The following is a 115,343-nucleotide window of genomic DNA, read 5'->3' on the forward strand; positions in this document are numbered from 1 at the left end:
GTTCCAACCCTAACAGCTTCTCGGGGTTGAAATGACCGCCCCTCGGGCCCAGTTGACCGGGCACGACGGCCCTCGGGCTCGTCGGGCGGTGCCGTAAACCTACTGGACGTTCGTCCCCCGTGCAAATCAGCCCCGGCCCCAACCCCCGCCTGGGGCAACGTCCGAGGCGGGAGTCGGGGCCGGGGCTGTCGGGCCGGGGCCGGCCCGGGTGGCCGTCAGACCTCGACGACGACCGGGAGGATCATCGGGCGGCGGCGGAAGGTGTCGGAGACCCACTTGCCCACTGTGCGCCGTACCAGCTGCTGGAGTTGGTGCGTCTCGGCGACGCCGTTGGAGGCCGACTTGGCGAGGGCTTCCTCCAGCTTCGGGATCACGTCGCGGAACGCCCCGTCCTCGATGCCCGAGCCGCGGCTCTGGACATGGGGGCCGCCGACGATCTTGCCGGTGGTGCTGTCGACCACGACGAAGACGCTGATGATGCCCTCCTCGCCGAGGATCCGGCGGTCCTTGAGCGAGGACTCCGTCACATCGCCGACGGAGAGGCCGTCGACGTACACGTAGCCCGCCTGGACCTTGCCGGAGATCTTGGCGACGCCGTCGACCAGGTCGACGGCCACGCCGTCCTCGGCGATGACGATGCGGTCGGCGCGGACGCCCGTCGCCGCCGCGAGTTCGGCGTTCGCGCGCAGGTGGCGCCATTCGCCGTGCACCGGCATGACGTTGCGGGGCTTGCAGATGTTGTAGAAGTACAGCAGTTCGCCGGCCGAGGCGTGGCCCGAGACGTGCACCTTGGCGTTGCCCTTGTGGACGACGTTGGCGCCCCAGCGGGTGAGGCCGTTGATGACCCGGTAGACGGCGTTCTCGTTCCCCGGGATCAGCGACGAGGCGAGGATGACCGTGTCGCCGGCGACGATGCGGATCTGGTGGTCGCGGTTGGCCATGCGGGACAGGGCCGCCATCGGCTCGCCCTGCGAGCCCGTGCAGACGAGGACGACCTCGTGGTCCGGCAGGTCGTCGAGGGTCTTCACGTCGACGACGAGGCCGGGGGGCACGCGCAGGTAGCCGAGGTCGCGGGCGATGCCCATGTTGCGGACCATGGAGCGGCCGACGAAGGCGACCTTCCTGCCGTACGCGTGCGCCGCGTCCAGGACCTGCTGGATGCGGTGCACGTGGCTCGCGAAGCTCGCCACGATGATGCGCCGCTGCGCCGCCGCGAAGACCCCCCGCAGTACCCCGGAGATGTCCTTCTCCGGGGCCACGAACCCCGGGACCTCGGCGTTGGTGGAGTCGACGAGCAGCAGGTCGATGCCCTCCTCGCCGAGGCGCGCGAACGCGGGCAGGTCGGTGAGGCGCCCGTCGAGGGGCAACTGGTCCATCTTGAAGTCGCCCGTGTGCACGACGACGCCCGCGGGGGTGCGGACGGCGACGGCGAGGCTGTCCGGGATGGAGTGGTTGACGGAGACGAACTCGCAGTCGAAGGGCCCGATGCGCTCCCGGCCGCCCTCGGCGACCTGGAGGGTGTACGGGCGGATGCGGTGCTCCTGGAGCTTGGCCTCGATGAGGGCCAGGGTCAGCTTGGAGCCGATCAGGGGAATGTCCGCCTTCTCGCGGAGCAGGTAGGGCACGGCGCCGATGTGGTCCTCGTGCCCGTGCGTCAGGACGATGCCCTCGATGTCGTCGAGGCGGTCCCTGATGGTGGAGAAGTCGGGAAGGATCAGGTCGACCCCGGGCTGCTCCTCCTCGGGGAAGAGGACTCCGCAGTCGACGATCAGCAGGCGGCCGCCGTATTCGAAGACGGTCATGTTGCGGCCGATCTCGCCGAGCCCGCCGAGCGGCGTGACGCGCAGGGCGCCCTTCGCGAGTGCGGGGGGCGGGCCGAGTTCGGGATGGGGATGGCTCAAAGGTCTCTCCTCACCATGCGCACCGGCCGGGTCCCGGCGGCGGGCCCGGGCGGGGCGCACATGAATGCATGCGACGGCGGCTTCCCTGAAGCCGCGCCGCGGGTTTCTCGGTATGCGGTTGTGACGTCTGTGGCGGTGAGGACGGCGGGTGTGCGTTGCGTACGGCCGGGCGCGTCCGGCTACACGTGCACGCCGCCGCCCTTGAGGTCCCGCTTGAGCTGCTCGGTCTCCTCCGGCGAGAGTCCCACGAGCGGCAGCCGCAGCGGGCCGCCGGGCAGCTGCCGCAGGGCGAGCGACGCCTTGACGGTGATGACGCCCTGGGTGCGGAACATGCCGGTGTAGACGGGGAGCAGTTGCTGGTGCAGTTCGGTGGCCTTGGTCACGTCCCCGCTGGTGTACGCCTCGACGAGGGCGACCAGTTCGGGGGTGACGAGGTGGCCGACGACGGAGACGAAGCCGACGCCGCCGACGGACAGCAGCGGCAGGTTCAGCATGTCGTCGCCGGAGTACCAGGCCAGGCCCGTCTGGGCGATGGCCCAGCTGGCGCGGCCGAGGTCGCCCTTGGCGTCCTTGTTGGCGACGATCCGGGGGTGCTCGGCCAGCCGGAGCATGGTCTCGGTGTTGATCGGGACGCCGCTGCGGCCGGGGATGTCGTAGAGCATCACGGGCAGGTCGGTGGCGTCGGCGATGGCCTTGAAGTGGGCGTAGAGGCCCTGCTGCGGCGGCTTGCTGTAGTACGGCGTGACGGTCAGCAGGCCGTGGGCGCCGGCGTCCTGGGCGGCGCGGGCCAGCTCGACGCTGTGCCGGGTGTCGTTCGTCGAGGCTCCGGCGACGACGTGGGCGCGGTCGCCGACGGCGTCCACCACGGCCCGTACGAGCTGGGCTTTCTCCGCATCGCTGGTGGTGGGGGACTCACCGGTGGTGCCGTTGAGCACCAGCCCGTCGTTGCCTGCGTCGACGAGGTGGGCGGCGAGTCGCTGGGCGCCGTCGAGGTCGAGGGCGCCGTCGGGGGTGAACGGCGTGACCATGGCGGTCAGCATCCGTCCGAAGGGCGTCTGCGGGGTGGATGTCGGAGCCATGAGTGACACGCTACTCGTAAGAATGCCCGGAGTGCGCGCTTGGGTGGCGTGCGGTGCGGCAGGCGCGGGAGAACCCGGCACTGCCTGCTCGGGGGTTCAAGCAGTACCGGGTTCGTATCCTCAGCCTAGGCGAACTTCGCGATAACCACCATTCCAGACATTTCTCAGCGGTTTTCGCGTGTCCGCCGGCTTCGCCGGTGCTCTGTGCGCCATCCGTGCGTTGGTACCTTTGAGAGGTATTCGGCACATGGCCCTGGATCTGGGCACTTTACGGGACGTTCCGACGTTGTCCGGATGGCAGGAGCCGAGTCGACAAACCCACGAGCCCTGAGGTGGTGCCCCAGCATGCTTCGCCGTCGGCGTGAGCCCGTTCCGTTCGCCTTCATAGCGGAGGCCGACCGCTTCCGCAGCGACGTCCCCGTGCCGCCACCCGTGGAACGCGCCGGGATCGGGGAGATCGCCGGACGGGCCCTGGTGGGCGTGCTGATAGTGGCGGGCCTCGTGGGCGCGGTGGTGTTCGGCATCCCGGCGATGCAGCTCACCGACGACCCGGGATCCGCACAGGACACGGAGAACGTGCAGACCCCCTGAGGCCGCGCGCGGCGCGCCGTCCCGGCCGCCGCAGCAGCCCCGGGTGCCCCGTCCGCACCCCCGGGGTGGTGGGCCCGCCGGGGCCTCGCTAGCCTCGCAGGCGTGCCACTGCCCTTTCTGACCGCCGACCGCGACTTCGGAGACGTCGCCGGCGACGCTCCCCTCCCCTACGCCGACCGCGACCGCTGGCGACGGCCGTACCGCCCGGGCCCCTGGCGGGTCCTCATGGCCGCCGTGGAACTGCTGCTCGCCTCGTACCTCCTCTTCGCGACCGTCATCATGCTGCTTGCGGGCTCGGTCACGGGCGCGCTGACGTGCGCGGGCGTGGCGGTGGCCTTCATCCTGGCGGCGCTGCGGCTGCTGCGGGTCGGCGTGTGGGTGAGCGCGCACGGGCTGCGGCAGGTGCACCTCCTCCATACCGTCACCCTGGCGTGGGACGAGATCGCCGCCGTACGGACCGTGCAGCAGCCGGTGAAGTGGCTCGGCCTGCCCCGTACGGTGCAGGGGCAGGCGGTCCTGGTGGTCCCCGCGGCGCGGCGGCGCGGGCGGGGCGGGGCCGCGGTGCCGCTGCGGCCGCTGCTGACGGACAACAACGCCGACTTCCTCAGCCGCCCGGAGGCGTTCGACCGCGCGGCGGACACCGTCGAGGCGTGGGCGACGGAGCTGCGCTGAACGCCCGCGGCGCCGCCGGGGCGGCCCGGGGCGTACGGTCCGCTAGCCGGCCGTCCTGCGCAGCGTGATCGCCCGCTGCATCGCCTTGCGCGCCCGCGGGGTGTCGCGCGCGTCGTGGTACGCGACCGCAAGCCGGAACCAGCACCGCCAGTCCCCGGGCGCCGACTCGGTCTCCTCCTTGCGCCGGCGGAAGACCTCGTCGGCCGAGTCGCGGTCGATGCGGCCGCTGGGGGTGCGCTTCAGCTCGTCGACCGGGAGGCCGCCCTCGGCGTCCAGCTCCCGCGCCAGCGCGTTCGCGGCGCGCGCGAAGGCGGTGGTGTGCCACAGGAACCAGATGCCGATGGCGGGCAGCACCAGCACGGCGACGCCGAAGGCGACGGTCACCGGCGTGCCCTCGCGCAGCAGGTACCAGCCGCGGGTGCCGGCGAGGAAGAAGTAGACGACCAGCACGGCCGACAGCACGACGTACGTGATCTTCGAGCGCATCAGCGGAGTCCCGGCGGCGTCAGCCGAGGTCGAGGAAGTGTTCCAGGCCGACCGTCAGGCCCGGGGTCTCCCGCACCCGGCGGGCGGCGAGCAGGATGCCCGGCATGAAGCTGCTGTGGTGCAGCGAGTCGTGCCGGATGGTGAGGGTCTCCCCGGTGTCGCCGAGCAGCACCTCCTGGTGGGCGAGGAGCCCCCGCAGCCGTACGGCGTGCACGGGCACCCCGTCGACGTCGGCGCCGCGGGCGCCGGGCAGGGCGGTGGCGGTGGCGTCGGGCTGCGGCGGCAGGCCGGCCTCGCGGCGGGCCTCGGCGATGAGGCGGGCGGTGCGGGTCGCGGTTCCGGAGGGGGCGTCGGCCTTGTTCGGGTGGTGCAGTTCCACGACTTCGGCGGATTCGAAGAACCGGGCGGCCTGCCGGGCGAAGTGCATGGTGAGCACGGCGCCGAGGGAGAAGTTGGGGGCGATGAGCACGCCGGTGCCGGGGCTGTCGGCGAGCCGGGCGCGCAGCGCGTCGAGGCGGTCGTCGGTCCAGCCGGTGGTGCCGACGACGGCGTGGATTCCGTTGCGTACGCAGAAGTCGACGTTGGCGGGGGCGGAGTCCGGGTGGGTCAGCTCGACGGCGACCTCGGCACCGGCCTTCGCCAGCTCCGCGAGGTCGTCGTCGCGGTCGACCGCCGCGACGAGGTCCATGTCGTCGGCGGCCCCGACGGCCCGGGCGGCCTCGGAGCCGATACGGCCGCGGGCGCCGATGACGCCGACCTTGAGCCGGGTGCTCATGTGCGTACTACCTCCGGTGTCGATGAGTCGATGGGGAGCGCGCCCCGCCCCGCTCAGGCCACAGCCTCCCGCAGCGCGGTGGCCTGCCGGTCCGTGACCGGTCCTATGACGGACAGCGACGGGCGGCGGGACAGGACGGCCGCCGCCACCTCGCGTACGTCGTCGGGGGTGACGGCGCGGATCCGGGCCAGGATGTCGTCGACCGACATCTGCTCGCCCCAGCACAGCTCGCTCTTGCCGAGGCGGTGCATCAGCGCGCCGGTGTCCTCCAGGCCCAGCACCAGGGAGCCGCACAGCTGGCCGACGGCACGGGCGACCTCGTCGTCGGCGAGGCCGTGCGCGGCGACCTGCGCCAGTTCCTCGCGGCAGAGCTTGAGCACGTCGGCGGCCTGCGCAGGGCGGCAGCCGGCGTAGACGCCGAAGAGGCCGCAGTCGGCGAAGCCGGACGTGTACGAGTACACGGAGTAGGCCAGGCCGCGCTTCTCCCGGACCTCCTGGAAGAGCCGGGAGCTCATGCCGCCGCCGAGCGCCGCGGACAGCACGCTGAGCGCCCAGCGGCGCTCGTCGTGCCGGCCGACGCCGGGGGCGCCGAGGACGAGGTGGGTCTGCTCGGTGCGGCGCTCCTGCAGCTCGAAGCGGCCCGCGGTGCGCAGCGTGCGGCTGCCGGCGCGGGGGCCGTGCGGGGCGGCGTCGGTGGCGGCGAGGGCGCCGGCGCGGTCGAAGGCGGCGGCCACGCGGCGTACGACGTCGTCGTGGTCGACGTTGCCCGCGGCGGCGACGACGAGCCGGGTGGGTGTGTAGTGGCGCTGGTAGAAGCGGGCGACGCGGTCGCGGGTGAGGCCCGTGACGGTCTCGACGGTGCCCAGGACGGGACGGCCGAGGGGGGTGTCGCCGAGCATCGTGCGGGCGAAGAGGTCGTGGACGCAGTCGCCGGGGTCGTCCTCGGTCATCGCGATCTCTTCGAGGACGACGCCGCGTTCCGCCTCGACGTCCTCGGCGCGGATGACGGATCCGGTGAGCATGTCGCAGACGATGTCGATGGCCAGCGGCAGGTCCGTGTCGAGGACCCGCGCGTAGTAGCAGGTGTACTCCTTGGCCGTGAACGCGTTCATCTCGCCGCCGACCGCGTCGATGGGCGCGGAGATGTCGAGGGCGGAGCGGGTCCTGGTGCCCTTGAAGAGCAGGTGCTCCAGGTAGTGCGTGGCGCCGCCGAGCGCGGGGGTCTCGTCGCGGGAGCCGACGTGCGCCCAGATGCCGAAGGTCGCGGAGCGGACCGACGGCAGGGTCTCGGTGAGTACGCGCAGCCCGCCGGGCAGCACCGTCCTGCGTACGGTGCCGGCGGCCGCCGGGCCGGCGGAGCCGTCGGCTCCCGTGGACAGCGTGGCGGCGGTGGAGCGCGGACGGGGGACGGCCCGCCCCCGGTACGGGGGGCGGGCCGCCTTCCGACTGCTGCGGGGAAGGGTCACTTCGCGGACTCGTCCTCGGACTTCCCGGCGTCGTCGCCGTCCTTGTCCTCGTCCTCCAGGACGGGGATGAGGGACAGCTTGCCGCGCTGGTCGATCTCGGCGATCTCGACCTGGACCTTCTGGCCGACGCCGAGGACGTCCTCGACGTTCTCGACGCGCTTGCCGCCGGCGAGCTTGCGGATCTGCGAGATGTGCAGCAGACCGTCCTTGCCGGGCAGCAGGGAGACGAAGGCGCCGAAGGAGGTGGTCTTCACGACCGTGCCCAGGTAGCGCTCGCCGACCTCGGGCATCGTCGGGTTGGCGATGCCGTTGATGGTCGTACGGGCGGCCTCGGCGGCCGGGCCGTCGGCGGCACCGATGTAGATCGTGCCGTCGTCCTCGATGGTGATCTCGGCGCCGGTGTCCTCCTGGATCTGGTTGATCATCTTGCCCTTCGGGCCGATGACCTCACCGATCTTGTCCACGGGGATCTTGATGGTGATGATCCGCGGGGCGTGCGGGGACATCTCGTCCGGCCGGTCGATGGCCTCCATCATCACGTCGAGGATGTGGAGCCGGGCGTCGCGGGCCTGCTTCAGGGCCGCGGCCAGCACGGAGGCGGGGATGCCGTCGAGCTTGGTGTCGAGCTGCAGGGCGGTGACGAACTCCTTGGTGCCGGCGACCTTGAAGTCCATGTCGCCGAAGGCGTCCTCGGCGCCGAGGATGTCGGTCAGCGTCACGTAGCGCGTCTCGCCCTCGATCTCCTTGGAGATCAGCCCCATGGCGATGCCGGCGACCGGGGCCTTCAGCGGCACACCGGCGTTCAGCAGCGACATCGTGGAGGCGCAGACGGAGCCCATGGAGGTCGAGCCGTTGGAGCCGAGGGCCTCGGAGACCTGGCGGATCGCGTACGGGAAGTCCTCGCGGCTGGGCAGCACCGGCACGATGGCGCGCTCGGCGAGCGCGCCGTGGCCGATCTCGCGCCGCTTGGGGGTGCCGACGCGGCCGGTCTCGCCGGTGGAGTACGGCGGGAAGATGTAGTTGTGCATGTAGCGCTTGCGCGTCACCGGGTTGAGGGTGTCGAGCTGCTGCTCCATGCGGAGCATGTTCAGCGTCGTCACGCCCATGATCTGGGTCTCGCCGCGCTCGAAGAGCGCCGAGCCGTGCACCCGCGGGATGGCCTCGACCTCGACGGCCAGCGGCCGGATGTCGGTGACGCCGCGGCCGTCGATACGGACCTTCTCGCGGATGACGCGCTCGCGCACCAGTTCCTTGGTGAGCGCGCGGTACGCCGCGGAGATCTCCTTCTCGCGGCCCTCGAACTGCGGGAGCAGCTTCTCGGCGGCGACGTCCTTGACGCGGTCCAGCTCGGCCTCGCGCTCCAGCTTGTTGCTGATGGTGAGGGCCTGGGCCAGCTCGTCGCGCACGGCCTGGGTGAGGGCCTGGAGCACGTCGTCCTGGTGGTCGAGGAAGACGGGGAACTCGCCGGTGGGCTTGGCGGCCTTGGCGGCGAGGTCGGCCTGCGCCTTGCAGAGGGTCTTGATGAAGGGCTTGGCGGCGTCCAGGCCGGCGGCGACGACCTCCTCGGTCGGCGCGGTGGCGCCGCCCTTGACCAGCTCGACGGTCTGGTCGGTGGCCTCGGCCTCGACCATCATGATCGCGACGTCGCCGTCGTCGAGGACGCGGCCGGCGACGACCATGTCGAAGACGGCCTCCTCAAGCTCGGCGTGGGTCGGGAAGGCCACCCACTGGCCGCGGATGAGGGCGACGCGGGTGCCGCCGATGGGGCCGGAGAACGGCAGGCCCGCCAGCTGGGTGGAGGCGGAGGCGGCGTTGATGGCGACCACGTCGTAGAGGTGGTCGGGGTTGAGCGCCTCGATGGTGGCGACGATCTGGATCTCGTTCCGCAGGCCCTTCTTGAAGGAGGGGCGCAGCGGCCGGTCGATGAGCCGGCAGGTGAGGATGGCGTCCTCGCTGGGGCGGCCCTCGCGGCGGAAGAAGGAGCCGGGGATCTTGCCGATGGCGTACATGCGCTCTTCGACGTCCACCGTCAGGGGGAAGAAGTCGAGCTGGTCCTTGGGCTGCTTGGAGGCGCTGGTCGCCGCGAGGACCATGGTCTCGTCGTCGAGGTAGGCGACGGCGGAGCCGGCGGCGAGCTTGGCGAGCCGGCCGGTCTCGAAGCGGATGGTGCGGGTACCGAACGAGCCGTTGTCGATGACGGCCTCGGTGTAGTGGGTTTCGTTCTCCACCAGGAAATTCTCCTCGTCTGCACCCACGCCCGTGTGGCGTGGGCGGTGAGCGGTGGAGCACCCGCGCGGCAGGCTCGGGCCGGATGAGCGGCTGTAGGCCGGGCCGGTCTTCGATCGAAGCCACCGGGGGCGCGCTCTCGCGTGCTCCGAAGGCCACTACCGAGGACCGGCGCCCGCTGTCGGCACAGGTCCGGCGGCTGCGGGCGGTTGCTCCCCGTGTTCACTCTGTGCTGATGTCCTGCCGACCAGAGTACAAGTCCCCCTGGCGGCGTCTCGACGGCTGGCTGGCAACCGTTCGGTAAGGGTCCGTACGGACGGACCGGCCCGGCGTCCGGGCGAAACCGGAGCGCTGCGGGCATACGCCGAGGGAGCGGCTCCCGGTGCGGGAGCCGCTCCCTCGAACGGCGCTAGCGGGCGCCGGCGGCGCCGCGGCGGATGCCGAGGCGGTCGACCAGCGTACGGAAGCGGGCGATGTCCTTCTTCGCCAGGTACTGCAGCAGCCGGCGGCGGCGGCCGACGAGCAGGAGCAGACCGCGGCGCGAGTGGTGGTCGTGCTTGTGGGTCTTCAGGTGCTCGGTGAGGTCGCTGATGCGCTGGGTGAGCATCGCCACCTGTACCTCGGGGGAGCCGGTGTCGCCTTCCTTCGTGGCGTACTCGGCCATGATCTTCTGCTTGGTCGCGGTGTCGAGCGACATGTCCTACTCCTCGGGTCGGCGCCGCCGAGCGTCCCTGGTTTTGGTCACAGGGAATCTGCGGTGACTCGGCAGGCGGGGCGGTCGCGGCGCCTCACCCGAGGGATACGGGGGCGCTCACGCGAACCGTCCGCCAGCCTATCAGCCGTGCGGCGGCCCGAGGACCGCCGCCCGGCGCCGCCCGGCGGGGCCGGGCGTGCGGGTCAGATCTTGACACCGTGCTTGCTGAGGAACGCGACCGGGTCCACGGCGGAGCCGTAGTCGGGGGTCGTGCGGACCTCGAAGTGCAGGTGCGGGCCGGTGGAGTTGCCGGTCGTGCCGATCTTGCCGATCAGCTCCTTGGCGTTGACCTTCTCGCCCACGTTCACGTCGATCTTGGACAGGTGGGCGTACTGGGTGTAGAGGCCCTCGCCGTGCTTGATCACGATGTTGTTGCCGTAGGCGCCGCCCCAGCCGGCCGTGACCACGGTGCCGTCGCTGGCCGACTTGACCTTCGTGCCCGTGGGGGCGGCGAAGTCCTGGCCGCTGTGCTTCGCGGCCCAGCGGGCACCGCCCTGGTTGTACTGGCCGGTGACGTCGTAGTCGGCCGTGACGGGCTTGACCCAGTCGGGCTTGCTGTCGGCCGTGGCGACGCCCGAGCCGAGGGCGACGACCATGCCGGCGCCCGCGGCGAGCATGGCGGTGGTGGCTACGGGGGCGGTGAACTTGGCGTGCTTGAACATTCTCGGAATTCCCTCCAGAAAGGTTCCGACCCCGGCTGCGCTCCGAGGTCGCTCCACCTTGGTAACGCGTCCGATCGGGGCAGACAAGGGCCCTTGGTACGAGCCTGGGTCGTAGCCGCGATTCGGGTTTTTCCGCCCCTTGTGCACCCCAAAAGAACGGCGCCTGGAGCCACCCCGGACGGCACCCAAGCTGGCGTTTTTAGGGCATCCATGCAGGTCAGAGCCGATCGATCGACCCGTTTCCAAAAGTCCGGCGGACTCCCCTGCCAAAAGTCCGGCGGCCGCAGGGGCGAAAGTCCCGGACCCTTGTCAGATTCGCCTACTACCGCTTTTAGGATTCCTTCAGAGGCATGTGGTGCACGCCACTCCCGGATAAGAATTCGCGGCTCTCTCGCGGGCCTTTCTCCCCTGCCGCACGGGACCAATTACCCCCCGACTGGCGCGGAGCCCCACCGTCCCCGGTAGGCTGCGTCCGGCCAGTTCCTAGGAGGGGGTATGGAACCGCTGCGACTCGACGACCCCGAGCAGTTCGGGGCGTACCGGCCGGTGGGGCGTCTGGATACGGACGCGGGCGAGATGCGCGCGCCGGCCGCGCGCTACATCGCCCAGGCGCCGGGCGGCGAACGCACAGTCCTGATCACCGCACCGCACACCGACGCGACGGCCGCCGACCACGGCCACGCCGGGCGCTTCCACGCGGCCGCCGCCGAGGCCCAGCGCCTCGGCGGTACGGCCGGCCCGTGGCTGGCGCCGGTGAGCGAGCTGTCGACCGGCGGCGCCCCGTGGTGGGCGATGCCGTACCGGCCGGCGCTGCCGCTGCCCGCCGCGCTGGACGCGCAGCGGGGCCCGCTGCCCGAGCGCACCGTGTACGCCGTGGGCGCCGCGCTGGCCGAGACGCTGGCCGCGCTGCACGCCGGCGGGGTGGCGCACGGCGGGCTCGACCCGACGGCCGTGCTGCTCACCGGTGACGGTCCGCTGCTGACCGGCTACGGCACGGTGAGCGCGGCGGGCGCCGACGGCAGCCCGCGCGAGAGCATGGCCGGGCTCATACCGGAGTTCCTGCCGCCCGAGCAGGTCGCGGGCGGGCGCCCGCGGCCGCTGGGGGACGTGTACGCGCTGGCCGCGGTGCTCCTGTACGCCGCCACCGGCCGGGTCCCCGGGGGCGACCCGGCGGCGGACCCGCAGGCGCAGTACCCGGGCGACCCGCTGACGGACCCGCTCGCCGGCGATCCCGCGTACGGCCACGACCCGTACGCCGCGGATCCCTACGCCTCCGACCCGTACGGCACCCCCGCGAACCCGCTGGACCTCCTCCAGCCCGCGCTCCGCGCCGTCCTGGAGCCCTGCCTCCACCCCGACCCCGCGCGCCGCCCCGCCGCCGCGACGCTGCTGCCGGAGCTGCTCCGCGCCGCCGCGCCGGGCGCGGGGGGCCCCGGCCCGGGTGCCGCGGCCCCCGGGACCGTGCTCGACGCCGCGACCACCCGCTCCGGCGCGGCCCTGGCCCCCGGCTGGCTGCCCCGCCGGGTCAGCGCCGCCCTGGCGCTCCAGGCCTCCGACGTGCTCGCCGCCGAGACCGAGCCGGACCCCGCCTTCCTGGCGGCGCTCGCGGCCGAGGCCTCGGGCACCCCGGACCTGATCGGCGACGCGACCGTCATCGGCCGCCCCGCCACCCGCCGCGCCCTGCTCGCCGGCATCGCCGGCGGGGCCGCGGGCGTCGCGGCCGGCGGCGCCGCCGCCTGGGCCGCGACCACCGAGGACCCGCCTCCGCCGCCGACCGCCGCGGAGCGGCTGGCCGCCCGCAACACCGGCAGCAAGCGGCTGACCGGAGCCGCGCCGCCCGTGCTGTGGGGCAAGGGCCTGGGCAAGGTCGAGCCGGTCGGCCCGCCGGTCGTCGCCGGGTCCTCCGCCGCGCTGGTCGTCGCGAAGTCCGGCGTCTTCGCGATGGACCTGCGCACCGGCGACGAGCTGTGGGAGCAGTCGGAGGTCAGCCCCGCGGGCCCCGCGGTGCCGCTCGGCGACGGCATGGTGATGGTGCCCGGCAAGGACCTGACGGTGCTCGATGCCGCGGACGGCTCGGTCGCCTGGACGTCGGAGAAGTTCCGCAAGGGCGGCAGGACGCCGTACGGCGCGCTCCTCGGCGTGGCCGGCGACACCGCGGCGTTCACCGTCAAGGAGGGCGGCGAGCTGACCGTCGTCGGCTACGACCTCGCCGAGCGGCGCGAGCTGTGGCGCTCGCCCGGCTCCGCCGCCGCGACCGCCGCGCTCTTCCTCGGCGGCTCCGTCGTCCTGGTGCCCGAGGCCGACGACGACGCCACGCACCGCGACAAGCCGGTCACCGTCTCCGCGCTCGACCTCGGCAGCGGCGAGGAGCGGTGGGCGCAGGAGTACGCCGGGATGGCGGGCGGCCACTGGGCCGCGGCCGGCAAGGACCTGCTGGTCGCCACCGCCGGCAAGGACATGCGCGGGTTCGACGTGACCGGCGACGGCGCCGAGCTGTGGAAGCTGACCGCGGAGCCGTGGGACGAGGACACCTCGAACCCGCAGAACTTCGGCCCGCCCGCCGTGCAGGGCGAGACGATCCACGCCCTCGACACGTTCCGCGCCGTGCACTCGGTGGCGCGCGACTCGGGCGAGGAGCAGTGGAAGCGCAACCCGCAGCTGGCCTACGTGGGGGTGCTCGTCCAGGCCCCGGCGCTGCACGTCACGCCCGACGGGAAGGTCCTGATCGCGGGCGACGACACGCAGGTGCTGGCGTACGACGCGGACGGCGGCGACCTGCTGTGGCGGTTCACCGACATGCGGCCGGGGAAGCCGAAGTACGCGCACCGGCGCCGGGTGGCGGTCGGCAAGGACACGGCCGTGGTCGCGAGCGGGAGCAGCGTCTACGCGCTGCCGCTGGACTGAGCGCGCGACGCCAAGGGGGATTGTTCGTATGCACACGTTGACCGGATCCGGCGGCCACAACGGCGGCGCGACCGGCACGGCCGGCGGCGCGCACACCGGCGGCCCGCAGCAGCGGGTGGGCCCGCACCGGATCGTCGCGCCGCTCGGCCCGTACGGCCAGGAGGGCGGGCCCGGCGCCGACGGGCCGCAGTTCCATCTGGCGTTCAGCGAGCCGCTGGGCCGGGTCGTGGTGCTCATGACGCCGCCCGCGGCGCTTGCCGCCGATCCCGGCTTCCGGGTCCGCTTCGCCTCCGAGGCCGGTACGTCCGCGCGGCTGGCGGGGCACGCCGCCGCGCCGGTGGCCGGGGTGGCGCCGCAGGACGAGGAGCCGTGGGTGGCGTACGACTGCGCGCCCGCGCTGCCGCTGCCCGCGGCGCTGGCGGCGCACGGCGGTCCGCTGCCGGTGCCGTACGTCTGCCAGCTGGGGGTGTCGCTGGCCGCCGCGGTGCTCCAGGCGCACGCGCAGGGTCTGGTGTACGCGGGGCTGACGCCGGCCGCGGTGCTGCTGACGTCGGCGGGGCCGCGGCTCGTGGCGTACGGCGCGGTGCGCGCGGCGGCGCCGGGCGACGGCCCGCGTACGGCGGTGCCCGGGCTGCCGCCCGCGTGGCTGCCGCCGGAGCAGCAGGCCGGCGGGGTGCCGCGGCCGCTGGGCGACATCTACGCGCTGGGCGCGGTGCTGGCGTACGCCGCCACCGGTGCCCACTCCCCCGACCCCGGTGCGCTGCCGGAGCCGCTGGCGTCGGTCCTCGCCGGCTGCCTGGCCGGGGACCCGGCGCAGCGCCCCCGCGCGGACGCGCTGCTCCAGCAGCTCCAGCAGGTGCAGCAGGCCCTGCCGGCGGAGCCGGGGCAGGAGCAGCTGCCGGGGGCCGTCGCGGCCGCGCTGACCGCGCAGCTGCCCTCGCTGCCGGCGCAGGGCCCGCTCACGCCGCCGCCCGGGCCGGGCGCGCCCGGCGGCCCGCCCGCCGTCGGCGGGACACCGGACACCTCGGCCGGGGCGGGCGTCGGGGAGACCTCGGTGCCGCCGTCCCGCCCGGGGCGCCGCGCCCTGCTGCGCGGCCTCGCCTTCGGTGCCGCGGGCCTCGCGGTCGGCGGGGGCGGCGTCTACGCGTACCGCCGTGCGACAGAAGAGGATCCGCCGGTCTACCGCACCACCCCCGCGAAGGGCGCCGCGCCCAAGCCGCTGTGGCACTACTCGCTGCAGGGCCAGGAGGCCACGGGGATCAGCCTCATCGGCAAGATCGCCGTCGTGGAGACGATGGGCGCGCTCACCGCCGTCAACGTGCGCACCGGAAAGAAGGCGTGGGACTCCGACGTGTTCGCGGACGGGGGCCTGATCGACCTCGGCCGCGGCCGGGCGCTCGTCATCCCGTCGATGGGATCCATGGAGGTCGTCGAGCTGGCCGGGGGCAAGTCGAAGGGTGCCATCGAGGAGTACTCGCTCGGCAGCAAGCTGTCCTTCCAGGAGGCCGCCGGCGCCGCCGACGGGATCGTCTACTTCCTGGCCACGGTGGGTGAGGACCTGGAGAAGTTCGCCATGGTGGCGTACGACACCCGCAAGGGCGAGGAAGTGTGGCAGAAGCCGCTGCCCGAGGGCTACGGCGACCTGAGCGACAACCCGCTCAGCGACGGCGAGACGATGAAGGTCCGCGGCCGCGAGCTGCTCATCCCCAGCGCCCCCACCTCCGGCTTCGACTTCACCTACCTCGCGCTCGACCGGCGCACCGGCGAGAAGGCGTGGGAGCAGAAGTTCGAGGGGATCGAGGACTACGACGGCCCCAGCACCTACGCGACCGACGCCGGGACGCTCTTCAGCCCCAACAACGAGGCGGACACGCTCCGGGGGTTCGAGATGCGCGGCGCGAAGAAGCTGTGGGAGCACCCGATGAAGGAGCACTTCTTCGCCGAGCTGACCGACGCGCGCTCGCGCGTGCTCTACGGCACGCAGGGTGCCCAGGTCACCGCGCTGTCGGTGCAGAACGGCAAGCGGGTGTGGAGCACCCCGGTCTACTCCGGCGGCAAGTTCGACGTCACGGACGTCCTCCTCAGCGGTACCGGCGGCACCCTCTTCTACAGCAACGACGCCGAGGTGCAGGCGTTCCGCACCCGCGACGGCGCGCCGCTGTGGCGGTTCGCGACGGTCAGCGAGGCCGGCTCGGCCTCCGACGACGGCCCCGGCATCTCCGGCCGGGTGCTCGCCGCGGACGACGGCATCGCTCTCGTCATGTCCAAGGACGCCCTCTACGCACTCCCGGTGGACTGATCCCATGGCTACGCCCCTCACCCACGACGATCCGCAGCAGCTGGGCCCGTACCGGCTGGTCGCCCGCCTCGGCAGTGGCGGCATGGGCACCGTCTACCTCGCCCGCTCCACGGGCGGGCGCACCGTGGCGCTGAAGACCATGCACGCCGACCTCGTCAGCGGCGAGGCCGGCACGACGGGTGCCGAGTTCCGCACCCGCTTCCGGCTGGAGACCGACGCCGCCCGCGTCATCGGCGACCACTACGGCGCCGAGGTCGTCGACGCCGACCCGCTGGCGGAGACGCCGTGGCTGGCGACCGAGTACGTGCTCGGCCCGCCGCTGGACGAGGCGGTCGCGGTGTCGGGGCCGCTGCCCGAGACCACGACGCGGGCGCTGGGCGCCGCGCTCTGCGAGGCGCTCGGGCAGCTGCACCGCTCCGGCGTCGTCCACCGCGACCTCAAGCCGTCGAACATCCTGCTGACGTCGTCCGGGCCCAAGGTCATCGACTTCGGCATCGCCCGCGCGGCGGGCGACGACCACCTGACCCGTACCGGCACCGCCGCGGGCACGCCCGCCTTCATGTCGCCCGAGCAGGCGTCCGGCGTCGAACACACCCCGGTCGGCGACGTGTTCGCGCTGGCCGGCGTGCTGGTCTTCGCCTGCACGGGCCACGGCCCGTTCGGCGGCGGCCAGGCCGCGGACCTGCTGTACCGGGTGCGCTACGGCGAGGCGGACCTGTCCGGCGTGCCCGCGGGGCTGCTGCCGCTGCTCCAGCGCTGCCTGGCCAAGGAGCAGGAGGCCCGCCCCGGCACCGACGAGCTGGCGGGGCTGCTCGCCGAGGGGCTGCCGGGCGGCACGGCCGACTTCGCCGACCACCTCCCGGACGCGCTGCACGCCGACATCCTGCGCCGCGCCGCCGTGGCCTGGCAGCCGCAGCCGCCGCGGCTGCCGTCGCCGGAGCAGGCCGCGCTGGAGACGCAGTTGGGCGCGGGCGGCACGGGCCCGTCGCGGCGCAAGGTGCTGGCGCTCGCGGGCGCGGGCGCCGTGGCGGTCGGCGGCGCGGGGGTCGGGGCGTGGGCGTTCCTCCGCGACGACGAGAAGGAGCCGGAGGCCAAGCCCAAGGCGAAGAAGCCGAAGGCGCCGAAGGAGCTGTGGACCCGCCCGGTCGTCGGCGGCGGCGGCGCGTTCAGCCTGGCCACCGGCGGCACCTACGTGCTGCTCCTCACCAGCGCCGGCGGCGGGCAGTTCGTGGACGCGCGCAACGGCAAGCTGCGCGGCGTCGACGACGCCGCAATGCCCTCGCTGGGTATCGTCGGCGACGACTCAGGGTTCTACGCCGTCGGCAGCCGCGACATCTCGGGTGATGGATCGTATGCCGTCTTCACCAGCGACCCGGAGACGGGCGAGCGGGAGGAACACGTCGTCCTCAAGGGCGCGGAGGTCAAGGGCACGGCCATCGAGGGCTACGAGAACGACATCATGCTGATGCGCGCGACCGCCCGCTGGGTCACCCGGGTCTACAAGGACAAGAAGACGAAGAAGCGCGTCGTCGAGAAGACGGAGTGGACCCCGCAGTTCGTGGCCGCGGACCTGAAGACCGGCGAGTTGCTGTGGGGCTTCGACAACAAGTCCCCGGACACCGGCCCCTCGTACGCGACGGCCCTGACGAAGAACGAGGCGCTCATCCGCGTCGAGTCCACCCTGACGTGCCTCGACGCGCGGACCGGCGAGGTGCGCTGGACCTGGGAGGCGCCGAAGGCGGACCGCGACGCGCTCGCGGGACTCCAGCAGTTCCCCACGGTCAAGGGCCACGTCCTCCTCGGCCTGCGCGACCTGACCGCGCTGCGGCTGTCGGACGGCGAGGTGGGCTGGACGCTCGGCAAGGACCGCGACGCACGCGCCGCGCTCGGCCCCGACACCCGGCTGTACGGCACGCCCGCGGTCAAGGACGGCAAGGCCTACGTCGTCGAGAACGGCAACGGCTTCATCGCCATCGACGGCGCCAGCGGCGAGGTCGAGTGGGAGGCCAAGGCCGACTGGGCCGGGCCGCAGGCGTTCATCGTCGCGCCCGTGGTCGGCAAGAAGTACGCGTACGTGGGCACCGGCGGGCGCGACTGGGTGCGGGCCGTCGACCTGGAGGAGCACAGGACCGCGTGGTCGTACCGGGGGCCCGAGGACAACGAGCGCCCCATGGTCCTCGAACAGGACGACGCGAAGGTCGTCCTCGTCGTCACCGCCGCCGAAGTGCGCGGGCTCCCCCTTCAGTAGGAACTTCCACCAGGAGCGGTACGTCCATGAAACCCCTCGGCACCGGAGACCCGCTGCGCCTCGGCCCGTACCGCCTCATCGGCGTGCTCGGCGCCGGCGGCATGGGCAAGGTGTACCTCGGCCGCGACTCCTCGGGGCGGCCCGCCGCGATCAAGGTGCTGCGGCCCGAGCTGGCCCACCAGTCGAACCTGGCGCAGCGCTTCGTCCGCGAGGCGCACGCCGCGCAGGCCGTGCAGAGCCCCGGTGTGGCGCGGGTGCTGGGCGCCGAGACGGAGGGCGGACGGCCGTGGATCGCCTGCGAGTTCCTCGCCGGGCCGACCCTCGCCGAGGCCGTCGAGCGGTACGGGCCGCTGGACGGCACGGCGCTGCGGGCGGTCGGCGCGGCGCTCGCGAGCACGCTCACCGACATCCACGCGGCCGGCCTCGTCCACCGCGACGTCAAGCCGCCCAACATCGTGCTGACCGCGACCGGGCCGCGCATCATCGACTTCGGCATCGCCCGCCCCGAGCACGGCCTGACGCTCACCAGCACCGGCGAGGCGCCCGTCACCCCGGGCTACGGGCCGCCGGAGCAGGTGCTCGGGCAGCGCGTGGGCCCGCCCGCGGACGTCTTCGCGCTGGGCGCGGTGCTCACGCTGGCGGCGACGGGGCAGACGGCGTACCAGGGCAGCCATGTGGCGGCCGTGCAGTACGAGGTGGTGCACGGCGAGCCGCGGCTCGAAGGGCTGCCGCCCGACCTGTACCCGCTGATCGCCCCGTGCCTGGCCAAGGACCCCGCGTACCGCCCCACTCCGCCGCAGATCGCCGCCGCCCTCGCCCCGCCGCCCGGCTCCGAGGCCGTCTGGCGGCAGGGCGCACTCGCCGACGACATCGAGGGCCGCGAGCAGGAGGCGGGCCGCCTCGCCGCACTCCCCGCGGCCGGTGACACCCAGATCCCGGGGCCCTCGCGGCGGCGGCTGCTCGTCGGGCTCGGCGCCGGCGGCGCGGTCCTGGCGGCGAGCGCGGGCACGGCCGCGTGGTGGTGGCTGGGGAAGGACGACGGCGGAACGACGGCGGCGCCCAAGCGCGACCCGTGGGCGGCGCAGCCGCTGAAGGGCTACAGCGCGAACAACGCCCCCGCGGCGCTCTGGGGCCCGGTCAGCGGGCTCAACTCCGATATGCCGATGCTGCTTCCGCTGCGCGAGATCCTGGTCGCCGCGATGGCCGACGGCAGCATCGCGGGTCTGGACATCCGCACCGGCAGGGAGAAGTGGCGCCAGGAGGAGGCCGCGGCGGCGGCCCGCGCGGCGGCGCTCGACGAGAACACCTTCGTCGCGGCGGACGCCGAGGGCACCGTGTACGGGCTGCGCGGCCGGGACCGGCGCGAGCAGTGGTCGGCGCCGGGCGCCCGGGCGGAGGTCGTGCTCGCGGCCGACGCGGACGGGGCGTACGTGACGACGAAGGACGGCGAGCTGCGCGCGGTCGGCACCGGCGGCAAGGAGCGGTGGACTGTCGGGCTGCCGGTCAAGTCGACCGTCAGCAAGCCCGCGTGGGCCGCGGTCGCCGACGGCCTGCTGGTGGTCTCGGGTTCCGACGGCAAGATCGCGGTGGTCGACACCAAGGACGGCAGGAAGGTGTGGGACACCCCGAAGCGCAGCTCCTACGCGATGCCGTGCGCGATCGGCGGGGGCTTCCTGTACGCGGGCGGGGACGGGCTGACGGCGTACGCGTTGAAGGGCGACGGCAAGCCGGAGTGGAACGTGGAGCCGAAGGGCGAGTACATCTGGAGCGCGCCGGCGCTGGACGGCGAGGTGCTCTATGCCGTGAACGACACCATGCTCACCGCCATGAACGCGAAGACCCGGGACACCGAGTGGACGGAGGAGGCGTCGACCGTCGCCCTGAGGTACCCGCCGGTGGTCCAGGGGAACTCGCTGTGGTGCGGTACGTCGTCGAATGGCGATCCCGACGCCCTGAAGGTCTACGACATCGGCAAGGGCAGGGTGGCGTGGGAGGATCGCCGGACGTCGCGTGAGCGGGACGACTGGACCATGGCCGCGGCGAACAACCGGGTGTTCATCCTCTACACGGGGTCGCTGACCGCAAACCCGGTGTTCTGACCGGCTGTCGGGGGCACGGCCCGGGCGGGTGCGCCGCACCCGCGGCGGGGCCGGTGTTCTGAACGGTGACACATCCGTTGCCGATTGCGACAGTCCGGCCTGCCGGCGCGCTCGGTCCTCCCCTTAGGGTGGGAGAAGCACACGGCACCGGGCATGCGCCGGCATGACCGCCGTGCTGCGAGGGGATTCGGGAGGCACAGTGAGCAGCGATCGGGACGAGAACGGCGCGGGCCGGACCAGCCCCGATGTCGAGCGGACCGGCACGGAGCAGGAGGGCACGGGCGAGTTCACCACCAGCCCTGCGCCCACCGCCTGGTACACCCAGGGGGTGCCGCCGCCGAGCACCGGGCACGACGAGGAGGCGGGCACCGGCTCGTCCCAGTCCGGCTCGGCGATGCCCCCGTTGCCCAACGGCTTCACCGCCGCCCATGCACCCGCCCCGGGACCGGTGCCGGAGTCGATGACCCCGCCGCCGTTCCTGCTGACGCTGCCGGACGAGCCGCCGGAGACCGGCACGGTGCCGGAGCCCCGGGCGGCGGAGGAGTCGCCGGCGGCCGCCGCCGCGGACCTGGCCGCGGACGCCGACCGGGACGACGACAGGGACGGCGCGCAGGACGACGACGACCAGGACGAGGCGTACGCGGCGGAGGACGACTCCCCGCCGCTGACGGCGGCGACGGACCCGGCCGCGGTGGCGTTCGCCGCGCTGCCGATGGCTCCGGCGGCCCCCGGGGCCGAGGCGGACGACGACGAGGATGCCGGCGGCGTGGCCGCGGCGGAGTCCGAGGACTTCACGTCGTCCCCGGCGAGCGCGCCGAGTTGGTACGGAGGCGGCGCCTCCGCGGCGCCGGCGGCGTACGACGAGCAGGACTCCGGCTCCGCCGGTGCCGGGACGGACGACGAGTCCGCCGGAGCCACGGCGGAGTCCGCGGACGCGACGGTCGGCGCGGACGACGACGGTGGCACCGGTGCGGAGTGGTCCGCCGCCGAGGCGTCCGCCGACGACGGCTCCGCGTCCGGCGCCGACTGGCCCGCCCTCCCGGAGGCGGCCCCCGCCGCGGAGGCGGACGAGGCCGACCGGGACGACGACACGTGGCACAGCACCGACTCGGGGTCGGGCTGGCCCTTCCCCTCCGCGAGCACGTCCGCGGACGGGACCGAGGACGACGACGAACCGGCCGCGGCCACCGCGGACACCGACGGGACCGACGAGGCCCCCGAAGCGGAAGCCGGGGCATCCGGCACCGACTGGCACAGCACGGCAGCGCCGTCCGCGGACACGGGTGCGGGCGAGGCGTCCGACGCGGGTACGGGCTGGCCGTTCGCGTCCGCCGCGGAGGCGGACGACGGCGAAACCGCCGAGCCCGCCGCAGCCGCCGAAGCGACGTCGGTGGACGCGACCGGCGCTTCGTCCGGCGGCCACTGGCGCAGCAGCGTGCCCGAGGCGGACACCGAGGAGCCCGCGGAGTCCGGCTCCGCGTGGCCTTCGTTCGCCGGCACTCAGGAGGCCGCGGACGCCGGGACCGACGCGGCCGCGGACGGCACCGACGAGGGCCCCGAGACCCCGGCGGCCGGTGCCGCGTGGCCGCCCGTGCCCGAGGCGCTGCCCGCCGCGGAGCCGGACACCGGTGACGCGCCCGCGGCCGACGCGGCCTTCCCCGCACCGCAGTTCGCGCCGCCCCCGCGGCCGGAACCTGACGACGCGAGTACGCCCGCCCCGTACCGGGACGACGCCACGCGCACGCTGACCCCGCTCGTCGCCCACGCGCCGCCCGCCGCGGCGCAGGACGACCGCGACGACAGCGACGGGACCGACGAGGCGCGCGGCGACCAGGACAAGGGCGACGTGGTGAGCGGCGCGACGATGCGCTTCTCGCCCGCCTCGCTGCGCGCGCAGGCGGCCGAGGTCCAGGACCGTACGCCCGCGGACGACGAGCCGAACGACGCCGTGCCGACCGCACCCGAGGTGCAGGACCGGGTGCCGGCCGACGCCGCACCCGCCCGCGACGACGAGCCGCAGGACGCGCCGCCGCAGGCCAGCCCGTACGCGACGGACCGCGCGCCGGCCGGCGCGAACCCGTGGGCGCCCGCGCCCGCCCCCGACGCGTCCGCCTCGCCGACGGCGCTGCCGCCGCTCCCCCCGCAGTTCCCCGCCGCCGAGCAGCAGCGCCCCCCGGCGTCGGACCTGCCGTCCGGCCCGCCGCCCGCCGCCGGCGCACCCTGGCAGTCGCCCGCCGCGCAGCCGGCACCGGAGCAGGCCGCGCCGCAGCCTCCCGCGGCTCCCCCGGCGGCGCCCTCCGCCCCGCCGGGCGCCGTACCGCCGCAGCAGCCGTACCAGGCCCAGCCCGCTCCGGGCGCCGTCCCGCCCGGCGCCCCGGCGCCCGGCACCGCCCCGGAGTCCGCGGGCGCCTCCCCGGCGCCGTCCGCGCCGCCGGCCGGCGCCCACGCCCCGGCGCCCCCGGCCTCGGCCGCTCCGGCCGCCCCGCCCGGCGCCCCCGGCGCGTACTCCGCGCCCGGCAGCCGGCTCCCGGCCCCGCACACCCCGCCCGCGCCCGCCGCCGCCGGCGAGGCGCCCCGCTCCGGGCCCGCCGCGGAGCCGCCGCCCGGCTGGACCGTGGCGTCGCCCTCCGGCGTGCCCGTGGCCCCGGCCGGCCAGCACCCCGACTCCCGCGCCCCGCAGGGCGGTTACGGCTGGCCCCAGCCGCCCGGCGCCCAGCCCGGACAGCAGGGCCAGCCCGGACAGCCCGGACAGCCCGGACAGCAGAGCCTGCCCGGCCAGCAGAACCAGCCGGGCCAGCCCGGTCAGCCGGCGCAGCCGGGCCAGCAGCCCGGTCAGCCCGGCGCCTACCCGGGTCTCCCCGGCCAGCCCCAGCAGCAGGCCCAGCCCGGCCAGCAGCCCGGCTACCCCGCCCAGCAGCCCGGCCACCAGCCTCCCGGCCTCCCGCCCGCCGGCGGCTCCCCGTCCGGCCCGCCCGGCCAGGGCGCCCTCTCCCCCGCCACGTCCCCGGCACCGCCCGCCCAGCCCGGTGGCGACCCGCGGTCCGGCGGCTGGCCCGAGGTCACACCGGAGCAGCGCCGCCAGCCGGTGCACAACGCGCCCCTCGGCTACACCGCCGCGGTCGAGCTGTCCTCCGAGCAGCTGCTGCACGACAAGCACAAGCCGCAGCGCAAGTCGGAGCGCGGCGGCCTGTCCCGGTTCAAGCTCGGCGGCAAGGCGGCCGAGGAGGAGCGGCAGCGCAAGATCGCCCTCGTCCGCACGCCGGTGCTGTCGTGCTACCGCATCGCCGTGATCTCCCTCAAGGGCGGCGTCGGCAAGACCACGACGACCACCGCGCTCGGCGCGACCCTCGCCGCCGAGCGGCAGGACAAGGTCATCGCGATCGACGCCAACCCGGACGCGGGCACGCTGGGCCGCCGGGTGCGCCGCGAGACGGGCGCCACGATCCGCGACCTGGTGACGGCGATCCCGTACCTGAACAGCTACATGGACATCCGCCGGTTCACCTCGCAGGCGCCGTCCGGCCTGGAGATCCTGGCCAACGACGTCGACCCGGCGGTCTCCACGACGTTCAACGACGAGGACTACCGCCGCGTCATCGACGTGCTCGGCAAGCAGTACCCGGTGATCCTCACCGACTCCGGCACCGGCCTGCTCTACAGCGCCATGCGCGGCGTGCTGGACCTCGCCGACCAGCTCATCGTCGTGGCCACGCCGTCCGTCGACGGCGCGTCCAGCGCCAGCACCACGCTGGACTGGCTGCACGCCCACGGCTACGCCGACCTGGTGTCGCGGAGCATCACGGTCATCTCCGGCGTCCGCGAGACCGCCAAGATGATCAAGATCGACGACATCGTCAACCACTTCAAGCAGCGCACCCGCGCGGTGCAGGTGATCCCGTTCGACGAGCACCTGTCGGCCGGTGCCGAGCTGGACCTGACGATGATGCGGCCGAAGACCAAGGAGGCGTACTTCAACCTCGCCGCGCTCGTCGCCGAGGACTTCACCCGCGCCCAGCAGGCGCAGGGCCTGTGGACCGGCGAGGGCGGCCAGCAGCCGCCGCACGCGATGCCGCCGCTGCCGGGCCAGGGCGGCGGCGCGGACGGCGCCGGCGGCTACGGCGCGGGCGGGGGGTACCCGGGCGGCGGCGGCTATCCGGGTGGTGCGCCCGGCACCGGCCCGTCGCAGGCGCAGTCAGGACCGAGCCCGTACGGGTGACGCGTCGGCGGCACCCACCGGCGGCCCCGGACGGGAGCCCGCCCGGCCTGCCGCCATTGGGTTGAACCAATGAGGCCCGCAGCCTTTTTGAAGGCGCGGGCCTCATTCGCGTTTCAGCCGGGTATCGCCCTCGTACAGGCCGGTCACGGTCGTTGACATGTTTAGACCAACCTCGCTAGACAGACCCGACCCCAGGCCGGTCAGCCGGCATCCCGCCCCCTTCAGCCCGCGAGGTGTCATGCAGCCCACCGACGAGAACGCCCCGACACCCGGCCCACTCCACCGACCGACACCCGCCGCCCGCGCCGGCCGCCCCGGCCGCCGGCTGCGCCGCGTACTCGGCGCGGGCGCCGCGGCCCTCGCGCTGATCGCGGCCACCGCCGCCGGCCCGGCCGCGGCCAAGTCCGCCCAGGACGACGGCGGCGACGGCGACGGCGACAAGGCCGTCCTGACGGCCGCCGTCGCGCAGAGCGTCGACTCCCTCAGCCCGTTCCTCGCGGTCACCCTCGTGGCCACGAGCCTGAACCGGCTGATGTACGACTCCCTCGTCAACTACGACGTCAAGACACAGGAGCCCATCCCGGGGCTGGCCGAGAAGTGGGAGCCCTCGAACGCGGGCAAAACGTGGACGTACACCATGCGCGACGGCGTGAAGTGGTCCGACGGCAAGCCGCTGACCGCCGAGGACGCCCGCTGGACGTTCCACACGATGATGACCGACGAGGCCGCCGGCGCGGCCAACGGCTCGTACGTCGCCAACTTCGCGAAGGTCTCGGCGCCCGACGCCCGCACGCTCGTCGTGGAGCTGAAGGAGCCGCAGGCGACGATGAACTCGATGGACCTGCCGATCGTGCCCAAGCACGTCTGGCAGGACGTCGAGGACCTCGGGAAGTTCAACAACGACTCCGACTTCCCGGTCGTGAGCAGCGGCCCGTACATACTGACGGGCTTCAAGACCGACTCGTACGTCACCTTCGAGCCGAACCCGGACTTCTGGCGGGGCAAGCCGAAGTTCGACGAGCTGAGGTTCAAGTACTACAAGGAAACCGACGCCGCCGTCGCCGCCCTGCGCAAGGGCGAGGTGTCCTTCGTGCCGGACCTGACGCCCGCGCACGCCGCGTCGCTGGAGGGCCAGCCCGACATCAAGGTCAACGACGGCCAGGGCCGGCGCTTCTGGGCCATCGCGACCAACCCCGGTGCCCGGGACGTCAAGGGCCGCAAGTTCGGCGACGGACATCCGGCGCTGCTCGACCCGCGGGTGCGCGAGGCGCTGTTCCTCGCGGTGGACCGCGAGGTGATAGTGGACAAGGTGCTGCAGGGGCACGGCGTCGAGGGCGAGGGCTACATCCCGCCGCGCTTCGGCGACTACCACTGGAAGCCGTCGGCCGAGCAGAAGATCGGCTACGACCCGGCGAAGGCGGCGCGGCTGCTGGACCAGGCGGGCTACAAGCTCAAGGACGGCAAGCGCGTCGGCAAGGACGGCAAGCCGCTGGACCTGCGGATGCTGTGCCACTCCACCGACGCCAGGGACAAGGCGGCGGGCAAGTTCCTGGAGGAGTGGTGGGGCGCGCTGGGCATCGGCCTGGACCTGCAGTGCCTGGACAACGTCGGCGACCCGTGGGTGGCCGGCGAGTACGACCTCGCCTTCGACGGCTGGTCCGTCAACCCGGACCCGGACTTCGTCCTCGCCATCCACACCTGTGCCGCGCTGCCGGAGTCGGAGGACGTCGTCGGGCAGACGGACAACTTCATCTGCAACAAGGACTACGACCGGCTCTACGCGGAGCAGCTGGCCGCGTACGACGACCCGGGAAAGCGCGCGGAGATAGTCCGGGAGATGCAGTCGGTGCTCTACGACACCGGGTACATGAACGTGCTGGCGTACCCGAACTCCGTGGAGGCGTACCGCACCGACCACATCGAGTCGATCACCGCGATGCCCGCGGGCAACGGCAACATCTGGGGCCAGGACGGCTCCTGGAGCTGGGCCACCGCGGTCCCCGCCGCCGAGGCGTCCGACGACGACGGCGGCTCGGCGATGGGCGTGGTGCTCGGCGGCGGCGCGGCGGTCGCGGTGGTGGTCGCGGCGGGCGTGGTCTTCACGATGCGCCGGCGGGCGACCGCGGAGGACCGCGAGTAGCCCGTACGCACCCTCGCCCCCGGGGCGTCCGGCGCCCGCCGCGCCGGGACACCCCGCCGGACCGCACCCACCGCCCGACCGCACCCACCACCCCACCCCGCGCCACGCACCCCCGGACGGCACCCCCAGCAAAGCGAGGGCCATGTCTACGGCAGACCCACCCGTCACCTCCGCCGCCGTGAAAACGGCGCCCGACGCCCGCGGCGCCGCGGGCAGTTCCCGCCGCGCCTACCTCAGCTACGTGGCGGGCAAGCTCGCCGGCGCCGCGGTCTCCCTCTTCGCCATCCTCGTCACCAGCTTCTTCCTCTTCCGGATCATCCCCGGCGACCCGGTCAAGACGATGACGCACGGCCGCAAGGTCGACGCCGAGCAACTCGCCGCGCTGCGCCGCCACTACGGTCTCGACCTGCCGCTGTGGGAGCAGTTCACGCAGTACGTCGGCGACGCGCTGACCGGCAACCTCGGCGACTCGTACCAGTTCAACGAGCCGGTCCTCGACCTCATCCGGGAGCGCGTGCCGGCCACCCTGCTGCTCACCGGCACGGCCGTGGTCCTCTACAGCGCGCTCGGCCTCTGGCTGGGCACCCGCGCGGCCTGGCGGCACGGCGGGCTCGGCGACAAGGTCAACACGAGCGTCGCGCTCACCCTGTGGTCGGTGCCGCACTTCTGGCTCGGGATGCTGCTCATCATCGTCTTCTCCGTCGGCATCGGCCCCATCCCCGGGCTGTTCCCCACCGGCGGCATGGAGTCGGGCGGCGAGCACGGCATCGCGTACGTCGTGGACGTGGTCCACCACATGTTCCTGCCGGTGCTCACCCTCGTGGCCGCGTGCTACGCGCAGACGCTGCTGGTCATGCGCTCCTCGCTGCTCGACGAGATGGGCAGCGACTACCTGACGGCCGCCCGCGCCAAGGGGCTGCGCGATGACCTCGTACGCCGCCGGCACGCCGTGCCCAACGCGATGCTGCCGACGATCACACTCGTCTTCGTCAACCTCGGGTTCATCGCGGCCGGCTCCATCCTGGTCGAGACGGTCTTCTCCTGGCCGGGCCTGGGCGGGCTGTTCTACCAGGCGCTGAGCGTCCCCGACCTGCCGCTGATCCAGGGCCTGTTCATCGTCTACGCGGGCTCGATGATCCTGGCGAGCGTGGTCGCCGACCTGATCTATCCGCTGTTCGATCCCCGGGTGGGCCGATGAGTACGGAAGCACTGGGCAAGGACCCGGGCCCGGAGCCCGCCTCCCGGCCCTCGGCGGAACCCGCCGCCGCCGACCCGCGGGCGCTGGCCCGCGCGCGCCGGCGCCGGTCGGCGGCCCGCTTCTGGCGCGCGTACCGCAGGCAGCGCGCGGGGCTCGTGGGCCTCGTCGCGCTCGTCGTCATCGCGTTCGTGGCGCTGGCCGCGCCGCTGCTCGTCGGCGCCGACGCCGACAGCGTCACCGACGCGCCGGGCACGGCGCTGGAGGACCCCAGCACCGAGTTCCCGCTGGGCACCGACCAGTTCGGCCGCTCGGTGCTCGACCTCCTGGTCCACGGCGCACGCATCTCGCTCACCGTCGGGCTGCTGGCCGCCGCGCTGACCGTCGGCATCGGCACCCTCGTCGGGATGGTCGCCGGCCACTACGGCGGCTGGCTGTCCGGCGTGCTCATGCGCGTCACGGACTTCTTCCTCGTCATGCCGACGCTGGTGCTGGCCATCGTGCTGGCGACGGTGATGTCCCGGTCGGTCACCACGGTGATCATCGCCATCGGCGTGGCCGCCTGGCCCAAGACCGCCCGGCTGGTCCGGGCCCAGACGCTGGCCATCGAGGCACGCCCGTACGTCGAACGCGCCCGGGCGCTCGGCGGCGGCCACACCCACATCATGCTCCGGCACGTGCTGCCGAACGTGATGCCGCTGGTCCTCGCGCAGACCACGCTGGTCATCTCCGAGGCCATCCTCACCGAGGCGACGCTCGCGTTCCTCGGCCTCGGCGACCCGCAGGTCATCTCCTGGGGCGGCATGCTCCAGGACGCCCGCGAGGCGGGCGCGATCAGCTCCGGGCACTGGTCGTTCCTGGTGCCGCCGGGCATCGCCATCGCGGTCGTCGCGCTGTGCTTCACGCTGTCGGGACGCGCACTGGAATCCGTGCTCAACCCGAAGCTGGGGGTGGCGAAGTGACGCTCCTCGACGTGCGCGACCTGCACGTGACGTACGGAACGGGCGCCGCCGCCGTCCCCGCGGTGCGCGGCGTCGACCTCGGCCTGGAAGCCGGGCAGAAACTCGGCCTCGCCGGCGAGTCGGGCTGCGGCAAGTCGACCCTGGCGCTGGCACTGCTGCGGCTGCTGCCGCGCTCGGCGCGGCTCTCCGGGGAGATCCTGCTCGACGGCGAGGACGTGCTCACCATGTCGTGGGGGCGGCTGCGCGCGGTGCGCTGGGCGGGGGCGTCGATCGTCTTCCAGGGCGCGATGCACTCCCTCAACGCCGTCCACCGCGTCCGCGACCAGATCGCCGAGCCGATCCTGCTGCACCGGCTGGAGACCTCGCCGGCCGCCGCCCGGCGGCGCGCCGAGGGGCTGCTGGAGCAGGTCGGACTGCCGGCCGCCCGGGGCGGCGCGTACCCGCACGAGCTGTCCGGCGGACAGCGGCAGCGGGTGATGATCGCGATGGCGCTGGCGTGCGACCCGCGGCTGATCGTCGCCGACGAGCCGACGACGGCGCTGGACGTGATGATCCAGGCGCAGATCCTGCGGCTCATCGAGCGGCTCGTCGCCGACCAGGGCATCAGCCTGCTGATGATCAGCCACGACCTGGCGGTGCTCTCCGACACCTGCGACCGGCTGGCCGTCATGTATGCGGGCCGGATCGTCGAGGAGGGCCCGGCGCAGCGGGTGTTCACGGCGGCGGAGCACCCGTACAGCGGCGCGCTGGCGGCGGCGTTCCCGACCGTCGGCCGCGCCGCGGACCGCCGCGCCCCGCAGGGCCTGCCCGGCGACCCGCCGGACCCGGCCCGGCTGCCGCCGGGCTGCGCGTTCCACCCGCGCTGCCCGGTGGCGCTGGAGACCTGCGCGGCGGACGACCCGCGGCTGCGGGAGGCGGGCCCGGGGCGGCGGGCGGCGTGCGTACACGTGGACAGCGTCAAGGAGGCACGGTGAGCGGGGAGTCGGCGGAGACGGCGAAGACGGCGGCCGTACGCAAGGAAACGGCGGACGCCCCGGACGCGGCCCGCACGGGCGGCACGGCCGGGGAGGCGGACGCCGGCGTACGGAAGGACACGGCCGCGGCGCCGGGACGCGACCACGGCGCCGCCGCCGGGCCGCTGCTCGCCGCCGAGGGCCTGAAGGTCGTCTTCCCCGGCCGGCACGGCGCACCCGCCGCGCGGGCCGTCGACGGGGTGAACCTGGCCGTCGGCACGGGCGAGATCGTCGCCCTCGTCGGCGAGTCCGGCTGCGGCAAGACCACCCTGGCCCGCGCGCTCCTCGGCCTGGTCCGCCCCACCGCGGGCGCGGTCTCGTTCCGCGGCTCGCGGCTGGCGTACGGCAGCCGGGCCCTCAAGGCGTACCGCCGGCGCGTGCAGCTCGTCCTCCAGGACCCCAGCGGGTCGCTCAACCCCCGGCACACCGTCTACGACGCCGTCGCCGAGGGCCTGCGCATCCACGGCCACCGCGGCGACGAGCGCGCCGTCGTGGCCTCCGCGCTCTCCCGCGCCGGGCTGCGCCCGCCGGAGCGGTTCTTCCTGCGCTACCCGCACGAGCTGTCCGGCGGGCAGCGGCAGCGCGTCGTCATCGCCGGCGCCCTCGTCCTGGACCCGGAGCTGATCGTCGCCGACGAGCCGGTGGCCTCGCTCGACGCGTCGGTGCGCGGCGAGATCCTGGCGCTGCTGCTGCGGCTGCGCGACCAACTGGGGCTGTCCGCACTGGTCGTCACGCACGACCTGGGGCTCGCGTGGAACATCGCGGACCGGGTGGCGGTGATGTACCTGGGCCGGATCGTGGAGGCGGGGCCGGTGGAGGAGGTGCTGACGGCGCCGCGGCACCCCTACACGAAGGCCCTGCTGTCGGTGCTGCCGGAGTCGGGGACGCCGCCGGTGGTGCTGACCGGGGAGCCGCCGGACCCGGCGCGGATCCCGGGCGGGTGCCGGTTCCACGCCCGCTGCCAACAGCTCGCCTCCGGCGAGGCGGCGAAGGCGGGCGTGGCCGACGCCTGCCGCGGCACGGACCTGCCGGTACTGGACGGAACCACCCCGGGAGTGGCCTGCCACCTGAACGCGACGCCGGCGGCGGCACCGCCGGGATAGCACCGCCGCCGGGACGGTGTCAGTCGCAGCCGACGCCGTCCCGAGGCGGATCGGCGGTGACGGCAACGGTGTCCTGTGCGTGTCGGGCCGGTCGGCCCCGGAATCAGCGGGGCGTGGTCAGTTCGCGGCAGGTGTCGACGTCTCGGCGCATCTGGGTCTTCAGGTCCTCGACCGTCTCGAAGCGCTCCTGGCCGCGGACGAAGGCGAGGAAGTCGACCGCCACGTGCATGCCGTACAGGTCGAGGTCGTCGCGGTCGAGCGCGTACGCCTCCACCGTCCGCTCCGTGCCGTCGAACTGCGGGTTCGTCCCCACCGAGACCGCCGCCGGCATCCGCTCGCCGCCCGCGTCCAGCCAGCCCGCGTACACCCCGTCCGCGGGGACCGCGGTGTGCGGCAGGGTCTCCAGGTTGGCGGTGGGGAAGCCCAGCTCCCGGCCGCGCTGCGCGCCCCGTACGACGATGCCCTCGACCCGGTGCGGCCGGCCCAGCACCTCCGCCGCCCCCGCGACGTCGCCCTCGGCGATCAGCCGGCGGGCGAGGGTGGAGGAGAACGGCTCGCCGCCGCCCGCGGTGCCGCTGACCTGGAGGTCGACGACGTCCACCGCGTAGTCGTACGTCCCGCCGAGCGAGGCGAGGAACGCGACGTCGCCGGCGGCCTTGTGGCCGAAGCGGAAGTTGGGGCCCTCCACCACGCACTGCGCGTGCAACTTGTCGACCAGCACCTTGACCACGAAGTCCGCGGGCGACAGCTTCGAGAACTCCGCGGTGAACGGCAGGATCAGCAACGCGTCCACGCCGAGGTCCGCCATCAGCTCCGCCCGCCGGTGGTGCGCGGCCAGCAGCGGGGGGTGGCTGCCGGGGCGTACGACCTCCGTGGGGTGCGGGTCGAAGGTCACGACGACGGACTGCACGCCCAGCTCCCGGGCCCGCGCCACCGTCCGGCCGATGATGAGCTGGTGGCCGCGGTGCACGCCGTCGAACGAGCCGATGGTGACGACGCTGCGCCCCCACCCCTCGGGGATGTCCTCCAAGCCACGCCAGCGCTGCACTGTGCCCGCTCCTCGGTCCGCCGTTGCCGTGCCTGCCCGTGCAGGATTGTGGAACACAAGACTGCCATGCTCGCGGCCCGGCGCAGGACCCGGGCGCCGGTCGGGCCCCGCGGGACGGCCGGTTCCGGTGCCGCGGGGGTACGGGCTCAGGACGCGCGGCGCGGGTGCGACGTGCCCACGGCGAGCTGCGCGCTCGGCCCGAGCACCGCGGCCCAGGCGTCCCGGTCCGCGGCCAGCCAGCCGCGCAGTTGCTCCGCGAACGCGGGCAGCTCGGCGGCGAGCGCCACCAGCCGCCGGTCGAAGACGGCCGCCCCCTCGGGCGTACGGGACAGCAGCAGCCCCACGCGCTGGACGAGGTCCCGCGTGCCCGGCTCCGCGCGCCCGGCCGCGGTACGGCCGACGGCGGCGAGCAGCGCGTCGAGCACGGCAGGTTCGCGCTCGCGGTCCAGGAGCACGTCCAGCAGTTCGCGGCGCAGCGCGTGGGAGGCGGGGGTGCCCGGCTCGGCGACGACCGGGGCGAGTGCGCGGCGTACCACCGGCGAGTGCGCGGTCAGCAGTTCCACGGCGAGCGGGATGAGCACGGCGCGGTCGCCCGGCCCGTGCTCCAGCCGTCGGTCGACGAAGTCGGCGGCGGCCGCGGCGCCTTCGGGATGGTGGTCGACGTACTCGCGGACGAGGTCCGCGGCGCCGCGCGCGAGCGCCGGGGCCGGGGCGCGGACCCCGGCGAGGGCGGCCAGCACGTCGGCGGCGCCGCTGCCGGGACGGTGGAGGCGGTCGCGGAAGGCGTCGAGCACCGGCCCGGGGTGGGTGGCGAGCGCGGGAGCGAGGTCGGCGGGCGCGAGGTGCGGGTCGTCGGCGGCGAGGAGGTCCAGGGCGCGGTCGAGGTGCGCGGCGCGGCTGTCGGGGTCGCGGAGCAGCACGGCGAGGGCGGGGCCGTGGAGGGTGTCGTCACCGGCGCGGGTGAGCAGGGCTTCGGCGGCGTAGCGGAGGAGCGCGCGGTCGGCGGTGCCGCGGGCGTGCGGGGCGGTCGCCTGCGCGTACGCGGCCGCGGCGGCCCGCCGCCGCGCGCGGGGGTCGCGCGCCCAGCGGTCCACGGCACGGCACAGGGCGGACGGCTCGTCCTCGGCGAGCGCGGCGAGGAGTTCGGCGGCGCGCGGGTGGGCACTGGCCACGAGGGTGTCGGCGAGGTCGTCGACGGCGCGGGCGCGGTGGGTGTGGAGGAGGGCCTGCGCGGCGTCGGCGACGGTGGCGCCCCCGGCGGGCAGCGCGCGTTCGTCGTCGAACCAGGCGACGAGGAGCGGCTGCGCGGCGGTCGGGTCGGCGCGCAGCAGGTCCCCTGCGGCGGTCAGGTACGCGGACGGGCGGCGGGTGTCGGCGGGTACGAGGATGCGCAGCAGGTCGAGGCGGTCGGCGAGCGGGAGGGGCAGCCGGGCGGTGAACGACGGGCCGAAGGGGGCGAGCACGTCGGGGAGCCCGGCGGTGCCGCCGCAGCGGGCGGCGTGGCCGGCGACGCAGACGGCGAGGCGGCGAAGCACGTGCCGGTACGGGCGGGCGTCGGGCACGCGCAGCAGGGTGTCGCGGAGCAGGTGGGCGCCCCACCAGCCGCCGTCGGCCGCCGGGTACGGGCCGGATCCGGGCTCCGGGAACGCCGGGCGCCGGCTGACGGCGGCGCCGACGGCGCCCAGCAGGTCCGTCAGCCGGTGCCCCAACTCCGTACGGCCGTACCGCCGTTCCAGCAGGAGCAGCGCCTCGACGCACGCCCCGACGCGGTGTGGCGGCACCGGCAGCGCGCGCCGGCCGGCGCCGCCGTCCGCGGAGGACGGCAGGTCGCCGGGGCGCCAGCGCTCGGACGTGCGGTGGACGAGGACGGCGAGGGCGGCGTCGACGTCGAGGTGCGCGCCCTGCAGCCAGTCGGCGAACCCCTCGTGCGCGAAGCGGTAGCCGGCACCCGCGGGCACCAGCAGCCCTTCGGCGAGCACCGCGTCGGCCCACCCGGTGAGCCCGGCGATGTGGTCCGGCATCCGCCACGGGAACAGCTCCTCGAACGCCGCCCGCTCCAACTCCCCCTGCCCCGGCCCCAGGCACCGCCGCGCCGCCTCGTGCGCCTGCCCGGCGACGTACGCGGCGAGCCGCCCGACGGCGGCCCCGCGGGGAGCCGCGGGCCCGGCGCCGCGGGCGAGCCGCTCGGCGATGCGCAGGCAGACGAGCGCGAGATACGACTCGAACACCTCCCACCGCCGCAGCCCTCCACCGCCCGGCGCGGCCGCGTCTCCCCCCGGCCTCTCCCCGTCGCCCCGCGGCAGTGCCGCGCGGACCTCCGCCAGGAGCCGCAGCGTCAGCGGGTGGGCGGCGTCCGCCGGGTGGAGGGCGGTCGCGGGGATGCCGTAGCGGGTACGGGCGCGGGCCGCCTCCGCCGGGGTGAAGTCCCCCAGCGGTACGCACGGCGGCAGCGTGTCCGGCCCCGGCTGCCCCGCGTGCAGCATCCCCGCGGGGAACAGCGCGCCCGCCCGCTCCCAGTACTCCGGGCGGCACGCCAGCACCAGCCGTACGCCGTGCTCGTCCAGCCACCGCGCCGTGTGCGCCGTCCAGTCCGCCAGCGACGCCGCCAGCACCGGCGGCATCTCCTCCGGGCCGTCGAGCACGACGAGCAACGGCCGCCCCGCGACGTGCGCTTGCGCCGCGACCGCCTCCGGGGTGGCCGTCGCCGGGTCGCCCGCGCAGCCGCCGTCCCCCGCCGTACCGGCCACCACCCGCGCGGCGTCGCGCAGCGCCCGGGACACGGCATCCCGTACGCCCGCGTCCGCGACCTTCAGATCCGCGCCCCGCAGGCGCACCGACGGCGCGGGAGTGCGGCCGGCGGCGCGGCGGGCGGCGAGCCCGGCGAGTGCGGCGGACCGGCCGCTGCCGGGCTCGCCGACGAGCGCGAGGACGTGCGCGGCACCGGCGAAGAACCGGCCGAACTCCGCCACCACACCCCGCCGTTCCGCGGGCGGTCCCCACACATGCGCGAGAGGGCCCCCGGCCCCCGGTGGTGCCGCGACGACGCAGGCTCCCCGGCCCAGGGCGACGCCCGCGCCCGCAGCACCGCGGGCGACCGCGGCGGCCCCGGCCCGCACGACCCGGTCCGCAGCGGCAACTCCCGCGGCTCCCCCGGCCCCCGCGAAACCCTCCGCTCCCCCGAAGCGCCCGGCTCCCCCGATACCCCCCGCTCCCGCGAACGCACCACCGCTCGCCTCCCCCAGCTCCACCGCCCCCGCCAGGTTCAAGTCCCGTCCGTACGCCGCCACCTGCGCCCCGCCCCGGTCCAGCACCGCCCCGAGCGTCCCCGCCGCGTCGTCCGCCGCCCCGCGCAGCGGCAGCGCGTGGGCCACCCCGCCGCGGTCCGCGTGCAGCGCGGTGCCGACCACCGCGACCACCGCGCCGCTCGCGGCGTCCAGCACCGGCGCGCCGCTCGCCTCGCCGCCCGGGTGCAGCGACTCGTGCGGGCCGAGGGCGAGTTGCAGCACGCCCTCGACGAGGTGGTAGCGGTCGGTCGCGGTGTACGTCGCCGTGGCCGCGGCCACCACCCGACCCGGCACCCGCGTCCCGGGCAGCGCGACGGCCACCTCCGTGCCGTCGTCGGGCACCGCGGCGGCGAGCGCGAACGGCCGGGCGCCGGCCAGCCCCCGGGCCCGTACGACCGCCAGGTCCGCACCGGGCAGCGACGTGACGTCCGCGGACTCGATCAGCCAGGTGTGCTCGTCGCCGGGCGCGTGCAGCACCAGCCGGGCGAGCCCGTCCACGGCCTCGTGGCTGGTGAGCACGGTGCCCTCGGCGTCCACGAGGAATCCGGTGCCCCGCGGGCGGCCGGCGAGGTCGCGGATGCGTACGACGGTGCCGGGCGCGCGCGGCGGCGGCGATGAATACGGCAACGACCAGCCTCCCCGGGTGGGCCCCAGGGCATGGCTTGCCACCGGCTGATCACGGGAAACGACGAATGGCGCGATGCGCCCCCCGGGGCACCCGTTCGGCGGAATCCAGGCCGCCGCGGACACCCGGAGCGGCGGTCACACCCCCCGGCGGGAGCCCCGCGGGCTACGCGAAGACCGCGAGCGCCTTCGCCCGCCCGCCGGCCGGCTCCACCAGCGCCAGGAACCGCCCGTCGGGACCGAACACCGCGTTCGGCCCCTCCGCCAGCTCCGCCGGCACCGCCAGCCGCACCCCGTGCGACAGCAGCCGGGCCTGCTCGGCGTCCACGTCCCAGCGCGGGAAGGCCGCCGCCGCCGCGTCACCGATCGGCAGCACGTCGAGCCGCTCCTCCAACTGCTCCAGCGTCCGCGCCCCGTCCAGCCCGTACGGGCCCACGCGGGTGCGGCGCAGCGCGGTGAGGTGGCCGCCGACGCCCAGTTCGGCGCCGAGGTCGCGGGCCAGGGCGCGGATATACGTGCCGGAGGAGCACACCACCGTCACGTCCAGGTCCGTCACCCGCGTACCGTCCCCGGCGACCGCCGCCCGCACCTCGTGCAGCACGAACGTGCTGACGGTCACCGGCCGCGCCGGCAGCTCCACGGCCTCGCCGTCGAGCACCCGCTTGTACGACCGCTTGCCGTCCACCTTGATCGCGCTGACGGCCGACGGCACCTGCATGATGTCGCCGGTCAGCCCGGCGATGCCGGCGTCGACCGCACCGGGCGGCAGGTCGCCGGCGTCGGCGGCGGCGGTGACGTCGCCCTCGGCGTCGTCGGTGACCGTCGTCTGACCGAGCCGGATCGTGGCCCGGTACTCCTTGTCGGTGAGCGCGAGATGGCCCAGCAGCCGGGTCGCCTTCTCCACGCCGACGACGAGCACGCCCGTCGCCATCGGGTCCAGCGTCCCGGCGTGGCCGACGCGCCGGGTACGGGCCAGCCGGCGCAGCCGGCCGACGACGTCGTGCGAGGTCAGCCCGGCCGGCTTGTCGACGATGACAAGGCCGTCCGGGCCGGTCGACTTCCCCTTCATGCCCCCGCCGGGCCCCCGTCCGTGTCACCGCGGGCAGCACCGGAGCCCGGCGCGCCGCGGTCCGCCCCGTCGTCCGCGGCATCCGCGGCGTCGGTGCCGTTCGCGTCGTCCGCGTCCTCGTCGTCCCGGTCCCGCTTGTACGGGTCCGCCCCCGCCGCGTACTCCGCGCCCGCGGCGGCGCTGCGCACCTGCTCGTCCTGGAGCCGGGCGCGCTCCAGCACGTCGTCGATGTTCTTGGCGTTCTCGGGCAGCGCGTCCGGCATGAATGCCAGCGTGGGCGTGAACTTCACCCCGGCGGCGGCGCCGACCGCCGAGCGCAGCACGCCCTTGGCGCTCTCCAGCCCCTTGGCCGCCTGCGCCCGCTCCTCGTCGTCGCCGTACACCGTGTAGAAGACGGTCGCCTCCCGCAGGTCACCGGTGACGCGCGTGTCGGTGATGGTCACCCGGGAGCCGAGCCGCGGGTCCTTGATCCCCCGCTGCAGCTTCTCGGCCACGACCTCACGGATGAGGTCCGCCAAGCGCTTCGCCCGTGCGTTGTCGGCCACTGGTCCGTCTCCTTGCCCACTTGTCTACTCGTCGTCTTCGTGGTGGATCCGCCGCCGTACGGACAGCAGCTCCACCTCCGGCCGGGCGGCGAGCATCCGCTCGCACCGGTCCAGCGTCTCGGTGAGGTGCCCGGCGTCCCCGGAGACCGTCGCCAGACCGATCACGGCCCGGCGGTGCAGATCCTGGTGCCCGACCTCCGCGGCGGTGACCGCGTACTTGCGGATCAGCTCCGCGACGATCGGGCGGACGACGGAGCGCTTCTCCTTCAGCGACCGTACGTCGCCGAGGAGGAAGTCGCAGGAAAGCGTCCCTACGTACACGTGTGTCCGGATCACCCGCCGGTACGGGATATACGGGATGGAGTGGCGGCGAGGGGGCGGCCCTTCGCGAAGGGCCGCCCCCTGCCGACGGTGCTACTGGTCAGGCGCGCGGCTTCTCGCGCATCTCGTACGTCGCGATGACGTCGTCCACCTTGATGTCGTTGTAGTTTCCGAGGTTGATACCGCCCTCGAAGCCTTCGCGGATCTCGGTGACGTCGTCCTTGAAGCGGCGCAGGCCCTCGATGTTGAGGTTCTCCGCGACCACCTTGCCGTCGCGGATGACCCGGGCCTTGGTGTTGCGCTTGACCTCGCCGGAGCGGATGAGAACACCGGCGATGTTGCCCAGCTTGGAGGAGCGGAAGACCTCGCGGATCTCGGCGGTGCCGAGCTCCACCTCCTCGTACTCCGGCTTGAGCATGCCCTTCAGCGCGGCCTCGATCTCCTCGATGACCTGGTAGATCACCGAGTAGTACCGGACGTCGACGCCCTCGCGCTCGGCCATCTGCGTCGCCCGGCCCTCGGCGCGGACGTTGAAGCCGATCACGATCGCGTCCGAGCCCGTGGCCAGGTCGATGTCGGTCTCGGTGACCGCACCGACGCCGCGGTGCAGCACGCGCAGGTCGACCTCTTCACCGACGTCCAGCTGCATGAGCGAGGACTCCAGCGCCTCGACGGAACCCGCCGCGTCGCCCTTGATGATGAGGTTGAGCTGCTGCACCTCGCCGGCCTTGAGCACCTTGTCCAGGTCCTCCAGCGACACCCGGCGGGTGCGCTTGGCGAAGGCGGCGTTGCGCTCGCGCGCGGCGCGCTTCTCGGCGATCTGGCGGGCCGTACGGTCCTCCTCGACCACCAGGAAGTTGTCCCCGGCGCCGGGGACGCTGGTCAGACCGAGCACCTGGGCGGGGGTCGAAGGACCGACCTCGTCCAGGGGGTTGCCCAGGTCGTCGAGCATGGCGCGCACGCGGCCGTAGGCGTCGCCGACGACCATCGTGTCCCCGACGCGCAGCGTGCCGCGCTGGACCAGCACGGTCGCCAGGGCGCCGCGGCCGCGGTCGAGGTGGGCCTCGATCGCGATGCCCTCGGCGGCCTGCTCCGGGTTCGCGCGCAGGTCCAGGCTGGCGTCCGCGGTGAGGACGACGGCCTCCAGCAGGTTCTCGATGTGCAGGCCCTGCTTGGCGGAGATGTCGACGAACATCGTCTCGCCGCCGAACTCCTCGGCCACCAGCCCGTACTCGGTGAGCTGGCCGCGCACCTTCGTCGGGTCCGAACCCTCGACGTCGATCTTGTTGACCGCGACGACGATCGGCACGTCGGCCGCCTTGGCGTGGTTCAGCGCCTCGACCGTCTGCGGCATCACGCCGTCGTTGGCCGCGACCACGAGGATCGCGATGTCGGTCGCCTTCGCACCGCGGGCACGCATGGCGGTGAACGCCTCGTGGCCCGGGGTGTCGATGAAGGTGATCCGGCGCTCCTCGCCGTTGACGTCGGTCGCCACCTGGTACGCGCCGATGTGCTGGGTGATACCGCCGGCCTCGCCCTCCAGGACGTTGGTCTTGCGGATCGCGTCCAGCAGGCGCGTCTTGCCGTGGTCGACGTGACCCATGACGGTGACCACCGGGGGCCGCGCCACGAGCGCTTCCTCGCCGCCCTCGTCCTCGCCGAACTCGATGTCGAACGAGTCGAGCAGCTCGCGGTCCTCCTCCTCCGGGCTGACGACCTGGACGGTGTAGTTCATCTCCTCGCCCAGGAGGTGCAGCGTCTCGTCGGAGACGGACTGCGTCGCGGTGACCATCTCGCCCAGGTTGAACATCACCTGGACCAGGGACGCCGGGTTGGCGTTGATCTTCTCCGCGAAGTCGGTGAGCGACGCGCCGCGGGAGAGACGGACCGTCTCGCCCTTGCCGCGCGGGAGCATCACGCCGCCGATGGACGGCGCCTGCATCTGCTCGTACTCCTGGCGGCGCTGCCGCTTCGACTTGCGACCGCGGCGCGCGGGACCGCCCGGACGCCCGAAGGCGCCCTGCGTGCCGCCGCGGCCACCGGGACCGCCGGGACGGCCGCCGAAGCCGGGACGGCCACCGCCGCCACCGCCGCCGGGACGGCCGCCGAAGCCGCCGCCACCGCCGCCGCCACCGGGACGACCGCCGAAGCCGCCGCCACCGCCGGGACGACCGCCGCCACCGCCGCCGCCACCGGGACGACCGCCGGGACCGCCGCCGCCCGGACGGCCACCGCCGCCGGGACGACCGCCGGCCGGGGCGCCGGGGCGCCCGCTGGGGGCGGGACGCTGCGGCATCATGCCGGGGTTCGGGCGCGGGCCGCCGGGACGCGGGCCGCCGCCCTGGCCGCCCTGCGGCCGGGGCATGCCGCCCGGGGTGGGCCGGGAGCCGCCCGGCGTCTGCGGGCGCGGGCCACCGCCCTGCGCGCCGCCCTGGCCGCCGCCGCCGGGGCGGGGGGCCTGCGGGCGCGGGGCCTGCGGGCGGGCCATGCCGGTGGAGCCGCTGGACGTGAACGGGTTGTTGCCCGGGCGCGGGCCCGCGGGCCTACCGCCGGGACGCGGGCCGGGCCCGCCGGAGCGGGCACCGCCGGGACGGCCACCGCCGCCACCGGCCTGGCCACCGCCCTGACCCTGGCCGGCACCGCCGCCGCGCGCGGGGGCGGGCGGCCGCGGACCCGGCTTCACGCCGGGCTTCGGGGCGCCGCCGCGGTCCGCTGCGGGGGGTGCGGTGAACTCCGGCGCCTCGGGCGCCGGGGCCGGGGCCTTCTGCGCCGGCGGGGTCGGGCCCGGAGCCGGACGGGGCGCCGCCGGGGCGGGCGCGGGCCTGCCGGCGTCGGCGCCCGGGCGCGGCGCGGGCTTGCGCTCCGCGGCCTGCTCGGGCTTGACGGGGGCGGGCTTCGCCGCGGGTGCGCCGGGGACGCCGGGCTTGGCGGCGGCCTTCTTCGGCGCTGCGGGCTTGCCGGCGGGCTTGGCCGATGCCGAGCCGTTGCCGGACTGGAATGCGTCAGTCAGTTTGCGTACGACCGGCGCCTCGATGGTCGAGGACGCCGAGCGGACGAATTCGCCAAGTTCTTGGAGCTTGGCCATGACGACCTTGCTCTCGACGCCGAACTCCTTGGCGAGTTCGTATACCCGGACCTTAGCCACTTCGCTCCTTCTGGTCCGGGGGTGTCCGCCGGACCGTCGCTACTTCTGCATGGGCGTACTCATCGCGTACTCATCGAGTGCTCATCGCAATCTCGACCCACTTCCGACTCGCGAGGTACCTGGCCGCGCGGGGTTCCGCGCGGCGCTCGTGTTCTTCGTGCTCATGTCTGCCTCCACGGCCTGCTGCTCCACGAAGCGGTCCACGTCTGCGGTGCCGAGCGGCCCCCGGGCCCGCAGGGCCCGGACGAACGCCCGGCGGCGGACCGCCAGGTCGAGGCATGCCTTGACGGGGTGCAGATAAGCGCCCCGGCCGGGCAGCGTACCGCGGGGATCGGGGACGCACGCGCCGCCGACCTCCACCACACGCAGCAGATCGCCTTTGGTCGCACGCACCCGGCACCCCACGCAGGTGCGCTCGGGGCAGCCCCGGGCGCGCGTCCGGCCAGACACGCTCAAGTCTACCTCCACGGCCGGCGGGCACCCTTTCGGGGGGCCGATCGAACGCCTGTTCTCGCCCAGGGCAACGCGCAGCCCGCGGCGGGCCCGACGATACGTGATCCACTCCCCGTGATGCGACCCGGTTTCCGCGGCCCCGGCCCCCGGCCCGGAAAGCGGGTTCCGGGCCGTCCGGCCCGGAACCCCTCGTCAGTCCGCCGGCTGCTCGGTGTCGGGGCGGATGTCGATGCGCCAGCCCGTCAGCCGGGCCGCCAGCCGGGCGTTCTGGCCTTCCTTGCCGATCGCCAGGGAGAGCTGGTAGTCCGGCACCGTCACCCGGGCCGAGCGCGCCGCCAGGTCGACGATGTCGACCTTGGTCACCCGCGCCGGCGACAGCGCGTTGGCGACCAGGTCGCCCGGCTCGTCGGACCAGTCGACGATGTCGATCTTCTCGCCGCCCAGCTCGGCCATCACGTTGCGCACGCGGCCGCCCATCGGGCCGATGCAGGCGCCCTTCGCGTTCAGCCCGGAGCGCGTGGACCGTACCGCGATCTTGGTGCGGTGCCCGGCCTCGCGCGCGATGGCCGCGATCTCCACCGAGCCGTCGGCGATCTCCGGCACCTCCAGCGCGAAGAGCTTCTTCACCAGGTTCGGATGTGTGCGCGAGAGGGTCACGGACGGGCCGCGTACGCCCTTGGTCACCCGCACCACGTACGTGCGCAGCCGGGTGCCGTGCTTGTAGTCCTCGCCCGGCACCTGCTCCTGCACGGGCAGGATGGCCTCCAGCCGGCCGATGTCGACCAGCACGTTGTTCGGGTCCTTGCCCTGCTGCACCATGCCCGTGACGATGTCGCCCTCGCGGCCCGCGTACTCGCCGAAGGTGATCTCCTCCTCGGCGTCCCGCAGCCGCTGCAGGATGACCTGCTTCGCGGTGGTGGCGGCGATCCGGCCGAAACCCGACGGGGTGTCGTCGAACTCGCGGGCCTCCCCGCCCTCAGGCACGTCGTCCGGGTCCTCCTTGGCCCACACGGTGACGTGCCCGGTCTCCCGGTTCAGCTCCACCCGGGCCTGCTGCCGGCTGCCCTCGGTGCGGTGGTACGCGATGAGGAGGGCCGACTCGATCGCCTCGACCAGCAGGTCGAAGGAGATCTCCTTCTCCCGTACCAAGCCGCGCAGGGCGCTCATGTCGATGTCCACTGCTACGAGCCCTCCTCGTCCTTCGTCACCTTGCGGTTGAACTCGATCTCGACGCGGGCCCCGGCGATCTCGCCGAACTCCAGCCGCCGGGCGCTGGGCTTGCGGCCCTTCACCCCCGGCACCTGCAGGTCGACTCCCGCGTCGTCCACCGCGGTGATGCGTCCCACGACCTCGCCGCCCTCCCGTAGCTGCACCTTGACCATTCGGTCCGCGGCACGACGGTAGTGGCGCGGCAGGGTCAGCGGGCGGTCCGTACCCGGAGACGTGACTTCCAGGACGTACGGGTGGTCGCCCATGGCGTCGGAGACGTCCAGCTCCTCCGCGACGCGCCGGCTCAACTCCGCGCAGGTGTCGAGGCCCACGCCGCCGTCGGCGTCGACCACGACCCGCAGGACACGCCGCCTGCCCGCCGGGGTGAGCGCGATCTCCTCCAAATCGAGGCCGCGTTCCTTGACGAGCGGCTCCAGCAGATCCCGCAGCCTCTCGTTCTGGGTGGTGCTCATCCGGGTGACTCCTCGGCCGCGTGTGCTGTTGTGTGACGTCACGTGTCCGGTCAAAGCGTATCCGCTCCACGACCGGTGCGTTGCCCACCGGTACGCTCGGCTCGTGCGGATCAAGGGACTCCCGGCGAGAAGGACCGTGCTGGCCGGTGCCGCCGGGCTGGCGGCGACAGGCACTACCGCAGGCTGTTCCGGAGACGGCGGCGACGACGGGGGCGCCGACCCCGCCCGTACCGAACGGCTCCGGCGCCGGGCCGCGGCGGAGTCGCGCGCGCTGCTGCGCCGCTACGACGCGACGATCGCGGCCCACCCCGGCCAGGTCACGGCGCTCGGCCCGCTGCGCGCGGAGGTGGCGCAGCACGTGGCCGCGCTGGCCCGCGGCCTGCCCGCGGACACCCGGGCCGCGTCCCCGGGCCCGGGCGCGGGGACGGAGGGCTCCGGCGACCGCGCCGACGCCGCTCCCCCGCCGCCTGCGGAGAAGCGCGGCGGGGAGGCGGTGCCCGCGGACCCGGCGGAGGCCTTCGCCGCGCTGGCCACCGCGGAGAAGCGCACCGCCGACGCCCACACCGCCGCCCTGGCCGCTGCCCCGGGCGAGTTCGCGGGCCTGCTGGCCTCGGTCGCCGCCGCCGGCGCTGCCCACGTCTACCTCCTCGGGACCACGGCGTGAGCGCTACGGGCCCAGGCCCCCGGCGCCGCTGCCGGAGCGGGCCGGACGTGCGTCCGGGCCGGAGGCACCGGCCGGTGGCGCGACGGCCGAGGACCTGCCTGCTCCCGGCCCGGCCGACTCCTGCCCGGCGGGCCCCTGTCCGGCGGCCCACCGCCCCGTACGCGGCGGCGCCGGCCGGCCGCGCCCGTCCCGTAGCCCAGGAGGCATCGTGAGCGAACCGTCCGAGGAGGCCCGCGCCGCGGCGCAGCGCGCGCTGGCCGCCGAGCACGCCGCCGTCTACGGCTACGGCGTCGTCGGCGCCCACGCCGGCGGCATGGCCGACCAGGCGCGCGCCGGCTACGACGCCCACCGCGCCCGCCGCGACACCCTCAGCCGCGTCGTCAGCGACCTGGGCGACCGGCCGCAGCCCGCCGCCGCCGCGTACGCGCTGCCGTTCGCGGTGCCGGACGAGGCCGCCGCCGTGCGGCTGGCGACCGAGCTGGAGGACCGGATCGCGGGCAGCTACGCCGACCTCGTCCGGGCCGCGGAGGGCGATCTGCGCCGCGAGGCGGCGGCCGCGCTGCGCGAGGCGGCGGTCCGGGCGGCGCGCTGGCGCGGCGGGAGCGTAGCCTTCCCTGGTCTGGCCGAACGCACGCCCGACACCGCACCCGCGGGCCGGCAGGAGGGCGCCGGCCGCACGGACTGACCCGCCCGCCCCGGCCTGACGCAGCAGGAGGACACCGCCCGTATGGCATCTGCAGCTCAGTACCGGTCCGAGCCGCCGGAGCGCCTGGTGCGCCATGTCTCCGCCCACGGCGACCCGGGCCGCGCCTGGCTCGCGGGGCTGTCCGGGCTGGTGGACGGCCTGCTCCGGCGCTGGGCGCTGACCGCGGAGCGGGTGCACGCGCCGGGCGGGCGGACCAGCGTCCTCGTCCTCGTACGGCAGGAGGACGGCACGCCGGCCGCGCTCAAGGTCGCGTACGAGCCGGAGCGCATCGCGGCCGAGCAGCGCGCGCTGGAGCACTGGAACGGCGTCGGCGCCGTGCGGCTGCTGCGCGCCGACGCCGCCTCGGGGGCGCTGCTGCTCGAACGGCTCCAGGCGGACGTCAGCCTCCGCTCGCTGGCCGAGGCCAAGGCGCAGCTGGAGTCGGCCGCCACGCTGCAGCGGCTGTGGACCGCGCCGCCCGCGGACCACGCGCTGCCGACGGTGGCGGAGCACACCGGGCGGCTCGCGGAGCGGCTGCGCGAGCTGCGCGCGGAGCCGTACGCGGAGCTGGTCGACGCGGCGCTGGAACGCCGCGAGGCGCTGCTCGGCGACCGGGCGGCGGCGGGGCCCGACGTGCTGCTGCACGGCGACTACCACCAGGGGCACGTGCTGGCCGCCGAGCGGATGCCGTGGCTCGCGGTGGGGCCGCGGCCGCTGGTGGGCGAGCGGGCGTACGACCTGGCGTGGCCGGCCCGGGACCGCGTCGACACCCTCGTGGCCGCGCCGGGCGCGGCGGCCGCGACGCGGCGGCGGCTGACGAAGCTGGCGGACTCCCTGGACGTGGACCGCGACCGGCTGCGGGACTGGACGCTGTTCCGCTGCGTCGCCACGGGCGTGACGGCCCTGGCCCGCGGCGACCGCAACGGCGGCGAACTCCACCTGGAGTACGCGGGCTGGCTCTGAACCGCCCCGGGACCGCCCCGGGGCCGCCCGCGGCGCCGACCGCCGTTCCCGGACGGCCTGTTGGCGTCCCCTGCGCGCCGTGGGCGACGCCCTAGGATGCCCGCATGGATCTGGCTCTGCCCGCGCGCAAACGGTCCCAGTGGGCCCTGGTCGCCGGGGCCGTGGTGGTGGCGGCCGGGGTGCTGGCCGGGAGCATCGCGTACGTGCTGGGCGGCGACGACGACGCCGCCGACGCGCAGGAGGGGGTGCGGGCGTACGTCGCCGCCTGGGCGCGCGGCGCCAACGAGGAGGCCGCGAGCCGCACCGACCGGCCCCGGGCCGCCGCCGACCTGCTGGACTCCGTACAGCGCGGGCTGGACCCCCAGGACGTGCTGGTGTCGGTGGACGACGCTGAGGAGGGCGAGGGCGGCACGTACACCGTGCCCTTCTCCGTACGGCTGCGGCTGCCCGGCTTCGGCACCTGGGAGTACGAGACCCGCGCGGTGGCCCTGCCTCCGGGCGGCGACGGGGACGACGGCGGCTGGCGGGTGCGCTGGGAGCCCCGGCTCGTCCACCCCGCGCTGCGCCGCCACCAGACCCTCGTCACGACCACCCGGCGCGCCGAGCGCGCCCCGATACTCGCCGCCGACGGCTCGGAGCTGGCCGGCGACGCCAAGGTGTGGGCCGTATCGATCTGGCCCGCCAAGCTGTCCGAGCCCGACCGCGCGTACGCCGTCCTCGGCGACCCCGCGCTCGGTGCGGACCTCGACGTTCCGCGGCTGAAGAAGCGCGTCGCCGCCGCGGAGCCGGACGAGTCCGTGCCGGTGGTGACCCTCCGGGACGAGGTCTACCGGCAGCACCGCGACCGGCTGCTGGCCGTCCCGGGGCTGCAGTTCGTCGACTCCGACCAGCCCGTAGCGCATCTGGCCCGCTCGCTGGTCGGGGCCGTCTCGCCGGACACCGGCAGGGGCTCCTCGGCGCTCCAGGCGCGCTACGACAAGCGGCTGTACGCGCCGCCCGGCGGCGAGGTCGTGATCGCCGACCGGGCCACGGGGGCGCCGGTGCGCACCCTGGCCCGCAAGAAGCCGGGCGCGGGGAAGCCGGTGCGCACGACGATCGAGCCCGGTGTGCAGCGCGCCGCGGAGGAGGCGGTCGGCGGGCTGGGCAAGAGCGCGTCGATCGTCGCGGTCGACCCTCGGACCGGCCGGGTGCTGGCCGTCGCCGACAGCCCGGACACCGGCGAGAGCCGGGCGCTGACCGGCCGCTTCCCACCCGGCTCCACCTTCAAGACGGTCACCGCCGCCGCGCTCCTCGACGGCGGCCTGGCCGCCGGGGACCCCGTGGCCTGCCCGGCGGCGACCCACGTGGCGGGGCAACGCTTCGAGAACCAGGGCGAGTTCGACCTCCCGAAGGGCACCACCTTCGCCGAGGCGTTCGCCCAGTCCTGCAACACCGCCTTCGTCGGCCTGCGCGACGACCTGGACGACGAGACGCTGACGGACACGGCCCGGGCCTTCGGCATCGGCGGCACCTGGCAGGTCGGCGCCGCCACCTTCGACGGCAGCGTGCCCGCGGCGGACGGCGACAACGACAAGGCCGCGGCGATGATCGGGCAGGGCCGGGTGGAGGCGAGCCCGCTGGTGATGGCGTCGGTGGCGGCGACGGTCAAGGGCGGCCGGTTCCGGCAGCCGGTACTGGTGCCGGACGCGGTGGACGAGCCGTACCGGGCGCCGGAGAAGCTCGACAAGGGGACCTACCAGCAGCTGCGCGCGCTGATGCGCGGCGTCGTCACCGACGGGTCCGGCGCGGCGCTCCGCGGTATCCCGGGGCTGCCGCACGCCAAGACCGGGACCGCCGAGTTCGGCACCGAGAGCCCGCCGCGGACCCACGCGTGGATGATCGGCTACCTGGAGGGCGCCGATCTCGCCTTCAGCGTGCTCGTCGAGGACGGCGGCTCGGGCGGCAAGGACGCGGGCCCGGTGGCCGCCGCCTTCCTCCGCGCGGCAACCGCCGGCTGACGCCGGGACCCGCGGCCGGCCGGCGCCCGGCCCCGGACGCCGCCGTCACGCCGCTGCCGTCACGCCGTCGCCGTCAGCCGCGCCAGCGCCTCGTCCACCGGCAGCTCCTCGCGCTCCCCGGTGCGGCGGTCCTTCAGCTCCACCACGCCGTCGCCCGCGCGCCGCCCCGCGACGAGGATCTGCGGCACCCCGATCAGCTCGGCGTCCGTGAACTTCACACCCGGTGACACCGACGCCCGGTCGTCCACGAGCACCCGCACGCCCGCCGCGCCCAGCTTCTCCGCCAGTTCGAGGGCCAGCTCCGTCTGCTTGGCCTTGCCCGCCGCGACGATGTGCACGTCCGCCGGGGCCACCTCGCGCGGCCAGCACAGCCCCAGCTCGTCGTGCGTCTGCTCGGCGAGGGCGGCGACGGCCCGGGAGACCCCGATCCCGTACGAACCCATGGTCACCCGCACCGGCTTGCCGTTCTGGCCGAGGACGTCCAGCTCGAAGGCGTCGGCGTACTTGCGGCCGAGCTGGAAGATGTGGCCGATCTCGATGGCCCGGTCCAGCTCGATGCCCGAGCCGCAGCGCGGGCAGGGGTCGCCGGGCTCGACGACGACCACGTCCAGGTACTGGTCGACCTCGAAGTCGCGGCCGCACACCACGTTGCGCGAGTGGGAGTCGGGCTTGTTGGAGCCGGTCACCCACGACGTGCCCGGGGCGACGCGGGGGTCGGCCAGGTACCGGAAGGCCTTGCCGGCCATGCCCTGCGGGCCGACGTATCCCCGGACGAGGTCCGGGCGGTCGGCGAAGTCCTCGGCGGTGACGACCTCGACCTCGGCCGGGGCCAGTTGCTCGGCGAGCTTGCCGAGGTCCACCTCGCGGTCGCCGGGGACGCCGACCGCGGTGATCTCGCCGTCGATCTTCACCAGCAGGTTCTTCAGCGTCGCCGAGGCGGGGACGCCCAGGTGCGCGGCGAGCGTCTCGATCGTCGGGGTGTCCGGCGTGTCCAGCTCCTCGACCGGCGGGAGCCCGTCGACCGGGGCGGGCGCCACCGTCGTCGTCAGCGCCTCGGTGTTCGCCGCATAGCCGCAGGACGGGCACTGCACGTACGTGTCCTCGCCGGCGGCGGCGGGGGCGAGGAACTCCTCGCTGGCCGAGCCGCCCATGGCACCGGAGACGGCGGAGACGATCCGGTAGTCGAAGCCGAGCCGCTCGAAGATCCGCTGGTACGCCTCGCGGTGCAGCCCGTAGGAGGCGGCGAGGCCGTCGTCGGAGGTGTCGAAGGAGTACGAGTCCTTCATGTGGAACTCGCGGCCGCGCAGCACGCCGGAGCGGGGCCTGGCCTCGTCCCGGTACTTGATCTGGATCTGGTAGAGGATCACGGGCATGTCCTTGTAGGACGAGCACTGGTCCTTGACCACCTGGGCGAACAGCTCCTCGTGCGTGGGACCCAGCACGTAGTCGACGCCCTTGCGGTCCTTGAGGGCGAAGAGCAGGTCGCCGTACTCCTCGGCGCGGCCCGTCGTCTCGTACAGCTCGCGGGGCAGCAGGGCGGGCAGCAGCACCTCCTGGCCGCCGATCCCGTCCATCTCCTCGCGGACGACCCGCGCCACGTTCTCCAGGACCCGCTTGCCGAGCGGCAGCCAGGTCCACACCCCGGCGGACGAGCGGCGGACGTAGCCCGCGCGGACGAGCAGCTTGTGGCTCGCGGTCTCGGCGTCGGCGGGGTCGTCGCGCAGCGTCTTGAGCATCATCCGGGACATGCGCTGAACGTGGCTGTGCTGGCTCATGCCCCGGACTCTAGCGCCGGACCCGGGCCCGCCGGTAATTCGTCCGCCGAAGCTGTGGACAACTCGCCGGTTGTGGACAACTCAGCGCAGCAGCGGCAGCTCGGCGCCCATCACCACGTACGGGCTGGGGGCGCCGGGGAAGACCACGCGGCGGGCGAGGTCGCGGTAGCCGAGCTGCCGGTACAGATGGCGCGCGGGGCTCTCCACGTCGATCGCCGAGAGCAGGCTCCTGGGCTCCGCGGCGGTGTCGGTGATCCGGGTGATCAGCTCGCGGCCGATGCCGCGCTGCTGGAAGGCCGGGTGCACGTGGAGTTCGGTGATAACGAAGGTGTCGTCGAGCCAGCGGTCCTCGCCGACGGCGCGCAGATACGGCTGGACGACGGTGGACCACCAGTAGACCCGGTTGTTCGGCATGCCGTAGACGAACCCGACGAGCCGGCCGGTGGCGGTGGTGGCGCCCAGCGCGCGGGCGCCCGCGTTGGTCAGGTGGCGCAGCACGACGTGGCGGCGGACGGCGATCTCGTCGTCGGTGAGCCCGAAGGCGACGGCCTGAACGGCGAGCGCGTCGTCCACGCGGGCGGCGAGGTCGAGAGGGCCGACGACGACGTCATCCATGGCTGCGCACCCTACCGTGCGCTCGCGGGCCGCCGGTCCACCCCCGCTGCTACGCCCGCTGCGCGGCCCCGGAGCGCACCGGGCACGGCGCCCGTAACGGGCGTCGCCGGCCCCGCGCGCGCCGCGGGCGGGACGCTCAGAACAGCACGCTCATGAACGCCCCGACCTCGCGGAAGCCCACCCTGCGGTAGGCCGCGCGGGCCACGGTGTTGAAGTCGTTCACGTACAGGCTGACCACCGGTGCCACCTCGCGCAGCGCGTACCGCAGGACCGCCGCGAGACCCGTCTCCGACAGGCCGCGCCCGCGGTGCTCCGGCGCCACCCACACGCCCTGGATCTGGCACGCGTGCTTCGTCGCCGCGCCGATCTCCGCCTTGAAGACGACCTCGCCGTCCTCCACGCGCGCGAAGGACCGGCCGCCGCCGACGAGTTCGGCGACCCGCGCCTGGTACAGCAGCCCGCCGTCGCCGGCGAGCGGCGAGATGCCGACCTCCTCGGTGAACATCGCCACGCACGCCGGCATGATCAGGTCCATCTCGTCCTTGCGGATGCGCCGGACCAGCGGGTCCGGCTCGACGTCCGCGGGCAGCGAGGTGGTGACCATCAGCGGCTGCCGCGCGCGCACCTCCCGCGCGGGGCCCCAGGCGGGCTCCAGCAGGGACCACAGCCCGGCCGTGGGCTCCGCCGGGCCGACGATCGAGGAGCAGCGCCGCCCGGCCCGCCGCGCGCGCTCCGCGAAGCCGCGTACGGCCTCGGGGGTGGCGCAGACGGGCACGAGATTGGCGCCGGCGTAGCAGAGGGACTCCAGCCGCCCGTCCGCGTACCAGCCCCACAGCTCACCGCCGAGCCGCCAGGGGTCCAGTCCGGCGACGGCGACCCGGGAGGCGACGAACGCGTTGGCGACCGGTTCGCGGTCGAGCACGGCGCGAGCGGCATCGAGTTCCGCGGGCTCCAGCAGCCGTGTGGTGGTGGTCGTCAACACAGCGGCACTGTACCTGTGCGCGCGTCCGCCCGCTTCCTGCGGGTACGCGCAGTGCCCGGCGGTCAGCCGACGGTGACCTCCGGCTCGCCGGCGGCGGCGCCGTCGGCCTCCATCCGGTCGGCGATCTTCATCGCCTCCTCGATCAGCGTCTCGACGATCTTCGACTCGGGCACGGTCTTGATGACCTCGCCCTTGACGAAGATCTGGCCCTTGCCGTTGCCGGAGGCGACGCCGAGGTCGGCCTCGCGGGCCTCGCCCGGGCCGTTGACGACGCAGCCCATGACGGCGACGCGCAGCGGCACCTCCATGCCGTCCAGGCCGGCGGTGACCTCGTCCGCGAGCTTGTAGACGTCGACCTGGGCGCGGCCGCAGGACGGGCAGGAGACGATCTCCAGCCGGCGCTCGCGCAGCCCGAGGGACTCCAGGATCTGGATGCCGACCTTGACCTCCTCCACCGGCGGGGCGGAGAGGGAGACGCGGATGGTGTCGCCGATGCCGTCGCCGAGCAGCGAGCCGAAGGCGACGGCGGACTTGATGGTGCCCTGGAAGGCGGGACCCGCCTCGGTGACGCCGAGGTGCAGCGGGTAGTCGCACTGGGCGGCGAGCTGCCGGTAGGCGTTGACCATGACGACCGGGTCGTTGTGCTTGACCGAGATCTTGATGTCCGTGAAGCCGTGCTCCTCGAACAGCGAGCACTCCCACAGCGCGGACTCGACCAGCGCCTCCGGGGTGGCCTTGCCGTACTTCGCGAGCAGCCGGCGGTCGAGCGAGCCGGCGTTGACCCCGATCCGGATGGGGGTGCCCGCGGCGGAGGCGGCGTGCGCGATCTGCTTGACCTGGTCGTCGAACTTCTTGATGTTGCCGGGGTTCACCCGGACCGCGGCGCAGCCGGCGTCGATCGCGGCGAAGACGTACTTGGGCTGGAAGTGGATGTCCGCGATGACGGGGATCTGCGACTTCTCGGCGATGACGGACAGCGCGTCGGCGTCGTCCTGCGTGGGGCAGGCCACCCGGACGATCTGGCAGCCGGAGGCGGTCAGCTCGGCGATCTGCTGGAGGGTGGCGCCGATGTCGGAGGTGCGGGTGGTGGTCATCGACTGGACCGAGACCGGTGCCTCGCCACCGACGGCGACGGACCCGACCTGCAGCGTACGACTCGCCCTGCGCTCGGCCATCTTCAGCGGAACGGACGGCATTCCCAGCGAAACGGCAGTCATCTGGCGGCAACCCCTGTTGTACGGATCATGGCCCCCACCGGATGAGGCCCGGGCTACCGAGATTACGGCACCGGCACCCCGCGCCGCGGCCGGTCCCGGGGTGGTCACCGGAAGTGTCGATAAACCGGCACCGGACGTTTACCCGACGGCGCCCCGGGTCCGCGGCATGCGCGCCGCGGGGGCGGAGCGGGCGCGTACGCCGTGGTGCGCGCCCCGCTCCGCCGCCCGGGTCAGCCCGTGAGCTTCACCGGGTTCACCACGTCCGCGACGAGCACCAGCAGCGTGAAGCAGATGAACACCCCGGCGACCACGTACGCCACCGGCATCAGCTTCGCGACGTCGAAGGGGCCCGGGTCGGGCCGCCGGAAGACGCGCGCGAACGCGCGCCGCACCGACTCCCACAGCGCCCCCGCGATGTGCCCGCCGTCCAGCGGCAGCAGCGGCAGCATGTTGAACAGGAACAGCGACAGGTTGAAGCCCGCCACCAGCAGGAGCATCGACGCCACCCGCTGCTCCGGCGGGATGTCGAGGTTCAGCACCTCGCCGCCGACCCGGGCCGCGCCGACGACGCCGACCGGCGAGTCCTCCTTGCGCTCCTCGCCCTGGAACGCCGCGTCCCACAGGTCGGGGACCTTCGACGGCAGCGCGATGAGGGCGTCGAAGCCGTTGACGACCATGTCGCCCATGCGGTCCACGGACTGGCCGAAGTCCTGCCTGACCACGCCGGTGGCCGGCGTGAAGCCGAGGAAGCCGGCCTTCACGTACTCGCCTTCGACGTAGCCGCCGTCGCCGTCGCTCTTGCTGACGGTGTTCTCGGTGAGCGTGGGGTGCAGGTCGACGCGCTTGCCGTCGCGCTCGACGGTGACCGTGGCCGGGCCGATGGTGTCGCGGATGCTGGTCTGGAGGGTCTCCCAGTCGTCGACCGGGCGGCCGTTGAACGCCACGATCTCGTCGCCGCGCTCCAGGCCCGCCTTCTTCGCGGGTGCGGCGGGGTCGCCCTCCCGGCACTTGCGGTCCGGGTTCTCGGCGACCGACTCGGCCTTGATCACGCAGTCGGAGACGGAGCCGACGGTCGTGGTCTGGGTGGCGATGCCGAAGGTCATCATCACGCCGACGAACACCACGACGGCCAGCACCAGGTTCATGAACGGGCCGGCGAACATCACGATGACCCGCTTCCACGGGGCCCGCGTGTAGAACAGCCTGCTCTCGTCGCCGGGCTTCAGCTCCTCGTACGCCGCCTGCCGCGCGTCCTCGATCATCCCGCGGAACGGCGAGGTGGAGCGCTGCTGCACCCGGCCGTCCTCGCCGGGCGGGAACATCCCGATCATGCGGATGTAGCCGCCGAGCGGGATCCACTTGATGCCGTACTCCGTCTCCCCCTTCTTGCGGGACCACATCGTGGGGCCGAAGCCGACCATGTACTGCGGGACGCGGATGCCGAACAGCTTGGCCGTGCTGAGGTGGCCGAGTTCGTGCCAGGCGATGGAGACCAGGAGCCCGAAGGCGAAGACGACGATGCCGAGAATCGTCATGAGTGTCGTCATGGGCGCACCTTCGTCATCAGTTGTCGGTCGTCACTTGTCGTGCTGGTCGGCCGGCAGCCCGGCCAGCTCCCTGGCCCGGGCGCGCGCCCAGGTCTCGGCTTCGAGGACGTCCGCGACCGTCAGCCGGGTTCCCGGATCGTCCGTGCCGTGTTCCGCGACGACCTGGCTGACCGTGTCCATGATGCCAAGGAACGGGAGCTTGCCGGTGAGGAAGCCGTCGACACATTCCTCGTTCGCGGCGTTGAAGACCGCCGGGGCGGTGCCGCCGAGGGCGCCGACGTGGCAGGCCAGCGGCACGGACGGGAACGCCTTCTCGTCGAGGGGGAAGAACTCCCAGGTGGCGGCGGCCGACCAGGCGAAGGCGGGCGCGGCGTCCGGCACCCGCTCCGGCCAGCCCAGCGCCAGCGCGATCGGCATCCGCATGTCGGGCGGGCTGGCCTGGGCCAGGGTGGAGCCGTCGGTGAACTCGACCATGGAGTGCACGTAGGACTGCGGGTGGACGACGACCTCGATGCGGTCGAAGGGCACGTCGTACAGCAGGTGTGCCTCGATGACCTCCAGGCCCTTGTTGACCAGGGTGGCGGAGTTGATGGTGACGACCGGGCCCATGTCCCAGGTGGGGTGGGCGAGCGCCTGCTCCGGGGTGACGTCCGTCAGCTCCTCGCGCGTCCTGCCGCGGAACGGGCCGCCGGAGGCGGTGACGAGCAGCTTGCGGACCTCGCCGCGTGCGCCGCCGAGCAGGGCCTGGTAGAGGGCGGAGTGCTCGGAGTCCACGGGCACGATCTGGCCGTGCCGGGCCACCTCCCTGACCAGCGGGCCGCCGACGATCAGCGACTCCTTGTTGGCCAGCGCCAGCATCCGGCCGGCCTTGAGGGCGGCGAGGGTGGGCGCGAGGCCGATGGAGCCGGTGATGCCGTTGAGCACGGTGTGGCACTCGTCGGCGGCGAGTTCGGTGGCGGCGTCCGGACCCGCCAGCACCTCCGGCAGCGGCTCCCCGGCCCCGTACCGCGCGGCCAGCGCCGCGCGCAGCTCGCCCGCCCGGTCGGCGCGGGCGACCGCGACGCGGCGTACCCGCAGCTGGTGCGCCTGCTCGGCCAGCAGCTCCACCCGGCCGCCCGCCGCGGACAGGGCGGTGACCCGGAACCGGTCGGGGTTGCGCAGCACGATGTCGACGGCCTGGGTGCCGATCGAACCGGTCGAGCCGAGGACGACGATCTCTCGGGGGCCGTCGGCGGCGGCCGCGGAGCGCAGGTGCGGGTCGGCCAGTGGAGCAGCGGGGGTCTCGGTCATCGACCCATTGTGACCGCTCAGCCCTGGCGTGGCGCAGACGCCCTCTCGATGCCGTCGCCCGGCGCCTCGCCGGGCGGTCCGCCGTCCGCTCCCAGCGCGCCGGCGGGGGCGGTTGCGGCGCGCGGGCGCCGGGGGCGGCTGGTGATCACGGCGTACGCGGCGAGCACGGCGCAGGCCGGGATGATCACGGTCTCGGGCACGTGCACCAGGGAGAGCCCGGTGGCCAGCAGGATGATCGCGAGCACCCAGCGCAGCACGGCGCCGGGGGCCCGGGTGGAGAGCACCGCGCCGACGAGCACGCCGGGGATGGCGCCCAGGAGCAGCACGGCGGCGAGCCCGAGGCTGGCGTCTCCGACGATGAAGTGGCCGGCGGCCGCGGCGGCGACGATCGGGATGGCCTGGACGAGGTCGGTGCCGACGAGGTGGTTGGCCTTGAGCCGGGGGTGCACGAGCATCAGCATCACGATGATCAGCGAGCCGGAGCCGACGGAGGTCATGCCGACGACGAGGCCGCCGACGAGCCCGATGAGCAGCGTGGGCCCCGGCCGTACCGGTACGTGGGCGTCCTCGGTCTCCGCACCGTCCTGTGCGGCGCGCCGCCGGTCGAGCCACATCCGGGCGAGCATGCCGGTGACGGCGAGCAGCAGGGCCGCGCCGATGACGATCTTCACCCGGCTCTGCAGGTCCTCGCCCTCGCCGAGGAACTGCAGCAGGAAGGCGCCGCAGAACGCGGCCGGCACACCGGTGGGCAGCAGCCAGCGCACCACGTCCCAGCGGACGGTGCCCGCCTTCTGGTGCACGGCGGCGCCGAACGGCTTCATGAACACGGAGGTCGCGAGGTCGCTGCCGATGGCCTGCGTCGGGTTGACCCCGAAGACCGTCACCATGATGGGGGTCATGAGGGCGCCGCCGCCCATGCCGGTGAGGCCGACCATGCAGCCAACGAGGGCTCCGGCCACGACCATCGACCACGAAAAGTCCATAGACATCGATACTAGGGATTTCCTATCGGGATGCTAGGGATAGCCTTCAGTCAATTTCACCCCCGAACCGTGAGCTGCGCCACTCGGGAGCCCCGCCTTGACAGGCAACCATTTGGTTGCCAATCTGCTGGGCAGAGGTGGTGACCATGGACGACGTCTTCAGGGCGCTCGCCGACGGCAGCCGCAGAGAGCTGCTGGACCGCCTCAACGAGCGGAACGGCCAGACCCTGCGGGAGTTGTGCGCGGGACTGGAGATGAGCAGGCAGGCGGTGAGCAAGCACCTGGCGGTGCTGGAGTCCGCCGGCCTGGTCACCGCCGTACGGCACGGCCGGGAGAAGCTGCACTACCTGAACCCCGTGCCGGTCCACGAGCTGGCCGACCGCTGGATCAGCCGGTACGAGCGCGGGCGTCTGACGGCCCTGTCCGCGCTGAAGCAAGCGCTGGAAGGACAGTCCGTGACCAAGCCCGCGTTCGTCTACACGATCTACATCGACACCACGGCCGAGCGGCTCTACGAGGCGCTGACGACGCCCGAATTCCTGAAGCAGTACCACGGCGGCTGGGCGCCCCGCTCCGACTGGCAGGTGGGCTCCACCGTCTACTGGCCCGTGGAGGAGCACGGCGAGCCCCAGGACCTGGGCCAGCGCGTCCTGATCGCCGAGCCCGGCAAGCGGCTGGTGTACACCTGGCACACGCTCCAGCCCATGCACCAGGAGATGCTGGGCATGTCCGACGCGGAGTTCGCGGAGGCGCGCAAGGAGCGCTCGCAGGTGGCCTTCGACATCGAACCGGCGGAGATCCCGGAGCTGGGCGTGAAGCTGACCATCACGCACGACCACTTCGACAGCCCCGGGAGCAGGATGCTGGAGAGCGTCAGCGGCGGCTGGATCATGCTCGCCTCGCAGCTCAAGTCGATCCTGGAGCGGCAGCCGGCCTGACGGCCCGCGCACGGCGTCCGCACCGCCGCGAAGGACGGTGCGGCCGCCGCGCGGGCAGTGCCTAGCGGATCGGCCGGTGCAGGTTCGGCTTCTTCGCCGGGCCCGGCTCGGCCTCGGCGATCCACGGGCCGTCGCCCGACGGGTCGACGATGCCCTCCTCCAGCCAGGTGTACGCGTCGTCCAGTACCCGCCGCACCACCGTGCGGTCCAGGTCGTCGGTGTTCGTCCACAGCCGGCCGAACAGCTCCTCGACCCGGATGCGGGCCTGCCGGCAGAAGGCGTCGGCCAGTTCGTACGCCTCCTTGCCGTGCCCGCCCCGGCCGGCGGCGGTGCGCAGCATCTCGGCCCGTACGCACGCGGCGCTCATCGCGAACAGCTCCGCGCCGATGTCCACCACCCGGCCGAGGAACCCCTGCTTGGTCTCCATCTTCCCCTGCCAGCGGGACATCCCGTAGAACGTCGAGCGCGCCAGCCGGCGGGCGCCGCGCTCCACGAAGCGCAGGTGGGTGGAGAGGTCGCGGTGACCTGGCGGGTGGAACTCGCCGTAGGTCCGCGGCACCTGCCCCTTGCCCGCGACCAGCTTCGGCAGCCAGCGGGCGTAGAAGCCGCCGGCGCGCGCGCCCGCGCGTGCCTTCTCGGAGAGGTTCTTCTGCGGGTCGATGAGGTCGCCGGCGACCTTGAGGTGGGCGTCCACCGCCTCCCGGGCGATGAGCAGGTGCATGATCTCCGTGGAGCCCTCGAAGATCCGGTTGATCCTCAGGTCCCGGACGATCTGCTCCGCCGGGATCGCCTTCTCGCCGCGGGCGGCGAGCGACTCGGCCGTCTCGTAGCCGCGGCCGCCGCGGATCTGGATCAGCTCGTCGGCCATGAGGCTGGCCATCTCCGAGCCGTAGAGCTTGGCGAGGGCGGCCTCGATGCGGATGTCGTTGCGGTCCTCGTCGGCCATCTGCGAGGACAGGTCGAGCACGGCCTCCAGCGCGAACGTCGTCGCCGCGATGAAGGAGATCTTCGCCCCGACCGCCTCGTGCTTGGCCACCGGCCGCCCCCACTGCTCGCGGGCGCCGCCCCAGCCGCGGGCGATCTTCAGACACCACTTGCCGGCGCCCACGCACAGCGCGGGCAGCGAGAGCCGCCCGGTGTTGAGCGTGGTCAGGGCGATCTTCAGGCCCGCACCCTCGGGGCCGATGCGGTTGGCGGCGGGAACGCGCACCTGGTGGAAGCGGGTGACGCCGTTCTCGATGCCGCGCAGGCCCATGAAGCTGTTGCGGTTCTCGACGGTGACGCCCTCGGCGGCGGCCTCGACGACGAACGCCGTGATGCCGCCCCGGTGCCCTTCCGCCCCCTCGTCAGAAGGCCGCGGCGGTACCCGCGCCATGACCACGAGCAGGTCGGCGACGACGCCGTTGGTGGTCCAGAGCTTGACGCCGTCGAGCAGGTAGTCGGCGTCGGGCCCGTCGCCGTCGGGGACCGCGGTGGTCGCCAGCCGGGCCGGGTCGGAGCCCACGTCGGGCTCGGTGAGCAGGAAGGCGGAGATGTCGGTGCGGGCGCACCGGGGCAGGAACTCCTCCTTCTGCTCCTCGGTGCCGAAGATCTTCAGCGGCTGCGGCACACCGATCGACTGGTGCGCCGAGAGCAGCGCGCCGACGGCGGGGCTCGCGGTGCCGACGAGGGCGAGGGACTTGTTGTAGTAGACCTGCGTCAGGCCGAGACCGCCGTACTTCCGGTCGATCTTCATGCCGAAGGCGCCGATCTCCTTCAGCCCGCGCACGGTCTCGTCGGGGATCTGCGCGTCGCGCTCGATCCGCGCCCCGTCGATGTGCGGGTCGCAGAAGTCGCGCAGCGTGGCGAGGAACTCCTCACCGCGCTCGACGTCCGCGGGGGCGGGCTCGGGGTGGGGGTGGATGAGGTCCAGGCGGAAGCGGCCGAGAAACAGCTCCTTGGCGAAGCTGGGTTTGCGCCAGTCCTGCTCGCGTGCGGCCTCGGCGACCTCCCTGGCTTCCTTCTCGGAGACGGACGGCCGTGTGGATGGTGCGGTCATGAGGGGACTCACCTCGCCGCTGAGTAGGGGTTACCAGCCGGTGCTACTTGTGCGTATGTACCCGATTCGGGAGGACGACACCACCCCGCGCGCGCCAATCGGGTGCCCCGGGCCCTCCGCGGCCCCGTACGCGCCCTGCTCGCGCCCCCTCCGCACGCCCCTGGCGCCCCTGCCGCACGCCCTCGGCGATCGGGCCGCGTCCCCTCGGCGATCGGGCCGCGATCCCGCCGTGTGCCCCCGTCGATCCCGCGGCGATCCCGCCGCGATCCCCCTCTTCCCGCACTCCCGCCCCAGGGTAGGCCGCCCCTGTGACAAGATCACCGGGCCGCGGCGGGGGCCCACCCTTCCGTCACGTAGCGACGCACCCGCCGAGTGCTACGTGCCGGACAACGCACCCTGCCCCGCCGAGCGCCTACGGTGGGCAGCAGAGGTACATGACTCTCCGGAGGGATCTGCCGTGACTTCCACACAAGCGTTCTGGCTCGCCGGCCGGCAGGCGACCGGCGAGGACACCCTAGACGTCACCTCGCCCTGGGACGGCCGCAAGGTCGGCACGGTGAGCATTCCCACCGACGCCCAGATCGAGGAGGCCGTCGCCGCCGCGCACGCGGTGAAGGAGGAGCTGGCCGCCACCCCCGCGCACGTGCGCGCCGCGGCGCTCGACCACGTGACCAAGCAGATCGCCGCGCGCGCCGAGGAGATCGCCCGGCTGATCTCCGCCGAGAACGGCAAGCCGCTGAAGTGGGCGCGCGGCGAGGTCGGCCGCGCCGTGTCCACGTTCCGCTTCGCCACCGAGGAGGCCCGCAGGTGGGGCAGCGGTGACGGCCAGCGGCTCGACACCGACCCGGGCGGGGCCGGCCGGCTGGCCTTCACCCGCCGCTTCCCGTACGGCCCGGTCCTCGGCATCGCGCCGTTCAACTTCCCGCTGAACCTGTGCGCCCACAAGGTCGCCCCGGCCCTGGCCGTCGGCGCCCCGATCATCCTCAAGCCCGCCCCCGCGACCCCGCTGTCCGGTCTGCTGCTCGGCGAGCTGCTGGCGGAGACCGACCTGCCGGCCGGGAGCTGGAGCGTGCTGCCGGTGCCGAACGACCGGATGCCCGACCTCACCGAGGACGACCGGCTGCCGATCATCTCCTTCACCGGCTCCGACACCGTCGGCTACGCGATCCTGGAGGCGGTCCCCGGCAAGCGCGTCACCCTGGAGCTGGGCGGCAACGGCGCCGCCGTCGTGCTGGGCGACTACGCCTCCGAGGCCGACCTCGACCACGCCGCGCAGCGGATCGGCACGTTCGCCAACTACCAGGCGGGCCAGTCGTGCATCTCCGTCCAGCGCGTGATCGCCGACGCCTCGGTGTACGACCGCCTGGTGCCGAAGATCGTCGCGGCCGTCGAGTCGCAGGTGACCGGTGACCCGGCGGACGAGTCCACCGACGTCGGCCCGATGGTCAGCGAGGCCGCGGCCCAGCGGCTGGAGTCGTGGGTCGACGAGGCCGTGGGCGCCGGCGCCCAGCTGCTGACGGGCGGCAAGCGGGACGGTGCGTCGTACACGCCGACGGTGCTCACCGACGTGCCGGGCGGGGTGAAGATCTCCCGCGAGGAGGCGTTCGGGCCGGTGGTGACGGTGCAGCGGGCGGACGGCGAGGACGCCGCGTTCGCGGCGGTCAACGACTCGAAGTACGGCCTCCAGGCCGGCGTGTTCACGCACGACGTGCAGAGCGCCTTCCGGGCGCAGCGGAAGCTGGAGGTCGGCGGCGTGATCGTCGGCGACGTCCCGTCGTACCGCGCGGACCAGATGCCGTACGGGGGCGTGAAGCGCTCCGGCGTGGGGCGCGAGGGCGTGCGGTTCGCGATGGAGGACTACACGTACGAGAAGGTCATGGTCTTCACGGGCCTCGACGCACTCTGACGCCGCCCGGCGACAGGACCCCCGGGGCACCCGCCCCGGGGGTCCTCGCGTTTCGGCCAACCCGGGAATAACTACGAATTAATCGGTGACAGGCTCCTGACAAGCCGGAGCCGCGCCCTCTAGGGTGCTCGGCGACCCGCCAACTCCCAGGCATCCAGGGGGGATTCACCACATGAGACGCATACGCGCCTGGCGGCCCGCCGGCGTAGCCGCCGTCCTGCTCTCGCTGACCGCGACCCTCGTCTCCGGCGCCACCGCCGCCGAGCACGAGCCCGCGAGCGCGCCCGGGCCCGCGCAGCCGGCCGCCGCCGCGCCGTCAGCCCTCGCGAAGCCCGTCGTCAACGGCCCCGTCTTCAACGACCCGCTCGGCTCCGCCGCCCAGCGCAGCGCCGTCTTCACCCAGCTCATCGCGCTCATCGACGCCACCCCCGCCGGCCAGACCATCCGCGCCTCGGTGTTCGAGCTGGAGGACGCGGCCGTCGCCGACGCCCTCATAGCCGCCCACGGCCGCGGCGTCGCGGTGAAGCTGATCGTCGACGACAACACCCGGGACAAGGGCAGCGCCGCCTGGACCTCGCTGCGCGGCGCGCTGGGCACGGACGACACGAAGACGTCCTGGATAGTCGTCTGCGACGACCGGTTCGAGACCCCCGGCCAGGACAACGTCCAGCGCGGCTGCCTGCCGACGCCGCCGCCCGGCCCCGCGTACAACCACAACAAGTTCTTCGTCTTCAGCAGGGTCGGCCCCTTCGACGACGGGACCGGCTACGACAAGGTCGTCTTCCAGTCGTCCTCCAACCTCAACGACTGGTACAAGAACGAGTCGTACAACGACGCCGTGACCTTCACCGACGCCACCGTCCACGACGGCTACGCGAAGTTCCACGAGGACCAGCGCCGCCTGCGCCACTCGGCGACCGGCGACAACACGTACTACTGGTCCACCCCCACCGGCTCCCGCTACCGGGCGTTCTTCTTCCCCCGCGGCGACTCGAACTACGGCAACCCGGCCTCCGACACCATCGTCAACACCCTCGACGAGGTGGCGTGCGCGTACACCGGCACGGACGGCAAGCGGCACCAGACGGACATCCGCGTCGCCATGTTCCAGTTCCTCGGCTCCCGCAAGCAGGTGGCCCAGAAGCTGGCGCAGAAGCGCGCGCAGGGCTGCTGGGTCGACGTCGTCTACAGCGAGGGCGACGCGACGGTCGAGGGCATCCTCGACGGCGCCGGCATCCAGCGGCAGTACTGCAACTTCAACAACGGCCCGGGCATCGACGTGCGTACGCACACGAAGTTCTGGCTGCTGGACGGCGACTACAACGGCAGCATCACACCGCGCGTGTACACGGGCAGCCACAACTGGACCGGATCAGGGCTGCGTTCCGCGGACGAGGCGATGGTGCGGATCACGAGCGCGGACTACCACGCGAAGTACCTGTCGTACTTCTACAAGATCCGCGACACCTGCAAGGCCCGTACGCCGTGAGCCGCCCGCGGCCGCGCCGGGGCGTGCGCGCCCCGGCGCGGCCCGGCGCGGCCCGTGGGGGCGCGCCCTACGCCTTGAGGGCCAGCCACAGCTCCATCCGCGTGTCCGGGTCGTCCAGCGAGCGCCCGAGGATCTCCTCGACCCGCCGCATCCGGTAGCGCAGCGTGTGCCGGTGCACCCCGAGGTCGGCCGCCGCGGCGTCCCACTGCCCGTGCCGCGACAGCCACGCGCGCAGCGAGGCCACCAGGTCGCCGCGGCCCCGCTCGTCGTGCTCGCGCAGCGCCCGCAGCGTGCCGTCCGCGAACGCCTGCACCGCGTCGTCAGCCAGCAGGTCCACCACCGAGCCCGCCGTGACGTCCTCGTGCTCGACCAGCACCCGGCCGCGCCGCCGCGCCACCGACAGCGCCTGCTCCGCCTGCTTGTACGCCACCGTCACCACCGCGGGCCCCGCCGGCGCCGACACCCCGGCGACCAGCGGCAGGGCCCCCTGCCCCGCGGCGGACCCGCGGGCCTGCCCCACCGCGCCCGGGTGCGCGGCCTCGACCCGCCCGGCGTGCTGCGCCGCCGCCTCCGCGACCGCGCCGCCGTCCGTGGCCAGCACCACCAGCCGCCCGGCGTCGGGCACCGCGAGGAACGTCTCGCCGGCCCCGGCCGCCGCGGCGTCCAGCGCGTCGGCCAGTTCCCCCAGCGCCTCCGGCAGCGGCTCCGGGTCGCCCTCCCCCACCGGCGCCACCGGGACGGCGGCGTCGGCGACGAGGAGGCGTACGGGCGCGTCCAGCAGCCCGCCGTACAGCGGTCCCGCGACGGCCCGCGCGTGGTCGGGCTGGCCGGCGAGGAGCAGCCGCAGGACGGCGGTGCCGAGGCGCTGCTCGGCGGCGGAGAAGGCGCTGGAGCGCTCGGTGACGAGGGTGAGGAGGGAGACGGCGGCGTGGACGGCGTAGCGCTCGGCGGGGGCGAGCTTGCCGCCGGTCCCGACGGCGAGCACGCCGCAGCAGCGGCGGCCGGAGCCGAGGGACTGCAGCTCGACGCGGTCCTCGGCGGCGCCGGCGGCGGTGTCGGCGGTGCCGCGCCGGGGGGCGGCACCGTTGCCGGCGCTGCCGCCGCCGGCGGTACGGCCGGACGGGGCGCCTCCGGACGAAGCACCGGACGCGGCCCCGCGGGCCGTACCGCCAACGGCGGCAGCCGCGGCCGTGCCGCTGCCCGCGTCCGGTGCCGCGGCCCCCTCCGCCGCACCTTCCGCGGCGCCCTCCGCCGCTTCCTCCGCGCCCTCCGGCTCCTCTGCCCGTACGCCCGCCACCACCGCGCTCGCCGGCGCCGGCCGCCGCCGCAGCCGGGCCGCGTCGCCCTTCAGTGCCTCCGCCCGCGCCTCCGCCCGCGCCGGGGACACCGCGAGCACCTCGCCCGCCGTGTCGTACAGCGCCGCCCAGCCGCCCACGTGCGCCGCGAGCCGGCTGACGACGGTCGCCGGCCCCTCCGCGCCGAGCGCCGCCCGCGTCAGGTCCCGCTGCGCCTCGAAGCCGCGGGTCAGCGCCCGGTACTGGTCGGCGGCGATGGCCGCGGAGACCACCTTGGAGATGGCGATGAACGGCGTCGTCCGCGGCACCTCCAGCAGCGGCACCCGCGCCTCCCGGGAGGCCGCGAGCAGCGCCTCCGGCGCCGTCTCGTAGTTCACGCCGACCCCGAAGCCCACCCCGACCACACCGGCGTCCGCGAGCCGCCGCATGTAGCGGCGCATGGCGTCGGCGTCCTCGACGTCGAGCTTGAGCGCGGTGGTCAGGATCAGCTCGCCGCCTTCGAGGTACGGCACGGGGTCTATCAGTTCGCTGGTCTGCGCCCAGCGCACGGTCACGGCCAGGTCGTCGGCCCCGGTGAGGACCGAGAGCTTGAGGGTGGGATGGCGGACGAGCGAGGCGAGCGTGGGCATGGCACCTTCTGGCTGCTGCGGCGGCCGGGGCCGCCGTGCTGTTCGTGACTGTCTGCGCGACCGCCTCGGCCCGGGCCGGTTCGTACGCGACCGACCCTGACCGCCCCCGTCCGACCCCGGCGGGCCACTGCCCGCGGGATCCGACGATCCACACCGCCCTCCGGCCGTCGCGGAGGTCTCCGACCGCTTTCAGACTGCCGCTCTGTCTTACGCCGCTCCGTATGAACGGCTCTCGCCATTGTGCCTCAGCGGTGCAAGTCGACGAGCACCGGAGGCGTCCGCTCACCGCCCACGGTGGTCACGGAGAGCACCGCGTGCCCGGGCGGCAGCGTGTTCGCCAGCTCCGAGGCCGACCAGCGCTCCCGCTCCACCGTGCGCACCGTCACCGAACGGCTCGTGGCTTTGGTACCCGTGAACACCTGCCGTACCCATCGGACCAGCCGCCGGATCAGCCCGCCGGAGACCTTCGGGACGTGCGTGACGTCCTCCGCCTCGACCCACTCGGCGCCCCACGCCTCCGCGAAGTGCCGGCCGTCCCAGGTGCTGACGCCCGTCAGCACCATCCGGCAGCCGACCGCGGCCAGCAGCGGGCCGCGCACCGGCTCCGCCACGTCGGCCATGCCGTGCAGCCCGAGCACCACGCCGGCGTGCGCGGCGCGCAGCCGGCTGATGGCCCGTACGGACTCGGGGCTGGCGGTGCGCGCGGCGTCGTCGAGGACGAGGGCGGCGAAGAGGGAGCGGTCCGAGCGGGCCGGGGCTGCGGCGGTGAACTGGGCGAGGAGCAGCCGGGCCAGCACGCGGGACGCCTCGGCGTGCGTCCCCTCCGGCAGCACGATCCGCACCCGCATCGGGTGCTCGAGCGCGCGCATGGAGAACTGGCGGCCGCGGCCGCGGGTGTCGAAGAACCGGGCGAAGGCGGGGCGGTCCAGCACCGCGAGCCGGCCGGCGAGGAGTGCGCCGATGTCGCCGGGGCGGGAGAGCTGGCGCTCGCGGGCGTCGAGCTCGCGGAGGGCGGCGACGGCGCGGTCGGCGGCGTAGGCGTCTTCGCCGTCGTGGGTGCCGCCGGCGCCGCCGGTGCCGCCGTCCGGGCCGCCGTACGGCTTGCCCTCGGCGACGGCGGTGCAGTCGCGCCGCAGGGCGGCGAGGGCGGCGCGGTCGCCGTCGAGGAGGCCGCGCAGCTCGGAGACGCCGGGGAGGGAGCCGTACGCCGCCTGGTAGGCGCCGATGAGCTGGCCGAGGGCGGTGACGGCGGGGCGGGCGTGCGCCCAGTCGGCCTCGTCGCCGCCGAGCAGGGCCTCGGCGAGCAGGGCGGCGGCCTCGTCGGGGTCGGCGGTGCCGCCGTAGAGGTCGAGGTCGTGCGGGGAGGAGGGATCGGCGATGCGGATGACGACGTCGTACGCGTCGTCGTCACCGAGCGGCGCACCGGCGGCGCCGACGACGACGACGGCGGCGCGCCCGGCGAGGGCCTGGAGGCAGAGCAGCTCGGCGACGGGGCCGGTGACGCGGTCGCCGATCACGTTGCCGGCGGGGCCGACGGCGAGTAACCCGGTGCCGAGGAGCCCGGTTTCGAGGGCGACGGCGCCGCCGCGGTAGGCGTGCGGGTTGCGCTTGTCGTCGGGGGCGGCGCCGACGCGGACCTGGCCGGTGACGAGGTCGTGCCGGTAGGCGCGGCGGCCGATGTCGCGGAGGCCGGAGGGGTGCGGGCAGGCGGCGGGGCCGTCGCGGCGCACGGAGTCGGCGAACGCCCGCAGCCGCTCGGGGCGGGCCCGTACGGACTCCCAGGCCCGGCCTATCCGCGCCAGGTCGACGTCGTTCATCCCCCCGGCCCGCGCCGCCCCGCCCAGCACCTCGGCCTCCCCCACCAACCCGGCAGCCCGCAACTCAGGCCAGGCCACAGGATCCTCAGCCTCGGCTTCCTCCGGACTCCGGTCGGCCTGCGGGTTGCTGAGGACCGGTGCCAGGAATCGGGTCCACACCTCCTGCCACCGCCCGGCGCGGCCGAAGACGTACACGAGAAGCAGGATGAAGAGTCCGTAGTAGATGTAGCCCGCGACGACCATCGGGGCGGATCCCCGCCAGGAGTCCAGCGTGATCCAGTCGAACGGCCACAGCCAGATGGTGATGACGCCGTTCCAGCACAGCGACCACACGATCAACCCGCTGAGCAGAGCAAACGCGGCACCGCCGAGCAGCTGTCGATCGGAGATCCGGTCCGGCTCCTCAGGCGGCCGCGGTACGTGCCCCAACCGCCAGATCCCCGGCCCCGCCTCCGGCCGCGGCGTGCGCATCCACCGGACGAACGGGTTCTCCCACGCTTCGGCCCCGCCGCCCTCCGCCGCACCGGGCGCCGCACCCGGCAGCCCTCCCCGGGACTGCGGCGGCACCGCGGGCGCGATGGGCGGCTGCGCGGGCCACGCGGGACGACGAGGTCGATCCCCGTGCTCCGGTCCCGGCTTCCGCGGGCCGAGTCGGCCGTCCTCGCCCATGTTCTGCTCTTTCCTTCCGCGGGGCCCGGCCCGATTCCGGGTCCGGCCCTGACCTTGCGTCCCTGCGCCCCGTCCGGCGCCGACCGGCAACTCCGCGCCGTCCCGCCCAACTTAGCGCGTACCGCCCACCGACCCGGTGCCCGTCCGCGGCGCGCGTCAACCGCTCCCGCCCGGCCCGCAGTCACACATCTGCCCCCCGCGTCGTCCTCAAGGCATGAGAAACACCACCTCGGGGACGCCCCTGCCCGCCGACCCCCCAGGCCACCTCGCGAAGGAGGCGGTGAGCTTGCCGTACGAGGACGAACTCGCCCGGGCCTTCGAGGTCGAGCGGCCCCGTCTGCTGCGGGTCGCGTACTCCACCACCGGGTCCCTCGCCGAGGCCGAGGACTGCGTGCAGGAGTCCTGGCTGCGGCTGCGCCGTGTGCCCGACCCCCGGGCGATCCGCGACCTGCGCGGCTGGCTCACCACCGCCGTCGGGCGGCTCGCGCTGGACGCGCTCGGCAGCGCCCGCTCCCGCCGCGAGCGGTACGTGGGCACCTGGCTGCCCGAGCCGGTGGTGGAGCGCGCCGGGGCGGTCGCGTCCGACCCCGCGGAGCGGGTGACGCTCGACGAGGCGGTCAGCATGGCCCTGCTCGTCGTGCTGGACGAGCTGTCCCCCGCGCAGCGCACCGCCTTCCTCCTCCACGACGTCTTCGGCATGCCCTTCGGCCAGGTCGCCGAGGTCGTCGGCCGCACCCCGGCCGCCGTGCGCCAACTGGCCTCCCGCGCACGGCGGCACGTCGAGCGGAACCGCCCGCACACGCCCGCGCCGCGGGCGGAGCAGTGGCGGCTGGTGCACGCGTTCGCCGCCGCCTGCCGGGAGGGCGACCTGGAGGGGCTGGTGCGGCTGCTCGATCCGGAGGTGGCGTGGCGCGGGGACGGCGGCGGGCTGGTCTCGTCGCTGCCGGGCGTGGTGCGGGGCGCGGAGCGGGTGGCGAGCGGGCTGATCGCGTTCGGCCGCGGGCCGATGCCGCCCGGCTCCCTGCGCGTGGCCACCGTCAACGGAGCCGCCGGGCTGCTGTTCTACGCGCCGGAGGGGGACGTCTCGGTGGCCTCGTTCACGGTGGACGGCGGGCGGATCACGGCGATCGACGTGCAGCGCAACCCGGAGAAGCTGACGTCGGTCCGCTACCCGGGGGCGTAGGCGGGGCGCGGGTCCGTGCGCGGTGCGGGTCCGTACGGGCCCGGCGCCGCCGCCGCGCCCCCGTACGCCGTACGCCCGCGCCCTCCCCTCCCGTGCGCCCCCGCGTTTTCCCAGCTCACCCGCCCCCTGTCCAACGTGGACAAAGCGACACGGCAGACCGCTCCCCCGCGTAGCATGCCCCCACCCGGCGCCCGGCCCTAGCCTGCGAGGGAGAGCATCGTCGTCCGGACCCGGAGGAGATCCCCCATGACCAGCGCTTCCGCCACCGCAGGCGCCGCGCTCCCCCAGGAGCGGCGGCTTGTCACCCCGATTCCGGGGCCGAAGTCCCAGGAGCTGATGGCCCGCAAGAACGGCGCCGTGGCACAGGGCGTGGGCACGGTGATGCCGGTCTTCGCCGCCCGTGCCGCCGGCGGCGTCGTCGAGGACGTCGACGGCAACCGGCTCATCGACTTCGGCGCCGGCATCGCCGTCACGTCCGTCGGCAACAGCGCCGAGGCCGTCGTCCGCCGCGCGTCCGCGCAGCTGGCCGACTTCACGCACACCTGCATGATGGTCACCCCGTACGAGGGCTACGTGGAGGTCTGCGAGCAGCTCGCCGAGCTGACCCCCGGGGACCACGCCAAGAAGTCGGCGCTCTTCAACTCCGGCGCCGAGGCCGTGGAGAACGCCGTCAAGATCGCCCGTTCGTACACCGGCCGCCAGGCCGTCGTCGTCTTCGACCACGGCTACCACGGGCGCACGAACCTCACCATGGCGCTCACCGCCAAGGACATGCCGTACAAGCACGGCTTCGGCCCCTTCGCGCCGGAGATCTACCGCGTGCCCGTGGCCTACCCCTACCGCTGGCTCACCGGCCCCGAGAACTGCGCAGAGGAGGCCGCGGCGCAGGCCATGGACCTGATCAGCAAGCAGGTCGGCGCGGAGAACGTGGCGGCGATCGTCATCGAGCCGATCCTCGGCGAGGGCGGCTTCATCGTGCCGGCGCCCGGCTTCCTGCCGCGGATCGCGCAGTTCGCGAAGGACAACGGGATCGTCTTCGTCGCGGACGAGATCCAGTCCGGCTTCTGCCGTACGGGGCAGTGGTTCGCCTCCGAGGCGGAGGGCGTCGTGCCCGACCTCATCACCACCGCCAAGGGCATCGCCGGCGGGCTGCCGCTGGCCGCGGTCACCGGCCGCGCGGAGATGATGGACGCCCCGCACGTCGGCGGCCTCGGCGGCACGTACGGCGGCAACCCGGTGGCGTGCGCCGCCGCGCTCGGCGCCATCGAGACGATGCGCGAGCTGGACCTGAACGCGAAGGCCCGGCGCATCGAGGAGATCATGAAGAGCCGGCTGCTGGCGCTCCAGGAGAAGCACGGGGCCATCGGCGAGGTGCGCGGGCGGGGTGCGATGCTTGCCATCGAACTGGTCAAGCCGGGGACGAAGGACCCCGACCCGCAGCTGACGGCGGCGCTGGCCAAGGCGTGCCATGCGGAGGGGCTGCTGGTGCTGACCACCGGGACGTACGGGAACGTGATGCGCTTTCTGCCGCCGCTGGTGATCGGCGAGGACCTGCTGGCCGAGGGGCTGGACATTCTGGAAGGGGCGCTCTCGCGGAACGCGTGAGGCAGTCGGTACGGGCACGGCGCACCCCGCGCCGGACGGCGGCGCGGGGTGCGGAGCGGGCACAGGAGCATGAGCCGGAGCCGCCGCCCCCGCGGCGGCGGGCCGGCGCGGCCCCGGCCGTCCTCTGCTGCGCCGTGCTGTACGGGCTGTTCGCCTGGCAGGTCGCGGTGGACGGGCCGGTGCGCGAGCTGGACGAGCGCACCGGCCCCGCGTTGTCACGGCACGCCCCGCCGGGCGCGGAGCTGCTGGCCGACCTGGGCGGGGTCTGGGTGGCGCTGCCGGTGCTCGCGGCGGCGATGCTGTACGCGGTGTGGCGCACGCCGGTACGCGCCGGGGCGCAACCCGGGGGCGGGAAACGTGCCGCGACCGCCCCCGCGCACCGCGGCACTCCCCCCTCCCGCCTCCCGCACGTCCTGCGCCGCCTCTTGCACCGCTTCCTGCACCACTTCCTGCGCCGCGTCCCCGCCGCCGTCCGGGTCCCGCTGGTCGCCGGGGCCGCCGCCTTCGCCGTGCTGCCCGCCGTCGTCCTGCCGCTGAAGTCCGCGCAGGCCCGGCCCGGCCCCAAGGGCCCGCTCGCCGACGACTACGCGGGCTTCTTCCCCTCCGGCCACTCCACCACCGCCGCCGTCGCCTACGGCGCCGCCGTGCTGCTCCTGCTGCCGCTGGTGCGCTCCCGCGCCGCCCGGCGGCTGCTGGTCGCCGCGGCGGGGGCGGTGGTGCTCGGGGTTGGGGCGGGGCTGGTGTGGCGGGAGTACCACTGGCCGCTCGACGTGCTGGCGGGGTGGTGCGTGGCGGGGGTGCTGCTCGCCGGCTGCTGGTACGGCGCCGCCCGGCTCACGGCGTACGCCGCGGCGCGCGTCACTCCGCACGGTGCGGATCCCCTCCGCCGCCCGTAGCACCGCCCGGGCCGCCGCCCCGGCCGTCCGTACCACCTGCACCGCCCGGGCCGTCCGGGCCGTCCGCCAGGTGCGCCGCTGCCTCGTGCATCGCCAGCTCCAGCACCACCGGATCCGTCAGCCGCCCGCTGCCGTCCGGCGGCACCAGCCACCGCACCCCGCCCGTCGACCGCCCCGGGTAGGGCACCACGATCCACGTCCCGCGCCCCGCGCTCCGCACCCCCGTACCGACCCACCGCGCGGCGGTCCCCGGCGGCACGAAGAACCCCAGCCGCTCGTCCGTCACGTCCGTGAGTACCGGTCCCGGCAGGTCGGTGATCCTCGCGACCACGTCGAGGGTCGGCCGCCCCAGCTCCCCCGGCAGGATCAGGACGTCCCACAACCGGCCGGCGGGCAGCAGCGACACCCCCAGCGGGTTGCGCTCCCACTCCCAGCGGCAGGCCTCGGGCTCGGGCGCCGCCGACACCAGCCACTCCACCGCGGACTTCGCCCCCGCACCAGTCATCACGCAAATTCCTCGTCTCCCCTCGCACCGGTCCCTGGTAGACCGGCTGTCAGTTACGGAGACAAAGGAGGCCCGCAGCTCTTACAAGCTTTGCCGAAAACGTCGGGGCGGTGTGGATCATCGCAGCTCACGGGGGGCGTACGCCGGGAGCGTGCCGGGGGTGCGTCAGGCGGGCCGCTCGTCGCCGGGGCCGTCGATGTCGATCCACCAGTACGCGTACTCGTACGGTCCGCCCGGCGAGACCTCGAACTCGATCTCGCCCGGCGCGTCGTCCAGCTCGAAGTGGTAGACGGCCGTGGCGGCCTCGTCCTCGCCGAGGGTCAGCGGCAGCCCGTCGCCGAACGCCTGCTCCAGGTCCCCGCCGTCGGAGCCGATGGGGTAGGCGCTGACACTGCTGCTCCCCAGGGCCACCAGCTCGCCGCTGCCGTTCTCGACCCTGACCCTCACCTGCAGCAGGTCGCCCATGACGGGACGCGCGTCGAGGGTCACCTGCAGACCGTCCTCGTACGCGATGGCCCGGCCGGACTCGACCGCGTTGTCCGTCTCGGGCGAGACCGGGGCGAAGAAGCCGACCGCCAGGACGACGAGCAGGATGCTCATGCCGATGCCGACGACGGCCGCGACGCCGCCGAGCCAGATCCCCGACAGCCCGGTCCTTCTGTTGCCCGCCTCGCCGCGCCGCACGCGGCGGAGGGTGACGATGCCGAAGCCGATGGCGAGGCCGCCGAGGATGACGGCGAGGGGGCTGAAGAGGAGCGTGAAGGCGAGCACGGCGCCGATGACCCCGAGGATCATCGCCGTGACCCCGGAGCCGTTGCGCGGCCCGGTGGGCGGCACCCAGGCGTAGGGGGCGGGGAGGTAGGGCTTCGGACCGTACGGGCCGGGGTCCGCGCCCGGCTGCGGCCGCTGCCAGCCGGGTGCGAGGGGCACGGGCGGACCGCCGTCGGGCGGGGGCAGCAGGGCGACTTCGGAGGCGGGCGCCGGATGCGCCGGACCGTCCGCGACAGGGCCGGAGGCCTGCCCGCCGCCCGTCAATGCGCCCTCGTCCGGCCCCGCACCGCCGCCGGGGCCCGGGCCCGCACCGGCGACCGCGCCCGTACCCGCGCCGTCGTCCGCGGATGCGCCGTCGCCCGGCGCCGTGCCGGCCTCCGCCGCGGCGGGATCCCCCGCCTCCCGGCCCTCCTCCGCGCGGAGCGCGCCCCGCCCCGCCGCGTCGCCCCGCCGGTCCGTGTCCATGGGCTCAACTGTACGAGCCGCCCGAATCCCGTCGGACCCGCTCACCCGGCACCGCCCGGCCAGGGCAGCGTCCCCGACCGGTCCTCCATGACCTGCACGCTCGGCCCCTCCCGGCGCTCCGCGGGCTTCTTCTCCTCCTCGGCGTCCCCGGAGAAGACCACGCCCGTCAGCGCCAGCACGATGACCACCGCCGCGACCGCGAACGCCACCGCGCCCGTCGCGATGCCGATAACCGCGTTGCGCCCGGCGCCGGTCCCGTCCCGCCGCGCACGGCTGCGCGCGACCAGGCCGAGGACCAGCGCCGCCGGGCCGAGCAGCACGGAGAGGGCCATGCCGTAGACCGTGGGCAGGAGGGTGACGCCGACGATGCCGCACACCATCGCCTTCGTGCCCAGACCGGCCGGTCCCCGCCGCGTCCCGGCGGTGGCCGGCGCCGGTGGACTGCTCGCCGCCATATCCGCTCCCTCCGCTCCCCGTCGCGCCGCACGCACGCGCGTTCGCACATGCTACGGAGCCGGGGCGGCGCCGTCAGTCCGTTGGCCTACGATGATGCGATGGCCGATCTCGACTCCTTCATCGCCGGTCTGCCGAAGGCCGAACTCCACGTCCACCACGTCGGCTCCGCGTCGCCCCGCATCGTCGCCGAACTCGCCGCGCGGCATCCCGACTCCAAGGTGCCCGCGGACGCCGAGGCGCTCGCCGAATTCTTCACCTTCCGCGACTTCGCGCACTTCATCGAGATCTACCTCTCCGTCGTCGACCTCGTCCGCACCCCCGACGACGTCCGCCTGCTGACGTACGAGATCGCCCGCGACATGGCGCGGCAGAGCATCCGCTACGCGGAGCTGACCGTCACGCCGTACAGCTCCACGAGCCGCGGCATCCCCGACCGCGCCTTCCTCGACGCCCTGGAGGACGCCCGGATCAGCGCCGAGGCCGAGTTGGGCGTCGTGCTGCGCTGGTGCTTCGACATCCCCGGCGAGGCGGGTCTGGCGGCGGCCGAGGAGACGGCGCGGATCGCCGTCGACATCGGCTGCGAAGGGCTCGTGGCCTTCGGCCTCGGCGGCCCCGAGATCGGCGTGCCCCGCGGGCAGTTCAAGCCGTACTTCGACCGCGCGACAGCAGCCGGGCTGCGCAGCGTCCCGCACGCCGGCGAGACGACCGGGCCGCAGACGGTCTGGGACGCGGTCACCGAGCTGCGCGCCGAGCGCATCGGGCACGGCACGAGCGCGGCTCAGGACCCGAAGCTGCTGGCGCACCTCGCGGAGGCGGGCATCGCGCTGGAGGTCTGCCCGACGTCCAACGTCGCCACGAGGGCGGTCGCTTCGCTCGACGAGCACCCGCTGCGGCGGATCGTGGACGCGGGCGTGCTGGTCGCGCTGGGCAGCGACGACCCGCCGATGTTCGGCACGGACCTGAACACGGAGTACGGGGTGGCGGCCCGCCTGCTCGGGCTCGACGAGGCGGGCACGGCGGCGCTGGCGAAGAACTCGGTCGCGGCGTCGTTCATGGACCCGGCCGCGAAGGCGGCGCTGACGGCGGAGATAGACGCGTACGCCGCCGCGTGGCCCGCTACCGCCCCCGGCGGCGCCCCCCGGCCCGCGACCCCGACCGCCCCGTGACGGGCTCCGCGCCCGCCGTGCTGGCCGTCGCCCACCGCGGCGATCCGTACGTCGTACGCGAGAACACCCTCGGCTCGCTGCGCTCGGCGGTGACGGCGGGCGCCGACGCGGTGGAGTTCGACGTCCGGCTGACGCGGGACGGCGTGCCGGTGCTGCTGCACGACCGCACGCTGCAGCGGCTGTGGGGGCAGGAGGCGGTCCTGGCGTCGCTGACGTACGCCGAGGTCCAGGAGCGCACCGGAGGCGGCATCCCGACGCTGCGCGAGGCGCTGAAGGTCATGGCGGACAGCCCGGGGGTCCGCTCGTTCATCGACCTTCCCGACCCCGCGGCCGCCGAGCCGACGGTCGCCGAGGTGCTCGACTCCGACGCGGCCGCCCGCACGTACTACTGCGGCGGCACCGCCGCGCTCCTGACCATCCGCGCCGCGGACCCGGACGCGGAGATAGCACTGACCTGCTCCTCCCCCGTCCCGTACCGCGCGGGCCTGCTCAGGCGGCTGCGTCCGCAGTGGCTCAACTACCGCTTCGGCCTCCTCGACGAGGCGACGGTGCGCGAGGACCACGAGGCGGGCTACCGGGTGTCGTGCTGGACGGTCGACTGGCCCCGCAACTGGCGCCGCCTGACGGCCATGGGCGTCGACGCCATCACGAGCAACCGCATCACGGGCCTGCGCCGCCACCTGGGCCGCTGAGCGGAGGCCGCCACGACGGCGGGTGCCGCGCGGCGGGGGCTCGACTCCCCCGCCACGCGGCTCTCTTCCGCTCCGTACGCCGGCTGTCCAGGACGGCGTACGGGCCTCAGCGACCGGCCTTCGCCGGCACCGGGGTCTCGTCCCGCGCGGCCGGGGGCTCGGAGGCCGCGGGCTCCGGCTCCGGGGCGCCCGCGGCGGGGACGCGCCGCAGCAGGGCCACCGACAGGACCGCCGCCGCGACGGCCAGGCCGGCCGCGATCGCCGCCGCCAGGTTGAGGCCGCTCGCGAACGCCTCCTTCGCCGGCGTCAGCACCGCCTCGCCCAGGTTCGCCTGCAGGTTCTCCGCCGCGCTCAGCGCGCCGGGCAGGGTGTCGCGGGCGGCTGCGTCCGCGCCCTCCGGCACGCCGGCGGGGACCGAGTCGGCCATGTCGCCGCGGTAGACGGCGGTGCCGACGCTGCCCAGCAGGGCGATGCCGAGGGCCACGCCGAGGTCGCTGGCCGTGCTGTTGACCGCCGAGGCGGCGCCCGCCTTCTCCGGCGGGGCTGAGCCGATGACGAGGTTGGTGGCCAGGGCCATCACCGGCGCGATACCCGGGTAGAGCAGGTAGAAGCCGGTGATCAGCAGCGGCAGGCCGCCGACGCTGTCGACCTGGGTGAGCACCACGTACCCCGCCGCGGACAGCAGGCTGCCGGCCGCCACGACGTATCCCGGGCGCACCCTGCGGGCGATCACCGGCGACAGCATCGAGACGATCACCAGCAGCACCGCCGCCGGCAGGATCCACAGCCCCGCCTGAAGCGGCGTCAGCTCCTCGACGAGTTGCAGGTACTGCGTGAAGAGCAGGTACACGCCGCCGAGCGCGACCGCGCTGAGGAGGAAGACGGCCAGGGCGCCGCTGAACGTGCGGTCGCCGAACAGGCGCATGTCCAGCAGCGGATCGTCCAGCCGGAGCTGCCGCCGGACGAAGACGGTCGACAGCACGACGCCGAGGACGAGGGCGACGATCGCGGTGGCGTTGACGCCGTGCGCCGCCATCTCCTTCACGCCGTAGACCACGGGCAGGACCGTGACCATCGACAGCGCCACGCTCGGCAGGTCGAGCCGGCCCGGCTGCGGCGCCCGGTACTCGGGCACCAGGAACGGCGCGGCGATCAGCACCAGCGCCATCACCGGCGCGCCCGCCAGCAGCGCGGAGCCCCACCAGAAGTTCTCCAGCAGCAGCCCGCCGACCAGCGGGCCCACGGCCACGCCGACGGACACGGACGCCGCCCACAGGCCGATGGCGGTCGCCCGCTGCTTGGCGTCCTGGAACATGTTGCTGATCAGCGACAGCGTCGACGGCATCACCGCCGCCGCGCCCGCGCCCATCACGGCGCGCGCCGCGATCAGCGCCTCCGCGCCCGGCGCGAACGCCGCCGCCGCCGACGCCGCGCCGAACGCCACGGCGCCGAAGAGGAGGATGCGGCGGCGCCCGATGCGGTCGCCGAGGGTGCCCATGGCGACGAGCAGCCCGGCCATCATGAAGCCGTAGATGTCGTTGATCCACAGCAGTTGGCCGCTGCTGGGTTCGAGGTCGGCGGCGATGTCGGGGGTGGCGAGGAACAGCACGGTCATCGTGACGAACAGCAGGATCGTCGGCGCGAGCAGCACCGCGAGGCCGAGCCACTGCCTGGGGCCGGCGCGCAGCGCGGTGGCCTCCGGGGCGATTGCGGACATGATTCTTCTCGTTTCGGGGTTTGGGGACGGTCGGGATCAGAAGGGGTACGGCGTGTGGGCGCGGGCGGTGCGCAGGGCGCGGGCCCACCAGATGAGTTCGTCGAGCGCGCCGTCGGGACAGTCCGTCTCGTGGACGGTCAGCGCGTGCGCCTCGGCGAGGTCGGCGCGCAGGGCGCGCAGGGCACGCGCGGCCTCCTCCCCCGCGCGTACGTGCAGCGCCACCGGACGCGCCTTGAACGCCTCGGCGCACCACACCAGCGCGCGCTGGAGCGGCCCGGCGGAATCCGGCCTGCCGGTGCGCGGCCGGGCGGCGGGGGCCACGACGACGAACCCGTCCGCCGCGTCCAGCCACGGCCGCAGCTCCCGTACGGCGGGCGGCTCCGGCGCGTCGCCGGGCAGCACGCCGGGGCACGGCTCCGGCAGGCACGCCGCCGCGAGGTCGATGAGGTCGACCTCCAGCCGGGCCCGCCGCCCCGCGAGCCCGGCGAGCCGCCGGGCCTCCGCGCCGGCGGCCGGTCCGGGCCCGAGACCGCCGAGGACGGTCAGCCGCAGCGTCGTGTCCGTACTCATCAGGGGCCTCCTCCCGCTCGCCGGTGACGACGGGGACCACGCTCCGGCAGAGCCCTCCAGGTCTCCTTCGGATCCGCTTTCGATCCGCTGCGGGCGGGCCGAAAGCACGGCGCGGGGGCTGTCGGCGGGCTGGGTTACCGTGAACGCATGCGCTTCGGGGTGCTCGGTCCGCTGGCGGTGTGGACGGCCGGCGGCCAGGCGGTCCGCGTACCGGAGGTGAAGGTCCGCAGCCTCCTGGCCGACCTGCTGATCCACGCCGGCCGCGCCGTGCCCGCCGACCGGCTCGTCGACGACCTGTGGGGCGACTCCCCGCCCGCGAACCCGGCCGGGGCGCTCCAGACCCGCGTCTCCCAGCTGCGCCGCGCACTGGAGGAGGCCGAGCCCGGCGCCCGCGCGCTCGTCGTCTCCCGCCCGCCCGGCTATCTGCTGGACGCCGGCCCCGAGGCCACCGACACCGGCCGCTTCGCGGCCCTGACGGCCGCCGCCCGCCGCGCCGACGGCCCGCGGGCGCGCGCGGCGCTGCTCGCGGACGCGCTCGCGCTCTGGCGGGGCGAGGTGCTGGCGGACTTCGCCGACGAGGAGTTCGCGCGCGCGGAGATCGCCCGGCTCGACGAGCTGCGGCTGACGGCCCTCGAAGAACAGGCGGAGGCCCGGCTCGAACTCGGCGAGCACGCCCTCCTCGCCGACGAGCTGGGCGACCTCGTCGCCCGCCACCCGCTGCGCGAGCGGCTGCGCGCCGCCCAGCTGCGCGCGCTGTACCGGGCGGGCCGGCAGAGCGACGCGCTGGCGAGTTACGGCCGGCTGCGCGCGCAGCTCGCGGAGGAGCTGGGCCTGGACCCGGGCCCGGAACTGGCCGCGCTGCACCAGGCGATCCTGGAGCAGGACCCGGCGCTCGGCGCACCGGAGCGCGAGGGGGAGCAGGCGGCGGTACGGGGCAACCTGCCGGCGCCGCACGGCGAGCTGATCGGCCGCGACGAGTCGGTGGCGGCGGTGCGGGCGCTGCTGGAAACGGGCCGGCTGGTGACGCTGACGGGCCCCGGCGGGGTGGGCAAGACCCGGCTGGCGCTGGAGACGGCCCGCGGCCTGCCGGAGTCGTTCCCCGACGGGGTGTGGCTGGTGGAGCTGTCGGCCCTCGCTCCGCCCCGGCCCGCCGCGGAGCCCGCGGACGTCGCCCCCGGTGCCGACGAGGCGGCGGAGGTCGTGGCCGCGGCGCTGGGCGTACGGGACGAGACCGCCGGCGGCGGCCTGCTGACCGGCGCCGGCGGAACGCCCCCCGTCCAGCGACTGGCGGAGGCGCTGCGGACGAAGCGGACGCTGCTGGTCCTCGACAACTGCGAGCATGTCGTGGACGCCGTCGCGGCGCTCTGCGCCCGGCTGCTGACCGCGGCGCCCGGCGTGCGCGTACTGGCGACGGGGCAGGAGCCGCTGGGCGTCGGCGGCGAACACCTGTGGCCGGTGGCCCCGCTGGACGTCCCCCCGGCGGAGGCAGCCAGGACGCCGGAATCCGATCGGGCCGCGTCGGCCCCACGCGGCACACCGTCCCCCGGCGCGACGGGCACCGCGCACCCGGCCGCCGCCCCGGACGCGGCGTCCGCCCCCGACCTCGCCGCCCTCCGGGCCTCCGGTGCCGTGCGGCTCTTCACCGAGCGGGCAGCCGCCGCCGCGCCCGGCTTCGCCGTCGACGCCGCCAACGCCGCCGCGGTCGCGACGGTCTGCCGCCGCCTCGACGGCATCCCCCTCGCCCTGGAGCTGGCCGCCACCCGGGTACGGGCCCTCGGCGTCCACGAGTTGGCCGCCCGGCTGGACGACCGGTTCCGGCTGCTGTCCGCCGGCCCGCGCGACGCGCCCGCCCGGCAGCGCACCCTGCGCGCGATGCTGGACTGGAGCTGGGAGCTGCTGACCGCCCCCGAGCAGGCCGTGCTCCGCCGCCTCTCCCTGCACGCGGAAGGGTGCACGCTGCGCGCCGCCGAGGCGGTCTGCGCGGGCGGCGGCATCGCCGAGGACGAGGTGCTCGACCTCCTCGCCCGCCTCGTCGACCGCTCCCTGGTCATGGCCGCCCCGGGCGACGGCGTGGCCCCCGCGCGCTACCACCTGCTGGAGTCCGTCACCGCCTACGGCCACGAACAGCTCTGCGCGGCCGGCGAGTTCGGCTCAGTACGCCGCCGCCACACCGCGTACTACGCGGCGCTCGCCGCCGAGGCAGAGCCCCAGCTGCGCGGCCCCGCCCAGCGCCAGTGGCTGCTGCGCCTCGACGCCGAGTCCGCCAACATGCGCGCGGCGCTGGAGGACGCGGTACGCAGCGGCACCGCGGCGACGGCACTGGGCCTGGCCTGCGACCTGGCGTGGTACTGGGTGCTGCGGGGCCGCCTCGGCGAGGGCCGCCGCTTCCTCACCACCGCCCTGGCGGCGCCACGGGCACCGCGGCACCCCGCGACCGGCACGGCAACCGGCACCGAAGTCACCCCCGCTGCCGCAGCCGAAACCGAAGGGGAAGACGAAAGGGAAGACGAAGAAGAAGCCGAAGGAGCAGCCGCCGCCCCCGGAAGGGACGTCACCGCGGCCCGCGCCGCCGCCCTCACCTGGCGCGCCGCCATGACCCTCCGCCTCGGCGAGCCCCTCACTCCCGACGTCCTGCCCGCCGGCCGCCCGCCGCAGCCCGCCGACCTGTCCGAACTGGCCGCCGGTGCCCGCGCGGACGCCTTCCTCGGCCTCGCCCGGCTAGGCCTCGGCCCGCTGCCCGGCGGCGACGACCCGCTGGCCCGCGCCGAGGGGGTCTTCCGCGCGCTCGGCGACCAGTGGGGCACCGCGGCGGTGTCCAGCACCCTCGCCCGGCAGGCGGTGCTCCGCGGCGACCTGCCCGCGCTCGCGGAGTACGGGGAGCGCAGCATGGCGCTCTTCGCCGGACTCGGCGACCGCTGGGGCCAGTTGCACGCGACGTACGCGCTCGGCACGTACGCGGAGATCACCGGCGACTACGCACAGGCCGCCCGGCTGCACCGCGAGGGCCTGCGGATGGCCGAGGACCTGGGGCTGTGGTCGGAGGTGTCCGACAAGCTGTCGATGCTCGGCCGCGTCGCGCTGCTCACGGGGGACGCCGCGCAGGCCGACGAGTTCCACGGCCGCGCCGCCCGGCTGGCCGCCGAGCAGGGCTATGTGGTGGGCGAGGAGTTCGCGGGCATCGGTCTGGCGATGGGCGCGCGCCGCCAGGGCCGGCTGGCGGAGGCGGAGGCGCACCTGCGGCACTGGCTGGACTGGGACCGGAAGATCGAGTCTGACGTGGGCACCGCGCTGATCCTCGCCGAGCTGGGCTTCGTCGCGGAGCTGGCGGGCGACCCGGAGCAGGCCCGCGCCCACCACCGCGAGGGCCTGGCCTTCGCCCGCCCCACCGGCGACCCCCGGGCCATCGCCCTGGCCCTGGAGGGCCTGGCCGGCGCGGAGTCCCTGGACGGCGACGCGGGTGAGGCCGCCCGCCTCCTCGGCAGGGCCGAGGCCCTCCGCGCCGCCGCCGGCGCCCCGCTCCCCGCGGCCGAACGCCTCGACACCGACCGCATCATGGGCCGCCTGCGCGCGGCTCTGCCACCCGACGCCCTCGCCGCCGAGATCGCCGCCGGGCGGGAGGCCGAGGAACCGTGAGCCGCTGATCAGGCGTCTTCGGACGAGATGTGGCTGTAACGGGGGTGGCACATGGGGAATCGTCCGACGGACTGGCACGTACTCGATCTGGATGACGACCCGACGCCGGGGGATCCGGAGCGGGTCAAGCAGCTGGCGCGTGAGCTGCACGATTTCGCCGATGACGTGGCGGACGCGCTGCGGCAGATCAAGGGCATGGCCGGCGAGGACGCCCTGCTGCGCTGGGCGGGGAAGACCGCGAAGGCGTTCCAGGACGAGTTCGAGGAAGTCCCCAAGAACCTCAAGAAGCTTCAGCGCTCCTATGATCTGGCGGGTGACGCGCTTGCGGCGTATTGGCCGAAGCTGGAGCGGGCGCAGTCGTTGGCCGACAAGGCGCTGGCCAGGGGCCGTGAGGCGCAGAGTGATCTGACCGCTGCCAACGGCCGTCTCGACTCGGCCAATTCCTGGGTGGACCGGGCGACGAAGAAGACGGAGGAGTACGACGAGAAGGAGGGCAAGGAGAAGCCCGACGAGTCGGAGGTGCGCGCCGCCACCCGCAACGCCACCGACGCCAAGTCCGCCCGTGCCTCCGCCCAGACCGCGGTCGACAACGCGCAAGGCGGCCTGGAAGCGGCCAAGAAGATGGCCGCCGACGCCAAGAAGATGCGCGAGGACGCCGCGTCCGAGGCCAAGGACAAACTCGAAGACGCCTCCGACGCGGGCATCCAGAACCGCAAGTGGTGGGAGAAGGCGGTCGACTGGGTCAAGGACAACTGGGACACCATCGTCACCGTCTGCAAAGTCATCGTCGCCGTCCTCGGCATCGTCGTCCTCATCATCGGCGGACCGCTGGCCTGGGTCGTCCTCGCCGCGGCGCTGGTGGTGCTGGCCGACAGCCTGATCAAGTACGCGAACGGCGAGGGCTCCCTCTTCGACGTCGCCATGGCCGCCCTGGACTGCATCCCCGGCATGAAGGGCCTCACCTCACTGGCCAGGCTCGGCAAGGGCCTGAAGAGCCTCAAGGGCGGGCTGGCCGGGCTGCGCGGCATGAAGAACGCCGTACTCGGCCTGGCCAAGCGGGGCCGCACGATGATCGACGACGCCGCACAGGGCGCCACGACCCGGCTGAAGAACATCGTCTCGAAGTTCACCGACCCCGTGGACCTGGCCACCGGGGCGATGTACCTGCCTCAGGAGGACATCGAACTGCCCGGGAACCTGCCCCTGGTCTTCTCCCGCCGGCTGGGCTCGGCCTACCGGGCCGGCTGGTGGTTCGGCCCCACCTGGGCCTCCACCGCCGACCAGCGCCTGGAGACCGACGACCGGGGCGTCGTCTTCGTCACCGAGGACGGCCGGCTCCTCGCCTACCCCCACCCCGCCGACTCCGAGGTGCTGCCCGAACAGGGCCCGCGCTGGCCGCTCGCCCGCCTGGAGAACGGCGGCTACACCGTCACGGACCCCCTCACCGGCCACACCCGTACCTTCGCCCGCCCCGACGCCGACGGCCTCGCGCCGCTGGAACAGATAGCGGACCGCAACGGCCACACCCTGACCTTCACCTACGACGACGACGGCGCCCCCACCGGCATCCGCCACTCCGGCGGCTACCACCTCAAGCTCACCACCGACGCCGGCCGCATCACCGCCCTCTCCCTCGCCGGCGCCGCCGACGACGGCACCGACATCGTCGTCAAGCGCTTCGGCTACGACCCCGGCGGCAACCTCACCGAGGACATCAACTCCTCGGGACTGCCCCTGGCCTTCACCTACGACGACCGCCTGCGGGCGACCTCCTGGACCGACCGCAACGGCCACCGCTACGACTACACCTACGACGACCGCGACCGCTGCATCGCCGAAGGCGGCGAAGCCGGCCACCTCGCCCTCACCCTCGACTACGACGGCACCGACCCCGCCTGGCCCGGGTCCGCGATCACCACCCTCACCACCGCAGAGGGCGCGGTCACCCGCTTCGTCGTCAACGACGAGTGCCAGATCACCGCCGAGATCGACGCCCTCGGCCACACCACCCGCACCAGCTACGACGAACACCACAACCTCACCGCCGAGACCGACCCCCTCGGCCAGCGGTTCGCCTACGCCTACGACGCCGACGGCGGCCTGCGCACGCTCGTGCGGCCCGACGGCACCACCACGACGCTCGACTACGCCGCGCCCGGCCTGCCGAGCCGTGTGACGGCACCGGACGGAGCCACCTGGGTCCAGTCGTTCGACGCCGCCGGCAACCGCCTCTCCGTCGCCGACCCGTCCGGCGCCACCACCCGCTACCACTACGACGACCGGGGCCGCCTGCGCGCCGTCACCGACGCGCTGGACCACACGGTCGCGATCGGGAACAACGCGGCGGGCCTGCCCGTCGAGACGGTCGACCCGCTGGGCGGCACCACCCGCTACGAGTACGACGCCTTCGGCCGCGTCCGCGCGGTGACCGACCCCCTCGGCCACACCACCCGGGCGACCTGGAACACGGAGGGCCTGCTCACCTCGTACACGCTGCCCGACGGCACGACCGAGTCCTGGGCGTACGACGCCGAAGGCAACTGCCTGGCCCACACCGACGCCGCGGGCACGTCGACCACGTACGAGTACACGCACTTCGACCAGCTCGGCGCCTACACCGCGGCCGACGGCGCACGCTATGAGTTCACCCACGACGCGAGCCTGCGGCTCACCGAAGTGCGGGACCCGCTCGGCCGCCGCTGGCGGTACGTGTACGACCGCGCCGGGCGCCTCGTCTCGGAGACCGACTTCGACGACAGGACGACCGAGTACGTCCGGGACGCGGCCGGCCGGATCGCGGTGTCCGTCACCCCGCTCGGCGAACGCATCACCTACGAGTACGACCCGCTCGGCAACATCGCGCGCAAGAACGCGGGCGGCGCGGTGACCAGGTACACGTACGACGCCGCCGGACGGCTCCTCACCGCCGCCGGCCCGGGCTCCGCCGTCACCTGCGAGCGCAACGAACTGGGCCTGATCACCAGGGAGGACGTCGACGGCCGCAGCATGTCGTTCCGCTACGACGCCCTCGGCCGCCGGACCGCGCGCGTCACCCCCTCCGGTGCCCGGACGACCTACGGCTACGACGCCGCGGGCGCCCGCGACGCGGTCACCGCGTCGGGACACACGCTGCGCTTCCAGCGGGACGCGGGCGGTCGCGAACTCACCTGCCTGCTCGACGGCTCGCTCGCCGTGGAGCGGCAATGGGACCCGGTGGGCCGGCTCCACGCGCAGACCGTGGCCGCCGGGGAGCGCACCGTCCAGCGGCGCACGTACACCTACCGCGGCGACGGCCACCTCGCCGCCGTGCACGACCGGCTGGCCGGTACGAGCCGGTTCGACGTCGACGCCGCCGGCCGCGTCACCGGCGTCGCCGCGGGCGACTGGCGGGAGACGTACGGCTACGACGCCGTCGGCAACGTGACGCGGGCCGCCTGGCCCGACCACCACGCCGGTGCGGCGGCCACGGGCGAGCGGCGTTACGAGGGCACCCGCGTCCTGGGGGCCGGCGCCCTGCGCTACCAGCACGACGCCGCCGGCCGGCTGGTGGCCCGGACCCGTAAGCGGCTCTCCCACAAGCCCGACACCTGGCGCTTCGCCTGGGACGCCGAGGACCGCCTGACGCGGGCGACGACCCCGGACGGCACCGTGTGGCGCTACCGCTACGACCCGCTCGGCCGCCGGATCGCCAAGGAGCGGCTGACCGCCGAGGGGGAGGTGGCCGAGCGGATCGGGTTCACCTGGGACGGGTCCGTGCTCGTCGAGGAGACCACGCGCTCCCCCGAACTGCCGCACCCGGTGACCCTGACGTGGGAGCACGAGGGCTTCAGCCCCATCTCCCAGGCGGAGCGCATCACGGACGACACCGGCCGGCGGGAGATCGACTCCCGGTTCTTCGCCATCGTCACCGACCTCGTCGGCACGCCACGGGAGTTGGTGGACGCGGACGGGCAGGTGGCGTGGCGCGCCCGCAGCACCATCTGGGGGGCCACCGCCTGGTCCGCCGGGAGCACGGCGTACACGCCCCTGCGGCTGCCCGGGCAGTACGCGGACCGGGAGACCGGGCTGCACTACAACCTGCACCGCTACTACGACCCCGCACTCGCCCGCTACGCCACGCCGGACCCGCTCGGGCTGTCGCCCGCGCCCAACCCCGTCGCGTACGTGCACAACCCCCTGACGTGGTCGGACCCGCTGGGGCTCTCCCCGTACAGCAGCCGCAAGCTGGGCCTGAGCGACTCGGCCCAGAACGCGATCCAGAAGCTGGAGAACATCAAGAAGGACCCCATAGGCAGGATCAACAGCATGCCGAACCACAACCACTACTCCGCGGCCCGCCGGGAGGCCGCGGGCGAGGTGGTGGCCGTGAAGCAGAACGGCGTGCCCTTCGACCACATCGCCGACCTGACGAACGCCAGGAACGGTCTGGAGAACGTGCGCAAGGTGCTGGTGAAGGAGATGGACGTGCTGCCGGAGGGACTGACGGAACGCGGCCTCGACGTGCTCATCAAGAAGCACGACGAGACCGTCTACCATCTCGACCGGCTGAACGGCTTCCTCGGGTCCATCGGCCACCGTTGAACGGCGCACGCAAGACCGGAGGATCATGGACGACGCAGACGACCAGCGCATCGCCGAGGACCGGCGCCGCTGGAGCACACCGGCCGGCACGGCCGCCGCCGAACGCATCCTGCACGCCCTGCGGGACGGAACGGACTGGCGGGACGTCTCCGCCGAGTTCTCCGGGCTGGGCGACCGCAGGGACCTGCGGGGCGTCCCGCTCGCCGGCGCCGACCTGCGCGGGGCGGACCTGCGGGACGCCAACCTCAGCCACGCCGTGCTGCGTGCGGCCCGGCTCGACGGGGCGGACCTGTCGGAGGCGCATCTCACCGGCGCCGACTTCGCCGGGGCGTCGCTGCGCGGCGCGCTGCTCGCCGGGGTGCAGGCCGGTGCCGCCACGTTCTCCGGCTGCGACCTCTCGGAGGCGCGCATGGACGGGGTCGGGCTGATGCGGGCGGCGCTCGACGGGGCGGTCCTGCGGGGTGCGTCGCTGCGGCGGGCGAACTTCGCCGCGGCGAACCTGCGGGACGCGGACTTCGGCGACGCGGACCTTCAGGACGCGGTCCTGCTGAGCGCGCGGACGGAGGGCGCGAGCTTCGAGGGCGCCCGGATGACGGGAGTCCGCGGCGGTCGGCTGGCACCGTAGAAGGCGACCGCGGCGGGCCGCTGGAAGCACGGCGGCAGGCCCGGTGGCGTACGGGGCCCCGCGGGGAGCCCGTCGGGTCCGGGCTCCCCGCTCGTCAGCCGTCGTCGCGCAGGGCCCAGGGGGAGCCGTAAGCCGTCAGCAGGTCCAGGAACGGCTTCGGCGGCAGGGCCTCCGGGCCGAGGACGCCCGCTGCGGTCCACAGGCCGGCGGCCAGCAGCTCCAGGGCGACCACCGGGTTGACGGCCGTCTGCCAGACGACGGCCTGGACGCCGTCGAGGGCCATCGTCTCCTCGTTGTCCGCCACGTGGTAGAGGTACACCTCCCGCGGCCCGCCGTCCTTCGTGCCGCGTACCCACGTGCCCGCGCACGTCCTGCCGCGCATCCGGTCGCCGAGCCCCGCCGGGTCCGGGAGGCACGCGGCGACCACGTCGCGCGGCGAGACCTTCGCGTCGCCGACCGCGACGGGCGCGGTGCGGTCCAGGCCCAGCTTGTGCAGGGTCTTGAGGACGTCGATGAACTCCTCCCCCAGCCCGTACTTGAAGGTGACCCGGCGCGCGTCGATCCAGCGCGGCACGAGGAGCACCTCCTCGTGTTCGACGTTGACGCACTCCACGGGCCCGATGCCGGCCGGGAAGTCGAAGACCTCCGGTTCGCTGAAGGGCTCGGTGGTGTGCCAGCCCCGGCCGGCGTCCCAGATCACCGGCGGGTTCAGGCACTCCTCGATCGTCGTCCAGATGGAGAACGACGGCGCGAAGCCGTAGCCGTCCACGGTGAGGTCCGCGCCGTCGCGTACGCCGATCTCGTCGACGGTGTCGAAGAGTTCGTCGGCGGCGTAGCGGGCGAAGACGTCGGAGAGGCCGGGCTCCACGCCCATGCCGACGAGCGCGAGGCGGCCCGAGGTGGCCCACCGGTCGGCGGCGGCGAACTGCTGGTCGCCGAGCTTCACGCCGCACTCCTCGTACGGGCGCACGGGGTGCGGCCGGGACAGGGACATCGCCATGTCGACATAAGTGGCGGCCTGCTCGTACGCGGCCTCGAAGAGCGGCATGACGAAACGCGGGTCGGTGGCGTTGAGGAGCACGTCGCAGCGGTGGGTACGCAGCAGGGCGGCCACCGCCGTACGGTCCGCCGCGTCCACCCGGGCGGCCGTGAACCGGGCGCCGGCCGCACCCGGGTGGGCGGCCCGCACGTAGGACACCGCGGCTTCAGCGCGGGCGGGGTCGCGGTCGGCGACGACCATCGCCTCGAAGAAGTCGCGGCGCGCCGCGATGCGGGTGATCGCCGTGCCGACGCCACCCGCGCCCACCAGCAAGATGCGCATCTGCCCACTCCCTGCTCTCGTCAGCTGTCGAAGCCCATGCCCATCCGGTCCAGCGCCCTGAGCCACAGGTTCCGCCGCCCGCCGCCCGCGTCCGCCCGCGCCAGCGACCAGCGCGTCAGCCCGATGCCCGCCCACGCCAGCGGCTCGGGCGGGAACGGCAGCGGCTTGCTGCGCACCATCCGCAGCTCCGTGCGCTCCGTGCGCTCGCCCGCGAGGAGGTCGAGCATCACCTCGGCGCCGAAGCGGCTGGCGCCGACGCCGAGGCCGGTGTAGCCGGCGGCGTACGCGACACGGCCGGCGTGGGCCGTGCCGAAGAAGGCGGCGAAGCGGGAGCAGGTGTCGATGGCGCCGCCCCAGCGGTGGGTGAAGCGGACCTCGGCGAGCTGCGGGAAGCAGCGGTGGAAGTGGCGGGCGAGCTTCAGGTGGGTCTCGGGGCGCTGGTCGTACTCGGCCCGCACCCGGCCGCCGAAGTGGTGCACGGCGTCGTAGCCGCCCCACAGGATGCGGTGGTCGGCGGTGATGCGGAAGTAGTGGAACCGGTTGGCGCTGTCGGCGAGTCCCTGGCGGCGGTGCCAGCCCACGGCGTCGCGCTGGGCGGCGGTCAGCGGCTCCGTCATCAGCGCGTAGTCGTAGACGGGGGTCAGGTACGGGCGGACGCGGCGGACGAGGTGCGGGAAGGCGTTGGTGCCGAGCGCCACGTGCGGCGCGCGCACCCGCCCGTACGGCGTCCGCACCTCCATCGCGCCGCCGCCCGCCCCCGCGCCGCGGGCGCCCGCGGACCGGAACGCCCCGCCGCCGCCTCCTCCTGGGCCGGCGGGGGCGAGGGCGAGGCCCGGGGTGTGCTCGTAGATCCGTACGCCCGCGTCCAGGCACGCCTGCCGCAGCCCCCAGGCCAGCCGCGCCGGCTGGACCATGGCGACGCCGGCGCGGTCCCAGAGGCCGCCGAGGAACGTCGGCGAGTCGACCTCGGCGCGTACCGCGTCCCGGTCCATCAGCAGCAGCCCGTCGCCGAGCCCGCGGCGCGTCGCCTCCTCGGCGAACTCGCTCAGCTCGTCGAGCTGGTACGGCTCGGTGGCCACGGTGATCTCGCCGCTGCGCCGGAAGTCGCAGTCGATGCCGTACCGCTCGACGGCCGCGCCGATCGCGTCCAGGTTCGCGGCGCCCAGCCGCTCCAGGGCCTCGATCTCCTCGGGCCAGCGCTCCAGGCCGTTGCCGAGGCCGTGGGTGAGGGAAGCGGCGCAGAAGCCGCCGTTGCGGCCGGACGCCGCCCAGCCGCACTCGGCGGCCTCGATGAGGACGACGTCGCGGCCGGGGCCGCGCTCCTTGGCGAGCAGCGCCGTCCACAGCCCGCTGTAGCCGCCGCCGACGACGAGCAGGTCGGCCTCCTCGGCGCCGGTGAGCGCGGGCAGCGCCGCGGGCCGGCCGGGGTCGTCGAGCCAGTACGGCCGCGGGGCGGCCGACGCCAGGGAGCGCGCGGGGTCCGTCATGCCCGCGACCTCCGCCGTGCGCCGACGACCTGCCCGGCCACCACGAGGGCCAGCGCGGCCACGAACATCGCCGTGCCGATGACGTTCACCTGCACCGGGATGCCGCGCTGCGAGGCGCCCCAGACGTACATCGGGAACGTGACCGTCGAGGGCCCGGCGTTGAACTGCGTGATGATGAAGTCGTCGAGGGAGATCGCGAAGCTGAGCATCGCCCCGGCGGCTATCCCCGGCGCCGCCAGCGGCAGCGTGACCCGCAGGAACGTCTGCAGCGGCCCCGCGTACAGGTCCCGGGCCGCCTCCTCCAGCTTCGGGTCCATGCTCGCCACCCGCGCCTTGACGGCGACGACGACGAAGCTGAGGCAGAACATGATGTGCGCGATGAGGATCGTCGTGACACCGAACTCGATCCGCATGTTGAGGAAAAGGGTGCCCAGCGAGGCGGCCATGACGACCTCGGGCATCGCCATCGGCAGGAAGATCAGCGAGTTGCCCGCGGCCCGGCCGCGGAAGCGGTGCCGGGCGAGCGCGAAGGCCGCGAGGGTGCCGATGACGGTGGCGGCGACGGTCGCGGTCAGCGCGATCCGCAGGCTGAGGCCGACGGAGTCGCACATGCCGGCGACGCCGCAGGGGTCGCTCCAGGCGTCGGTGGAGAAGGACTGCCAGGTGTAGTTGTAGCGGCCTGCGGGGTCGTTGAAGGAGAAGACCAGCACGACGACGTTGGGCAGCAGCAGGTAGACCAGCGCGAGCGTGCCGGCGATGACGACGAGGTGGCGGCGGAGCCAGCGCATCACACCAGCTCCTCGGTGCCGGCCCGGCGGATGTACACCGTCACCATGATCAGGATCGCGGCCATCAGCAGGAACGACATCGCCGCGGCCGTCGGGTAGTCGAGCACGTTGAGGAACTGCTTCTGGATGGCGTTGCCGACCATCTGCTCCTTCGGCGAGCCGAGGAGCTGGGCGTTGATGTAGTCGCCGGAGGCGGGGATGAACGTCAGCAGCGTGCCGGCGACGACGCCGGGCATCGACAGCGGCAGCGTGACCCGGCGGAAGACGGTCAGCGGGCGGGCGTAGAGGTCCTGCGCGGCCTCGTGCAGTCCCGGGTCGACGCGCTCCAGCGAGGTGTACAGCGGCAGGATCATGAACGGCAGGAAGTTGTACGTCAGTCCGCACACGACCGCGAGCGGGGTGGCGAGCAGCCGGTCGTCGGTGGTCAGGCCGAGGGTCGCGGTGACGTCGAGGACGTGCAGGGTGTCCAGGGCGCCGACGAGCGGGCCGTTGTCGGACAGGATCGTCTTCCAGGCCAGCGTGCGGATGAGGAAGCTGGTGAAGAACGGGGCGATGACGAGGACGAGGAGCACGCCCCGCCAGCGCCCGGCGCGGAAGGCGATCATGTACGCGAGCGGGTAGCCGATGGCGAGGCAGAGGACCGTGGCCGCGGCGGCGTAGCCGAAGGAGCGGGCGAAGTGCTCGGCGTACGTGTCGAGCGCCTCGGTGTAGTTGGCCCACCGCCAGGTGACCTCGAAGCCCTCCTCGAAGGAGCCGGACTGCACGGAGGTCGAGGCCTGGTAGACCAGCGGCGCGGCGAAGAAGACCAGCAGCCACAGCGCGGCGGGCAGCAGCAGCCAGTACGGGGTGAGGCGGCGGCGCGGCGGCGGGGGTCCGGGCGCCTCGGGCGTCGCCTCCGGCGGGGCGGCGAGCGCGGTCACGGTGCCTCCTCGCCCGTGCCCGCGTCCTCCAGCGTCCCGGCGAGCAGGGACTCCTCGCCGTCGAGGCCGAAGGTGTGCGCCGGGTTCCAGTGCAGGACGACCTGCGCGCCGGGTACGAGCCGGGGGTCGCGCTCGACGTTCTGCACGAACACCGACAGCTCGGGGCAGACGGGGCTGTCGACGAGGTACTGGGTGGCGGCGCCCGTGAAGGAGGCGTCCACGACGGTGCCGGGTATCCGGTTGCGGCCGTCGGGGACCGCGCCGTCCACGGCGGCGTCGCGGTGGGCGAGGGAGATCTTCTCCGGCCGCATCCCGGCGAGGACCCGCGTGCCCACGGCGGTCGACCGGGCGCGGCAGCGGGCCGCGGGCAGCGCGAGCTTGACGTCGCCGGCGGCGGACAGCAGCAGGTCCGCGCCGGCGGTGCCGGCTATCTCGGCGGCGATCAGGTTGGACTGGCCGAGGAAGTTGGCGACGAAGGAGCTCGCGGGGTCCTCGTACAGGTCGACGGGCGTGCCGAGCTGCTCGACCCGTCCGGCGTTCATCACGGCGATGGTGTCGGCCATGGTCATGGCCTCCTCCTGGTCGTGCGTGACGTGCACGAACGTGAGGCCGACCTCCGTCTGGATGCGTTTGAGCTCCAGCTGCATCTGCCGGCGCAGCTTCAGGTCGAGGGCGCCGAGCGGCTCGTCGAGGAGCAGCACCTCGGGCCGGTTGACGATCGCGCGGGCCAGCGCCACGCGCTGCTGCTGGCCGCCGGAGAGCTGGTGCGGCTTGCGGCGCGCGAGGTGGCCCAACTCGACCAGCTCCAGGGTCTCCCGCACGTCCTTGGCCACGGACCGGATGCCGCGGCGGCGCAGCCCGAAGGCGACGTTGTCGTGCACGTCGAGGTGGGGGAAGAGGGCGTAGCTCTGGAAGACGGTGTTGACCTTGCGCCGGTGCGGCGGCAGGGCGGTCACGTCGTCGTCGCCGAGGCGTACGGTGCCGGTGGTGGGCTGCTCCAGGCCGGCGATCATCCGCAGCGTGGTGGTCTTGCCGCAGCCCGAGGCGCCGAGGAGGGCGAAGAACGAGCCCCGGGGGACGGTGAGGTCGAGGGGGTGCACGGCGGTGACGTCGCCGAACTCCTTGCTGATCCCGGTGAGCGTGACGCCCGCCCGCTGCTCGGCCACCGCGCTCACGCCCCGATCACCTTGGACCACTTGTCCTGGTAGGCGGTCTCCTTGTCGTCATTCATGGACATGAAGACCTGGCCTTTGTCGATCATCTGCCGGTCGGGGAAGATCAGCGGGTAGTCGGCGAGCGAGGCGTCGATCTTCTTCATCTCGGCGCGGGCGCCGACGACGGGGCAGATGTAGTTGACCCAGGCGGCCAGTTCGGCGGCGACGTCGGGCCGGTAGTAGTAGTCGATCAGCTTCTCTGCGTTGGTCTTGTGCCGGGCCCTGGCGGGGACGAGCAGGTCGTCCGTGGCGTAGAGGTAGCCCTTGGCGGGGATCACGAACTCGATGTCGTCCGTGTCCAGCTGGAGTTGCACGATGTCGCCCGCCCACGCCAGGCAGGCGGCGATGTCGCCCTTGACCAGCTCCTCGGTGTAGTCGTTGCCGGTGAAGCGGCGCAGCTGGTCGTCGTCCACGGCCTTCTGCACCCGGGCGAGGGCGGCGTCGAAGTCGTCGTCGGTGAACTTCGTCGGCGACTTGCCCATGTCGATGAGCGTCATCCCGATGGTGTCCTGCATCTCGGTGAGCAGCGACACCTTGCCCTTGAGCGCCTCGTCCTCCATCAGCTGCGCGACGGAGGAGACCTCGCGGCCCCCGGTGGCCTTCTTGTTGTACGCCACGACCGTGGCGAGACCCGCCCACGGCATGGTGAACTGCCGCCCCGGGTCGTGCGCGGCGTTGCGGAAGCGCGGTTCGAGGTTGACGTTGGCGTGCGGCAGGTTGCGCGGGTCCAGGCGCTGCGCCCAGCCGTGCCGGATGAGCCGGCCGGCCATGAAGTCCGACAGGCACACGAGGTCGCGCCCGGTGTCCTGGCCGGCGGCGAGCTGCGGCTTGATGCGGCCGAAGAACTCGACGTTGTCGTTGACGTCCTCGGTGTACGCCACGCGGATGCCGCTGCGCTCCTGGAAGCGCTCCAGGGTGGGGCGGACGTTCTCGTTCTCGTCGTCGACGTCGATGTACAGGGGCCAGTTGGAGAAGGCGAGTTCCTTCTCCTTCCCGGAGTAGTCCCTGGCCGCGGCGGCTTCGCCGTCCTCGCCGCCGGTGTCGGCGGCGGGGATGCCGCACGCGCCGAGTGCCGGCAGCGCCGCGGCCCCGGCCAGCGCGCCGCCCGCGGCGAGCAGCCGGCGGCGGGACACGGCGGCCCGGCCGCTGGTCAGGCTGCGCTCCCAGGCCCGCGCTACGGGTTCGGGGAGTGAGGCGAACGGATCCATGGGGTCGGCCTTCCTCGGGGACGGGCCAGTGGGCTGCGGGCGCACGGGGCGTGGGCGCCGGGGCCGCGCGGGCGGTGCGCGGCGGACGGTACGCGGGGCGCCGGGCCGCTCAGAGGGTGAACACGGTGCGGTGCCACTCCTTGCGCGCGGTCCCGGTGATGTCCTGCATCACGTGCTTGATCTGGGTGTACTCCTCGAAGGAGTACGCGGACATGTCCTTGCCGAAGCCGGAGGCCCGGTAGCCGCCGTGCGGCATCTCGCTGATGATCGGGATGTGGTCGTTGAGCCACACGCAGCCGGCCCTGATCTCCCGGGCGGCGCGCGCGGTGCGGTAGGCGTCGCGGCTCCAGGCGGAGGCGGCGAGGCCGTAGGGGGTGTCGTTGGCGAGGGCGATGCCCTCGTCGTCGGTGTCGAAGGGCAGCACGGCGAGTACGGGCCCGAAGACCTCGCTGCGCACGATCTCGCTGTCCTGTGCGGCGCCGGTGACGAGGGTCGGCTCGTAGTACGCGCCCTTCAGGTCCGGCGCCCGGCCGCCGGTGACGACGCGGGCGCCTGCGGCGCGGGCCCGGTCGACGAAGGCGGCGACGCGGTCGCGCTGGGCGTACGAGACGAGGGGGCCGAGGTCGGTCGCCGGGTCGAACGGGTCGCCGAGCCGGACGCGGGCCATCAGCGCGGCGACGCCGTCGGTGAAGGCGTCGTACAGCGGGCGCTGGACGTACGCGCGGGTGGCGGCGGTGCAGTCCTGGCCGGTGTTGATGAGCGCGCCGGCGACGGCGCCGTGCACGGCGGCCTCCAGGTCGGCGTCGTCGAAGACGACGAACGGGGCCTTGCCGCCCAGTTCCAGGTGCAGCCGCTTGACGCCGGCGCCCGCCGTGGCGGCCAGGGCCGCGACGCGGCGGCCGACGGCGGTGGAGCCGGTGAAGGAGGTCATGGCCACGTCCGGGTGGGAGACGAGGTGTTCGCCTGCGTCGGGCCCGGTGCCGCAGACGACGTTGACGACGCCGGCGGGGATCCCGGCGTCCACGGCGGCGTCGGCGAACATCAGCGAGGTCAGCGGCGTCAGCTCGCTGGGCTTCAGCACGATGGCGTTCCCGGCTGCGACGGCCGGCAGCACCTTCCAGGCGGCCATCTGCAGCGGGTAGTTCCACGGGGCGATGGAGCCGACGACGCCGACGGGCTCGCGGCGGATCGCCGAGGTGTGGTCGGCGCTGTACTCCCCGGCCGCCTTGCCCTCGGGCAGCCGGGCGGCGCCGGCGAAGAACGCGGCGTTGTCGACGGTGCCGGGCACGTCGAACCCGGTGCTGAGCCGGACCGGCTTGCCGCACTGCAGCGACTCGGCGTACGCGAACTCCTGCGCCCGCTCCGCGATCAGCCCGGCGAGCCGGTACAGCGCCTCGGAGCGCTCGCCGGGCGTTGCCGCGCCCCAGCCGGGCTGCGCCGCCGCGGCCGCGGCGACGGCGGCGTCGACGTCGGCGGGGCCGGCCGGTTCGTAACGCAGGACCTCCGCGCCGGTGGCCGGGTCGGTGACGGTCTGCGTGCGTCCTGACGTGCCGGGGACGAGGCGGCCGGCGACGAACTGCGCGCCGGGTGCGAAGCGTTCCGCCGCATCGGGGCGAGGGGCCATCGAACCACTCCGGATGTCGTTTCGGCAGGATGTTCCGACAGGGGGTGATGGCCGATCATGACAGGAGGTGCCATATCCGGCAAGGGATTCCGTCGTCTTCATTTGAAGAAGCGACGGAATCAGTCTTCGGAGCCTTCGTCGGGCACCATCGTCCAGTCCAGGCACCGGCGCTGGAAGGCCGCCTCCTCCCCCAGCCGCACCAACTGCTCCATCCCGTACGCGCGCACCGGCCGCACCATCCGCACCGGCCGGTCCGGCCGGTCCGCCGCACCGGCCGCGGCACCGGCGATCGCCCGGCCGCCGCCCCGTTCCCGTACGGCCAGGACGCCCTGGCGCTGGAGGGCGCGGAAGACGGCGGGCAGGGCGGGCGCCGGCAGCCGCTCGTCGGCGCAGACCCGGGCGGCGTCGGGGAGACGAAACGTTCCTGGAAAGACGGCGCAGCGCGCCCACAGCAACTGCTCCGCGGGCGTGAGCAGCCGGTGCGTCCAGCGCAGCGAGGCGCGCAGCGAGCGCTGCCGGGCCGGCCAGCGGGGCTCCTCGACGGCCAGGTCCAGGCAGCCGGCGGGGCGGGAGATGCGCTCCAGCAGCCGGTCGGGCCGCTGCCGGGCGAGCTGGGAGGCGGCGATCCTGGCCGCGAGCGGGAGGCCCTCCAGCAGGTCGCAGGTGGCGTGCAGGGCCTCGCGGCCGGCGTCGTCGGCGAGTGCGTCGTGCGGCGCCAGGCTCTCCAGCAGCGCCACGGAGTCGTCGGGCGCCAGCGGCTCCAGCCGCAGGGTCGCGCCGCGCGGCCCGGGACGCCGCCGCACCCCGCCGCCGGCGGACGCGGCTCCGCCGGAGGATGCGGCTCCGCCGGCCGCCGCGGCACCGGCGCCGCCGCCCAGCGGCACCCTGCTCGTGACCACCACCCGCAGCCCCGTGCGCTGCCGCAGCAGCGCCTCCAGACCGTCCACGACCGCCCCGGCGACGTGCTCGCAGGTGTCCACGAGCAGCACCGCCGCGCGCCACCCGCTCTCCGGCAGCCGCCGCGCCGCCTCGGCCAGCCGGCGGTGCACCGCCGCCGCCTCGCGCACCGGCGCCATGTCGACGCGCAGCACCTCCGGGGCCGAACGCCCGCGGCCGAGGCGGCCGATCGCCTCGGCCGCGAGCGCGCTCTTGCCGACCCCGCCGGGGCCGGTCACCGTCACCAGCCGCGTATCACGTAAGAGTTCCCCGAGGCGTGCGGTGTCCGCCCGGCGCCCGATCAGCGTCATGTGGCCGTGCCCATCGTCCAGGCTGCGTCTCTGCCGTGTCCGTCATGTCTCGCGTTCGCGTCGTGGAGATCAGCCTGCACCGCGGAACGGCGGCGGACATCGGTAGCCCGCGCGGATCGGTATACGTATCCGCGCGGGCCGGGCCCGCCGCCTACCTAGGTAGGGGGCGGGCGGCGGCGCTCAGAGCGCCGTCATCACGTGCTTGACCCGGGTGTAGTCGTCGAAGCCGTACGACGAGAGGTCCTTGCCGTAGCCGGACTTCTTGAAGCCGCCGTGCGGCATCTCGGCGACCAGCGGAATGTGGGTGTTGATCCACACGCAGCCGAAGTCCAGCGACTTCGACAGCCGCATCGCGCGGCCGTGGTCCCTGGTCCACACCGAGGAGGCCAGCGCGTACTGCACGCCGTTGGCGTACGCGAGGGCCTGGTCCTCGTCCGTGAAGGACTGCACGGTGATGACCGGGCCGAAGACCTCGTTCTGGATGATCTCGTCGTCCTGCTTGAGCCCGGAGACGACGGTCGCGGCGTAGTAGTAGCCCTTGTCGCCGACCCGGCGGCCGCCGGCGTCGACGCGGGCGTGCGCCGGGAGCCGGTCGACGAAGCCGGCGACCCGCTCCAGCTGCGCGGCGTTGTTCAGCGGGCCGTAGAGCGCGTCCGCCTCGCCGGGACCGGTCTTGGTGTCGGCGGCGGCCTTGGCCAGGGCCGAGACGAACTCGTCGTGGACGGACTCGTGGACGAGCACGCGGGTGGCCGCGGTGCAGTCCTGGCCGGCGTTGAAGTAGCCCGCCACGGCGATGTCCTCGACGGCCTTGGGCAGGTCGGCGTCCTCGAAGACGATGACCGGCGCCTTGCCGCCCAGCTCCAGGTGCACCCGCTTGAGGTCCTTGGCCGCGCTGCCGGCGACCTCCATGCCGGCCCGGACCGAGCCGGTGATGGAGGCCATCGCGGGGGTCGGGTGCTCGACCATCAGCCGGCCGGTGTCGCGGTCGCCGCAGACGACGTTGAAGACGCCCTTGGGCAGCACGCCGCCCATGATCTCGGCGAGCAGCACGGTGGCGGCGGGGGTGGTGTCGGAGGGCTTGAGGACCACCGCGTTGCCCGCGGCCAGCGCGGGGGCGAACTTCCAGATCGCCATCATCACGGGGTAGTTCCAGGGCGTGACCTGGGCGCAGACGCCGATCGGCTCACGCCGTACGAACGAGGTGAGGCCGTCCATGTACTCGCCGGCGGACTTGCCCTCCAGCATGCGGGCCGCGCCGGCGAAGAACCGGATCTGGTCCAGCATCATCGGCAGCTCTTCCTCGCGGGTGAGCTCCAGGGGCTTGCCGGTGTCCTTGCACTCGGTCTCCAGCAGCTCGTCCGCCCGGGCCTCCAGGGCGTCGGCGATCTTCAGCAGCGCCAGCTGCCTGGCCCCGGGGGTGGCGTCGCGCCAGCCGGGGAACGCGGCCGCCGCGGCCTGCATGGCGGCGTCGACGTCGGCGGCGCCGGACAGGGGTGCGGTCGCGTAGACCTCCTCGGTGGCCGGGTCGACGACGTCCATGGTCCGGCCATCGGCGGCGTCCCGGAACTCCCCGTTGATGTAGTTGCGCAGACGGCGCGGTTCGCTGGTCACTGCGACCCTCCAGTAGTCGGTCCGCTGATGCGCCCCACCCTAACGGCGGGAGATTTGCCCGTCACGGGGCGCCTGGACAGGAAGACTTCCGCCGCCGCCCGCGGCCCCGCCGGCGCGGCCGCTTCCTGTCCTCGTACGAGATTGACAGCTCAAGCATGACGGAACAAGTGAATCCATCGCAGGTACGCCATTCATCCACGGATTCAGTTCCCGGGCCCCTTGCGGGGGGCTCAGCGGCTCGGGCACAGTGACAGCGTGGCCACACACGACAAGAAGCAGACGGGTTCGGCGCTGGACGAGGTCTCGCTGAAGATCGTCGAGCAGCTGCAGCAGGACGGGCGCCGTTCGTACGCCGCGATAGGCAAGGCCGTCGGCCTGTCCGAGGCGGCCGTGCGCCAGCGGGTGCAGAAGCTGCTGGAGCAGGGCGTCATGCAGATCGTCGCCGTCACCGACCCGCTGACGGTCGGCTTCATGCGGCAGGCGATGATCGGCATCACCGTCGACGGCGACGTCGAGCCGGTCGCGGACGCGCTGGCCGGCCTCGACGAGGTCGACTACGTGGTGGTGACCGCAGGCTCCTTCGACCTGCTCGCCGAAGTCGTCTGCCACGACGACGCCCACCTCCTGGAGCTGATCACCAAGCGGATCCGGGCGCTGCCCGGCGTCCGCGCCACCGAGAGCTTCGTGTACCTGAAGCTGCGCAAGCAGACCTACTCGTGGGGAACCTGATAACCGTGAGCAAGGACAGCACCGCCGCATCCGGCACCACCCCCCCGGCCGCCTCGAAGGCCGCGTACGACCACCTGTGGATGCACTTCACCCGCATGTCGTCGTACGAGAACGCCCCCGTGCCCACCATCGTCCGCGGCCAGGGCGCCTACATCTACGACGAGACGGGCAAGCGCTACCTCGACGGCCTCGCCGGCCTCTTCGTGGTGCAGGCGGGCCACGGCCGCACCGAGCTGGCCGAGGCCGCCGCCAAGCAGGCCGCGGAGCTGGCGTACTTCCCGATCTGGTCGTACGCCCACCCCAAGGCCGTCGAACTCGCCGAGCGGCTCGCGGCCGGCGCCCCCGGCGACCTGAACAAGGTGTTCTTCTCCACCGGCGGCGGCGAGGCGGTCGAGACCGCCTGGAAGCTGGCCAAGCAGTACTTCAAGCTCACCGGCCGGCCCGGCAAGTACAAGGTGATCTCCCGCGCCGTCGCCTACCACGGCACCCCGCAGGGCGCCCTGTCCATCACCGGCCTGCCGGGGCTCAAGGCCCCCTTCGAGCCGCTGGTCCCCGGCGCGCACAAGGTCGCCAACACCAACATCTACCGGGCGCCGGTGCACGGGGACGACCCGGAGGCGTTCGGCCGCTGGGCCGCCGACCAGATCGAGCAGCAGATCCTCTTCGAGGGCCCCGAGACGGTCGCCGCGGTGTTCCTGGAGCCGGTGCAGAACGCCGGCGGCTGCTTCCCGCCGCCGCCCGGGTACTTCGCGCGGGTGCGGGAGATCTGCGACACATACGACGTGCTGCTCGTCTCCGACGAGGTCATCTGCGCCTTCGGCCGGCTGGGCCACATGTTCGGCTGCGAGAAGTTCGGCTACGTACCGGACCTCATCACCTGCGCCAAGGGCCTGACCTCCGGCTACTCGCCGCTCGCCGCCTGCCTCGTCTCCGACCGCGTGGCCGAGCCCTTCTACGCCGGCGGCAACACCTTCCCGCACGGCTACACCTTCGGCGGCCACCCGGTCTCCTGCGCGGTGGCGCTCGCCAACCTCGACATCTTCGAGCGCGAGGACCTCTACGGCCACGTACGCGCCAACGAGGAGGCGTTCCACGCCACCCTGCGCCGCCTGCTCGACCTGCCGATCGTCGGCGACGTGCGCGGCAGCGGCTACTTCTACGGCATCGAACTGGTGAAGGACAAGGCCACCAAGGAGACCTTCACGGCCGAGGAGACCGAGCGGGTGCTCTACGGGTTCCTGTCCGGGGCGCTCTTCGAGAACGGCCTGTACTGCCGGGCCGACGACCGCGGCGACCCGGTGGTGCAGCTCGCCCCGCCGCTCGTCGCCGACCAGGCGGTCTTCGACGAGGCCGAGCAGATCCTGCGGGGCGTCCTGACGGACGCCTGGGCGCGCCTCTGACCCTGCCCCCGCGGTGCACGCGCCGGGCGGTCCGTCCGTACGAGCGGACCCCCCGGCGCGCCGCCCGCCGCCTCACCTGCGGTTCCGCCACCCCTTCCTAGGGTGCGAGTGACCGGATCCCCTCCGTCCTCGTTCCACCCCGTGGGGGCGTTGGCGGACCCAGGGAAAGAGGTGTGCGATGACCGCGGCGACCACTCGGACCGCCCCACCCGACAACGACGTGCTGTGGGCCCGCTCCCTGCACTACGCCCACGGCGGCACCCCGGCGCTGGCCGGGGTCTCCCTCGGCGTCGCGCAGGGCGAGATCCTCGCGGTGACCGGGCCGCGCGGGAGCGGCAAGACGACGCTGCTGAAGTGCCTGTCCGGGCAGTTGCTGCCGCACCAGGGCGAGGTGTGGTTCAACAGCGGCCCCGTCCACACCCTGTCCACGGGTGCCCGCGAGCGGCTGCGCCGCGACCGCTTCGGCTGGATCGGCACCCGCCCCGAGCTGGTCCCCGAGCTGACGGCCTGGGAGAACGTGGCACTGCCGCTGCTGCTGGCCGGCGAGACGCACCGCGCGGCGCGGCGCAGGGCGGTGGAGTGGCTGGAGCGGCTGGACGCCGGCGGCATCGCGCGCTGCCGGCCGGCGGCGCTGCCGCAGGACCAGCGCCAGCGCGTCGCCATCGCCCGGGCGCTGGTCGCCGGGCCCGACGTGGTCTTCGCCGACGAGCCGACCGCGCCGCTGCGGCGGGCGGAGGGGGCGCAGGCGCTGCGCACGCTCGTAGCGGCGGCCCGCTCGCACGGGATGAGCGTCGTGCTGACCGGCCCGGCGGACGACGCCGCCGTCACGGGGGCGGCGGACCGGACGTTCCCGCTGGTCGACGGGCGCAGGGCGAGCGGCGCGCGGGCGGGTGCCGCGCAGGCCGCGGGGTACGGCGACGGGGGTGCGGGCGCCGGGGCAGCGGGGCGGGCGGGGGCGAACGGGACTGCGGGGGCCGCGGAGAACTGGGAGGACCCGTGCTCAGTCTCCGCCTAGCCCGCGGCTCCCACCCGCTGGTCCTGCTGCGCCGGCTGCTCGTCGCCTGCGCCTCGGCCGGCGTCGGGTTCCTCCTGCTCAGCGCCCTGGGCCACGCCTCGCCCGAGCAGCTGCTGTGGTGCGCGGCGCCGCTGGCCGCCACCGTCCAGTTCGCGGTGGCCGTGGCCCGCACCGACCCGCACGCCAAGCCGTCGCCGGGGCTGTCCTCCGCCGGCTTCGGCCCGGCCGCGGCGCCGGCGGTCGCCGCGGTCACGACCGCCGTGTCGTGCCTGCTGGGCAGCGCGCTGGCGCTGCTGTTCTTCCTGCACCTGCGGGGCGACCTGTCGGGGCTGCCGTTCGACGGGGCCGCCGCCGCGCTCCTCGGCGCCGGCGGCCCCCTGCCCGTCGTCGGCGCGCTCACGCTGCTCGCGTGCGTACCGGCGCTGGCCGCGGCGGCGAGCGCGGCGAGCCTGCGCCCGCGGCGTACGGCGGCCCAGGGCTCCGCCGCGGCGGCGGCGCGGCTGCGGGCCCGGCGCGAGGCGGCGGACGCGGCGGGCACCGCGGTGGACGTGCCGCACCCGGGCGGCGCCGCGGGGGACGACCCGCCGGTCCCCGCCGACCTGCCGTGGGGCACCGCGCTGGCGACGACGGGCCTGGCCCTCGGCGCGTACGCGGGCAGCTTCGCGGGCGCGGGCGACCGCGCGGCGCTGAAGCTGCCGCTGCCCGGCGGCTCCGGCGACGCGGCGCCCGCGGTCGTCGCGAGCTGGGCGCTGATCGCCGCGGGGCTGATCCTCGCCGGACCCGGCATCGTGCACCTGTGCGGCCGGCTGCTGTGCGCGCTGCGCCCGGGTGCGCTGCGGCTCCTCGCCGGGCGCGTACTGCAGCAGGAGGCCCGCCGCGTGGGCCGCCCGCTGGGCGCGCTGTGCGCGGTGGCGACGGGCGGGGTGCTGTGCACGCTGGTGTGGCCGGACGGCGACGGCGCCCGGTCGCTGGGCCCGCTGACCTTGCTGGGCGCGGCTCTGGTGGTGTTCTGCGCGCTGGCGACGGTGGGCATGGCGGCGCTGGAGGCGAAGCGCGCCCGTACCCGCACCACGACCGCTCTCCTCCGCCTCGGCGCCTCCCCGCGCCTCCTGCGCCGCGCGGCCCTGCTGCGTACGGCGGTGCTCCTGGCGGTCTTCACCCCGCTGGCCGCGGCGCTCGGCGAACTGGCGGCGCTGCCGCTGCGGTAGCGCGGCGGGAGGGTCGGCGGAGGGTGCCGCCTCCCCTGCGCGGGGGACCTGCCGTCCCCCGTACGAGCGCCCGCGGTTCGCTCGGCCGCGTGACGACCCGGGGCCCGCGCGCTGCCTAGCCTCCCCGCATGACGACGTACGGAGACATCCCCGCCCGGCGCATCCTCGCGGCCCTCCTCGGGCTGCTGGTGCTCGCGGGCCTGGCCGCCTGCGGGACGGACCGCGACCGCGACCGGGACGTGGGGGACGACGGCGGCTTTGCCGGGGTGCGCACGCAGGGGCGCGCCGACGACCCGGCCGCCCGGGCGGTGGAGGAGTACCTCGACGAGGTCTGGCCCGAAGGCGCCCCCGGCACCGTCGTCGCCGCCCGCGGCGCCGCGTCGGTGACCTGCTCGGGCCGCGGCCCCGACCCGGGGGCCGGCACCCGCGCCCGCTGCGACACCGTGTACGACATCGCGTCGATGACCAAGCAGTTCACCGCCGCCGCCGTCGTGAAGCTGCAGACGGAGGGCAGGCTGCGGGTGAGCGACCCCCTCTCCCGCCACCTCGACGGCGTGCCCGCCGACAAGCGCGGCATCACCCTGCACCACCTGCTCACCCACACCGCCGGGCTGCCCGAGTCCCTCGGCGACGACTACGACCCCGTCTCCCGCGCCGAGTTGGTCTCCGGCGCCTTCGCCGCCCCCCTCCGGTCGCCGCCCGGGGAGCGCCACGCGTACTCCAACACCGGCTACAGCCTCCTCGCCGCCGTCGTGGAGGAGGCGTCCGGCGCCGACTACGAGTCGTACCTCGCCGACCGCCTCTTCGGCCCCGCCGGCATGACCGGCACCGGCTACGTCCTGCCCGCCTGGGACGCGAGCCGCATCGCCGTCGAGTACGACCGCAGGGGCCGCCCGCAGGGCACCCCGCTGGACCACCCCTGGGCCGGCGACGGCCCGTACTGGAACCTGCGCGGCAACGGCGGCATGCTCTCCACCGCCCGCGACATGCTCCGCTGGCACCGCGCCCTGCTCGGCGACCGCGTCCTCGGCGGGCAGGCGCGGAAGCTGCTGTTCGAGCGGTACGTCCCGGAGGGCGGCGGCGCCGGGTCCTTCTACGGCTACGGCTGGAGCCTGCTCGACCTCGACGGCGCGCCCGTCGCCACCCACGACGGCGGCAACGAGTGGTCCTCGGGCCGCGTCGCCCGCTTCCTGGACGACGGCACGCTGGTGTTCTGGATCAGCAACGCCGCCACCCGCGCGGGCGAGTGGGATCTCCCGGCCCTGGACCGGGAGTTGACGACCGGAATCGCCGAACGGGTGCGGGAGCGCGCCTAGGGTGGGCGCATGCCGCACTCCCCGTTCGAGATCGAGTCCCTCGCCGAGTTCGACGCCTCCGTCGCCTCCGGCTCCATCAGCGGGTTCCGCGTGCAGTCCGTCGACCTGACGGGCCGTACGCGCCTGCTGCTCACCGCCGACGTGCACGGCGCGGTGTTCCTCGGCTGCCCGATGGCCGAGGAGGCCGCGCACCGCGTGCAGCGCGACGGCGCGCTGGTCTTCCCCGTCGTGCCGGACCTGCCGTTCGACCCGTACCGCGGCGCGCTGTACACCGCGGACGAGTTGTTCGCGGGCCTGGCGCGGGGGTACGAGCAGACGCCGGACGCCCGCTCGTACGCCTGGTTCCAGCGCACCCGCGCCGAGCACGACATATTCGCCGCCGTGATACGCGGCATGCACGACGAGTCGATGTCCAACGCCCTGGACGAGCGGCTGCGCGCCGGCCGTCCCGTCGTCGGCGTCATGGGCGGGCACGCGCTGGAGCGCGGCGGCGAGGACTACGCGGGCGCGGCCCGGCTGGGGCGGGCGCTGGTGCGCGCCGGGTTCGACGTGGCCACGGGCGGCGGCCCCGGCGCGATGGAGGCGGCCAACCTGGGCGCGTACGGGGCGGAGTTCGACGACGCGACGCTGGACGAGGCGGTGCGGATGCTCGGCAAGGCGCCGTCGTTCACGCCCTCGGTCGCCCAGTGGGCGGAGGCGGCGTTCGCGGTACGGGAGCGGTGGCCGGGCGGCGGCGACTCGATCGGCATCCCCACCTGGTTCTACGGCCACGAGCCGCCGAACGCCTTCGCGGGGCACATCGCGAAGTACTTCGCGAACGCGCTGCGCGAGGACGGCCTGCTGGCCCGGAGTACGGCGGGCGTGGTGTTCCTGCCGGGCGCGGCGGGCACGGTGCAGGAGATCTTCGACGCGGCGACGCCCAACTACTACGAGTCGCGCGGCACGCCGCGGCCGATGGTGCTGGTCGGCCGCGCGCACTGGTCGGCGCGGCTGCCGGCGTGGCAGCTGCTGTCGGCGCTGGCCGACGGCCGGTCGATGGCACCGCGGATCGCGCTGGTCGACGCGGTGGACGAGGCCCCGGAGGCGCTGCTGCGGCTCGGGGCCGCCGGCTAGGGCGCTCCGTCGGCATCCTTGCCGGGTTCGTCGGGCGGCAGCGTCACGGTGACCGTGAGGCCGCCGCCGGTGCGGGGGCGGGCCGTCGCGTCCCCGCCGTGGGCGCGGGCGACGGCCCGGACGATCGACAGCCCGAGGCCGGCCCCGCCGCCGGTGACGAGCCGGTCGGCGCCGAGGCGGCGGAACGGCTCGAAGAGGGCGGGGATCTCGTACGGGGGCACGGTGGGGCCGGTGTTGGCGACCCGCAGCTCCGCCCGGCCGCCGGCCCCGGCGGCGCAGCTGACGCGGACGTGCCCGCCCGCGCCGGAGTTGTGGCGGACGCCGTTCTCGACCAGGTTGTGCACGAGCCGCTCCAGGAGCAGCGCGTCTCCTGCGGTCCACGCCTCGGCGGTCTCGGCCGTGACCTCGATGCCGGCCTTCGCCGCCGCGGACGCGGCCTGGGCGACGACGTGGCCGACGATGTCGGCGAGGTCGACGGGGTGCCGTTCGGTGACCTCGTTCTCGGAGGTGGCCAGGAGCAGCAGGCCGCTGATCAGCCGCTCGTGGCGGGAGTTGATCCGGAGCAGGTCCTCGCCCAGGTGCCGGACGTCCGCGGAGGCGGCGGGCCGGTGCATGGCGGTCTCGACGAGGGCGCGGCCGACGGTCAGCGGGGTGCGCAGTTCGTGGGAGGCGTTGGCGACGAAGCGCCGCTGGCCGTCGAAGGAGCGGTCGAGGCGTTCGACCATGGTGTCGAAGGCGTCGGCGAGTTCCCTGACCTCGTCGCCGGGGCCGCCGAGGGCGATGCGCTCGTGCAGGCCGCGGCCGGCGGCGGGGGCGGCGGCGATCCGGCGGGCGGTGTCGGTGACGCGGTGCAGCGGGGCGAGGACCCGGCCGGCGACGAGCCAGCCGGAGCCGGCCGCGGCGGCGCCGACGACGAGCAGGGCGATGCCGCCCTGGGTGAGGAGGGAGTTGCCGGCGGCGTCGAGCAGGACGTCCTCGCGGCTCTCCGTGAACCGCTCGTGGGTGGGCCCGGGGTCGGGTCCGGGGTCGGGGGCGGCGCGGGCGGGGGTGCCCGTCGGCGCCGCGGAGGGTTCGGCGGAGCTGCTGTTGAAGGTGCCGCCGCCGCTGAGGCGGGCGTTGAACAGCACGTAGGTGAGGCCGAGGAGCACCGCTCCGGCGGCGAGGAACATGGCCCCGTAGACGAGCGTGAGGCGGGCGCGCAGGGTGAAGCGCCGCGGGCGGAGGGCGGTGCGCGGGCGGCTCATGGGATGCGGTATCCGACGCCGGTGACGGTCTCGACGACGGGCGGCTCGCCGAGCTTGCGCCGCAGCTTGAGCACGGCGAGGCGGACGGCCCCGGTGAAGGGGTCGGCGTGCTCGTCCCACGCCTTCTCCAGCAGGTGTTCCGCGGAGACCGGGGCGCCTTCGGCGCGCAGCAGTTCGGCGAGGACCGCGAACTCCTTGCGGGACAGCGGCACATAGCGCCCGTCGCGTACGACCTCGTGCCTGGCCGGGTCCAGGGCGATCCCGGCGCGGCGCAGCACCGGCGGTGCGGCGGGCCGGGCGCGGCGGCCGAGGGCGTGCACCCGGGCGGCGAGTTCGGCGAAGGCGAACGGCTTGGTGAGGTAGTCGTCGGCGCCGAGGCCGAGGCCGGCGACGCGGTCGGCGACGTCCGCGGCGGCGGTGAGCATCAGCACGCGCGCGGCCGAGAGGCCGCCGGCGAGCCGGCGGCAGACGTCGTCGCCGTGGACGGCGGGCAGGTCGCGGTCGAGGACGACGACGTCGTAGTCGTGGACGGCGGCGCGCTCCAGCGCGGCGGCGCCGTCGTACGCGAGGTCGACGGCGTGCGCCTCGGCGCGCAGCCACTCGCCTATCGCGGCGGCGAGCACGGGTTCGTCCTCGGCGACCAGCACCCTCATCTGCGGCCTCCTCCAGGTGGGTTGGGAACCCCATGGTGGCGAACGGCGCGTTTCCTCGCCGTGAGGAACCGGCGTACGGCAGGGGCGGCCGTACGCCGGGAGCGGCAGGAGCGGCGGGGCGGTGGAAACGGCGGGGAAACGCGCCGCCGCGTTGCATCGGGTCCTGCGCGCCGGCGGTCCGGTCCGGCGCCCTCGAGGAGCGGAGACGACGATGCGACGACGGACGCGCAGCGTGCTCGCGGCCCTGCCGCTGGCGCTGGCCCTGGCCCTGACGGGCTGCGGCTCCGACGGCGGTCAGGGCGACGGCAAGGTGGCGTCGGCGGGCGGCGACGGGAAGGAGGGCGGGGGCGGGCAGGAACCGGTCGCGGAGGACCCGGACGAGCAGATGCTGCAGTTCGCGCGGTGCCTGCGGAAGAACGGCGTGGATGTCCCGGATCCGCAGCCCGGGCAGGGCGTGAATCTGAACATGGACGGCGTCGGCGAGGCGAAGGCGCAGCGGGCCATGGAGGCGTGCCGGCGGTACGACCCGGCGACCACCTCGAAGAACGACCCGATCAGCAAGGAGCTGGAGGAGAAGCTGCGGGCGTACGCGCGCTGCATGCGCGGCAACGGCGTGGCGGACTTCCCGGATCCGGTGCCGGGCGGCGGGCTGCAGATGGACGGGGCGATCGAGCGGGACCCGGACTACGACGGGGCGGCGAAGGCCTGCAAGAAGCTGATGCCGGCGGGCGAGGGCGAGAGCTCCACGAACGAGGTGGAGGGCGAGTGACCGCGCGCCCCGCCGCCGCGAGGCAGGAGCCGGCCCCCGGAGAGCCGCCGGCCGGACACCCGCCGGCCGGAGATCCACCCGCCGACGGCCCGCCCGCCGGCAGCCCGCCCGCGACCCGCCGCGGGCGGCACCGGCGCAGGCGGCGCCGGATCGCCGCCGGCGCGGTGTTCCTCGCCGCGACCGGCGGCGCCGCGGCGGCCGGCCTGGGCCTCGGCGGCACGGGGGACCCGGCCGGGGCGGCGGACGGCGAACTGCCCCCGGCCACCGCCGAGGTCACCCGCGACACCCTGGTCGACACCCGCGGCGCGGACGCCGAACTGGGCCACGGCCCGGCCTCCGGCGCCGCCGCCCGCACCGGCGGCACCCTCACGGAACTGCCGCGTTCGGGCGCCCGGGTGGCCCGCGGCGAGGCGCTGTACGAGGTGGACGACGAGCCGGTGACCCTGCTGTACGGGGACCTGCCCGCGTACCGCGCGCTGGCACCCGGCGCCGAGGGCACGGACGTGGCGCAGCTGGAGCGCAACCTGGGCGCCCTCGGCTACACCGGCTTCACCGCGGACGGGGAGTACACGGACGCCACGGCCGCCGCGGTCCGCGCGTGGCAGGCGGACCTGGGCGCCGCGCAGACGGGCCGGGTGGAGCCGGGGCAGGTGGTGTTCGCGCCGGGCCCGGTCCTCGTGGAGAGCGTGGCGGCGCAGCGCGGCGACCTCCTCGCCCCGGGCGCCGACGTGCTCACGTACACCGGCACCGACGTGGCCGTCACCGCGGAACTGGACGTCGCGGACCGGCGGCTCGCGCGGCGCGGCGCGGAGGTGGGCGTGGAGCTGCCGGACGGCCGGACGGTGCGCGGCACGGTCGCGGACGTGTCGGTGGCGACGCGGCCGGCGGAGGGCGAGCAGGAGGCGCAGACCGTCGTGGAGGTCGTCGTCCGGCTCGGTGGCGCAGAGGCGAGGAGGGCGGCGTCCGCGTACGACGAGGCGGGCGTGCACGTCGACTTCACCGCCGGGCGCCGCGAGGACGTGCTGACGGTGCCGGTCGCGGCGCTGCTGGCGCTGGCGGAGGGCGGCTTCGGGGTGGAGGTGGTCGAGGGCGGCGAGACGCGCTACGTACCGGTGGAGACGGGCCTGTTCGCGAACGGCCGGGTCGAGATCACGGGCGCCGGCCTCACGGCGGGCACGAAGGTGGGGATGCCGCGGTGATCGAGCTGACGAACGTGACCAGGACCTACGCCGGCGGTGTCACCGCGCTCGCCGGGGTCTCGCTGACCGTGGCGGCCGGCGAACTCGTCGCGGTCACCGGCCCTTCGGGGTCGGGGAAGTCGACGCTGCTCCACGTGCTGGGCACCCTGGACCGGCCCACGTCGGGCGGGGTGCGGATCGCCGGGTACGACGTGGCCGCGCTGTCCGACGCGGGCCTGTCCGCGCTGCGCGCCCACCGGATCGGCTTCGTCTTCCAGCAGTTCCACCTTGCGGGCGGCACGACGGCCCTCGACAACGTCGCCGACGGGCTCCTCTACACCGGCCTGCGCCGGGCGGAGCGGCGGCGCCGCGCGGAGCGGGTGCTGCACCGGGTGGGCCTGGGGCACCGCATGGAGCACCGGCCGCACGAGCTGTCGGGCGGCGAGCGGCAGCGCGTCGCGGTGGCCCGTGCGGTGGCGGGGGACCCGCCGCTGCTGCTGGCGGACGAGCCGACGGGGGCGCTGGACACGGCGTCGGGCGCGGCGGTGGTGGAGCTGTTGCGGGAGCTGAACGGGGCGGGGACGACGGTGGTGGTGATCACGCACGAACGGGAGTTGGCGGCGGCGCTGCCGCGGCAGGTGCGGCTGCGGGACGGCCGGCTGGAGCACGAGGGAACGGTGCACGGGACATGAGGGCAGAGGACATCCACCCCGCCGGGCTCCGGCCGGGGGACGTGCTGCGGGGCGGTGCGGTGGGGCTGCGGACGCGGCCGCTGCGGGCGGCGCTGTCGGCGCTGGGGATCGCGATAGGGATCGCGGCGATGGTGGCGGTGGTGGGGATCTCGTCGAGTTCGCGGGCGGATCTGGACCGTACGCTCGACTCGCTGGGCACGAACCTGCTGACGGTCTCGCCGGGCCGGACGATGGACGGCGGGCTGGCGAAGCTGCCGGCGCGGGCGGAGGACATGGTGGCCAGGATCGGCCCGGTGGCGTCGGTGTCGGCGATCGGCCGGGTCGCCGACGCGAACGTCTACCGCACGGACCGGATACCGGCGGCGGAGACGGGCGGGCTGGCCGCGTACGCGGTGCGCACCGACCTGCCGGCGGCGACGGGGGCGCGGCTGCGCGACGGCACGTGGCTGAACGCGGCGACGGCGCGCCACCCGGCGGTGGTGCTGGGCGCGACGGCGGCGGAGCGGCTGGGCGTGGGCCGGGCGGCACCGGAAGTGCGGGTACTGGTCGGCGGGCAGTGGTTCACGGTGGTCGGCATCCTCCAGCCGGCGCCGCTGGCGCCGGAGTTGGACATCGGGGCGCTGGTGGGGTGGCCGGCGGCGCAGGACCGCCTGGGCTTCGACGGCCACGCGACGACGGTCTACACGAGGTCGGCGGACGCGGCCGTGGAGGACGTCCGGTCGGTGCTGGGCGCGACGGCGAACCCGGCGGCGCCGAACGAGGTGGAGGTCTCGCGCCCGTCGGACGCGCTGGCGGCGAAGCGGGCGGCGGGCGAGGCGTTCACGCGGCTGCTGCTGGGGGTGGGCGCGGTGGCGCTGCTGGTGGGCGGCGTGGGGGTGGCGAACACGATGGTCATCTCGGTGCTGGAGCGGCTCGCGGAGATCGGTCTCCGCCGCGCCCTGGGCGCCACCCGCGGCCATATCCGCACGCAGTTCCTGGCGGAGTCGCTGCTGCTGTCGGCCCTGGGCGGCGCGGCGGGTGCGCTGCTCGGCGCGGGGGTGACGGCGTCGTACGCGGCGTCGCAGTCCTGGCCGCCGGTGGTCCCGGTGTGGACGCTGGCGGGGGCCCTGGCGGCCACGCTGGCCACGGGCACGCTGGCCGGCCTCTACCCGGCCGTCCACGCCGGCCGCCTCCCGCCGACGACGGCGCTGGCGACGCCGTAGGGCCCCGCGGGGGGCGGGGTGCGGGACCTCTCACTCTCCGAGGACCACGACCTCCGACGCCTCGAATCCCACCCCCACCCGGTCCCCCGCCTGCGGCGCCCCCCGCAGCGCCACCGACGCCTCCAGCGACGGCCCCCGCTCCGGCCGCAGCGCCAGCAGCACCTGCTCCCCCCGGAACGTCCGCCCCTCCACCGTGCACTCCAGCCCCGACCCCGCGGGCCCCACCCGCACGCCCGCCGGCCGTATCAGCAGCGACCGCTCCCCCGACGCTCCGGCACCCGGCGCTCCGGATGCGGCCACCCCCACCCGGCCCCACGGCGTCTCGGCCTCCGCCCCCCGCACCGTTGCGCGCACCACGTTCGCGAACCCCAGGAACCGGGCGACGAATTCGTCCGCCGGCCGCTCCCACACCTCCACCGGCGTGCCGCTCTGCGCGACGTGCCCGTCCCGCATCACCACCACCCGGTCGGCCAGCGCGAACGCCTCCCCCTGGTCGTGGGTCACCGCCAGCACCGTCGTCCCCAGCCGCCCGAAGAGCTGCCGCAGCTCGACCACCAGCCGCTCCCGCAGCGAGCGGTCCAGCTGCCCCAGCGGCTCGTCCAGCATCAGCAGTTGCGGCGACGGCGCCAGCGCCCGCGCCAGCGCCACCCGCTGCTGCTCTCCGCCCGACAGCGCCCCCACCGAGCGCCGCTCGGCCCCCGGCAGCCCGACGAGCGCGAGGAGTTCGGCGACCCGCTCCCGGGCCGCCGCCCGCGGGGCCCCGTGCATGCGCAGCCCGAAGGACACGTTGCCGCCCACGTCCCGGTGCGGGAACAGCTGCTGGTCCTGGAACATCAGCCCCACCCCCCGCCGGTGGGCGGGCACCCCCGCGAGGTCGCGCCCGCCCAGCAGCACCCGCCCCCCGGCGACCGGCTGCAGCCCGGCCACGGCCCGCAGCAGCGTGGACTTGCCGCTGCCGCTGGGCCCGAGCACGCTGACGACCTCGTGGTCCGCGACGTCGAGGGAGATCCCGTCGACCGCCGGGCGGTCGCCGTAGCGCACGGTGACGTCGTCGAGTACGAGCATCAGAACTCTCCCGCCTGGTTCTTGCGGACCCGTTCCAGCAGCAGCAGCGAAGCCGCGCAGACGGCCATGAGGATGGTGCTCAGCGCCATCGCCTGCCCGTAGTTGGTCTCGCCGGCCCGCCCCAGCAGCCGGGCGACGGCGACGGGCAGCGTCGGCCGGTCGGGCCCGGCGATGAACACGGTGGCGCCGAACTCGCCGAGGGAGACCGCGAAGGCGAAGCCGGCGGCGACGAGCACCGCCCGCCACACCAGTGGCAGGTCGACCTCCCGCCAGGCGCGCAGCGGGGAGGCGCCGAGGACGGCGGCGGCTTCGCGCAGCCGGTCGTCGACGGCGCGGAGCACGGGCAGCATGGTCCGTACGACGAAGGGGACGCCGACCAGCGCCTGCGCGAGCGGCACGAGGATCCAGGACGAGCGCAGGTCGAGCGGCGGGGTGTCGAGGGCGATGAGGAAGCCGAAGCCGACGGTGACGGCGGAGGTGCCCAGCGGCAGCATCAGCAGCGCGTCGAAGCCGCGGACGAGGGGCCCGGCGCGGCGGGTGACGGCGGCCGCGGCGAGGCCGCCGACGACGACGGCGATGACGGTGGCGACGGCGGCGTAGGCGAGGGAGTTGCCGACGGCTTCCAGCGGCGGGACGGCGAAGGTGCCGTCGCTGTCCTGCAGCGCGCGGTAGAAGGCGAGGCCGTGGCCGCCGGGGGCGGCGAAGGAGCGTTCGGCGAGGACGGCGAGCGGTGCGAGGAGCAGCACGGCGGCGACGGCGACGACGCCGCCGATCAGGGCGCGTTCGCCGGCGCCGCGGGGGCGGCGGGCGGTGGTCTCGGGGGCGACGAGGCTGAGTGCCCGCTCCCGGCGGCGTACGGTCCAGGCGTGCACGGCGAGGACGGCGGCGACGGCGGCGAGCTGGATGAGGGAGAGGACGGCGGCGGTGGGCAGGTCGAGGAAGTCCGCGGTCTGGCGGTAGATCTCCACTTCGAGGGTGGAGTAGGAGGGGCCGCCGAGGATCTGGACGACGCCGAAGGAGGTGAAGGTGAAGAGGAAGACCATGAGGGCCGCGGCGGCGACGGCGGGCCCGAGGGCGGGCAGGGTGACGTGCCGCCAGGCGGCGAGGCGGCCGGCGCCGAGCACGCGGGCGGCTTCTTCCTGGCGGGGGTCGAGCTGGGCCCACAGGCCGCCGACGGTCCGTACGACGACGGCGAAGTTGAAGAAGACGTGGGCGAGGAGGATGGCCCACACGGAGGTGTCCAGGCGGACGCCCCACCAGCCGTCGAGGACGCCGCCGCGGCCCACGAGGGCGAGGAACGCGGAGCCGACGACGACGGTGGGCATCACGAACGGCACGGTGACCAGGGCGCGCAGGAGCTGTTTGCCGGGGAAGTCGAAGCGGGCGAAGACGTACGCGGCGGGCAGCGCGAGGACGAGGGTCAGCCCGGTGGAGGCGGCGGCCTGCCAGAGGGTGAACCACAGGACGCCGAGGATGTCGGGGTCGCCGAGGACGTCGGGGATGCGGCCGAGCTGCCAGGTGCCGCCCTCGCGCAGGCCGCGGGCGACGATGGCGCCGACGGGGTAGGCGAAGAAGACGGCGAAGAACGCGGCGGGCACGGCCATGAGCGCGAGCCGGCCGGCCGCGCCGGGTATCCGGCGGCGGCGGCCCGCGCCCGTGTCCGTACGCGCCCGGGGGGCCTTCCCGCCGCCGGCGGCCCGGGTTACTTCACGACCAGCGAGGTCCACGTCTTGATCCACTGCTCCCGGTTGTCGTCGACGACGGCCGGGTCGAGGGTGTGCGGGTCGGCGATCTCCTCGCCGTAGCGGGTGAACACCTCGGGCAGTTCGGTGTTCTCGCGGACGGGGTGGACGAACATGTTCAGCGGCATGTCCTGCTGGAACTTCTCACCGATGAGGAAGTCGATGAGGGCCTTGCCGCCTTCGGTGTTGCCGGCGTTGGCGAGGAGGCCGGCGAACTCGATCTGGCGGAAGCAGGTGCCGGTGGCCACGCCGGTGGTCGCTTCCTTGGGCCGGGACTCCATGTCGAGGACGGGCGGGCTGGAGGCGTACGAGACGACGAGCGGCTTGTCGCCCTTGCCGGCGCCGGAGAAGCGCTCGTAGTACGCCTGCTCCCAGCCGTCGACGACCTCGACGCCGTTGTCGCGCAGCTCGCTCCAGTAGTCCTCCCAGCCGTCCTCTCCGTACGCGTCGGCGGTGGCGAGGAGGAAGGCCAGGCCCGGGGAGGAGGTGGCGGCGTTCTCGGTGACGAGGAGGTCCTGGTAGCGGGGGTCGGCGAGGTCGTCGAAGGTCTGCGGCGGGTCGAGGTCCTTCTCCTCGAAGTACGCGCGGTCGTAGTTGACGCACACGTCGCCGTAGTCGACGGGGGTGACGCGGTGTTCGCCGGCGTCGAGCTGGAGTTCCCGGGGGATGCGGTCCAGCCCCTTCGCTTCGTACGGCGTGAAGATCCCGTTGTCGAGGCCGCGGGAGAGGAGGGTGTTGTCGATGCCGAAGAAGACGTCGCCCTGGGGGTTGTCCTTGGACAGGACGGCCTGGTTGACGGCGGAGCCGGCGTCCTTGCCCTTGAGGATGTCGACCTTGTACCCGGACTGCTTCTCGAACGCCTCGAGGACGTCGTCGGAGACGGCGAAGGAGTCGTGGGTGACGAGGGTGACGCTCTTGTCGCCCGAGCCGGACCCGGATCCGTCGCCGGAGTCCGAGCCGCAGGCGGCCAGGCCCACGGCGAGGGACGCGGCCAGGGCGGTGGTGACGATGCGCTTCATCGGGCTGCTTTCGTGGCGGCGGGCAGCCCGGGCAGCAGCAGAGTCTCGACCGAACTTCCTACCCAGAATGACCTGGGCGAGGTTCGAGGGTCTGCGGCCTGGACGGTGCCGCACTCTCAGCGCTGCGAGCGCTCCCCTGTCGGTGTGTACATATGAACGGTATCAGGCGGGTGTGTCGGCCGCGGAGGCGGCGAGCTGTCCGCAGGCTCCCTCGATCTCCTGGCCCCGGGTGTCGCGCACGGTCACGGGCACGCCGTGGGCCTCCAGGGCGGCGACGAACGCCCGCTCGTCCTCGGGCCGCGAGGCGGTCCACTTGGAGCCGGGGGTGGGGTTGAGCGGGATGAGGTTGACGTGGGCGCGGCGGCCCTTGAGGAGGCGGCCGAGGAGGTCGGCCCGCCACGCCTGGTCGTTGATGTCCTTGATCAGCGCGTACTCGATGGAGACGCGGCGGCCGGAGCGCTCGGCGTACTCCCAGGCGGCGTCGAGGACCTCGCGGACCTTCCAGCGGGTGTTGACGGGCACGAGGGTGTCGCGCAGCTCGTCGTCGGGCGCGTGCAGGGACACCGCGAGGCGGCACTTCAGGCCCTCGTCGGCGAAGCGGTGCATGGCGGGCACGAGGCCGACGGTGGAGACGGTGATGCCGCGCTGGGAGAGCCCGAGGCCGTCGGGCTCGGGGTCGGTGAGGCGGCGTACGGCGGACAGCACCCGGTTGTAGTTCGCCAGCGGCTCGCCCATGCCCATGAAGACGATGTTGGACAGCCGCGCCGGCCCTCCGGGGACCTCGCCGTCGCGCAGGGCGCGCATGCCGTCGACGATCTGGTGGACGATCTCGGCGGTCGACAGGTTGCGGGTGAGGCCCGCCTGGCCGGTGGCGCAGAACGGGCAGTTCATGCCGCAGCCGGCCTGGGAGGAGATGCACATGGTGACGCGGTCGGGGTAGCGCATGAGCACCGACTCGACCAGCGTGCCGTCGAAGAGCCGCCACAGGGTCTTGCGCGTGGTGTCGCCGTCACAGCTCAGGTGCCGCACGACGGTCATCAGCTCGGGCAGCAGCCCCTCGGCGAGCTTCGCCCGGGACCCGGCCGGCACGTCGGTCCAGCCGGCCGGGTCGGTGTCGTAGCGCGCGAAGTAGTGCCGCGACAGCTGCGCGGCACGGAACGGCTTCTCCCCCAGCTCGGCGACGGCTTCGCGGCGCTCGGCGGGGGTGAGGTCGGCTAGGTGCCGCGGCGGCTTCTTGGCACCACGGGGGACGGCGAAGGTGAGCTCTCCTGGCTTCGGCATAGCCGTACCAGTGTCGCAGACGGAAACACCTGCGCCCTCATCCTCCCCAGATACCCTGATTCGCCCGCGCGAGCCCGCCGGTGGGCGGCCCGTGGCCGTCGCCCATCGGCGCCACACCCGCGCCGCCGGGCGAGCCGGCATTGTCGCCCAGGGGCGCCACCCCGCCACCCGGCGAGCCGTGGTCGTCGCCCGTGGGGGCGACGCCCCAGTCGTGCTCGGCGGGCGCGGCCTTGTCGGCACCCTCCCAGTCGAGGAGCGGCGCCACCGTGCCGGTCGGCGAACCGTGGTCGTCTCCCAACGGCGCCACACCGGCACCCGGCGACCCGGAGCTGTCGCCCAGGGGCGCGACGCCCCACTCGTGGTCGGCGGTCAGGGCCATGTCGTCGCTCCGCCGGTCCTGCGGCGCCACCCCCGCGCCGCCCGGCGCCCCCGCGTTGTCGCCCGCCGCTGCCGTGGCGGTGGTCACCGCCGCGGCTCCGGTCGCCAGCAGGGCCACGGCCACCGCCCGTGCCGTCATGCGCTTCATCTTCATCGGAATCCCCCTTCGGTCGCGGACATCTGTCCACACCGTGGCCCGCCCCGCCGGCGCGGCACCACGTGTTTCGGCCCTCGCCGAAACCCGGGGAGGGGGAATCGCGGCGGTCAGCCCGCGCCGACGAAGATCACCATCAGCAGCCACACCACCGGCGCCGTCGGCAGCAGCGAGTCCAGCCGGTCCATGATCCCGCCGTGGCCGGGGAGCAGCGTGCCCATGTCCTTGATGCCGAGGTCCCGTTTGATCATCGACTCGGCGAGGTCGCCGAGCGTCGCGCTGGCGGCTGCCGCGGCGCCCAGCAGGAGGCCCTGCCACCAGCGGCCGTCGTCGACGAGCAGTTCCATGCACACGGCGCCCGCCGCCATCGCGAACGCCAGTGCGCCGCCCAGGCCTTCGCGGGTCTTGCCGGGGCTGATGCGCGGGGCGAGTTTGTGGC

General features: G+C 74.6%; 85 protein-coding genes and 1 pseudogene (1 of these 86 running past the window's edge). 37 read left to right on the forward strand and 49 right to left on the reverse strand.

The features are described from left to right. Positions 1 to 215: 215 nt before the first annotated feature. Complete coding sequence (locus tag LG396_RS10765) at positions 216 to 1,901, reverse strand: ribonuclease J (protein ID WP_018840011.1); 1,686 nt, start codon at positions 1,899 to 1,901, stop codon at positions 216 to 218. A gap of 179 nt (positions 1,902 to 2,080) precedes the next feature. Continuing rightward, positions 2,081 to 2,980, reverse strand: coding sequence for a 4-hydroxy-tetrahydrodipicolinate synthase (dapA, locus tag LG396_RS10770; protein WP_037743544.1), 900 nt, complete (start codon positions 2,978 to 2,980; stop codon positions 2,081 to 2,083). A gap of 345 nt (positions 2,981 to 3,325) precedes the next feature. On the opposite strand from dapA, the gene LG396_RS10775 reads away from it, so the two are divergent. Next, entirely contained in the window at positions 3,326 to 3,571 is a 246-nt protein-coding gene (locus LG396_RS10775; protein ID WP_225794592.1) for a hypothetical protein, read from the forward strand. A 102-nt stretch (positions 3,572 to 3,673) separates the two neighbouring features. Further along, a complete protein-coding gene (locus LG396_RS10780; RefSeq protein WP_225794593.1) occupies positions 3,674 to 4,243 on the forward strand; it encodes an SCO5741 family PH domain-containing membrane protein in 570 nt (189 codons plus the stop codon). A gap of 42 nt (positions 4,244 to 4,285) precedes the next feature. Here the strand turns inward: LG396_RS10780 and LG396_RS10785 are convergent, their stop codons facing one another. The 6 genes from LG396_RS10785 to LG396_RS10810 form a co-directional block, all read right to left on the reverse strand. Next, positions 4,286 to 4,729: a hypothetical protein gene (locus LG396_RS10785; RefSeq protein ID WP_225794594.1), complete on the reverse strand. Its 444-nt coding sequence runs from the start codon at positions 4,727 to 4,729 to the stop codon at positions 4,286 to 4,288. Positions 4,730 to 4,748: 19 nt separating this feature from the next. Next, positions 4,749 to 5,504 carry a 4-hydroxy-tetrahydrodipicolinate reductase gene (gene dapB, locus LG396_RS10790; RefSeq protein WP_225794595.1) on the reverse strand — a complete coding sequence of 252 codons (756 nt, stop codon included), beginning with the start codon at positions 5,502 to 5,504 and terminating at the stop codon, positions 4,749 to 4,751. A gap of 53 nt (positions 5,505 to 5,557) precedes the next feature. Continuing rightward, a complete protein-coding gene (locus LG396_RS10795; protein WP_225794596.1) occupies positions 5,558 to 6,970 on the reverse strand; it encodes a M16 family metallopeptidase in 1,413 nt (470 codons plus the stop codon). Then, a complete protein-coding gene (locus LG396_RS10800) occupies positions 6,967 to 9,198 on the reverse strand; it encodes a polyribonucleotide nucleotidyltransferase (RefSeq protein ID WP_225794597.1) in 2,232 nt (743 codons plus the stop codon). Before LG396_RS10800 ends, LG396_RS10795 begins: the two co-directional genes overlap by 4 nt. A gap of 407 nt (positions 9,199 to 9,605) precedes the next feature. Continuing rightward, positions 9,606 to 9,893: a 30S ribosomal protein S15 gene (rpsO, locus tag LG396_RS10805; protein WP_018840003.1), complete on the reverse strand. Its 288-nt coding sequence runs from the start codon at positions 9,891 to 9,893 to the stop codon at positions 9,606 to 9,608. A gap of 200 nt (positions 9,894 to 10,093) precedes the next feature. Continuing rightward, positions 10,094 to 10,612 carry a M23 family metallopeptidase gene (locus tag LG396_RS10810; RefSeq protein WP_018840002.1) on the reverse strand — a complete coding sequence of 173 codons (519 nt, stop codon included), beginning with the start codon at positions 10,610 to 10,612 and terminating at the stop codon, positions 10,094 to 10,096. A 495-nt stretch (positions 10,613 to 11,107) separates the two neighbouring features. Here LG396_RS10810 and LG396_RS10815 point away from each other — a divergent pair, with 495 nt between their 5' ends. The 10 genes from LG396_RS10815 (at position 11,108) to LG396_RS10865 (ending at position 30,791) form a co-directional block, all read left to right on the forward strand. Continuing rightward, the gene (locus LG396_RS10815) at positions 11,108 to 13,516 is read left to right on the forward strand and encodes an outer membrane protein assembly factor BamB family protein (RefSeq protein ID WP_225794598.1); all 2,409 of its coding nucleotides are present in this window, start codon (positions 11,108 to 11,110) and stop codon (positions 13,514 to 13,516) included. A gap of 28 nt (positions 13,517 to 13,544) precedes the next feature. Beyond that, entirely contained in the window at positions 13,545 to 15,815 is a 2,271-nt protein-coding gene (locus tag LG396_RS39210) for an outer membrane protein assembly factor BamB family protein (protein ID WP_263978989.1), read from the forward strand. A 4-nt stretch (positions 15,816 to 15,819) separates the two neighbouring features. Then, positions 15,820 to 18,063, forward strand: a complete 2,244-nt coding sequence (locus LG396_RS10830) for a serine/threonine-protein kinase (protein WP_225794599.1) — start codon at positions 15,820 to 15,822, stop codon at positions 18,061 to 18,063. A gap of 26 nt (positions 18,064 to 18,089) precedes the next feature. After that, positions 18,090 to 20,162 carry a protein kinase domain-containing protein gene (locus LG396_RS10835; protein ID WP_225794600.1) on the forward strand — a complete coding sequence of 691 codons (2,073 nt, stop codon included), beginning with the start codon at positions 18,090 to 18,092 and terminating at the stop codon, positions 20,160 to 20,162. Positions 20,163 to 20,361: 199 nt separating this feature from the next. Further along, positions 20,362 to 24,378 carry a nucleotide-binding protein gene (locus LG396_RS10840; protein ID WP_225794601.1) on the forward strand — a complete coding sequence of 1,339 codons (4,017 nt, stop codon included), beginning with the start codon at positions 20,362 to 20,364 and terminating at the stop codon, positions 24,376 to 24,378. A gap of 238 nt (positions 24,379 to 24,616) precedes the next feature. After that, a complete protein-coding gene (locus LG396_RS10845; RefSeq protein WP_225794602.1) occupies positions 24,617 to 26,518 on the forward strand; it encodes an ABC transporter substrate-binding protein in 1,902 nt (633 codons plus the stop codon). 142 nt (positions 26,519 to 26,660) lie between these two features. Further along, a complete protein-coding gene (locus tag LG396_RS10850; protein ID WP_037743508.1) occupies positions 26,661 to 27,716 on the forward strand; it encodes an ABC transporter permease in 1,056 nt (351 codons plus the stop codon). Then, positions 27,713 to 28,675 carry an ABC transporter permease gene (locus LG396_RS10855; protein WP_100298600.1) on the forward strand — a complete coding sequence of 321 codons (963 nt, stop codon included), beginning with the start codon at positions 27,713 to 27,715 and terminating at the stop codon, positions 28,673 to 28,675. Before LG396_RS10850 ends, LG396_RS10855 begins: the two co-directional genes overlap by 4 nt. After that, complete coding sequence (locus LG396_RS10860; protein ID WP_018839994.1) at positions 28,672 to 29,649, forward strand: ABC transporter ATP-binding protein; 978 nt, start codon at positions 28,672 to 28,674, stop codon at positions 29,647 to 29,649. Before LG396_RS10855 ends, LG396_RS10860 begins: the two co-directional genes overlap by 4 nt. Further along, a complete protein-coding gene (locus LG396_RS10865) occupies positions 29,646 to 30,791 on the forward strand; it encodes an ABC transporter ATP-binding protein (RefSeq protein WP_372483486.1) in 1,146 nt (381 codons plus the stop codon). Before LG396_RS10860 ends, LG396_RS10865 begins: the two co-directional genes overlap by 4 nt. 103 nt (positions 30,792 to 30,894) lie before the next feature. Here the strand turns inward: LG396_RS10865 and LG396_RS10870 are convergent, their stop codons facing one another. The 9 genes and pseudogenes from LG396_RS10870 to rimP form a co-directional block, all read right to left on the reverse strand. Continuing rightward, on the reverse strand, positions 30,895 to 31,839 hold the full coding sequence (locus tag LG396_RS10870; protein WP_225794603.1) for a bifunctional riboflavin kinase/FAD synthetase: 945 nt from the start codon (positions 31,837 to 31,839) through the stop codon (positions 30,895 to 30,897). 146 nt (positions 31,840 to 31,985) lie between these two features. Then, positions 31,986 to 35,750 (reverse strand): trypsin-like peptidase domain-containing protein, encoded by a 3,765-nt coding sequence (locus LG396_RS10875; protein WP_225794604.1) that lies wholly within the window; start codon positions 35,748 to 35,750, stop codon positions 31,986 to 31,988. A 163-nt stretch (positions 35,751 to 35,913) separates the two neighbouring features. Then, positions 35,914 to 36,816, reverse strand: a complete 903-nt coding sequence (gene truB / locus LG396_RS10880) for a tRNA pseudouridine(55) synthase TruB (RefSeq protein WP_037743491.1) — start codon at positions 36,814 to 36,816, stop codon at positions 35,914 to 35,916. After that, on the reverse strand, positions 36,813 to 37,361 hold the full coding sequence (gene rbfA, locus LG396_RS10885) for a 30S ribosome-binding factor RbfA (protein WP_018839989.1): 549 nt from the start codon (positions 37,359 to 37,361) through the stop codon (positions 36,813 to 36,815). Before rbfA ends, truB begins: the two co-directional genes overlap by 4 nt. 24 nt (positions 37,362 to 37,385) lie before the next feature. Beyond that, positions 37,386 to 37,682: a DUF503 domain-containing protein gene (locus LG396_RS10890; RefSeq protein WP_100298608.1), complete on the reverse strand. Its 297-nt coding sequence runs from the start codon at positions 37,680 to 37,682 to the stop codon at positions 37,386 to 37,388. A 100-nt stretch (positions 37,683 to 37,782) separates the two neighbouring features. After that, on the reverse strand, positions 37,783 to 40,827 hold the full coding sequence (gene infB / locus LG396_RS10895; RefSeq protein WP_018839987.1) for a translation initiation factor IF-2: 3,045 nt from the start codon (positions 40,825 to 40,827) through the stop codon (positions 37,783 to 37,785). A gap of 183 nt (positions 40,828 to 41,010) precedes the next feature. Next, positions 41,011 to 41,277 (reverse strand): annotated as a pseudogene (locus LG396_RS10900) (YlxR family protein); the annotation flags it as partial. Between the two features lie 195 nt (positions 41,278 to 41,472). Next, positions 41,473 to 42,459: a transcription termination factor NusA gene (gene nusA / locus LG396_RS10905; RefSeq protein ID WP_037743486.1), complete on the reverse strand. Its 987-nt coding sequence runs from the start codon at positions 42,457 to 42,459 to the stop codon at positions 41,473 to 41,475. 2 nt (positions 42,460 to 42,461) lie between these two features. Further along, complete coding sequence (gene rimP, locus LG396_RS10910) at positions 42,462 to 42,962, reverse strand: ribosome maturation factor RimP (RefSeq protein WP_037743484.1); 501 nt, start codon at positions 42,960 to 42,962, stop codon at positions 42,462 to 42,464. A 136-nt stretch (positions 42,963 to 43,098) separates the two neighbouring features. On the opposite strand from rimP, the gene LG396_RS10915 reads away from it, so the two are divergent. The 4 genes from LG396_RS10915 (at position 43,099) to LG396_RS10930 (ending at position 47,271) form a co-directional block, all read left to right on the forward strand. Beyond that, positions 43,099 to 43,626, forward strand: coding sequence for a hypothetical protein (locus LG396_RS10915; RefSeq protein ID WP_225794842.1), 528 nt, complete (start codon positions 43,099 to 43,101; stop codon positions 43,624 to 43,626). Positions 43,627 to 43,834: 208 nt separating this feature from the next. Then, positions 43,835 to 44,311: a DUF4439 domain-containing protein gene (locus LG396_RS10920; RefSeq protein WP_225794605.1), complete on the forward strand. Its 477-nt coding sequence runs from the start codon at positions 43,835 to 43,837 to the stop codon at positions 44,309 to 44,311. Between the two features lie 42 nt (positions 44,312 to 44,353). Continuing rightward, positions 44,354 to 45,274, forward strand: coding sequence for an aminoglycoside phosphotransferase family protein (locus LG396_RS10925; protein WP_225794606.1), 921 nt, complete (start codon positions 44,354 to 44,356; stop codon positions 45,272 to 45,274). 104 nt (positions 45,275 to 45,378) lie between these two features. Continuing rightward, positions 45,379 to 47,271: a penicillin-binding transpeptidase domain-containing protein gene (locus LG396_RS10930; protein ID WP_225794607.1), complete on the forward strand. Its 1,893-nt coding sequence runs from the start codon at positions 45,379 to 45,381 to the stop codon at positions 47,269 to 47,271. 59 nt (positions 47,272 to 47,330) lie between these two features. On the opposite strand, the gene LG396_RS10935 is transcribed toward LG396_RS10930, so the two are convergent. From LG396_RS10935 to LG396_RS10965, 7 genes are all read right to left on the reverse strand, one after another. Continuing rightward, entirely contained in the window at positions 47,331 to 49,046 is a 1,716-nt protein-coding gene (locus tag LG396_RS10935; RefSeq protein ID WP_225794608.1) for a proline--tRNA ligase, read from the reverse strand. Positions 49,047 to 49,127: 81 nt separating this feature from the next. Beyond that, positions 49,128 to 49,661 carry a GNAT family N-acetyltransferase gene (locus LG396_RS10940; protein ID WP_037743471.1) on the reverse strand — a complete coding sequence of 178 codons (534 nt, stop codon included), beginning with the start codon at positions 49,659 to 49,661 and terminating at the stop codon, positions 49,128 to 49,130. Positions 49,662 to 49,797: 136 nt separating this feature from the next. Further along, entirely contained in the window at positions 49,798 to 50,643 is an 846-nt protein-coding gene (locus LG396_RS10945) for a GNAT family N-acetyltransferase (RefSeq protein ID WP_018839978.1), read from the reverse strand. Positions 50,644 to 50,705: 62 nt separating this feature from the next. Beyond that, positions 50,706 to 51,860: a flavodoxin-dependent (E)-4-hydroxy-3-methylbut-2-enyl-diphosphate synthase gene (gene ispG, locus LG396_RS10950; RefSeq protein ID WP_026276638.1), complete on the reverse strand. Its 1,155-nt coding sequence runs from the start codon at positions 51,858 to 51,860 to the stop codon at positions 50,706 to 50,708. 230 nt (positions 51,861 to 52,090) lie between these two features. After that, positions 52,091 to 53,407: a M50 family metallopeptidase gene (locus tag LG396_RS10955; protein ID WP_018839976.1), complete on the reverse strand. Its 1,317-nt coding sequence runs from the start codon at positions 53,405 to 53,407 to the stop codon at positions 52,091 to 52,093. 30 nt (positions 53,408 to 53,437) lie between these two features. Next, the gene (dxr, locus tag LG396_RS10960; RefSeq protein WP_225794609.1) at positions 53,438 to 54,697 is read right to left on the reverse strand and encodes a 1-deoxy-D-xylulose-5-phosphate reductoisomerase; all 1,260 of its coding nucleotides are present in this window, start codon (positions 54,695 to 54,697) and stop codon (positions 53,438 to 53,440) included. Between the two features lie 17 nt (positions 54,698 to 54,714). Beyond that, positions 54,715 to 55,680, reverse strand: coding sequence for a sulfite exporter TauE/SafE family protein (locus LG396_RS10965; RefSeq protein WP_225794610.1), 966 nt, complete (start codon positions 55,678 to 55,680; stop codon positions 54,715 to 54,717). Between the two features lie 146 nt (positions 55,681 to 55,826). Here LG396_RS10965 and LG396_RS10970 point away from each other — a divergent pair, with 146 nt between their 5' ends. Next, positions 55,827 to 56,618, forward strand: a complete 792-nt coding sequence (locus LG396_RS10970) for an ArsR/SmtB family transcription factor (protein WP_027768933.1) — start codon at positions 55,827 to 55,829, stop codon at positions 56,616 to 56,618. 61 nt (positions 56,619 to 56,679) lie between these two features. On the opposite strand, the gene LG396_RS10975 is transcribed toward LG396_RS10970, so the two are convergent. Beyond that, entirely contained in the window at positions 56,680 to 58,656 is a 1,977-nt protein-coding gene (locus LG396_RS10975; protein WP_225794611.1) for an acyl-CoA dehydrogenase family protein, read from the reverse strand. A gap of 457 nt (positions 58,657 to 59,113) precedes the next feature. Between LG396_RS10975 and LG396_RS10980 the strand changes: the two genes are divergently transcribed. Next, positions 59,114 to 60,562 (forward strand): aldehyde dehydrogenase family protein, encoded by a 1,449-nt coding sequence (locus LG396_RS10980; RefSeq protein WP_018839971.1) that lies wholly within the window; start codon positions 59,114 to 59,116, stop codon positions 60,560 to 60,562. 172 nt (positions 60,563 to 60,734) lie between these two features. Next, on the forward strand, positions 60,735 to 62,051 hold the full coding sequence (locus LG396_RS10985) for a phospholipase D-like domain-containing protein (RefSeq protein WP_225794612.1): 1,317 nt from the start codon (positions 60,735 to 60,737) through the stop codon (positions 62,049 to 62,051). Between the two features lie 67 nt (positions 62,052 to 62,118). Here the strand turns inward: LG396_RS10985 and LG396_RS10990 are convergent, their stop codons facing one another. Then, positions 62,119 to 63,975, reverse strand: a complete 1,857-nt coding sequence (locus LG396_RS10990; protein WP_225794613.1) for a PucR family transcriptional regulator — start codon at positions 63,973 to 63,975, stop codon at positions 62,119 to 62,121. Between the two features lie 245 nt (positions 63,976 to 64,220). Beyond that, positions 64,221 to 66,461, reverse strand: a complete 2,241-nt coding sequence (locus LG396_RS10995; protein WP_225794614.1) for a hypothetical protein — start codon at positions 66,459 to 66,461, stop codon at positions 64,221 to 64,223. A gap of 286 nt (positions 66,462 to 66,747) precedes the next feature. Between LG396_RS10995 and sigJ the strand changes: the two genes are divergently transcribed. The 3 genes from sigJ (at position 66,748) to LG396_RS11010 (ending at position 70,145) form a co-directional block, all read left to right on the forward strand. Beyond that, on the forward strand, positions 66,748 to 67,644 hold the full coding sequence (sigJ, locus tag LG396_RS11000; protein ID WP_225794843.1) for an RNA polymerase sigma factor SigJ: 897 nt from the start codon (positions 66,748 to 66,750) through the stop codon (positions 67,642 to 67,644). A 246-nt stretch (positions 67,645 to 67,890) separates the two neighbouring features. Continuing rightward, entirely contained in the window at positions 67,891 to 69,249 is a 1,359-nt protein-coding gene (gabT, locus tag LG396_RS11005; RefSeq protein ID WP_018839966.1) for a 4-aminobutyrate--2-oxoglutarate transaminase, read from the forward strand. After that, positions 69,246 to 70,145, forward strand: a complete 900-nt coding sequence (locus tag LG396_RS11010; RefSeq protein WP_225794615.1) for a phosphatase PAP2 family protein — start codon at positions 69,246 to 69,248, stop codon at positions 70,143 to 70,145. The genes gabT and LG396_RS11010 overlap by 4 nt, the downstream gene beginning before the upstream one ends. On the opposite strand, the gene LG396_RS11015 is transcribed toward LG396_RS11010, so the two are convergent. The 3 genes from LG396_RS11015 to LG396_RS11025 form a co-directional block, all read right to left on the reverse strand. After that, positions 70,108 to 70,650: a hypothetical protein gene (locus LG396_RS11015; protein WP_225794616.1), complete on the reverse strand. Its 543-nt coding sequence runs from the start codon at positions 70,648 to 70,650 to the stop codon at positions 70,108 to 70,110. The genes LG396_RS11010 and LG396_RS11015 overlap by 38 nt on opposite strands. A 165-nt stretch (positions 70,651 to 70,815) precedes the next feature. Next, positions 70,816 to 71,886: a DUF4190 domain-containing protein gene (locus LG396_RS11020; RefSeq protein WP_225794617.1), complete on the reverse strand. Its 1,071-nt coding sequence runs from the start codon at positions 71,884 to 71,886 to the stop codon at positions 70,816 to 70,818. Between the two features lie 41 nt (positions 71,887 to 71,927). Continuing rightward, positions 71,928 to 72,341, reverse strand: a complete 414-nt coding sequence (locus tag LG396_RS11025; protein ID WP_225794618.1) for a DUF4190 domain-containing protein — start codon at positions 72,339 to 72,341, stop codon at positions 71,928 to 71,930. A gap of 99 nt (positions 72,342 to 72,440) precedes the next feature. Between LG396_RS11025 and LG396_RS11030 the strand changes: the two genes are divergently transcribed. Next, positions 72,441 to 73,508 carry an adenosine deaminase gene (locus LG396_RS11030; protein ID WP_018851002.1) on the forward strand — a complete coding sequence of 356 codons (1,068 nt, stop codon included), beginning with the start codon at positions 72,441 to 72,443 and terminating at the stop codon, positions 73,506 to 73,508. Further along, complete coding sequence (locus LG396_RS11035; protein ID WP_225794619.1) at positions 73,451 to 74,200, forward strand: glycerophosphodiester phosphodiesterase; 750 nt, start codon at positions 73,451 to 73,453, stop codon at positions 74,198 to 74,200. The genes LG396_RS11030 and LG396_RS11035 overlap by 58 nt, the downstream gene beginning before the upstream one ends. 106 nt (positions 74,201 to 74,306) lie before the next feature. Here the strand turns inward: LG396_RS11035 and LG396_RS11040 are convergent, their stop codons facing one another. Next, the gene (locus tag LG396_RS11040) at positions 74,307 to 75,917 is read right to left on the reverse strand and encodes an MFS transporter (RefSeq protein WP_225794620.1); all 1,611 of its coding nucleotides are present in this window, start codon (positions 75,915 to 75,917) and stop codon (positions 74,307 to 74,309) included. 36 nt (positions 75,918 to 75,953) lie between these two features. Then, complete coding sequence (locus LG396_RS11045) at positions 75,954 to 76,487, reverse strand: NAD(P)H-dependent oxidoreductase (RefSeq protein WP_100298625.1); 534 nt, start codon at positions 76,485 to 76,487, stop codon at positions 75,954 to 75,956. A 147-nt stretch (positions 76,488 to 76,634) separates the two neighbouring features. Between LG396_RS11045 and LG396_RS11050 the strand changes: the two genes are divergently transcribed. From LG396_RS11050 to LG396_RS11060, 3 genes are read left to right on the forward strand one after another with little or no spacing between them, the layout of a single operon-like run. Next, the gene (locus LG396_RS11050; protein ID WP_225794621.1) at positions 76,635 to 80,120 is read left to right on the forward strand and encodes an AfsR/SARP family transcriptional regulator; all 3,486 of its coding nucleotides are present in this window, start codon (positions 76,635 to 76,637) and stop codon (positions 80,118 to 80,120) included. 51 nt (positions 80,121 to 80,171) lie between these two features. Beyond that, a complete protein-coding gene (locus LG396_RS11055; protein ID WP_225794622.1) occupies positions 80,172 to 84,701 on the forward strand; it encodes a polymorphic toxin type 28 domain-containing protein in 4,530 nt (1,509 codons plus the stop codon). A gap of 25 nt (positions 84,702 to 84,726) precedes the next feature. Next, positions 84,727 to 85,326 carry a pentapeptide repeat-containing protein gene (locus tag LG396_RS11060; RefSeq protein ID WP_225794623.1) on the forward strand — a complete coding sequence of 200 codons (600 nt, stop codon included), beginning with the start codon at positions 84,727 to 84,729 and terminating at the stop codon, positions 85,324 to 85,326. Between the two features lie 94 nt (positions 85,327 to 85,420). Here LG396_RS11060 and LG396_RS11065 read toward each other — a convergent pair whose 3' ends face one another. The 9 genes from LG396_RS11065 to LG396_RS11105 all read right to left on the reverse strand — a co-directional run bounded on the left by LG396_RS11065 (position 85,421) and on the right by LG396_RS11105 (position 96,746). After that, entirely contained in the window at positions 85,421 to 86,647 is a 1,227-nt protein-coding gene (locus LG396_RS11065; RefSeq protein ID WP_018844708.1) for a saccharopine dehydrogenase family protein, read from the reverse strand. A gap of 20 nt (positions 86,648 to 86,667) precedes the next feature. Beyond that, positions 86,668 to 88,134, reverse strand: coding sequence for an NAD(P)/FAD-dependent oxidoreductase (locus LG396_RS11070; protein WP_225794624.1), 1,467 nt, complete (start codon positions 88,132 to 88,134; stop codon positions 86,668 to 86,670). Then, positions 88,131 to 88,922 (reverse strand): ABC transporter permease, encoded by a 792-nt coding sequence (locus LG396_RS11075; protein WP_225794625.1) that lies wholly within the window; start codon positions 88,920 to 88,922, stop codon positions 88,131 to 88,133. Before LG396_RS11075 ends, LG396_RS11070 begins: the two co-directional genes overlap by 4 nt. Then, entirely contained in the window at positions 88,922 to 89,842 is a 921-nt protein-coding gene (locus tag LG396_RS11080) for an ABC transporter permease (protein WP_018851007.1), read from the reverse strand. The genes LG396_RS11075 and LG396_RS11080 overlap by 1 nt, the downstream gene beginning before the upstream one ends. Beyond that, a complete protein-coding gene (locus tag LG396_RS11085) occupies positions 89,839 to 91,017 on the reverse strand; it encodes an ABC transporter ATP-binding protein (RefSeq protein WP_225794626.1) in 1,179 nt (392 codons plus the stop codon). Before LG396_RS11085 ends, LG396_RS11080 begins: the two co-directional genes overlap by 4 nt. Next, positions 91,014 to 92,264 (reverse strand): polyamine ABC transporter substrate-binding protein, encoded by a 1,251-nt coding sequence (locus LG396_RS11090; RefSeq protein ID WP_018839587.1) that lies wholly within the window; start codon positions 92,262 to 92,264, stop codon positions 91,014 to 91,016. Before LG396_RS11090 ends, LG396_RS11085 begins: the two co-directional genes overlap by 4 nt. A 109-nt stretch (positions 92,265 to 92,373) precedes the next feature. Continuing rightward, positions 92,374 to 93,888, reverse strand: coding sequence for a gamma-aminobutyraldehyde dehydrogenase (locus LG396_RS11095; protein WP_225794627.1), 1,515 nt, complete (start codon positions 93,886 to 93,888; stop codon positions 92,374 to 92,376). Positions 93,889 to 94,007: 119 nt separating this feature from the next. Further along, complete coding sequence (locus tag LG396_RS11100; RefSeq protein ID WP_225794628.1) at positions 94,008 to 95,135, reverse strand: hypothetical protein; 1,128 nt, start codon at positions 95,133 to 95,135, stop codon at positions 94,008 to 94,010. Between the two features lie 180 nt (positions 95,136 to 95,315). Then, positions 95,316 to 96,746, reverse strand: coding sequence for a gamma-aminobutyraldehyde dehydrogenase (locus LG396_RS11105; protein WP_037743421.1), 1,431 nt, complete (start codon positions 96,744 to 96,746; stop codon positions 95,316 to 95,318). Between the two features lie 255 nt (positions 96,747 to 97,001). Here LG396_RS11105 and LG396_RS11110 point away from each other — a divergent pair, with 255 nt between their 5' ends. From LG396_RS11110 to LG396_RS11135, 6 genes are all read left to right on the forward strand, one after another. Continuing rightward, complete coding sequence (locus LG396_RS11110; RefSeq protein ID WP_018839591.1) at positions 97,002 to 97,475, forward strand: Lrp/AsnC family transcriptional regulator; 474 nt, start codon at positions 97,002 to 97,004, stop codon at positions 97,473 to 97,475. Beyond that, entirely contained in the window at positions 97,463 to 98,875 is a 1,413-nt protein-coding gene (locus LG396_RS11115; RefSeq protein WP_372483487.1) for an aspartate aminotransferase family protein, read from the forward strand. Before LG396_RS11110 ends, LG396_RS11115 begins: the two co-directional genes overlap by 13 nt. 178 nt (positions 98,876 to 99,053) lie before the next feature. Next, positions 99,054 to 99,890 carry an ABC transporter ATP-binding protein gene (locus LG396_RS11120; protein ID WP_225794630.1) on the forward strand — a complete coding sequence of 279 codons (837 nt, stop codon included), beginning with the start codon at positions 99,054 to 99,056 and terminating at the stop codon, positions 99,888 to 99,890. Further along, the gene (locus LG396_RS11125; protein ID WP_037743414.1) at positions 99,872 to 101,098 is read left to right on the forward strand and encodes a hypothetical protein; all 1,227 of its coding nucleotides are present in this window, start codon (positions 99,872 to 99,874) and stop codon (positions 101,096 to 101,098) included. The genes LG396_RS11120 and LG396_RS11125 overlap by 19 nt, the downstream gene beginning before the upstream one ends. Before the next feature lie 128 nt (positions 101,099 to 101,226). Next, complete coding sequence (locus LG396_RS11130) at positions 101,227 to 102,414, forward strand: serine hydrolase domain-containing protein (RefSeq protein WP_225794631.1); 1,188 nt, start codon at positions 101,227 to 101,229, stop codon at positions 102,412 to 102,414. 9 nt (positions 102,415 to 102,423) lie between these two features. Next, entirely contained in the window at positions 102,424 to 103,527 is a 1,104-nt protein-coding gene (locus LG396_RS11135; protein WP_225794632.1) for an LOG family protein, read from the forward strand. Here LG396_RS11135 and LG396_RS11140 read toward each other — a convergent pair. Continuing rightward, entirely contained in the window at positions 103,524 to 104,771 is a 1,248-nt protein-coding gene (locus LG396_RS11140) for a sensor histidine kinase (RefSeq protein ID WP_225794633.1), read from the reverse strand. The two genes, LG396_RS11135 and LG396_RS11140, sit on opposite strands and share 4 nt — an antisense overlap. Beyond that, a complete protein-coding gene (locus LG396_RS11145; RefSeq protein WP_037743405.1) occupies positions 104,768 to 105,424 on the reverse strand; it encodes a response regulator transcription factor in 657 nt (218 codons plus the stop codon). Before LG396_RS11145 ends, LG396_RS11140 begins: the two co-directional genes overlap by 4 nt. A 211-nt stretch (positions 105,425 to 105,635) precedes the next feature. Between LG396_RS11145 and LG396_RS11150 the strand changes: the two genes are divergently transcribed. From LG396_RS11150 to LG396_RS11165, 4 genes are read left to right on the forward strand one after another with little or no spacing between them, the layout of a single operon-like run. Then, positions 105,636 to 106,193 (forward strand): hypothetical protein, encoded by a 558-nt coding sequence (locus LG396_RS11150; RefSeq protein ID WP_225794634.1) that lies wholly within the window; start codon positions 105,636 to 105,638, stop codon positions 106,191 to 106,193. Continuing rightward, entirely contained in the window at positions 106,190 to 107,392 is a 1,203-nt protein-coding gene (locus tag LG396_RS11155; protein ID WP_225794635.1) for an efflux RND transporter periplasmic adaptor subunit, read from the forward strand. The genes LG396_RS11150 and LG396_RS11155 overlap by 4 nt, the downstream gene beginning before the upstream one ends. Beyond that, on the forward strand, positions 107,389 to 108,063 hold the full coding sequence (locus LG396_RS11160; protein WP_018839601.1) for an ABC transporter ATP-binding protein: 675 nt from the start codon (positions 107,389 to 107,391) through the stop codon (positions 108,061 to 108,063). Before LG396_RS11155 ends, LG396_RS11160 begins: the two co-directional genes overlap by 4 nt. After that, positions 108,060 to 109,265 (forward strand): ABC transporter permease, encoded by a 1,206-nt coding sequence (locus LG396_RS11165; RefSeq protein WP_225794636.1) that lies wholly within the window; start codon positions 108,060 to 108,062, stop codon positions 109,263 to 109,265. The genes LG396_RS11160 and LG396_RS11165 overlap by 4 nt, the downstream gene beginning before the upstream one ends. Before the next feature lie 30 nt (positions 109,266 to 109,295). Here LG396_RS11165 and LG396_RS11170 read toward each other — a convergent pair whose 3' ends face one another. The 6 genes from LG396_RS11170 to LG396_RS11195 form a co-directional block, all read right to left on the reverse strand. Beyond that, a complete protein-coding gene (locus LG396_RS11170) occupies positions 109,296 to 110,330 on the reverse strand; it encodes an ABC transporter ATP-binding protein (protein WP_225794637.1) in 1,035 nt (344 codons plus the stop codon). Further along, positions 110,330 to 111,934 carry an ABC transporter permease gene (locus tag LG396_RS11175; RefSeq protein ID WP_225794844.1) on the reverse strand — a complete coding sequence of 535 codons (1,605 nt, stop codon included), beginning with the start codon at positions 111,932 to 111,934 and terminating at the stop codon, positions 110,330 to 110,332. Before LG396_RS11175 ends, LG396_RS11170 begins: the two co-directional genes overlap by 1 nt. Before the next feature lie 98 nt (positions 111,935 to 112,032). Next, on the reverse strand, positions 112,033 to 113,091 hold the full coding sequence (locus LG396_RS11180; RefSeq protein WP_130457301.1) for a thiamine ABC transporter substrate-binding protein: 1,059 nt from the start codon (positions 113,089 to 113,091) through the stop codon (positions 112,033 to 112,035). Positions 113,092 to 113,253: 162 nt separating this feature from the next. After that, positions 113,254 to 114,372, reverse strand: coding sequence for a dual-specificity RNA methyltransferase RlmN (rlmN, locus tag LG396_RS11185; protein WP_018839606.1), 1,119 nt, complete (start codon positions 114,370 to 114,372; stop codon positions 113,254 to 113,256). 37 nt (positions 114,373 to 114,409) lie between these two features. Then, the gene (locus LG396_RS11190; protein ID WP_225794638.1) at positions 114,410 to 114,904 is read right to left on the reverse strand and encodes a hypothetical protein; all 495 of its coding nucleotides are present in this window, start codon (positions 114,902 to 114,904) and stop codon (positions 114,410 to 114,412) included. A 110-nt stretch (positions 114,905 to 115,014) separates the two neighbouring features. After that, positions 115,015 to 115,343: the end of a phosphatidate cytidylyltransferase gene (locus tag LG396_RS11195; protein ID WP_037743390.1), read on the reverse strand. Its footprint extends 601 nt past the window's final position; 329 of the gene's 930 nt are visible here — the last part of the coding sequence; its start codon lies beyond the right edge, outside the window; it ends in the stop codon at positions 115,015 to 115,017.

This window comes from Streptomyces aculeolatus (assembly GCF_020400605.1).
Taxonomy (GTDB): domain Bacteria; phylum Actinomycetota; class Actinomycetes; order Streptomycetales; family Streptomycetaceae; genus Streptomyces; species Streptomyces aculeolatus.

What these genes read in the sequence shown, in the direction of transcription:
- dapA (WP_037743544.1), bottom strand. Translation starts at nt 2,980, where the DNA reads ATGGCTCCGACATCCACCCCGCAGACGCCCTTCGGACGGATGCTGACC.
- LG396_RS10775 (WP_225794592.1), top strand. Translation starts at nt 3,326, where the DNA reads ATGCTTCGCCGTCGGCGTGAGCCCGTTCCGTTCGCCTTCATAGCGGAG.
- LG396_RS10785 (WP_225794594.1), bottom strand. Translation starts at nt 4,729, where the DNA reads ATGCGCTCGAAGATCACGTACGTCGTGCTGTCGGCCGTGCTGGTCGTC.
- dapB (WP_225794595.1), bottom strand. Translation starts at nt 5,504, where the DNA reads ATGAGCACCCGGCTCAAGGTCGGCGTCATCGGCGCCCGCGGCCGTATC.
- rpsO (WP_018840003.1), bottom strand. Translation starts at nt 9,893, where the DNA reads ATGTCGCTCGACACCGCGACCAAGCAGAAGATCATGGCCGAGTACGCC.
- LG396_RS10810 (WP_018840002.1), bottom strand. Translation starts at nt 10,612, where the DNA reads ATGTTCAAGCACGCCAAGTTCACCGCCCCCGTAGCCACCACCGCCATG.
- LG396_RS10815 (WP_225794598.1), top strand. Translation starts at nt 11,108, where the DNA reads ATGGAACCGCTGCGACTCGACGACCCCGAGCAGTTCGGGGCGTACCGG.
- LG396_RS39210 (WP_263978989.1), top strand. Translation starts at nt 13,545, where the DNA reads ATGCACACGTTGACCGGATCCGGCGGCCACAACGGCGGCGCGACCGGC.
- LG396_RS10830 (WP_225794599.1), top strand. Translation starts at nt 15,820, where the DNA reads ATGGCTACGCCCCTCACCCACGACGATCCGCAGCAGCTGGGCCCGTAC.
- LG396_RS10835 (WP_225794600.1), top strand. Translation starts at nt 18,090, where the DNA reads ATGAAACCCCTCGGCACCGGAGACCCGCTGCGCCTCGGCCCGTACCGC.
- LG396_RS10845 (WP_225794602.1), top strand. Translation starts at nt 24,617, where the DNA reads ATGCAGCCCACCGACGAGAACGCCCCGACACCCGGCCCACTCCACCGA.
- LG396_RS10850 (WP_037743508.1), top strand. Translation starts at nt 26,661, where the DNA reads ATGTCTACGGCAGACCCACCCGTCACCTCCGCCGCCGTGAAAACGGCG.
- LG396_RS10855 (WP_100298600.1), top strand. Translation starts at nt 27,713, where the DNA reads ATGAGTACGGAAGCACTGGGCAAGGACCCGGGCCCGGAGCCCGCCTCC.
- truB (WP_037743491.1), bottom strand. Translation starts at nt 36,816, where the DNA reads ATGAAGGGGAAGTCGACCGGCCCGGACGGCCTTGTCATCGTCGACAAG.
- rimP (WP_037743484.1), bottom strand. Translation starts at nt 42,962, where the DNA reads ATGAGCACCACCCAGAACGAGAGGCTGCGGGATCTGCTGGAGCCGCTC.
- LG396_RS10925 (WP_225794606.1), top strand. Translation starts at nt 44,354, where the DNA reads ATGGCATCTGCAGCTCAGTACCGGTCCGAGCCGCCGGAGCGCCTGGTG.
- LG396_RS10930 (WP_225794607.1), top strand. Translation starts at nt 45,379, where the DNA reads ATGGATCTGGCTCTGCCCGCGCGCAAACGGTCCCAGTGGGCCCTGGTC.
- LG396_RS10935 (WP_225794608.1), bottom strand. Translation starts at nt 49,046, where the DNA reads ATGAGCCAGCACAGCCACGTTCAGCGCATGTCCCGGATGATGCTCAAG.
- LG396_RS10940 (WP_037743471.1), bottom strand. Translation starts at nt 49,661, where the DNA reads ATGGATGACGTCGTCGTCGGCCCTCTCGACCTCGCCGCCCGCGTGGAC.
- ispG (WP_026276638.1), bottom strand. Translation starts at nt 51,860, where the DNA reads ATGACTGCCGTTTCGCTGGGAATGCCGTCCGTTCCGCTGAAGATGGCC.
- LG396_RS10955 (WP_018839976.1), bottom strand. Translation starts at nt 53,407, where the DNA reads ATGACGACACTCATGACGATTCTCGGCATCGTCGTCTTCGCCTTCGGG.
- dxr (WP_225794609.1), bottom strand. Translation starts at nt 54,697, where the DNA reads ATGACCGAGACCCCCGCTGCTCCACTGGCCGACCCGCACCTGCGCTCC.
- LG396_RS10965 (WP_225794610.1), bottom strand. Translation starts at nt 55,680, where the DNA reads ATGGACTTTTCGTGGTCGATGGTCGTGGCCGGAGCCCTCGTTGGCTGC.
- LG396_RS10970 (WP_027768933.1), top strand. Translation starts at nt 55,827, where the DNA reads ATGGACGACGTCTTCAGGGCGCTCGCCGACGGCAGCCGCAGAGAGCTG.
- LG396_RS10975 (WP_225794611.1), bottom strand. Translation starts at nt 58,656, where the DNA reads ATGACCGCACCATCCACACGGCCGTCCGTCTCCGAGAAGGAAGCCAGG.
- LG396_RS10985 (WP_225794612.1), top strand. Translation starts at nt 60,735, where the DNA reads ATGAGACGCATACGCGCCTGGCGGCCCGCCGGCGTAGCCGCCGTCCTG.
- LG396_RS10990 (WP_225794613.1), bottom strand. Translation starts at nt 63,975, where the DNA reads ATGCCCACGCTCGCCTCGCTCGTCCGCCATCCCACCCTCAAGCTCTCG.
- LG396_RS10995 (WP_225794614.1), bottom strand. Translation starts at nt 66,461, where the DNA reads ATGGGCGAGGACGGCCGACTCGGCCCGCGGAAGCCGGGACCGGAGCAC.
- gabT (WP_018839966.1), top strand. Translation starts at nt 67,891, where the DNA reads ATGACCAGCGCTTCCGCCACCGCAGGCGCCGCGCTCCCCCAGGAGCGG.
- LG396_RS11015 (WP_225794616.1), bottom strand. Translation starts at nt 70,650, where the DNA reads ATGACTGGTGCGGGGGCGAAGTCCGCGGTGGAGTGGCTGGTGTCGGCG.
- LG396_RS11020 (WP_225794617.1), bottom strand. Translation starts at nt 71,886, where the DNA reads ATGGACACGGACCGGCGGGGCGACGCGGCGGGGCGGGGCGCGCTCCGC.
- LG396_RS11025 (WP_225794618.1), bottom strand. Translation starts at nt 72,341, where the DNA reads ATGGCGGCGAGCAGTCCACCGGCGCCGGCCACCGCCGGGACGCGGCGG.
- LG396_RS11030 (WP_018851002.1), top strand. Translation starts at nt 72,441, where the DNA reads ATGGCCGATCTCGACTCCTTCATCGCCGGTCTGCCGAAGGCCGAACTC.
- LG396_RS11040 (WP_225794620.1), bottom strand. Translation starts at nt 75,917, where the DNA reads ATGTCCGCAATCGCCCCGGAGGCCACCGCGCTGCGCGCCGGCCCCAGG.
- LG396_RS11045 (WP_100298625.1), bottom strand. Translation starts at nt 76,487, where the DNA reads ATGAGTACGGACACGACGCTGCGGCTGACCGTCCTCGGCGGTCTCGGG.
- LG396_RS11050 (WP_225794621.1), top strand. Translation starts at nt 76,635, where the DNA reads ATGCGCTTCGGGGTGCTCGGTCCGCTGGCGGTGTGGACGGCCGGCGGC.
- LG396_RS11055 (WP_225794622.1), top strand. Translation starts at nt 80,172, where the DNA reads ATGGGGAATCGTCCGACGGACTGGCACGTACTCGATCTGGATGACGAC.
- LG396_RS11060 (WP_225794623.1), top strand. Translation starts at nt 84,727, where the DNA reads ATGGACGACGCAGACGACCAGCGCATCGCCGAGGACCGGCGCCGCTGG.
- LG396_RS11065 (WP_018844708.1), bottom strand. Translation starts at nt 86,647, where the DNA reads ATGCGCATCTTGCTGGTGGGCGCGGGTGGCGTCGGCACGGCGATCACC.
- LG396_RS11070 (WP_225794624.1), bottom strand. Translation starts at nt 88,134, where the DNA reads ATGACGGACCCCGCGCGCTCCCTGGCGTCGGCCGCCCCGCGGCCGTAC.
- LG396_RS11075 (WP_225794625.1), bottom strand. Translation starts at nt 88,922, where the DNA reads ATGCGCTGGCTCCGCCGCCACCTCGTCGTCATCGCCGGCACGCTCGCG.
- LG396_RS11090 (WP_018839587.1), bottom strand. Translation starts at nt 92,264, where the DNA reads ATGGATCCGTTCGCCTCACTCCCCGAACCCGTAGCGCGGGCCTGGGAG.
- LG396_RS11095 (WP_225794627.1), bottom strand. Translation starts at nt 93,888, where the DNA reads ATGGCCCCTCGCCCCGATGCGGCGGAACGCTTCGCACCCGGCGCGCAG.
- LG396_RS11100 (WP_225794628.1), bottom strand. Translation starts at nt 95,135, where the DNA reads ATGACGCTGATCGGGCGCCGGGCGGACACCGCACGCCTCGGGGAACTC.
- LG396_RS11120 (WP_225794630.1), top strand. Translation starts at nt 99,054, where the DNA reads ATGACCGCGGCGACCACTCGGACCGCCCCACCCGACAACGACGTGCTG.
- LG396_RS11130 (WP_225794631.1), top strand. Translation starts at nt 101,227, where the DNA reads ATGACGACGTACGGAGACATCCCCGCCCGGCGCATCCTCGCGGCCCTC.
- LG396_RS11135 (WP_225794632.1), top strand. Translation starts at nt 102,424, where the DNA reads ATGCCGCACTCCCCGTTCGAGATCGAGTCCCTCGCCGAGTTCGACGCC.
- LG396_RS11140 (WP_225794633.1), bottom strand. Translation starts at nt 104,771, where the DNA reads ATGAGCCGCCCGCGCACCGCCCTCCGCCCGCGGCGCTTCACCCTGCGC.
- LG396_RS11145 (WP_037743405.1), bottom strand. Translation starts at nt 105,424, where the DNA reads ATGAGGGTGCTGGTCGCCGAGGACGAACCCGTGCTCGCCGCCGCGATA.
- LG396_RS11150 (WP_225794634.1), top strand. Translation starts at nt 105,636, where the DNA reads ATGCGACGACGGACGCGCAGCGTGCTCGCGGCCCTGCCGCTGGCGCTG.
- LG396_RS11165 (WP_225794636.1), top strand. Translation starts at nt 108,060, where the DNA reads ATGAGGGCAGAGGACATCCACCCCGCCGGGCTCCGGCCGGGGGACGTG.
- LG396_RS11170 (WP_225794637.1), bottom strand. Translation starts at nt 110,330, where the DNA reads ATGCTCGTACTCGACGACGTCACCGTGCGCTACGGCGACCGCCCGGCG.
- LG396_RS11175 (WP_225794844.1), bottom strand. Translation starts at nt 111,934, where the DNA reads ATGGCCGTGCCCGCCGCGTTCTTCGCCGTCTTCTTCGCCTACCCCGTC.
- LG396_RS11180 (WP_130457301.1), bottom strand. Translation starts at nt 113,091, where the DNA reads ATGAAGCGCATCGTCACCACCGCCCTGGCCGCGTCCCTCGCCGTGGGC.
- rlmN (WP_018839606.1), bottom strand. Translation starts at nt 114,372, where the DNA reads ATGCCGAAGCCAGGAGAGCTCACCTTCGCCGTCCCCCGTGGTGCCAAG.
- LG396_RS11190 (WP_225794638.1), bottom strand. Translation starts at nt 114,904, where the DNA reads ATGAAGATGAAGCGCATGACGGCACGGGCGGTGGCCGTGGCCCTGCTG.